Origin of the sequence: Pseudomonas sp. IT-P12, from assembly GCF_949767465.1 — a bacterium.
In the GTDB taxonomy this organism is placed as follows: domain Bacteria; phylum Pseudomonadota; class Gammaproteobacteria; order Pseudomonadales; family Pseudomonadaceae; genus Aquipseudomonas.
Genome location: NZ_CATKPY010000001.1, coordinates 1 through 112,794 on the forward strand (window position 1 = coordinate 1; position 112,794 = coordinate 112,794).

The window sequence follows — 112,794 nt, forward strand, 5'->3', positions numbered from 1 at the left end:
GCCCGCTCCCACATTTATTGCCCGGTCGATCCACAGAACTGTGTCCCACTGTATCTCCCCCGCTATTTTGCCCCTTCGCTTACAAACTCCCCTTCGCACGACACAGTAGCGATACACCCTGCCCTTTAAATGGCCACATCCGAGCAAGGCACCCCCGCCAGCTCCGGTGAACGCTGCACTTGCGTGGCGTCCTTTATCGAACGGTTGTGTCGTGCAACCCAGGAGAATTGAAATGTCTCGTACCACCAAGAACACTATCGGTCTGCTCGGCGCTGTGCTGGCTGGCGGCATGATGTTGACCGGCTCGGCGTTCGCTTCGCAGCCGCTGACCCAGGGTTACCTCTTGGCCTCGGCCGACCAGGTGGTGAAAACCCCTGAAGGCAAATGTGGCGAAGGCAAGTGCGGCGATGCGTCGATGGCAAAAACCGACACCGACGGTGACGGCAAAGTGTCCCGCGCCGAATTCAAGAAAGTCGCGCCCAACTCCGACTTCGACAAGATCGACACCAACCATGACGGTTTCATCGACGAGCAGGAGGCTTACGACAACGTCAAAGCCAACTTCGAAGCCAACGGCAAGAAAATGCCCAAAGGCCTGTTCGAGCACCTGAAAGACCGCGACGGCGCCTGAGCCTCAAAAGCAAAAGCCGCGCTTTCCGATGGGAAAGCGCGGCTTTTTTACGTCAGTCGACTTTACACCCGGAAGCGCTGGACCATGCCCTGCAGGGTATTGGCCAGCTTCGACAGCTCATGGCTGGAGGTGCTGGTCTGGTCGGCGCCGGTGGCGGAGCGCACCGACAGGTCGCGGATATTCACCAGGTTGCGATCCACTTCCCGAGCCACTTGCGCCTGCTCCTCGGCGGCACTGGCAATCACCAGGTTGCGCTCGTGAATCTCATGCACTGACGAGGTGATCGCCACCAACGCCTCACCTGCCCGCTCGGCCAGTTGCAGCGTGCTGGCGGCACGGGTAGCGCTGGCGTTCATGGAGTCCAGCGCCAGGCTCGAACCGCTGCGCATGCCCTGGACCATCTGCTCGATTTCCAGGGTCGATTGCTGGGTGCGATGCGCCAGGGCGCGCACTTCATCGGCCACCACCGCAAAACCGCGACCACTTTCGCCGGCACGGGCCGCTTCGATGGCCGCATTGAGCGCCAGCAGGTTGGTCTGCTCCGCGATGGCCCTAATCACTTCCAGCACCTTGCCAATGTCCTGGGACTGATTGGCCAGCGATTGCACCAACTCACCGGTGTGCTGCACTTCACTGGCCAGGGCGCTGATGGCGTTGGCGGTTTCGCTCACCCGCTCCTGCCCCAGGTGTGCCGACTCGCTGGACTGACGGGTGGCATCGGACGTCGACACCGCGTTGCGGGCGACCTCTTCCACGGCGGTGGTCATCTCGTTGACCGCCGTGGCCGCCTGCTCGATCTCGTTGTTCTGTTGCTGCAGCCCCTGAGTGCTGTCGAGGGTGACGGCGTTCAGCTCATCCGCTGCGGCGGCCAGTTGCGTGGCCGAACCGCTGATGGCTTGCAAGGTTTCACGCAGGTTTTGCTGCATGGTCGCCAGCGCCTTGAGCAAGCGACTGACCTCATCGCTGCCATGGGTGGCGATAGGCCGGGTCAGGTCGCCCTGGGCCACGCTTTCAGCGGCGCTTACGGCTTCGCTCAGCGGACGGACAATGCTGCGGGTCAGCAACATGGCCAATGCCACGGTCGCCAGCGCTGCGAGCGCGATGAACAGGCTGACAATGGTCCGCGAGGTTTCATAGTGTGCAGCGGATTTCTCGCTTTCAACCACGACCTGCTTGGCGAACAGCTCCGCCAGGTCATTGAGCTGCTTGCCGGAGCCATCGACCACCGTTTTCATGTCGACCAGCAGCAACTTGGTCAATTCGTCGCGACGGCCCTGCTCGGCCAAGGTGAACGACTGGGCGATGCCGGCGCGATACGCGGTGAAGGTGGTTTTGAACTGGTCATACAAGGCGCGGCCTTCGGCGGTGTCGACCAGATGGTCATAGGCCGCGATTTTCTCGCCCAGCTCCTTGTCACGGGTGTCCATCTGGCCACGGTAGACGGGAATGTTTTTGGGGTCCTGGTCCAGCGCCATGCGCAGGGAAATGGTGCGGATGCGCAGCATCAGTTCACGGATCTCGTCGCCCCCGCGAATGCTCGGCAGCCATTGTTTTTCCACGGCGACCTCGCTCTCGCGAATGCTCGACATCTGCGCCAGGGCAAACACCCCGAGCAATGCCACCAGCACGGCGATCAAGGCAAACCCCAAGGCTGCCCGGGGAGCAATATTCAACTGACGAAGCAACATGACGAGCGCCTTTTTTTCTTGTAGTGACCAGAATTGGGGGTGGTGTCTGGCAGTCCCCCTTTCACGGGTTATCGGCGGGTTGTATGACGACTTAAGTGGTGACTTTGTCGCAGGCAAAAAAAAATCCCCGTATCTTTCGATACGAGGATTTTCAATATGGTCGGGGTAAGGGGATTCGAACTCCTGACATCCTGCTCCCAAAGCAGGCGCGCTACCGGACTGCGCTATACCCCGGTAAAAAAAAGGCACCTTTGAAGGCGCCTTCTTCGATCAGCGCTTTTGGCCTCTGATCTTAAGATTTGATTCCAGCATCACTGGTTTCAAAAATGGTGGGTCGTGTGGGATTCGAACCTACGACCAATTGGTTAAAAGCCAACTGCTCTACCAACTGAGCTAACGACCCAAATATGGTCGGGGTAAGGGGATTCGAACTCCTGACATCCTGCTCCCAAAGCAGGCGCGCTACCGGACTGCGCTATACCCCGATTTGAAATTGGCTCCGTGACCAGGACTCGAACCTGGGACCCAATGATTAACAGTCATTTGCTCTACCGACTGAGCTATCACGGAACTGCATATTTCAAGTTACAACAGTGAAGCTTGCTTCACCTCTTCAACCCGTTCGCATCGCTGCGTTCGTGTGTCTGAGGCGCGCTATTCTACAATCTTAAGCACCTCTGTCAACCCCTAAATCGCTTTCAAGTTAATGATTTGCAACTTATTTCAGATTTCTGCCCAGTGAGCGGAAACCCTTCCGGGTGACTGACTGCGGGGCGCACTTTACAAGCCTTTTCCTTTGAGTTCAACAACCTGACGAAAAAAAGGCCTCGCAATGCGAGGCCTCTTCGTTTCTACCGCCCGTCGGGATCAGGCAAAGACGATCTCGTCGTTCTCCACCACGCCCTTGGCGATGTCGCCAGGCATGAAACGGCCCGACAGGATCAACTGCGCCAGCGGGTTTTCGATCCAGCGCTGGATCGCTCGTTTGAGCGGCCGTGCGCCGTACACCGGGTCGTAACCCACCGCGATCAGCTTGTCCATGGCCTCCGGGCTGAGTTCGAGTTTCAGCTCGCGCTCGGCCAGGCGACTGCGCAGACGACCCAGCTGGATCTCGGTGATGCCCGCGATCTGATCCCGTGCCAATGGCTCGAAGATCACCACTTCGTCGACCCGGTTGATGAACTCAGGCCGGAAATGCGTGGAAATCGCATCCATCACTGCCGCGCGCTGCGCTTCACGATCACCGACCAGTTCCTGGATCTGCGTCGAGCCCAGGTTGGAGGTCATGACGATCACGGTGTTCTTGAAGTCCACCGTGCGGCCATGACTGTCGGTCAGGCGACCGTCTTCCAGCACTTGCAGCAGGATGTTGAACACATCCGGGTGGGCCTTCTCGACCTCGTCCAGCAGGATCACCGAATAAGGTTTGCGACGCACCGCCTCGGTCAGGTAACCGCCCTCTTCATAACCGACGTAGCCCGGTGGCGCACCGATCAAGCGAGCCACGGAATGTTTCTCCATGAACTCGGACATGTCGATGCGCACCATCGCTTCTTCGGTGTCGAAGAGGAACTCGGCCAGCGCCTTGCACAACTCGGTTTTACCGACACCGGTCGGGCCGAGGAACATGAACGAACCGCTGGGCCGATTCGGGTCGGCCAATCCGGCCCGCGAACGCCGCACCGCGTTGGAAACCGCGACCACCGCTTCTTCCTGGCCAATGACGCGCTGGTGCAACAGGCTTTCCATTTTCATCAGCTTGTCGCGCTCGCCCTCGAGCATTTTCGACACTGGAATGCCGGTCCATTTCGACACGACTTCAGCGATCTCTTCTTCGGTCACCTTGCTGCGCAGCAGCTGGTTTTCACTCTGGCCATGCTGGTCGACCATCTGCAGGCTGCGCTCCAGGTCCGGGATCACCCCGTATTGCAGCTCGGCCATGCGGTTCAGGTCACCTTTACGACGGGCCGCCTCCAGTTCCTGGCGGGACTGTTCGATTTTCTGCTGGATCTGTGCAGAACCCTGGACTTCGGCTTTCTCCGAGTTCCAGATTTCTTCGAGGTCCGAATACTCGCGCTCGTGGCGAGCGATTTCTTCCTGGAGTTTTTCCAGGCGCTTGATCGCCGCTTCGTCGCTTTCTTTCTTCAGTGCCTGGGATTCCACCTTCAACTGAATGAGGCGGCGCTCCAGACGGTCCAGCACTTCCGGCTTGGAGTCGATTTCCATGCGGATGCGGCTGGCGGCTTCGTCGATCAGGTCGATGGCCTTGTCCGGCAACTGGCGATCAGTGATGTAGCGATGGCTGAGCTTGGCCGCAGCAATGATCGCGCCGTCGGTGATCGCCACCTTGTGGTGAACTTCATAGCGTTCTTTCAAGCCACGCAGAATGGCGATGGTGTCTTCTTCGCTCGGCTCGTCCACCAACACTTTCTGGAAGCGCCGCTCGAGGGCCGCGTCCTTCTCTATATATTGGCGGTACTCGTTGAGCGTGGTCGCGCCGACGCAGTGCAACTCGCCGCGGGCCAACGCTGGCTTGAGCATGTTGCCGGCATCCATCGAACCCTCGCCTTTACCGGCGCCGACCATGGTGTGCAGCTCGTCGATGAACAGGATGATCTGCCCTTCCTGCTTCGACAGTTCATTGAGCAGGGCTTTCAGGCGCTCTTCGAATTCGCCACGATACTTGGCGCCAGCGATCAGCGCGCCCATGTCCAGGGACAACAGGCGCTTGCCCTTGAGGCCGTCCGGCACTTCGCCGTTGATGATGCGCTGGGCCAGGCCTTCGGCGATCGCGGTTTTACCGACGCCCGGCTCACCGATCAACACCGGGTTGTTTTTTGTCCGGCGTTGCAGCACCTGAATCGTGCGGCGAATTTCGTCGTCACGGCCGATCACCGGATCGAGCTTGCCTTCTTCGGCCCGCTTGGTCAGGTCGACGGTGTACTTATCCAGTGCCTGACGCGATTCCTCGTGGTTGGCGTCATTGACCGCTTCGCCACCGCGCAGGTTGTTGATGGCGTTTTCCAGGGCTTTCTTGCTCACACCCTGGCCGAGCAGCAATTTGCCGAGCTTGCTGTTCTCGTCCATCGCGGCGAGCAACACCAGCTCGCTGGAAATGAACTGGTCGCCTTTCTGCTGCGCCAGGCGGTCGGCCTGGTTGAGCAGGCGCGCCAGGTCCTGCGACATGTTCACGTCACCGGTCGGGTTCTGGATCTTGGGTAATTGGTCGAGCTCTTTGGTCAGCTCTTTACGCAGGCTGTTGACGTCAAAACCGACCTGCATCAGCAGGGGTTTGATCGAACCACCCTGCTGTTCCAGCATCGCCTGCATCAAGTGCGCAGGCTCGATGCCGGGATGATCAAGGCCGACGGCCAGGGATTGGGCGTCGGACAGGGCTAACTGTAATTTGCTGGTTAAACGATCTATTCGCATGGGTCACCTTCCTATGGAGCAGGCCGGACCAATAAACATCCTGAATGAAGAAGCCTGCCAGATACCGTTATAGATGCGGTCGATTCTGGGAGTTTCAAGCGTCCTGACGTTGATGCAGATCAGACAAGTCTAGCGTTCAAGCCAGATAAGGGAGGCAAACCGACCCGTGCGCGGATGGCGGCGGTAGGAAAAGAAGCGTGGGTCGGTCACGGTACACAAACCGCCACCATACACGGCTGTGACACCCCGGGCAGCCAGACGCAGGCGCGCCAGCTCATAGATGTCCGCCATGAGCTTGCCTTCATGGGCGCCAGGGACGAACGCCCTGGCCGATTCCGGCACCTGCCGGACGAAGGCTTCCCGGACTTCCGGGCCGACTTCAAAGGCTTGCGGGCCGATAGCCGGGCCGAGCCAGACCAGCACGTCCCCGGCTGGAACGGCCAAGGTGTCGAGGGTTGCCTCCAGCACGCCCGCCGCCAACCCGCGCCATCCGGCGTGGGCCGCGGCTACGCGGGTGCCGGCACGGTCACAAAACAGCACAGGCAGGCAGTCGGCCGTCATGGCCGCGCAGGCGATGCCGGGCGTCGCCGTCCAGCTCGCGTCGGCGGTGGCGACCTGGCCGGGGTCGGCATGGGCCACGGCAATGCCGTGCACCTGTTTCAGCCAGGCCGGCTGGATGGAAAAGCGCTCGGTGAGGCGACGACGGTTCTCGGCGACGGCTTCGGGGCTGTCATCGACATGATCGCCAAGGTTGAGGCTGTCGAACGGCGCCAGGCTGACGCCGCCCGTACGGGTGGTCACACAGGCCTTGACCCCGGCAGGCGCAGGCCAGTCGGGAATCAGCCAGTCACTCATCCGACGAACGCCTCGCGGTCCTGCTTGAGCAGGGTCAGCAGCCAGACGAAATCCTCCGGCAGCGGCGACTCCCAGCTCATGCGTTCACCGGTGCTCGGGTGTTCCAGCTCCAGGAACCGCGCATGCAGGGCCTGGCGCGGGAAGTTTTTCAACGACTCGACCATGGTCGGATTCGCGGCCGGCGGGATACGGAAGCGACCGCCGTAGGCCGGGTCGCCGACCAACGGGAAGTTGATGTGCGCCATGTGCACGCGAATCTGGTGCGTGCGACCGGTTTCCAGCTTGACCCGCACGTGGGTGTGGGAGCGGAAGCGCTCGAGCACGCGGTAATGACTGACGGCCTGCTTGCCCCCTTCCATCACGGCCATGCGCTGGCGTTGCTGACCATGACGCCCGATGGGCGCGTTGATCTTGCCGCCGGCGGTCACCACGCCGATCACGATGCACTCGTAGATGCGACTGACACTGCGGCTCTGCAATTGTGCGACGAGTTTTGTCTGCGCCTGAATGGTCTTGGCCACCACCATCAGTCCGGTGGTGTCCTTGTCCAGGCGATGCACGATACCGGCGCGGGGCACATTGATGATGTCCGGCACGTGGTGCAGCAGGGCGTTGAGCAAGGTGCCGTCAGCATGGCCCGCGGCAGGGTGCACCACCAGGCCGGCGGGCTTGTTGATGACCAGGATGTCGTCATCTTCATAGACGATATCCAGTTCGATGTCCTGGGCGACCCATTCACCCTGGGCTTCCTGCTCGGCAGTCAGCTCGAGGATGGCGCCACCGTGCACGATGTCTCGCGGGCGGATGACCGCTCCATCCACAGTCAACCGGCCCTCTTTGATCCAGGCGGAAAGGCGCGAGCGCGAGTGCTCGGCAAACAATTGTGCGGCGACTTGATCGAGGCGTTGGCCGCCCAATTCGGACGGCACCTCTGCGCGAAGTTCTATTTTATCGGACATGCTCGGACTAGGCGTCGGCACAGCCTTTGGTTTCGGCTGCGCGCTTGTGGTTAAATACGGCGTCTTTTGCCCCGAGGCTATTCAACGGGGCGCTCATCATAACAGGACGGCCTCGCCCAAGACAGCGGCCGTCATAGGGACGCAAGCCGCCATGCAAGTGAAACACCTGCTGCTGATCGCCATCCTCGCATTGACCGCCGCTTGCTCATCGAAGGAAGTCGTAGACGAAAACCTCAGCGAAGTCGAGCTGTATCAACAGGCTCAGCACGACCTGGACAACAATAGCTACACCGCCGCCACAGCCAAGCTGAAGGCGCTGGAGTCGCGTTATCCGTTCGGGCGCTACGCCGACCAGGCTCAACTCGAGCTCATCTACGCCAACTACAAGAACACCGAGCCTGAGGCTGCAAAATCGGCCGCTGAGCGATTCATTCGTCTGCACCCGCAGCACCCGAACGTGGACTACGCCTATTACCTGAAGGGGCTGACCTCGTTCGACCAGGACGTTGGCCTGTTGTCGCGGTTCCTGCCGCTGGACATGACCAAGCGTGACCCGGGTGCTGCCCGCGACTCCTACAACGAGTTCGCCCAGCTGACCAGCCGCTTCCCGAACAGCCGTTACTCGCCGGACGCCAAGCAGCGCATGATTTACCTGCGCAACCTGCTGGCGGCCTACGAGATTCACGTGGCCGACTACTACCTGACCCGTCAGGCCTACGTGGCCGCTGCCAACCGTGGCCGTTACGTGGTGGAAAACTTCCAGGAAACCCCATCGGTCGGCGACGGCCTGGCGGTGATGACCGAAGCCTACCAGCGCCTGCACCTGGACGAACTGGCCGCCACCAGCCTCGAAACCCTGAAGCTCAACTACCCGAACCACCCAAGCCTGGTGGACGGTCAGTTCGTGCCTTCGATGGACGAAGCCGACAACCGTTCGTGGCTGAGCAAGGCCACCCTGGGCCTGATCGAATCCCGTCCACCGCTGCCGCCGGGAGAAACCCGCGCCAACCAGGACGTGCAGAAGCAATTCCAGGACGCCAAGGATGCAATCCCGAACGAGCTCAAGCCTAAAGACGAAAATGGCGACGTGATCGAAGAAGAAGAGCACGAAGCGGAAGGTAACAACGAAGACCGTTCCTGGTTCAGCTACATGACTTTCGGCGTGTTCGACTAAGCGCCGATCGGCCAAACCGATTCGGTTGACCGCAGCCACAAAAAAATCCGATGCCGGTTGGCATCGGATTTTTTTTGTCCGGGGCAAAGCACTTGGCTGCTTGTAGAACAACGAAACAACAAGCCCCGCCCCGGCTCTCTCAGAAGAACTTGATCTCGTAACCAAAGCGCGATGCCGCACTGACGATGTGTTGGCCCATGATCTGCCGTGCTGCGCCGGCATCCCGGTCAATGAACGCCTGCACCAGTTCCTCATGCTCGCCACGGGCGGCATGCGGAATATTGCTGAACACCGGGCCACGCCGCGCGAAGTTCATCGTGATCAATGCCCGCATGGGTTCCAGCACGGTGCGAATCATCGTTTCCAGGTAATCGTTGCCTGACGCGGCGGCCACCGCCCGATGAAAGTCCAGGTCGGCGTTGACCGTGTCCAGCGTCGGCTCGCCCTCGTACTGCATGCGCAAGACCGCATCCTGAATGGTTTTCAGCTTGCGCGGCGTCATGTGCGTCGCCGTCAGCGCGGCGGCCTGGCTTTCCAGGATGGCTCGCACTTCGAACATGTTGCGAATCGTATTGTCGCCGTCAAGCAACGGCGCGTTTTCCGGCAAGGGCGCACGCTCCGCCGCCGGCGCCGCCGCTACGAAGACCCCCACGCCCTGGCGCGACTGAATCAGCCCTTGCGCCCGAAGCGTGGCGATGCCTTCGCGCACGACGTTGCGGCTGACTCCGAAGTTTTGCGAGAGAAACTGTTCGGTGGGCAGCCGATCTCCCGGTCGCAGTCGGCCCGAGGCTATTTCATCGCTCAGCGATCGAGCGATGTGCTCGGCCAGATGAGGTCTGCGCGACACGGGCTGCACGTTCATTTCACTCATGCTGAGTCATCCCTTTTACTTGTCCACTTAATCTACATCAGAAGACTTGTTCCAGACAGGAATAACTGAAATTACTCAATCGAAGTAATCATTAAATACATGTATATCAATAAGTTACGCACAAGAAACCGACCAAATCAAAAAAGCGCCTAGTTGTTCTGTTGAAGGACAACTGAACATCATTTAGGTTGATTTGCACCTGGACGCGGTTAAACCCACAAATCCCCGCGCTCCTTGTACAACCTGCCGGAGGCGTCGCTCCATGAAAATTGCCAGCATCGAAACCATTGCACTTCGAATCCCCTTCACCACTGGCGGCCGGTCTGCCGGCGGAGTCTGGGGGCCGAAGGATCTGCAGATGGTCGATTCACTTGTGGTCAAGATCACCACCGACGACGGCATTGTCGGCTGGGGCGAAACCTTCGGGTTCACCGCCATACCGGCAGTGAAAGTGGTGATCGACCAGATCCTCGCCCCGGAACTGATCGGCTGCGATGTCTCGCGGCGGGAGAAATTGCAGGGCGACTTGCAAAAGAAATTTCACGTCTTCGGGCGCAGCGGCGCGTTCATCTACGGCCTGTCGGCAATCGATATCGCGCTCTGGGATATCGCCGGCAAAGCCGCAGGCCAACCGGTCTTCAAGCTGCTCGGCGGCAGTGAAGCCACGTCGCTGGCGGCGTATGCCAGCCTGATCCGCTACGCCGACGCGGACCTGATTCGCACCAACGTGAAGCGCGCGGTCAACGCGGGCTTCCGCCACCTCAAGTTGCATGAGGTGGATGTCGAGGTCATTCGTGCTGCCTGTGAAGCCGCAGGCCCGGGCGTCGAGATCACCCTGGACGTCAACGCTCCATGGACCGTGCGCGAAGCGCTGGACATCGCCGAACAACTTCGTCCGTTGAACCTGCGCTGGATCGAAGAACCGGTGTGGCCGCCGGAAAACTATGCCGGCCTGGCAACGGTGCGCAAGCACGGCGGCATCCCCGTGGCGGCCGGAGAGAACGCGTCGACGCTCATGGATTTCCAGCACCTGCTCGAGGCCGGCGCGGTGGATTTCGTGCAGCCGAGCCCGGCCAAGATGGGCGGTATCACCGAGCTGCAGAAAGTCTATGCGCTGGCCAATGCCCATGGCGTCACAGTGATGGTCCACGCCTTCTACGACGGCCCTGGCCTGCTGGCTGCCGTGCACGGGAGTGCGGCCCTGGGCGGCGCAAAATCCCTGGTGGAATGGCGCTACTTCGACCTCGAAGCGCAACTCTATGGCGACGCCATCATTCCGCGTAACGGCCGCATCGACGTACCGCAGGGACCGGGGCTAGGCCTCGAACCTGACCAGGACGTCATTCGCGACTACCGCATCGAAGTCTGACCCCGCTGGCCGCCGGTGCCTGGCGGCCTTCCCGAGCCTTTTCCACAGTCTTGATAAAAATAAATACGAGGATTGAGCCATGTTTGACAGGATCGTAGGGCCCCTCTTGCCCGTCGCCTTTGTAATCGCCCTGGGTTTCATCGCCGGCAAACGCGGGCGACTGACCCAGTCGGACAGCCTGCTGATCAGCCGCCTGGTGCTCGGCTGGATCTTCCCGGCGCTGTTATTCGCGGGCATGGCGAGCACGCCACGGGAACAACTGTTCGATTTCAAATTCGTCCTGGCCACGTTCATCGGCATCATGGGCATGTACATACTCGCGTTGGCCATCGGCTGGTGGCGCCATCGCGATCTCAAGGTGGCGACGCTCAAGGGCTTCGTCAACGGTTACCCGGACGCCGCGTTCATGGGCATCCCCATTCTGGGCGCCATGTACGGAGCGGGCAGCATCTATTCGGTGCTGGTGCTCAACCTGGTGGCGAGCCTGGTCATGATTCCGCTGACAACCATGTTGCTGACCATTGCCGACGGCAAAGGCAGCGGCAGCCAGGCATTCATGTCGAGCCTCTCGGGCGCGGTACGCCGTCCGCTGATGTGGGCGCCGGCCCTGGGCATCGTGCTCTCCCTGCTGCAGATCAAGCTGCCGCCCCTCGCGGCCGAGTCCCTCAACCTTCTGGGCAAGGCAACACCGGGCGTTTCGCTGCTGTGCCTGGGACTGATCATGTCATCGGAGAAGCTGAAAATGTCCGGTGAAGTGTGGGGCAACCTGGGGCTCAAGTTGTTCATCCACCCGGTCCTGATGTTCGCCGCCACCGTAGTGCTGGGCGTGAATGGGTTGTATGCCCAACAGATGATCCTGTTGTGCGCGCTGCCTTCGGCAACGATCCCGGCGATGTTCGCCAACCAGACCGGTGCTTACCAGAGCGAAGCCGCGACCTCCATCCTGGTCAGTACCGTGCTGTCCATCCTGACATTTTCGGTGGCGATCTACCTGATCGACGGCGGGCTTGCGGCCTGACCCGTGGCGAACGCCATGACGACTTCAACCAAAACCGCGTACCGAGGTGCCCATCATGATTCACAAAACCGCAATGACGGCAGCGCTGGCAGCCTTGCTGGCGACGAGTGCACTCCTGCCAGTGGTGCAGGCCCAGCCTTTGCCACTGGGCAAAACCGGCTCGGTTCACAACGAGGACGTGGAATGGCGCAGCTTTCCCGCCTTCCCTGCGGAGGTGAAACTGGCCGTTGTGGCCGGCGACCCGAGTAAACCGGCGCCTTATGTGGTCAGGGTCAAGGTGCCGAACGGCATCCGGCTGATGCCCCACACGCACCCTGAAGACCGCATCTATACCGTGATGTCCGGCGTTTTCTACATTGGTTTTGGCAGTGTGTTCGACCCGGACAAGCTGGTCGCGTATGGCCCGGGCAGCGTGGTGATACTCCCGGCCAACACCCCGCACTTCCACTGGGCGCGGTCCGGCGAGTACATCTCGCAGGTGTACGGGACCGGCCCGCTGGGTATCGAGTACATCGATAGCCATGACGACCCGCGCACGGCATCGAAGTAAATTCGTGCTGGCACGGCCTCGCCGATCCGCCAACGCTTGACGGATCGGCGCCAGCCTCGCGAGGGTGGGTCTTTTATCGTGCGCATTTGCACGCTGACAGGCTGTGCGCTGCCCATGTCATTGGCTAGACTGCAGCATCTCTCCTGATAAAGCAGCCCATCATGCTTCGTTTATTGTTCTGGATCGCCCTGATTGCCGCCGCCGTATGGTTCTGGCGCAAGTTCAAGGGGTCGAGCAGCGCACCAAGGCCTCCTGCCGAACCGCAAGCCGCCCCCATGGTACGTTGCGCCCATTGCGGCCTGCATCTGCCCCGCGACCGCGCGCTGAATCTCCAACAACAGTGGTACTGCAGCCAGGCTCACCTTGAGCAAGGCCCGGGCCCCAGTGACCGCTGAGGCATCCCGCCCCGACAGCAAACAGGCGCAGCGACTGCTGCGCCTCTATCATCTCTACCGCCTCAGTATCGGCATCACGCTGGTGCTGCTGATTTCCAGCAACCTGGACAACCAGTTGCTGACCTCCACCAACGACGGCCTGCTGCGCAATGGCAGCTGGCTGTACCTGGTGCTCAACATTCTCTTGGTGGTCTTCCTCGAGAACATCCGACGTCCGGCGCAACTGTTCAGCCTGGCGTTGATCGACGTTCTGATGCTGTGCAGCCTGTTCTATGCCGCCGGCGGCGTCGCCAGTGGTTTTGGCAACCTGCTGGTGGTCTCGGTGGCCATCAGCAATGCGTTACTGCGAGGACGGGTCGGCCTGCTGATTGCCGCCGTCGGCGCGCTTGGCATTGTCGGGCAGACCGTACTCCTGAGCCTCGGCCATCCCGCCAGCCCCAACGATTACCTGCAAGCCGCCACGCTGGGCGCACTGTGCTTTGCCGCCGCCTTGCTGGTGCAAGGGCTGATGCAACGCGTGGAAGTCAGCGAGACCCTCGCCGAACAGCGGGCCAGTGAAGTCGTGGAGCTCGAAGCGCTCAATGCGTTGATCCTGCAGCGCATGCGCACCGGCATTCTGGTGCTCGACGACCAACAGCGCGTGCAGTTGGCCAATCACAGCGCCCTGGTGCTGCTCGGCCGGGACACACTTGAAGGTCAACCCATCGACGCCTGTTCGCCCGCGCTGATCGAACGCCTGCAATTGTGGCAGAACAACCCGACATTGCGCCCCCAGAGCCTTAAGGTCGCCGGCAGCGGGCTGGAACTGCAACCGAGTTTCATTGCCCTGGACCAGAGCGCTAACCGCCAGACCCTGGTGTTTCTCGAAGACCTGGCGCAAATCACCCAGCAGGCGCAACAGCTCAAGCTGGTGGCCCTCGGTCGCCTGACAGCGGGGATCGCCCACGAAATACGCAACCCGCTGGGCGCCATCAGTCACGCCGCCCAGCTGTTGCAGGAATCAGAGGAACTGAAGGGCGCGGATCGGCGTCTGACCCAGATCATTCAAGATCACTCCCAGCGCATGAACCGGATTATCGAAAACGTCCTGCAACTGTCCCGTCGCCAGCAGACCGTGCCGCAACGGCTCGACCTGAAGCCGTGGCTGGAACAGTTCGTCGCCGATAGCCGCGAAGGCGCGCTCGACCACCAGCAGATTCACCTGGACATCGGCCAGGGTGATTTCAACACCTTGATGGACCCGAACCAACTGACCCAGGTTCTCGACAACCTTGTGCGCAACGCCTGGCGCCACAGCGCACAGATACATGAGCGGGCGCAGGTCTGGCTGAGCCTGTTCATCGATGCCGACACCCAACTGCCGATCATCGAGGTGCTGGACGATGGCGCCGGCGTTCCACCGGAGCAACAGGCGCATTTGTTCGAGCCGTTCTTCACCACCAGTGCTCAAGGCACCGGCCTGGGGCTTTATCTGTCCCGAGAGCTGTGCGAAAGCAACCAGGCCCGCCTAGACTTCAAGTCACACCAGGGCGGCTGCTTCCGCATCACCTTTGCTCACGGACGGAAACAAAGTTGAACATGAGCCAACCGCAAAAAGTCTTGATCGTCGACGATGAACCGGATATTCGCGAACTGCTGGAAATCACCCTGGGACGCATGAAACTCGACACCTTCAGTGCTCGAAACCTGGGTGAAGCACAGTCCCTGCTCAAGCGCGAGACCTTCGACCTGTGCCTGACCGACATGCGCCTGCCGGACGGCACGGGCCTCGATCTGGTGCAACACATCCAGCAACGCTACCCGCAACTGCCGGTGGCGATGATCACCGCCTACGGCAGCCTGGAGACCGCGATCAACGCGCTCAAGGCCGGGGCCTTCGATTTCCTGACCAAACCGGTGGACCTCAGCCGCTTGCGCGAGCTGGTCGGCAGCGCCCTGCGCATGCCCGCGCCAGGCAGCAGCGTCGACCGCCGCCTGCTGGGCGACTCGCTGCCCATGCGCAACCTGCGCAAGCAAATCGACAAGCTGGCCCGCAGCCAGGCACCGGTCTACATCAGCGGTGAGTCCGGCAGTGGCAAGGAGCTGGTGGCGCGATTGATCCACGAGCAAGGCCCGCGCGCCAACCAGCCCTTTATCCCGGTGAACTGCGGGGCGATCCCGTCGGAACTGATGGAAAGCGAGTTTTTCGGCCATCGCAAAGGCAGCTTCAGCGGCGCCATCGAAGACAAACCCGGGCTGTTCCAGGCAGCCCATGGCGGCACGCTGTTTCTGGATGAGGTGGCGGATCTGCCCCTGGCGATGCAAGTCAAACTGCTGCGCGCGATACAGGAAAAGGCTGTGCGCAGCGTCGGTGGCCAACAGGAAACCGTGGTCGATGTACGCATTCTCTGCGCCACCCACAAAGACCTCGACGCCGAAGTCGCCGGCGAACGCTTTCGCCAGGATCTGTACTATCGGCTCAACGTCATCGAGCTACGCGTACCACCTTTGCGCGAACGCCGCGACGACATCGAAACGCTGGCCGGGCATGTGCTCAAGCGGCTTGCCGCGAGCAGCGGTCAACCCGTCACCAGGCTGCATCCGCAGGCCCTCGACGCGCTCAAGGGCTACCGTTTTCCCGGCAATGTGCGAGAGCTGGAGAACATGCTCGAGCGGGCGCACACCTTGTGCGAAAACAAGCAGATCGAGGCCGGCGACCTGCGTCTGGCCGAAGGCAATTGCTCCGCAGACAGTGGCGTACCGGACCTGACGCAGATCGACAACCTGGAAGACTATCTGGACAACGTCGAGCGCAAGCTCATCCTCCAGGCCCTTGAGGAAACCCGCTGGAACCGCACGGCGGCGGCGCAGCGGTTGAATTTGTCGTTCCGGTCGATGCGTTACCGGCTGAAGAAATTCGGCCTGGATTGAGACCCCTTCGCGAGCAGGCTCGCTCCCACAGAATCTGCGTCGTTCACAACATTTGAATCGACCCGTGGGAGCATGGCCTGGCGGGCAAGGCGATCCGACAGACGCCCTATCGAGGCTAGATTCGCCCCGCCGGCGCATACGGTGCCGGATCGATGATCGGCTCCCTGCCCAACATCACGTCGGCAAACAACTGGCAAGACGCTGGCGCCAGCACCAACCCGTTGCGGTAATGCCCGCAGTTGAGCCACAGCCCGTCAAAACCCGGCACCCGGCCAATGTAGGGAATACCCTCCGGCGAACCGGGCCTCAGCCCGGCCCAGTGCCCGACCACTTCGGCCTCCGCCAGCGCCGGAATCAACTCCACCGCCGTGGCCTTCAGGCTCTGCAGCGCAGCATCGGTCGGCGTCTTGTCGTAGCCTTCATGCTCCAGCGTACTGCCGACCAGAATGTGCCCATCCCGACGCGGAATCGCATAGCGCCGCCTGGCCAGGACCATGCTCGGCAGGAAGTCGGCTGCACACTTGTAAAGGATCATCTGCCCTTTGACCGGCTCCACCGGCAGCTCCAACCCCAGGCTCCTGAGCAAATCGCCGCTCCAGGCACCTGCGGTCAGCACCACCTGATCGCCGTGGACATCGCCCGTCGATGTCTGCACCCCAACGACCTTATCGCCTTCACGAATGAAACCGCTGACTTCGCATTGCTCATGGATCGTCACGTTCGGCAGCGCCTGCAGCGCCGCCTTGAGCGACTTGACCAATCGAGGATTGCGCACATTGGCCACGTCAGCCATGTAGATCGCCCGGGAGAAACCGGCGCCCAATACCGGCACGGCATCGTGTACCGCCGAGATATCCACAGCCCGCAACGGGCGGTTTTCCCGCTCGGCCCAGGCCAGCGCCTCGGCCTCGTCTTCCAGATCCAGCCAGTACAGGCCGGTGATGTGCACCTCGGGATCGACACCGGTGGCGCCAAACAGGCGCTCGCCCAGCTGTGGATAAAAATCCTGGGACCAGTGGGCCAGCGCAGTGACCGCCGGGCTGTAGCGCCACGGGTAAAGCGGCGAAACGATGCCGCCGCCGGCCCAGGACGACTCCTGGCCGACACTCGCCCGATCCAGCAGCACGACACTCTGCACTTCGGAGGCGAGATTGAACGCCGTCAGCAGGCCAATCACACCACCGCCGACGATCACTACTTGCTGTTGCATGGTCATGTTCCGATCCAACCGTTAGATAGACAGAAGGCGCAAAAGGCACCCGAAAACTGAAACTCAGCGACCCCAGCAATCCTTGGTCGTCAGCCCGGACGTCGCATTGACCATGCTCCTGACACCGGTGTTGGTGAGGGTGAAATCACCGCATTTGTCCCCGGCCATGGCACTGCCCGCCTTGCGCGTGGCAGTCAGCAGGAAGGTCTGGTCCGCCAGGGTCGGGGTGATGGTGTAGTAGTCATTGCCGGCGCTCAGGCCGGTGGCACCCGTATAGAGGTTGGTCCTCGAATAAAATCGCTCGAGAATCTGCGCCTGCTCGGAAAGCAGGCCGGCCACTTCCGCCCGACGGCCCTTCTTCACGTACTCGGTGAGGCTTGGATAGCCAATGGTGATGATGATACCGATGATCGCAATCACGATCATGATTTCAATCAAGGTAAAACCGCGGTTGGATCTACGCATGCCTGAACGCTCGCTCACTGGATTTGCCGCCACATGATGCGGCGGCTGCCGCCGCCACCTTTCTCCGTCAACTTGACGATGCCACCACTGGTGTCGCCGACGTATTTGGCGGTGCCCGCGTTGGCGATCATGTTGACCAGGGGAATACCCGTGGAAAAGACCACACCGCTGGACACGGCGTCGTTGCCGTCAATCAACCCGTCATTGGTGGTATCCAACACGGCGTAATTGAGCATCTTACCGCTGAACGCATCCAGCTCGACGACCTTGCCGCTGCCGAAACTGGCGCAAGGGTCCGTGGTGTCCACGATCGCCGTGGTGAACACGATTCGCCCCAGCACCAGCGCCGCCTGGTTGATCACCCGTTCGCCGGTCAGAACACCGCCGTAGACCAAGGGCAGATACCAGCCTTTCTTGCCGGGGTAGATCACTTCATTCTGGCTGGTGGTAATGAATTGGCCCGAAGCGCCTGCGAACACCCCCGTGATCGACTGGGCCTGCAAGCTGGCCGTGGTGATCTGGCCAGAGCCACCGTCCGCATCCCACACCGCATAGAACGCCTGAAGGTCCTTGTTGGTCTTGTCCACCGACTCGTTGAATTTTCCGGTACCGAAAAACACCACCTTGCCGCCCAGGGAGTTGTCCGCCAGCAACGGCTGCGCGGTGATGGGCTGGGTGTCTCCACCCGGCGCGGTGAACAGGGGCTTGCCGGAAAAGGCAAGGCCCCAGCTGTTGGGGGCACTGGCGCTCAGGTCGAACTTCCACATGCGTCCATTGAGATCGCCGCCATACGCGGCCTGCACCACATTCTGCGAATTGACCTTGAGTTCCACCGACGACAAGCCGTTGGTGGTTTCCGTGCTGTCGACCACGATTTTGCGGATCAGCGAGCCATCCCGAATGTCCACCACGTACAAGGCCGCCACGCCGGAGTTGCTACCGTATCCGTTGGCAATGAACGCCGCCCAGCGGCCGTCGGCCAAGCGTGCCACCTCTGGACGGGCATAGGCGTAGCCAAGGTCATTAAAAGCGTTGGCGGCATTCGGGGTGGCTGGCGCGCTGAACTCCCACAACGCTCGAGTGACGTTACCGGCCGAGGCGTCGAACAGCTGCAAGGCGTAGAAGGTCTTGCCCCCCGCCCCTGTTCCGCCAATGGCGAGGGTCTTCCAGGCGTTATTGAGTTGCGCGTCGAAGATGCCGACCTGGCCATCGACCAGAAACTTGTGGCTGACGCCGTTGATGTAGGCCGGATCGGAAATCAGCCGCAGGTAGGGCAGCACGCTGGAGGGCATGTAGGCGTAACGCCGCGCCCCGTTGCCGGGGTTGATGACACTGACGAATCCGTCGTTGCCGTTGACCACCAGGTTGCTGTTCATGTTGCTGGCCTTGGTCGCCAGATAGTTGCTGTAGCTGGTGTCGCCCACCAGGTCGGAGGCGGTCTGGTCCGTCGGTGAGGCGAGCATCAGCGGTGAATTGATGATGTCACCCAGCAACACACTGCGCACTTTCAAACCGCTTTTGTTGGTGCCCTTGCTCCACTCCACCAGGTCAGCGCCAGTGATGCCCGTAGGCAAACCCTGGTTCAATACCGTCTGCTGCGCGGGCGCGAAATTGCCGAAGGCCAGGTTGATCGGCGCATTGCTGGCCGTGCTCCACGACTGATAAGTCGGGGGCGTGGCGCCGGGAACAATCGCGGTGTCGGTGGTCCAGAGCACCGAGGAGGTGTTCACTGCGCCGGTGGCGGTGATGCCATAAGCCCGGACCGTGCCGCGCCAGTCCTTGGGGTCGTAGCTGGTCTGGTAGTAGGACGAGCCTACACCGACGATCGAGCTGCTGGTGGTGCCGCTGCCCCCGGAGCCGGCCTTGGAAGTGATGTCGCTGAGCGCTGACGCCAACGCCGTGCTCAGCCCTGCACTGTCCGTTGCCTGATAGTACTTGCCCTGCCCGTAGCTGGCCGCATCCGACAGCATCTGGTTCGCGGCGGTGAAACCCACGGTGTAGGTGTTCATGTTCTGCTTGGGAAAATCGGCGGCGTTCCAGCTCTTGCCGCCCGCGTCGGTGCCGGTGGTGCGCATGTCGATGTCGAACGCGAACTTGGCGATGTCGTCCAGGTACAGGGTGTCACCTTCACCGTCGCCGTTGAGGTTGTCACCATCGTTCGCGCTGTTGCCGTCCCAATTCGGCAAGCGGCTGCCACCCAAGGGATCATTGGTCGGGAAGGTCCGGTCGTAGGTGGGCAAACCATCGGTGATCACCACGCCGTAGTTTTTCTGGCAGCGGTACTGGATAGGGCTGGTGTAGGTCGAAGGCGTCGAGTTGTAGTACGGCGCCATGCCACGCATGTAGCGCGTGACTTCGTAATAGCTTTCCGCCAAAGGCGTGTTGGCGATCGCACTCAGGCCGTTGATCGAGTTGATCAGCGCGGTGTAGTTGGCGTTCGCCTGGGCCTGGGTGACGCTGCCACTGACCGGGGACAGGTCGCTGATGGCGCGGGCGATGAAACCGCCGGGGCCGGGGTTGCCGCTCACCGGAGGGTTGAAGGTCGCCAGGCCGATGCGCAACGATCGGTTGCTCGCCACCAGATTGGTCGATACATCCTGGGCCACGCTGATGCGGTAATCGTTGGGAATCGCGCCGGTAGTGAAGTCACGGCTGGTACCGTTGGCCAGACTGACCAGATAGGACAGGTAGTTCGCCGAGTAGCGGGTATTGCCGTTGCCCACAGGATCAGGCAAACGCAGGCAAATGGACCCCAGCCCGAGAAAGCCACGATAAAAGCCGTACCAGTTACCGGCGGTGGAGCATCCGCCCCGGTTCAGGCTGGACAGGAAGATATTGGTATCGCTCATGTCCAGGTTCTGGCCGGTCAGGCACGAAAAACTCGAACTGCAGTTGGCGATTTGCGGGTAGTTTTCATCCGGTTTGAAACCCGCCGCCCAGATGATGTTGTTCATGCTGCCCGAATCATCGATCAGCAGCATCACATTGGGCGCAACCGCTGCCGCGCTCAGCAAGGGTGACTCCGAGGGCGTGAAGGCGTACACCGGCGCCGACAGGTACAAGCCCGCTGCAATGCCGGCACCGAACTTCCATAGCCCGGAGCGGCGCTCAATATTTCGCATAAATGCTCTCCACCACACTGCGAACGTTATTGCCGACAATGGCCACTGCGGTGACCCGGTACAGCGTCGCAGAGGTGTTGCTCGGCACATTCACGGCATTCAGCGAAGCCCCGATGTTCTGCACCCCGTAAAAACCATTGCCGGCTGCTATCCAGGTCACGCCCGACGTGGAATTGAAGCCGGCGCCAGTGATTGACGATGACTCGGCCGGAGGCGCGCACTGGGTAGTGCCGCTGCAAATCGGCAAGGTGTAGGTGCTCATCTGCACCGCACTTTCACCCATGCGCAGCGCCGCCTCGGCGTTCTGAAACGACTGGTTGCGCAGGTTGATACTGTTGGCCATCTTTTCCTGCAGGTTGGCGTTCTGCATCGACGAGATGCCGATCAGCGTCAGCAGCAACAGAAACACCAGGCTGACCAGCAGCGCCATGCCACGCTGACGGCCAGGCGTCACGGGATAAACACTCATCGGCCCTCCCCTCATGGCAGCCGGTTGCGCAAGGCGGCAACCACGCTGAAGGTTTGATCGCGAACCTGCCGTGCCGGATCGGTGAGGGTCAACGTCAGGCGCACGCTGCGGATTCGCGCAGCGTCCGCAGGATTACTGCTGTAGCTGGAGGCCGCGACATCGCTCGCTGAACTCGCCACGCCAAAGCTGACATTGAAGGCGCTGACGTTATCGATCAGCACCGCCTGGGCCGGCGTCCCGACGCCGACCCCCATCGTAAGCTGATTGTTCTTGAGGCTGTAGATCAAGCGTCGAATCGGGAACGCCAATTGCCCACCGGCCGGCACCCTTGCATTGGAATACGCGGTGGCCGTATTGCGGCAATCGGACACCACCGTCCAGGTCGGCGTCCCGCCTGTCGTGCCCACGTCAGCGGTGACCAGGGTCAGCTTGAGATTGGCATTGTCCCAACTGATAGGCGTGGCCTGGGCCACGCCGAAGGTCGTACCGTCACTGGCGTCGACAATCGTCCCCACACAACCGAACATCCCCACCATGCGGATTTCCTGAATCATCTTGCTCAGCACGAAACGCGCGTCCTCCTGCATGTTGGCCGCTGAGTTCTGACTGACGTAAGTGTTCTTGGCCGCGATGAAAATCTGCGCCACGCCGAGCACCACCACCAACCCCAATGCCAGGGCCACCAGCAGTTCGATCAGGCCGAACCCGTGATTGCGTCGATTCATGGCGTCGCCACCGGGTCGACCGCCGCACGACTGGTCACCACCAGGCTGCGCCGGGTGTTGGCGACATTGGCGGCGCGTGAGTCGTCCCAATTGATGGTGATGGTGTACACCCGCTGATTGAGGGTGACGGATCCGGTGGCGGTGCTGCCCAGTAGCGTGGTGATGTTGGAGGCGAAGTCGTAGAGGTCCTGATCCCGGGCGACATTCAGGTTGCCCGAGGTCGGCGGTGTGACAGTGTAGTCCGCACCGGAATTGGCACGAATGCGATCCAGCATGTCATAGGCGATGAAACTCGCCTGGCTGCTCATGCGCGCACTGTCCGTGTACTTCAGCGCATTGAGCTGAAACGCCGCCGCGCCCAGCAGGCCGACGGTCAGGATCAGCAGTGCCACCAGAACCTCAATCAGCGTAGTGCCTTCCTGTGCACGCTTGCTCCTTCCCCTCATCCGCAGCTTCCACCCAATAGAATTCGTCCATTCAAGCACACGTTCAGCGTCCTGCTCTGCGTCCCCAGTACATAGTTGATCACCACCGCCGTCGAAGGTGCCGACAGACCGCCCAGATTGTTGAATTCGATGGCGGTCACTCCTGAGGTTAGCGTCAGAGTCGCACCGCTGCTCATCGCTGGAACAACCCGCAATACATTGGGCGCATTGCCCGTGCTGTCATAGACCGACAGCTCTCCGGTCCAGCCACTGCCGCCGGCCGTTGGCCGCACCCGGGTGGTAATGCCCCGATCGATGGCCTCGAGCCGGGCAAAATTCAGACCGCGCTGCAGGTCGCTGATCTCGGTGTCGGCCCGGGTCCCCTGCACCGAACGGGTGAACATGGGCACGGCCATCGTGATGAGAATCAGAAAAATCGCGAGCGCAATCAGCAACTCGATCAGCGTGAAACCTTTTGTACGATGATCCATCGGTGCCCTCCGTTGCCGTCGGCTATACCTGCTTACACGCTAGAACATCCGACCGACAGACGTGCGGTTGTTTTGCCATTACTGGCGCAAGGATTGCGCCTCTGCCCGACGCCATGGAGGGAGATGTCATGCATCAGCAGGGTTTCAGCCTGATCGAACTGCTTATGGGACTGACAATTGTCGGGATTGTTCTGCACTTGATCAGTCCGGCATTCGCGACGCTGACCGAATCCATGCATCGAGAGGAAGCGGCGAAGTCGATCATCCACGGTATCCGCAGCGCCCGGACGCTGGCCATCACCCACCATCAGACCGTGGTGATTCATGGCATCGACGGGGATTGGGGCCGGGGCTGGCGAATCATTTTCGACCTCAGCGGCAAGGGGGCGGATGACCCGGACAATCCGCAGGTGACCGAGCACGCGAACGCCTCGGGCGTGCGCATGGTCGGTAATTGGTGGTTCAGGCGGGGTATTCGCTTCGACAGGCTGGGCATGCTGCATGCACCGTCGAAGTCATTCAATGCCGGAACCCTGTACCTCTGCGACGCCAGCGAACCGTTGAGCCGGCTGCAGGTGGTGGTGGCGCCGAGCGGCCGCACCCGCCTGGCCAACGATAAAACCAGGCAGGGATTATGCGAGAAGTGAATCAGATCGAACGAACGCGCAGTTCCTTGGGCATGGAGAACGTGATGTTCTCCTCGCGCCCTGCCAGCTCATCGGCACCGGTGGCGCCCCAGGCCTGCAATTGCTGGATCACGCCACGTACCAGCACTTCCGGAGCGGAAGCACCGGCGGTGATGCCGATCCGCTCGACACCCTCGAACCAGCTCTTTTGCAGGTCCTCGGCGCCATCGATCAGATAGGCCGGAGTGGACATGCGTTCGGCCAGTTCACGCAGACGATTGGAGTTCGAGCTGTTGGGACTGCCGACCACCAACACCACATCGCACTCGTCGGCCAGCGTTTTGACGGCGTCCTGGCGGTTTTGCGTGGCGTAGCAGATGTCGTCCTTGCGCGGGCCGCCGATGGCCGGGAAGCGTGTGCGCAGGGCATCGATGACGCGACTGGTATCGTCCATGGACAGGGTGGTCTGGGTCACGAACGCCAGTTTGTCAGGGTTGTTCACCTGCAATTCGGCGACGTCTTTTTCGTCTTCCACCAGGTAGATCGCGCCACCGTTGCTGCCGTCGTACTGGCCCATGGTGCCTTCGACTTCCGGGTGACCGGCATGGCCGATGAGGATGCATTCACGACCGTCGCGACTGTAGCGCGCGACTTCGATGTGCACCTTGGTCACCAGCGGACAGGTCGCATCGAAGACCTTGAGGCCACGACCGGCGGCTTCACTGCGCACGGCCTGGGAGACGCCATGGGCACTGAAGATCACGATGACGTCGTCCGGCACCTGATCCAGTTCCTCGACGAAGATCGCGCCGCGAGCCCGCAGGTCTTCGACGACGAATTTGTTGTGGACCACTTCGTGGCGCACATAGATCGGCGGGCCGAAGACTTCCAGGGCGCGGTTGACGATTTCGATCGCCCGATCCACACCGGCGCAGAAGCCACGGGGGTTGGCGAGTTTGATTTGCATGGTGTGCCTCGTGTCTTGCGGGCGAAACAATGAATAACCACTGAGGGAGCGAGCAGGCTCGCCCCACCTGTTACAGCGCTGTGACGGAGATGATTTCCACGTCAAAGGTCAGTGTCTTGCCGGCCAGCGGGTGATTGAAGTCGATGGTCACGTGCTCGTCATCGAACACTTTCACCACACCCGGCAGTTCAGTATTGGCCGCATCGTTGAAGATCACCAGCAATCCTGGCGACAGCTCCATGTCCTTGAACTGCGAACGCGGGATGACCTGCACGTTTTGCGGGTTGGGCTGGCCAAATGCGTTTTCCGGCTGGATGGTCAGCGTACGCTTGTCGCCAGCCTTGAAACCGAACAGGGCGGCTTCGAAACCCGGCAACAGGTTACCGTCGCCGACCTTGAAGGTCGCCGGGGCCTTGTCAAAAGTGCTGTCGACCGTGTCGCCGTTCTCCAGGCGCAGTGCAAAGTGCAAAGTGACTTCCGTGTGCTCGCGGATGCGTTGTTCAGCCACTACCTGTTCAGTCATGAACGGCTTCTCCGGTTTTTTTGGATTTGAACATGTCCAGCGCCAGCATCACGGCACCGACAGTAATAGCACTGTCGGCGAAGTTGAACGCCGGGAAATACCAGCGGTTCTGCCAATGCACCAGGATGAAATCGATCACATGGCCCAGGGCGATGCGGTCATACAGGTTGCCCAGCGCGCCACCGAGCACCAGGGCCAGCGCAACGGCCAGCCAGGTTTCGTTGCGCCCCAGACGCTTGAGCCACACCACCAGCACCGCGCTGACCCCGACGGCGATCAGGGCGAACAACCAGCGCTGCCAGCCGGAGCTGTCGGCCAGGAAGCTGAACGCCGCACCGGTGTTATACGCCAGGGTCCAGCTGAAGTAATCGGGGATCACCACGATCTGCTGGTACATCTTCAGCGAGCCTTCGAAGTAGAACTTGCTGGCCTGGTCGATGACCAGGACCAGCAAACTCAACCAGAGCCAGCTCAGCCGTCCGAAACGACCAACGCCATTAGGCATAGTGACGAACCTCGCCAGTACCGCTGATATTGTCGACGCAACGACCGCAGATTTCCGGGTGCTCCGGGTTCACGCCGACGTCTTCACGGCAGTGCCAGCAACGGGCGCACTTGGCGTGGGCCGACTTGACGATTTTCAGTTTCAAGCCGCTGACTTCGGTGACCACCGCATCGGCCGGTGCCTGCACCAACGGTGCAACACTGGCCGTCGAGGTGATCAGCACGAAGCGCAATTCGTTGCTCAGCTTGGCCAGGTCGGCGCTCAGCGCGTCTTCGGCGAACAGTGTCACTTCGGCTTGCAGGTTGCCGCCGACGGCCTTGGCCGCGCGCTGGATTTCCATTTCCTTGTTGACCGCGACCTTGACCGCCATGATCCGGTCCCAGTACGCACGATCCAGCTCGAAGCCTTGCGGCAGCTCGGTCAGGCCTTCGTACCAGGTGTTGAGCATGACCGACTCATTGCGCTCGCCCGGCAGGTATTGCCACAGCTCGTCGGCGGTGAACGCCAGGATCGGGGCGATCCAGCGCACCAGTGCTTCGCTGATATGGAACAGCGCGGTCTGGCACGAACGGCGGGCCTTGCTGTCGGCGCCGGTGGTGTACTGGCGGTCCTTGATGATGTCGAGGTAGAAACCACCCAGCTCCTGCACGCAGAAGTTGTGGATCTTCGAGTAGACGTTCCAGAAACGGTATTCGCCGTAGTGCTCCTGCAACTCACGTTGCAGCAGCAGGGTGCGATCCACGGCCCAACGGTCCAGGGCCAGCATTTCGTCGGCCGGCAGCAGATCGGTGGCCGGGTTGAAACCGGTCAGGTTCGAAAGCAGGAAGCGCGCGGTGTTGCGGATACGCCGGTAAGCGTCCGCACTGCGTTGCAGGATCTGCTCGGAAACCGCCATTTCGCCGGAATAGTCGGTCGATGCCACCCACAGACGCATGATGTCGGCGCCCAGGGTGTCGTTGACTTTTTGCGGCGCGATCACGTTACCCAGCGATTTCGACATCTTGCGCCCGGCCTCATCGACGGTGAAGCCGTGAGTCAGCAGTTCGCGGTACGGTGCGTGGTTGTCGATGGCGCAACCGGTCAGCAGCGACGAGTGGAACCAGCCACGGTGCTGGTCGGAGCCTTCGAGGTACAGGTCGGCGCGCGGGCCGGTGTCGTGCCCCATCGGGTGCGACCCACGCAGGACGTGCCAGTGCGTGGTACCCGAATCGAACCAGACGTCCAGGGTGTCGCTGATCTTGTCGTACTGCGGCGCTTCATCGCCCAGCAGCTCTGCGGCGTCCAGCTTGAACCAGGCCTCGATGCCTTCGACTTCGACGCGCTTGGCGACTTCTTCCATCAGCTCGACAGTGCGCGGGTGCAGGTCGCCGCTTTCCTTGTTCAGGAAGAACGGGATCGGCACGCCCCAGTTGCGCTGACGGGAAATGCACCAGTCCGGGCGGTTGGCGATCATCGAATGCAGGCGCGCCTGGCCCCAGGCCGGAACGAAACCGGTCTCTTCGATGGCTTTGAGCGAGCGCTGGCGCAGGGTATCGCCAGTGGTCGGCTGCTTGTCCATGCCGATGAACCACTGTGCGGTGGCACGGTAGATCAGCGGGGTCTTGTGGCGCCAGCAGTGCATGTAGCTGTGTTCGATGACCGTGGTGTGCATCAGTGCACCGACTTCGGTCAGCTTGTCGACGATGGCCGGGTTGGCCTTCCAGATGAACTGGCCGCCGAAGAACTCCAGCGACGGCACGTACACGCCGTTGCTTTGAACCGGGTTGAGGATGTCGTCGTTGACCATGCCGTACTTCTTGCAGGTCACGAAGTCGTCCACACCATAGGCCGGGGCGGAGTGAACCACGCCGGTGCCGGCGCCCAGTTCGACGTAATCGGCCAGGTACACGGGCGACAGACGGTCGTAGAACGGATGACGGAAATTGATCAGCTCCAGCGCCGAGCCGGTCGCGGTGGCCAGCACCGAACCTTCTACGCCATAGCGCGACAGGCACGCTTGCACCAACTCTTCAGCCAGTACCAGCAGCTTGTCGCCGATATCGACCAGGGCGTAGTTGAATTCCGGGTGAACGTTCAACGCCTGGTTGGCCGGAATGGTCCACGGGGTGGTGGTCCAGATCACGATCGAGGCTGGCTTGGCCAGCGACGACAGGCCGAAAGCGGCCGCCAGCCTGGCCTCATCGGCAATCGGGAACGCCACGTCGATGGTCGAGGACTTCTTGTTCTCGTACTCGACTTCCGCTTCGGCCAGGGCCGAACCGCAGTCGAAGCACCAGTTCACCGGCTTGAGGCCCTTGAACACGAAACCGCCCTTGACGATCTCGGCCAGGGCGCGGATTTCACCGGCCTCGTTCTTGAAGTCCATGGTCTTGTACGGGTTGGCGAAGTCGCCCAGCACGCCCAGACGGATGAATTCGGTTTTCTGCCCTTCGATCTGCTCGGTCGCGTAGGCACGGCACAGTTCGCGGGTCTTGTCCGCGCCCAGGTTCTTGCCGTGGGTGACTTCGACCTTGTGCTCGATCGGCAGGCCGTGGCAGTCCCAGCCCGGCACGTAGGGTGCGTCGAAGCCCGACAGGGTCTTCGAGCGGATGATCATGTCCTTGAGAATCTTGTTCAACGCGTGACCGATGTGAATCGTGCCGTTGGCGTACGGAGGACCGTCGTGAAGCACGAACTTCGGACGATCCTTGCCAATCTCGCGCAACTTTCCGTACAGGCCAATGCTGTCCCAGCGCTGCAGAATCTGCGGTTCGCGCTGAGGCAGGCCGGCCTTCATTGGGAAGGCGGTGTCCGGAAGGTTTAGCGTGGCTTTATAGTCGGTCATTTAAGGCTCTTCATTAGCGATGGGCGCTAGGTGCGGCTAGTGCACGGGCGGCGGCGACATCCGCGTTGATCGCCGTTTTCAAGGCCTCCAGGGAGGCAAAACGCTGCTCTTCACGCAGCTTGTGGTGGAAAACCACGGTCAAACGCCGGTCGTACAGATCGCCGGCAAAATCCAAAAGATGTACTTCGAGGTGGGCTTTGCCATCCCCCTGGACCGTTGGTCGTACGCCGATGTTGGCGACACCGGGCCAGGTCTTGCCGTCGATGTCGACATTGACCAGGTAAACCCCGGTCAACGGCACACGGCGACGCTTGAGTTGAATGTTGGCGGTGGGCGTACCCAGCTGGCGCGCCAGTTTCTGGCCATGCAGTACCCGCCCGGTGATCTGGAACGGACGACCGAGCAAGCGTTCGGCCAGGGCGAAATCGGCCGCCGCCAGGGCATTACGCACCTGGGTGCTGCTGACGCGAATACCGTCGAGTTCGACGGTTTGCGCCGCTTCGACGGTAAAGCCCTGCATGACGCCGGCCTGTTGCAGGAACTCGAAATCGCCGACCCGGTCACAGCCGAACCGGAAGTCGTCACCGACTTCCAGGTGCTTCACGCCCAGGCCGTCGACCAGGATGGTATCGACGAATTCGCTGGCACTGAGCTTGCTCAGGCGCTGATTGAAAGCCAGGCACAAGACCCGGTCGACACCCTCGCCCGCCAGCAGCTGCAGCTTGTCCCGCAAGCGGGCCAGGCGCGCAGGCGCCGTGTCGGGGGCGAAAAACTCCCGGGGCTGGGGTTCGAAAATCACCACGCAGCTGGGTACGCCCAACTCGCGCGCGCGCTCACGCAGCCTTGCCAGGATAGCCTGGTGACCACGGTGAACACCGTCAAAGTTGCCAATAGTGGCGACACATCCCCGATGCCGGGGGCGCAGGTTGTGGAGGCCTCGAACCAGCTGCATAACGCGCTTCTTGCTCATAAAGTGGTCGATTATAACCACACCCGGCGGCCGACGACAGGCAGCACCGTAACCCAAAGTGATCGGGCCGACAAAACCGCCGGCCCGCCCATGATTTTCAAGGCGAAGACTTAGCTCAACGCCTTGCGATTGAAATCGCGCAAACGGAAACCCATCAACAGCAACATGCCGAAATACGAGACGACACCGGCCACGACCAACGCGCCCAGACGCAGGAAGCGCTCGAGCATGTGCCCCTGGTCCCAGGGCGGCATGAAGTGCATTGCAACCAGCAATACCGCAGACATCACCAGCACGGCAACCACCAGCTTGGCGCCGAACTTCGCCCAGCCCGGTTGCGGCTGATACATCTGCTGCTTGCGCAGTTGATAGAACAGCAACCCGGCATTCAGGCACGCGCCCGCGCTGATGGCCAGGGCCAGGCCGGCGTGAGCCAGCGGCCCGATCAGCAACAGGTTGAACAACTGTGTGACGATCAGCGTGAAAATCGCGATTTTTACCGGTGTACGGATGTTTTGTTGCGCATAAAAGCCCGGCGCCAATACTTTAATCACGATGATGCCGAGCAACCCGACCGAATAGGCGATCAGCGCCCGTTGCGTCATGGACGCATCGAAGGCGCTGAACTGACCGTATTGAAACAGCGAAACCGTCAGCGGCTCCGCCAGGATTCCCAGGGCCAGTGAGCACGGCAGCACCAGCACAAAGCACAGACGCAGGCCCCAATCGAGAATTCGCGAGTATTCGCTGCGATCCTTGCTCGCGTAGGTCTTGGCCAGGGTCGGCAGGAGAATCGTGCCCAGCGCCACCCCCAGCACCCCGGAGGGCAGTTCCATCAAGCGGTCGGCGTAGTACATCCACGACACCGAGCCGGCGACCAGGAACGACGCAAAAATGGTGTTGATGATCAGCGAAATCTGACTGACCGAGACCCCGAGGATCGCCGGCAGCATCTGTTTCATGACACGCCAGACGCCACTGTCACGCAGGTTCAGGCGCGGCAGTACGAGCATGCCGATCTTTTTCAGGGCCGGCAGTTGATACAGAAGCTGCGCCAGGCCACCGGCCAGTACGGCCCACCCCAGGGCCATGACGGGCGGATCGAAATACGGTGTCAGGAACACCGCAAAGATGATCATGCTGACGTTGAGCAGGGTCGGCACGAAAGCCGGCACCGAGAAACGGTTGTAGGTATTGAGGATGGCTCCCGCCAGGGAAGACAGGGAGATCAGCAATATATAAGGAAAGGTCACGCGCAGCAGGCTGGAGGTCAGCTCGAATTTTTCCGGGGTGTCGGTAAAGCCCGGCGCCGTCACCCAGATTACCCAGGGGGCGGCCAGCATGCCCAATGCCGTCACCAGCGCCAGCACCAGCGTCAGCAGGCCGCTGACATAGGCAACGAAGGTGCGGGTCGCCTCCTCGCCCTTCTGGTTTTTGTATTCGGCCAGAATCGGCACGAATGCCTGGGAAAAAGCCCCTTCAGCGAAGATCCGCCGCAACAGATTGGGCAGTTTGAACGCGATGAAGAAGGCGTCCGTCGCCATCCCCGCACCGAAGGCACGGGCGATGAGGGTGTCACGAACGAACCCGAGAATCCGGGAAAGCATCGTGATGGAGCTGACGGCGGCCAACGATTTGAGCAGATTCATTGAAAGAGTTTGTGCCTGTCGATAAACAGCAGGCGAACAACGCGCCTACTTGTGCGATACTCCGCGCCGCAACAGCACAGAGCCAAAGCTCGCGAGTTTACAGGTCAAACGCCGGAAAGAAATCTCCCGCCTCTTTATACCTACCACTTAGCGGAACGTCTCACCCGCCCTTGACAAGACTTCAACTCATCGGCATGATTCGCGGCCTATTTTGTTTGCTATTTCCTAAAAAGTCTTTCGAGGAGCTCGACGGTGGCCAACTCACCTTCCGCCAAAAAACGTGCTAAACAGGCTGAGAAGCGTCGCAGCCACAACGCCAGCCTGCGTTCCATGGTTCGTACCTACATCAAGAATGTAGTTAAAGCCATCGACGCAAAAGACGCTGCAAAGGCTCAAGCCGCTTACGTTCTGGCTGTGCCAGTTATCGACCGTATGGCCGATAAAGGCATCATCCACAAGAACAAAGCTGCTCGTCATAAGAGCCGCCTGAATGGCCACGTCAAGGCCCTGAACGTTGCCGCTGCTGCCTAAGCGACGCGTTCACTGAAAAACCGACCTCAGGGTCGGTTTTTTATTGCCTGTGATTTATTGATCACCGCAAAAAGAGTGGGAGCGGGCTTGCTCGCGAATGCGGTGTGTCAGCCGACATTAATGTTGAATGACACACCGCATTCGCGAGCAAGCCCGCTCCCACATTTTGATTTGCGCTGGACTTACCGCGCGTTCGCCCACGGCAAGATCGGAATCGCCGTCACCGCATTCTGCGGACTGCCCTCGATCAGACGATCGCTGTAGACCAGATACACCAGCGTGTTGCGCTTCTTGTCGAGAAAGCGCACCACCTGCATGGTCTTGAACACCAGCGAAGTGCGCTCCTTGAACACCTCCTCGCCATCCTTCAACTGCCCCTTGAAGTTGATCGGCCCGACCTGGCGACAAGCGATGGAGGCCTCGGCACGATCCTCCGCCAGCCCCAGACCACCTTTCACTCCGCCCGTCTTGGCGCGCGACAGATAGCAAGTCACACCCTCGACTTTCGGGTCATCGAACGCCTCGACGACGATACGGTCGTTCGGCCCGACGAACTTGAACACCGTCGACACCTGACCGATTTCCTCGGCCGACGCCAGCAGCGGCATTGCCAACAGCAGACCCAACAATCCTTTTGCCACACGCATTCAGGTATTCCTTCAGACCAGGATCAGGTTATCGCGGTGAACCAGCTCCGGCTCCGCCATGTAACCCAACAGACCGACAATCGCCTCAGACGACTGCCCAATGATTTTCTGTGCTTCCAGCGCGCTGTAGTTGGCCAGGCCACGGGCAATCTCACGACCGTCCGGAGCCACGCACACCACCATTTCACCGCGACGGAAACTGCCCTGGACCAGTTTGACACCCACCGGCAGCAGGCTCTTGTTGCCCTTGGACAGCGCCGTCACCGCCCCCGCATCGAGCACCAGCGTGCCGCGGGTCTGCAGGTGCCCGGCCAGCCACTGCTTGCGCGCCGCCAGCATGCCGCGCTCCGGCGACAGCAAGGTGCCGATGCGCTCGCCAGCTTTCAGGCGATCCAGCACACGCTCGAGGCGCCCGCCGACAATGATGGTGTGCGCACCGGAACGCGCGGCCAGGCGCGCCGCACGCAGTTTGGTCTGCATGCCGCCACGCCCCAGCGCGCCACCCGTACCGCCCGCTACCGCATCGAGCGCCGGATCATCGGCACGCGCCTCGTAAATCAGCTGGGCGTCAGGATTGTTGCGCGGATCGGCGTCGAACATGCCGTCACGGTCGGTCAGGATCACCAACAGGTCGGCCTCGACCAGGTTGGCCACCAATGCTGCCAGGGTGTCGTTGTCGCCAAAACGGATCTCATCGGTCACCACGGTGTCGTTTTCGTTGATCACCGGGATCACTTTCAATTCGACCAGGGCGCGCAGGGTGCTGCGGGCGTTGAGGTAGCGCTTGCGATCGGACAGGTCGTCATGCGTCAGAAGAATCTGCGCGGTGTGCCGGCCATGCTCGGCGAAGCTCGACTCCCAGGCCTGCACCAACCCCATCTGGCCGATTGCGGCGGCGGCCTGGAGCTCGTGCATCGCACTGGGTCGTACGGTCCAGCCCAGGCGGCTCATGCCCGCCGCCACCGCGCCGGAGGACACCAGCACCAGCTCGACGCCCGCCTCATGCAAGGCCACCATCTGCTCAACCCATACGCCCATGGCTGCGCGATCCAGGCCCTTGCCGTCCGCCGTCAGCAACGCGCTGCCGATTTTCACGACCCAACGCTGCGCACCTGTCACCTTGCTCCGCATCATCTTCAACCTTAGCTTGAGGGCAGCACGACTTGGCGCTGCCCGTAACGTTATTCGTGTCTACCAGTTCCCAGATACTGACGATTTCCAGATACTAAAACGCCGCTCGTTTGAGCGGCGCTTCAGTTTATCGCAACGAATCAGTCGCGCACGTAAATGATTTCCGGACCATCTTCATCATCCACGTCTTCTTCGTCCCAATCATCGTCACCGATATCGTGGACCGACTTGACGCCACTGCGACGCAGGGCACGCTGATCGTCCAGGGCCTGCAACTGGGCACGCGCCTCATCCTCGATGCGCTGATCGAGATCTGCCAGCTCTTCCTGGTAAGCCGGGTCGTTCGCCAGGCGGTCGGCACGATCTTCCATGTAACGCATGATGTCGTGACACAGGCGCTCGGTACCCAGCTTGGAGATCGCGGAGATCACGTAGACCGGACCGGTCCACTCCAGGCGCTCGACGATTTCCTTGACCCGCTCATCGTGCTCTTCTTCAAGGATCTGGTCGCACTTGTTCAGCACCAGCCAGCGATCGCGCTCAGCCAGGGACGGACTGAACTTGGTCAGCTCGCTGACGATCACCTCAGCTGCGTCCGGCGCACTGCTGTCGTCCAGCGGCGCCATGTCCACCAGATGCAGCAGCAGACGCGTGCGCGCCAGGTGCTTGAGGAAGCGAATCCCCAGGCCGGCACCATCGGAAGCCCCTTCGATCAGACCCGGAATGTCCGCGATCACGAAGCTTTTCCAGCGATCAACGGAGACCACACCCAGGTTCGGCACCAGCGTGGTGAACGGGTAGTCGGCGACTTTCGGCTTGGCGGCCGACACCGAACGAATGAAGGTACTTTTACCGGCGTTCGGCAGACCCAGCAGGCCCACGTCCGCCAACACCTTCATCTCCAGCTTCAGGTCACGCTGCTCGCCCGGCTTGCCCGGCGTCGTCTGGCGCGGAGCACGGTTGGTACTGGATTTGAAACGGGTGTTCCCCAGACCGTGCCAGCCGCCATGGGCAACCAGCAACTTCTGACCAGCCTTGGTCAGGTCGCCGATCACCTCTTGGGTGGCGGAGTCGATCACGGTCGTGCCGACCGGCACGCGCAGCACCAGGTCCTCGCCCTTCTTGCCGGTGCAGTCGGTACTGCCACCGTTGGAACCGCGCTCGGCATCGAAGTGCCGGGTGTAACGGTAGTCCACCAGGGTGTTGAGGTTTTCGTCGGCGACCATGTAGACCGAGCCGCCATCACCACCGTCGCCGCCGTTCGGGCCGCCGTTCTCAATGAATTTTTCGCGACGGAAGCTCATGCAACCGTTGCCGCCGTCACCGGCCTTTACTCGAATGGATACTTCATCAACAAACTTCATAACACAACGCCTCTCGCCATACGGACGAGCCGAAAAAATCCAGACATAAGACTCTTGCAAAAATGAGCGTAGCGACCTCAATCACCGACGGCGAGTCCAGCGCGCCGACAACCCGTACAAACAGTTTTGCAAGAGACTCACCCCACAAACGAAAAAGCCCCGTCGCGAGACAGGGCTTTTCCAGCGAGTTCGCAATTAAGCTGCGACTACGCTCACGTAACGACGACCGAAGGCGCCTTTTACTTCGAACTTGATCACGCCTTCGACTTTAGCGAAGAGGGTGTGATCCTTACCCATGCCAACGCCGTAGCCAGCGTGGAATTGGGTGCCGCGCTGACGCACGATGATGTTGCCTGCTTTGATAGCCTGGCCGCCATACATCTTCACGCCAAGGCGTTTGGCTTCTGAGTCGCGACCGTTACGGGTACTACCACCAGCTTTTTTGTGTGCCATGAGTTCAATTCTCCTAGTGAGGAATTAGGCTGAAATTAAGCCTGAATACCGGTGATTTTGATCTCGGTGTACCACTGGCGGTGGCCCATACGCTTCATGTGGTGCTTACGGCGACGGAACTTGATGATGCGGACTTTATCGTGACGACCTTGGGAGATCACTTCAGCCACAACGGTAGCGCCAGCAACAACTGGAGCGCCGATATTCACGTCGTCACCATTGGCAACCAACAGAACGCGATCAAAGGTAACGGATTCGCCGGTAGCGACTTCCAGTTTTTCGATCTTCAGGTATTCACCTGGGGCGACTTTGTACTGCTTGCCGCCAGTAACGATTACTGCATAAGACATGGTATTTCTCCGATAATCCTGCTCACCCAGCTCTTTATAGGAAGAGGTATTGGCTGGCATGGCTGCATGGGCTGGAAGGCCCGTTGCAATTGCGTAAGGCAGGTGCTGCCCAGGAAGTTCAGGGTGCGCGATTGTACGCAAGGCACGAGCGCCTTGCAATAGGCCGTCCATCGCGCCTTGACAGGCCCGGACGTGGGTCCTAGCATGCCGCGCAACCCTTCTGGAGCGACTGTCGCTGATGCAACCCCAAGCTTTCTACCGCGCGGTGGCGGACGATTTTAGCGCCGTCGACGGCATCATCAAGAAGCAGCTGACGTCCCGCGTGCCGCTGGTGTCGAAAATCGGCGACTACATCACCTCGGCCGGGGGTAAACGCCTGCGTCCTTTATTAGTGCTGCTGTGCGGCAAGGCCCTGGGCCGCGAAGGCGACGACCTGCGCCTGCTGGCCGCGACCATCGAGTTCCTGCACACCGCCACCCTGCTGCATGACGACGTGGTCGACATGTCCGGCATGCGCCGTGGTCGCTCGACCGCCAACGCCATGTGGGGCAATGCCCCGAGCGTGCTGGTGGGCGACTTCCTGTACTCGCGCTCCTTCGAAATGATGGTCGAACTGGGCTCCATGCCGGTGATGAAGATCCTTTCGCAAGCCACGCGCATCATCGCCGAAGGCGAAGTGCTGCAGTTGTCGAAGGTCCGGGACGCCAGCACCACCGAAGAAACCTACATGGAAGTCATCCGCGGCAAGACCGCGATGCTTTTCGAGGCCTCGACCCACAGCGCCGCGGCCCTGTGCCAAGCGACGCCGGAGCAGGCCGAAGCCCTGCGCACGTTTGGCGATCACCTGGGCGTGGCGTTCCAGCTGGTCGACGACCTGTTGGACTACAAGGGCGATGCGGACACCCTGGGCAAGAACGTCGGCGACGATCTGGCCGAGGGCAAGCCGACGCTGCCGCTGATCTACACCATGCGCGAAGGCACGCCGGAACAGGCTGCACTGGTACGCCAGGCCATCCAGAAAGGCGGCATCGAAGACCTCGAAAGCATCCGCGCCGCTGTGGAAGCCTCGGGCTCGCTGGAATACACCGCGCAACTGGCCCGCGATTACGTGGCCCGCGCGATCAAATGCCTCGAGGCACTGCCGGCCAGCGAGTATCGCGATGCGCTGGTGGAGCTGAGCGAGTTTGCGGTCGCCCGTACGCACTGACAACGAAAAAACCCTGTGGGAGCGGGCTTGCTCGCGAATGCGGACTGACAGTCGACAGAAATGTTGGCAGATCTGACGCTTTCGCGAGCAAGCCCGCTCCCACATCAGCTTCGTGCCGCCTGCCCCCTCCTTTGTAAAACCCTATACAATGTGCGCTTTTTAGCGATCCTGAACCCAAGGAGCTTTAGTGAGCACGTTGCCACCCTGCCCAAAATGCAATTCCGAATACACTTATGAAGACGGCGCCCAGCTGATCTGCCCGGAGTGTGCCCACGAATGGTCCGCCAGTGGCGAAGCCGAGGCTGCGTCCGATGACGCGGTGAAAAAGGACTCAGTGGGTAACGTCCTGCAGGATGGCGACACCATCACCGTGATCAAGGACCTCAAGGTCAAAGGCACTTCACTGGTGGTCAAGGTCGGCACCAAGGTCAAGAACATCCGCCTGTGCGATGGCGATCACGACATCGACTGCAAGATTGACGGTATCGGCCCGATGAAGCTCAAGTCCGAGTTCGTCAGAAAAGTCTGATCCTGCCGCATTCCATCCCACGCCCGGCGTGGGATGGCGCTTCGCCCTCCCCTCCCCCGCAATCGCCAGACGCCAGCCGATTGACCCGACACATCTCCACCCGGAAAAAATCACAATTGGCCAATAGGCCCTTGCTATTTCTTGAATAAGAATTATTCTCATTGAACCCAATCAATGGAGATGAGAACCATGACTTATTTGATCGACGCCTGGCTGGATCGCCCACACCCTTACCTCAGGATCCTGCACCGGGAAACCGGGGAAGTCTGTGCGGTACTGGAAGAGGAAGCCTTGAGCGAGCTGCAGGATCAGGGTGACCTGGACGTCAGTGGCTTGAGTTCCAGCGAGCCGGTGGTGCTCAAGGAACTGGTGCGCAATCTGTTTCTGTTCTGCTATGCCCGGGCGTTGCGACCGACCCATGAGCTGCACAACAAGATCGAACTATGAAACAGCGAAAGAACAGTGGGAGCGAGCCCGCTCGCAAAGGGTGTCACCCTCATTGAAGGTGTTGAGTATCACCCCTTCGCGAGCAGGATCGCTCCCACATTAGCCCGATGTGCCATCGGGCCGGGTCTTACAGAACGTCGAGCAGCTCGACGTCGAAGACCAGTACGCTGTGCGGCGGAATGCTGCCGACGCCTTGAGCGCCGTAAGCCAGTTCGCTCGGCACGTACAGACGCCATTTGCTGCCGGCATTCATCAGTTGCAGGGCTTCGGTCCAGCCGGCGATCACGCCGCCAACCGGGAATTCTGCAGGCTGACCACGATCGTAGGAGCTGTCGAACACAGTGCCATCGATCAGGGTGCCATGGTAGTGGGTCCGCACGGTGTCTTCACGGGACGGCTTGGCGCCATCACCGGAGGTCAGCACTTCGAACTGCAGACCGGAGGCCAGGGTGGTGATGCCGTCGCGCTTGGCGTTTTCAGCCAGGAAGGTCAGGCCTTGCGCAGCGGCCGCTTCAGCCTTGGCAGCCGCTTCGGCTTGCATGATTTCGCGGATCACCTTGAAGCTGGCGGACAACTCTTCCTGGCCCACACGGCTTGGCTTGCCGGCAAACGCGTCGGTGAGGCCGGCCAGGATCGCGTCCAGGCTGACGCCCGGTGGTGGGTTGTCACGCAGTTGGTCGCCCAACTGACGGCCAATGCCGTAGCTGACGCGGGTTTCGTCGGTGGACAGATTTACTTCGGACATGACACTGCTCCGCTGTGCGGGCGACCCTGGATTTGCCGTGCATGCACAGCGTCCCCGGAGCGCCCGGAACCAAAAAGGGCCAGCAGACTAGCACAGATGTCGATGTGCTGATGAGGGGTGTCAATGATGCCAGGCAGAACCGAAGCCGATGGGCACCTTGAGGCTTTCCCCGGTCCCCGCCTCCAGCCCGCACATTTCATCATGGACCGAGGTGTGCACCAGGTTGAACGGCAAGTCGGGAAAGTCGTGAAGCACCGCCCGTGCGTGCTCCACCGAGCGCAAGTGGAACATCTGGCCCCGGGCATCGCTCAACGGATACGCCGCACCGTGCATGCGCGCCTCCAGCAGATAGATCCCGCCTTCCAGCGAGACCAGGTTCAGCTCATCGATTTTCCCGGCGATGGCATAAGCATGTAGCTCTACGAAGTTCATGAACGCACCCCACGCACTGGCGAGACAACATCCCTTTAGGGATAGGCTTCAGAACCTCAAAGTACAAGCCGGAACGCCACCGCCCGTCTGTTTCATACCCGCACCGGGCCAATCAGTGCTTGGTGAGCTTGTCCAGGTACCCCATGGCGAACGCCGAGACCACGAACGTCATGTGGATGATCACGTACCACATCAGGTGCTCGGGATCGACGTTCTTTGCGTCCATGAAAATCCGCAGCAGGTGGATCGACGAAATGGCCACGATGGATGCCGCGACCTTCATCTTCAACGAAGACGAGTCCATGGTACCCAGCCAGTTGAGCTTTTCCTTGGTGTCGTCGATGTCCAGCTGGGACACGAAGTTCTCGTAGCCGGAAATCATCACCATCACCAGCAGGCCGCCCACCAGCGCCATGTCGATCAGCGACAGCAGCACCAGGATCAGATCGGACTCGGCCATCGAGAACACGTTGGGGATGACGTGGAAGACTTCCTGGAAGAATTTCAGCGCCAGGGCCAGCAGACCGAGGGAAAGGCCGAAGTAGATCGGCGCCAGCAGCCAGCGGGAGGCGTACATTGCATTTTCGATAAAGCGTTCCATTGAATCTCACACGTGGTTGGAAATGGCGGCGAGTATACCAGCCGCCTGTTACACCCATAAACCGTCGGTAAATCCGCCACCTGCACGTGTATGACAAGGTTTTTCTGCTAGTGTCCAAACCATTGACAGCGCAGTGATATCAGACAGGAAGACTGGAAATGGATGGGCGATTGCCTTTGAAAAGCCTCGGCATGTTTCTGGCACTGTTGACCGGTGGCTGCTCGCCCGGCGAGGACAAACCTCAGACCAATCTGGACGAAAAGACCGCGCAGTTCGAAACGTCGCTGGCAGCGATTCAGGACCCCAGGCTCAAGGATGCCGTGACCGAACTGGGCAGTTCGTTGTTATTGCTCGAACGGGCGCAGCTCAAGCTCGACAGCAAGCCTGTGGAAACCGAATACGGCGAAGATGTCCTGGCCGTGCTCAAGCACTACGCCACGCCCCAGGCCCTGGTCGACACCTACATCAATGGCCTGATCGTGCTGCACAAGGACTCCAGTTCCGATTACCTGACCGACCTGCAACCGCTGTTCCCCTTCAATTTCGACATACCGGCCGGTTTTTTCTTTCCCCACGGACTGGAATGGCAGTCGGTGACCCTGAGTGACAAGCGCGTGATCGCGTTCCAGCCGGAATGGTCGGAAACCGATCCCGGCATCCAACTGAGCCCCTCCAGCTCGAACCTGACCCATCCTGACGACCTCACGGTGACCTACCCGTTCATCGACGGCCTGCAAAACAAGCACCAGCCACAACCCGTCAGCCTGCAGGGCAAAGTGGAAGTCATCGCACCGCGTCGGCTCTACAGCTTTGACCTGACGAAAAAGGACATCGGCCAGACCCGCCGCAACGACAACCTCAGCGTCACGCTGGTGAAGCTGACCGGCAACTACGCCGAAATCGAGTACAACAACAGCGCGCCGCTGGCGCCCGAGGTCGCTGAAACGCCCCTCAACCCGCTGATCGTCCAGGCCAGGGACGCCACCGGGCAATTTCTTTCGCGCTCGGGCTCGATCAACCAGAGCGCCGCGCAAATTGCCTTCTACCAAAAACAACTGGCAAAGATGCAGAAGGAAAAGGCCTGGAGCGAAGCGTTCGAAAAACAGCTTGAAGACGAGCAACGGGTCTTCGAGCAGCAACAGAAAAACCTGTACTCCAAAGTGTATTTCAACGGGCCGGTCGACAGCCTCGAGGTCAGCCTGCTCGACTTCTCGACCGCCACGGTCACGCGCAAGGACCTTGACCTGCCGGTCCGTCGCTTCGATCGGCACACCACGGAAAAAGCCATCCAGCCCCTGACGCTGCCCGTGGTGGTGTACGACGACCAGGCCCCCACGTGGCTAAAAGGGGCAGCGCTGAGCGAGGAACAACTGAAAAAAAGCGTCAGCATCCGCCAGTCGGTCGATGAACCGAGCGCCGCGCGCATCGAATTCGACCACACCCGAAGTTTCAACGATGAGCTGTTGGGCAGCGAATTCAATCCTGGCGAAAGCCCGGTCACCTTCTTTACCGAGGACAGCCGCGGCAAGCGCGATGAGCCGATCGAACTGCCGCCAGAGGCCTATCAGATCGACCCCCTGAGAGGCGTCATCACCTACGATTTGAACCTGTTCGCGCAGACGCCCGCCTACGCCGTGGGCTCCATGCCCCTGTTCCTGGCAACGGTCGACAAGCAGACCTACGATACCCACGCGCTGCCCAAAGGATTGGAGCTCAAAGGCAATGCACTGGTGGTGGACCTGAAGCTCTTTCCCGCCCAGGACTGGCGCTTTTTCGCCAGGGACAACAGCGGTCACTACCTCAAGGAGATTCTTTCGGTCAGCCACGACGCGAGCCCCGAAGGCCCGGCGTTATTCGGCGTGCATTACTTCTACGGCCAGCCCACACGGCTGGAAACCTATCAGCGTACCGACCTCAGCACCGTGCAGTACGGTTTCGAGGTCAAGCTCGACAAGACTGAGACGTCCGACCCGGCGCCGTGACTCTGTCGACCGTCAGGACGGAAAGCCGCCCGAACTGCGGCAACGTCCGCCGTTGATTTCCCGCAACTGGGCCTGCAGGTGCAGGCACCAGATCTGCGGATCGTCCGCCAGCTCGTAACCATGCAGGGTCAGGCTTTCAACGATGGTGTCGAGGATGGACTCAGCCACGAACGGACCATGAAACGGGCCCTGCGCCTTGATGGCTGAAGGTTGTTCGCCGGCCATTCCGGCAGCGAAGAGCAAGGTCCACATGCCCGTATCCCCCGCCAAAGGGCGGATGGCACACTCGATACGGGTCACAAGGCCCAGGCATTGACGGGTGAGGCAAAGGTTGCGCGACATGGCGGCGCCCCTCGGTAGATCCGCTGTTCAGCCCCCAGAGGGGAGCTGTCTCGATCCAGTGATGACTCTCCTTATCCTTGAGCTGAGGATAGAAGAAAAGTTCGAACAGGACGCCAACTGAGACCAGAAGGCGCCGAGCGGTCATTGTGTGAATCTTGACGCCAGAGTGATGGCACTTTATTAGCGGATGCACCCAATATCCCTGTGGGAGCGGGCTTGCTCGCGAAGGCGGTTCAACATTCAACACAATTGCTGACTGATCCACCGCCTTCGCGAGCAAGCCCGCTCCCACAGGTTTAATCTGCGGCGCTCAAATCAGGCCGGCTTGGCCTCCGCCAACGCTTCCTGTGCCGCTTCCTTCTCGGCTTCCTTGAGGTCTTCCTCGCTGATCATTTCGGCAATGACTCGCAGACGCTCGACCACCCTGGCATTGACGCTGCCTTCGGGGAACTCGCCGTTCTCGTCCGGCGCACCGGCCGGTTCGCCCACCAGCAGGCTCAGGGCTTCGTCCGCCTGGCGTACCGCGTACACGTGGAACTGCCCCGCACGCACCGCCGCCAGCACTTTCTCGTCGAGCATCAACGTGGCCACGTTGGCGTGCGGAATGATCGCCCCTTGCTCGCCGGTCAGCCCACGGGCCTCACAAAGGCGGAAGAAGCCTTCGATCTTCTCGTTGACCCCGCCCACCGCCTGCACTTCGCCAAACTGGTTGATCGAACCGGTGATCGCAAAACACTGCTTGAGCGGTGTTTTCGACAAGGCCGAGATCAAGGTGCACGCCTCGCCCAGCGAAGCACTGTCGCCGTCGACGTAGCCGTAGGACTGCTCCAGGGCAATGCTCGCGGAGATCGCCAGGGGGAATTCCTGGGCGTAACGGCTGCCCAGGTAACCGGTGAGGATCATCACCCCCTTGGAGTGGATCGGCTGGCCGAGGTTGACCTCGCGCTCGATGTCGACGATGCCGCTGCCGCCCGGATAGACCGTGGCGGAAATCCGCGCCGGCACACCGAAGGCCGAATCGCCGACCTCCAGCACCGTCAGGCCGTTGCACTTGCCGACGGCGGCGCCATCGGTGTCGATCAGGATGATCCCGGCCAGCATGTCGTCGAGAATCCGCGCCGAAACGCGCCCGGTGCGGGTGGCCTTGGCCTTCAGCGCGCGCTCGATGTGCCCGGCGTCGGTCATTTCGTCGCCCGCCAGGTGACGGATGAAATCCGCCTCGCTGACCAGCTGGAACAGGTCACCGATACGCGCCGACAGACGCCCCTGGTGTTCGGCCAGGCGCGCGCTGTAGGTCGCCAGGCGCGCGACGGCGTCCGCCGTCAGCGGCGCCATGCCTTCTTCCGAGGTGCGGGTTTTCAGTAACTGCGCGAATTGCTCCAGGCTCTCGTCGACCATCGGGATGTCTTCGTCGAAATCCACCAGGACGCGGAACATCTCCTGGAAGTCCGGATCGAGATCCTGCAGCGTGTAATACAACTGGCGCGCACCGATGATGACGACCTTGACCTGTAACGGAAGGTGTTGCGGAGTCAGGGTCACCGTGGCCAGGCGGCCCAGTTCGCCCAGTGGCGATTCCATCTTCAGCTTGCGCGATTGCAGGGCGCGCTTGAGGGCATCCCACACGAACGGCTCGCTGAGCATTTTTTCTGCTTCGAGGATCAGGAACCCGCCATTGGCCCGGTGCAGCGCTCCCGGACGCAACTGCCGATAGGTCGTGTAGAGCGCGCCCTGATCGGTGCTGTATTCGATGCGGCCGAACAGATTTTCGTATGTCGGGTGCGGCTCGAACACCACAGGCGCACCGCCGCTGGCGGCATGGCCGACCACCAGGCTTGGCGCGTACTGCTCTTCGAGCATCTTGCGGGCGACCGCGTCGGACTTGCTGTCGTCGACCAATTGTTCGACCACGGTTTTCAGCAGGTAGACCTGCATGGCCTGCAGGTAACCGCACACCGCCGCGTTCTCGGCGTATTTTTCCGACAATGGCGACAGCAGCGGCTGCAAGGCCAGGGTGATGGTTTCCTCATTGAGGTGACGCAACTGGTTGCTCGACTCGCGCTTCCATTGCGGCAGGCTGGCGAGTTCTTCGTTCAGACGTTCCTCGAGGGCGGAAATGTCGTCGTGAAAGCGATCGCGTTCGGCTTCCGGCAACTGAGCGAACTCTGCTTCATCCAGGGCCTTGCCGTCGCTCATCGGGGTAAACGCAATGTTGCTGGCATCGCGATAAAGCGCGACGTCCTTCTCCAGCGCCAGGCGCTCGATCACGTCCAGCGCCTTGTCGTAGCGCTGGTTGAACGCGCGATCGATGGCGCTTTTCTTCTGCTGGTAGGAAGGGTGTTCGAACACCGCCGGAAACGTCGCCAGCAGGTTGTCGATCAAGGCGTTGATGTCGCCGATGAACGCGCCGGCGCTGCCAGACGGCAGCTCCAGGGCACGGGGTTCGCGCGGTTCATCGAAGTTGTTGACGTAGACCCAGTCCGACGGGGTCTGCAATCGCTTGCCCTCTGCCTTCAGGTAACGTTTGACGAACGAAAACCGGCCGGTGCCGGGTTCACCCATGACGAACACGTTGTAACCGGGGCGCGGCATGGCCACGCCAAACTGCAAGGCTTCGACCGCACGTTCCTGGCCAAGCACACCGCGGAAGGGCTCCAGATCATTGGTGGTAGAGAAGCTGAACTGTTCAGCGGAAAACGGACGGGTCAGCGCTTCGGGCGCTAGACGCAAGCTGGCAGCAACAGGATCAGGCATCGGGCTTCCTTACATCAGGCGGGGCAGATAGCGGCATTCTGGCGCTGCCCATAGCCCACTTGCAAGGCGCAGCGTCAGCCTGAGCATAGACAAACCGGCTCCCCCAGGCGGACCGGGTCTAAATCAACGTTTTCAACGAATATTTCGCAAAAAGTAACGGAACCCTTGGAACCTGCCTAAACTCCAACCTGCGCGGCTGGAACAATAACCGGCCCTCTGGCGCCTGTTCGGGCCAAACCCTTGTCCATTGGTATGCACATAAAGAGAACAAAGCTATGAAACGGATTCTTCTCGGTACTCTCTTCACCGCTGTATCCATCAACGCCATGGCTCAGGCGCCAGGCGGCCCGGATTGCGGTTGGGGCAACATGCTGTTCGAAGGTCAGCGTGGTACTCCGGCTCACTTCCTGGCATCCACCACCAACGGCACTTCCGGTAACGCAACGTTCGGCATGACTTCCGGCACCAACGGTTGCTCGACCAATGCGTCGCTGACCTATGGCGGCAAATCCTGGTTTGCCATGAATGGCATGATGAACGAGCTGTCGGAAGACATGGCCAAAGGCAATGGCGAAGCGCTGACGACCTACGCCGTGGTACTGGGCGTGGCGCCGGAAGACCGTGCGCACTTCGCTGCCGTGACCCACGAGCACTTCCAGCAGATCTTCAGCAAGGCTGACGTGACCGCTGAAGACGTGCATACCAACACCCTGGCCGTTCTGAAAAACGATCCGCGTCTGGCCAAGTACGCTACTCAAGCTTAAGCTCGACCCGCCCGTTCCTTTCGGGGAGCGGGTTTTATTTTTTGGACCTGCCCCTCCTTGGGTCTTTATTTCTTTCGAATTTAAGTTGCCCGACTATGCTCAAACGCCTTGCCTGGCTGGCGCTGTGTGTCTGCGCCCCGCTATCCGCCGCGCCTCACATCGACAATCAACGTTTGCAGCAATTGGCCAACGATCCCTTCTGGATTTCCCTGGGCCACTACGAAACCGCCAAACTGGGCGGCTGGCGCAGCTATGTCAGCGACCGGAAATTCTTCCTGGCGCCGGACGGCAACGAACACCCCGACCGTGAGCTGGCAGCCACCGTCCAGGCGCTGTATGCACCGGCCAGTGCCGGCGAGCAACACGCCCAATGCGTCTATCCCTCCCGCACCCGCTGGCTCAAGGCGCAGCTCGATCTGACCGACCTGCCGACGCCTGAATGCGCCGAGTTCAAGCAATGGTTCAAGGATGTCTCGCCTCACAGCGCGGTGATGATTTTCCCGGCTGCCTACCTGAACAGCCCGTCGTCGATGTTCGGCCACACCCTGTTGCGCATCGACCAGGCGGATGTCCAGAGCGACAAGACCTCGCTGCTCAGCTACGCCATCAACTTCGGCGCCTACATCGAAGGCTCGGACAACAGCATCCTGTACGCCTGGAAGGGCTTGATGGGCGGCTATCCGGGCCTGTTTGCGCTGGTGCCCTACCAGGAAAAACTCTCGGAATACCGCAGCCTGGAAAACCGTGACCTGTGGGAATACCGCCTGAACCTGACGCAGCAGGAAACCGAGCGCATGGTCGAGCACGTCTGGGAGCTGAAGCAGATCCAGTTCGACTACTTCTTCTTCGACGAAAACTGCTCCTATCGCCTGCTGGAACTGTTGCAGGTCGCACGCCCGAGTCTGCGCCTGACGGAACAGTTCCCCCTGACGGCGATCCCCACCGACACCGTCAAGGCGGTCAAGGAAGCCGGCCTGGTGGAGTCGATCCAGTACCGGCCATCGCGTGAGCGCGAACTGCTGAGTCGCGCCGAGACGCTGGACCCTGAAGAACAACAGTGGGTGCTGAAGGTCAGCGCCGATCAGCGACAATTGCAGGAGCCGGCGTTCAAGGCACAACCCCGCGAGCGCCAGGCCTTGATCATCGATGCCGCTTATCGCCTCGAACGCTACCGCGCCAACGGTCAGGAACGTGATCCGCAGCGGGCCCAGCGCAGTTTCGAACTGCTGCGGGCGATCAACCAGAACCCGGCGCCGGAACTGGACATCGCCCAACCCGGCCTGCCCGAAGATGGCCACGAATCCCGCACCTGGCAGGCCGGCATCGGCACCCGGGGCGACCAGGCCTTCGGCGAATACGGCCTGCGCATGGCCTATCACGACCTCAACGACAACGCCGAGAGTTTCCCCCTGGGCGCACAGATCGAAATCCTGCAGATGAAACTGCGCCAGTACGAAGGCAATCAGTGGCAATTGCAGCAACTGGATCTGGCGACCATCCGCTCGCTGACGCCGCGCAACGAGCTGCTGCAGCCGCTGTCCTGGCAAGTCACCGGCGGGCTGGAGCGCGTTCCCGGCAAGCATGATGACGAAACCCTGGTCAGCCACGTCAACGGTGGGGGCGGCGGCACGTGGCAACTGAGTGAGGACATGCTGGGTTTTGCCCTGGGCACCGTGCGGGTCGAACACAACAACGATTTCGCCGAGTTCATCTCGCCCGCCGCCGGGTTCAACAGTGGCCTGCTGTGGAAGAACCCGCTGGGCAACTTCAGCCTGGAAGCCAAGAGTGATTTCTTCACCAATGGCGAAGTGCGCCGCAGCCTGAGCCTGAATCAGCAGTGGGAATTGTCGCGCAACCTTGGCCTGCGCCTGAGCGCCCAACGTGAATTCAGCCACCTGGCCACCCCTGAAAACGAGGTGATGCTCGAGGTGAAGTGGTATCACTACTGACGCAAATCCCATGTGGGAGCGGGCTTGCTCGCGAAGGCGGTGTGTCAGCCACCATGCCGTTGATTGGCAGACCGCCTTCGCGAGCAAGCCCGCTCCCACATTTTATGTTTCATGACACATCCATCACACCCCTTTCACGAACGCCTCACGAACCTGCTCGTAGACTCGCTTCATCAGCCGCTGAGCGGCTCGGGAGACGACGATGCGGCGCTGTATGGCGGTGGTGGGTGTAGTGCTGTTGATCGCGGGTTGCCAGACGACCCACGAAGCGTTGATTGCCAGGGGATACCCGCCGGCATTCGCCGATGGCTTCGACGATGGTTGCAGCAGCGGTCGCCAGGCCGCCGGTGCGATCACCGGCGAATTTCGCAAGAACGTTGCCCGCTACCTCAAGGACCGGCCCTACGCCGAGGGCTGGAGCGATGGCTTTCGCCAGTGCCAGGCCATGCGCGAGAGCGAGGAGCGCGACGACTATCGCAGCCACCATTGGGACGAGCGGGAAAAAGCCTGGCAGCAGCAGAAAGACCAGGACACCGCCCGGGCCTTTCACTCGCAATGAGTCGCTGACAGGAAACCAAAAGCCTGTGACCATGGCCCAAACCCTATAACAGGGAGGACACCCATGAGTCGCGCCTTCGTCAATGAAGATAACGCCGCCGCGCAAGCCGACCAGCCCGTCGAACGCCAGGTCAGCACGCAGCCCAATTACGTCACGCCCGAAGGCCTTGCCCAGTTGCAGGCGAAGGTTGCCGAGCTGCAGCAACGCCACGGCGAGCAGTCGGCCAGGGGCGAGCAGGCCGACAAGCAACGTCTGGCCGACCTGGAGCGGGATCTGCGCTACTTCAATCAACGCCTGCAAAGTGCGCAGGTCGTGCCGGCACCCAGCTCAACGCAAAAAGTGCAGATCGGCAGCCGTGTGACGTTCGCCGACGAACACGACACCGAGCGCACCGTGCAACTGGTGGGCGAGGACCAGGCCGACGCGCCGGCCGGCCTGATCAATTGGGGCTCCCCGCTGGGCCGGGCATTGCTCGGCGCACAACTCGGAGACGAGGTGCTGTGGCAACGCCCGGCCGGGGATCAGACGATCGAGATCATCCGCATCGAAACGGCTTAAACCACACCCTGGGCGAGCATGGCGTCGGCAACTTTGACAAAACCGGCGATGTTCGCGCCCTTGACGTAGTTGACCCGGCCGTTCTCTTCGCCGTAGTGCACGCAGGCGTGGTGGATCGACTGCATGATCCCGTGCAGCTTGCTGTCCACTTCGCCACCGGTCCACAACAGGCGCATGGCGTTCTGCGACATCTCCAGACCGCTGACCGCCACACCGCCGGCATTCGACGCCTTGCCTGGCGCAAACAGGATGCCGGCGTCGATGAACAGATCCACCGCTTCCAGGGTGGTCGGCATGTTCGCACCCTCCGCCACGCAGACGCAGCCGTTACGCAACAGCGTGCGCGCAGCCTCGGCGTCGAGTTCGTTCTGAGTCGCGCACGGCAGCGCGATATCGCACGCCAGGTCCCAGGGGCACTGGCCGGCCCGGAACTCCAGGCCAAATGCCGTGGCCAGCTCGCTGATGCGGCCGCGCTTGACGTTTTTCAGCTCCAGCAACGCCAGCCATTGCGCTTCGGTCAAACCGGCCTCGCAATACAGCGTGCCTTCGGAGTCGGAGAGGGAAATCACCTTGCCGCCAAGGTCCATGACCTTGCGCGCGGCATATTGCGCTACGTTGCCCGAGCCCGAGATGGCCACGCGCTTGCCTTCGACGGTTTCACCGCGGCGCTTGAGCATTTCCTCGGCAAAGTACACACAGCCGAAACCGGTGGCTTCCGGGCGGATCAGGCTGCCGCCGTAGCTCGGGCCCTTGCCGGTCAGCACGCTGGTGAACTGATTGCTCAGGCGCTTGTACTGGCCGAACAGGAAACCGATCTCACGCGCACCGACGCCGATGTCGCCGGCCGGCACGTCAACGTCCGCACCGATGTGGCGGTACAGCTCGCTCATGAAGGCCTGGCAGAAACGCATGACCTCCGCGTCGCTCTTGCCCTTGGGGTCGAAGTCCGAACCGCCCTTGCCGCCGCCCATCGGCAGCGAGGTCAGCGAGTTTTTGAAGGTCTGCTCGAAGGCGAGGAATTTCAGCACACCGAGGTTGACCGACGGATGGAAGCGCAAGCCGCCCTTGTACGGACCGATGGCGCTGTTCATCTGCACGCGGAAACCGCGATTGACCTGCACCTTGCCTTGATCGTCGACCCATGACACGCGAAACACGACCGCCCGCTCCGGCTCGCACATCCGCTCCAGGATGCCGGAGGTCAGGTAATGCGGATTGGCCTCGAGAAACGGCCACAGGCTGCGCAGGACTTCTTCCACGGCCTGGTGGAATTCCGGCTGGTCCGGGTCGCGTTTTTTCAGTCGGGCAAGGAAGGAGTCGACGGATTCAATCATGGAAAAGTCTCGGCAAATTTGTTGTCGTTGGAAGATTTTGAGCCGGACTGTAACAAACGATTCACGCACTGGAACAGCGCAAAATGTCGCAGTTATGAAATTAAATGGTGCATTGGATATAAATTCATCCGGAAATACGACGTTTTTTTGCACCAGAAAGGGGATGTCGGAGCCAGGCATTGCACCACCCATGGAAAGGCTATCGCGAGCAGGCTCGCTCCCACAAAATCGGTCCTGTGCCACTGCTCGCGATGAATACCCCACGCGGCCACAGGAAAAACGCAAAAAAAAACGGAGCCCGAAGGCTCCGCTCTTTCATCCAGCCAACCCGAAATCAGGCCAGTTTCTTGTGTCGTACGCGGTGCGGCTGGGCGGCCGCCTCCCCGAGGCGTTTCTTGCGGTCGGCTTCGTACTCGGTGTAGTTGCCTTCGAAGAACACCGCTTGCGAGTCGTCTTCGTACGCCAGGATGTGCGTGGCCACACGGTCCAGGAACCACCGATCGTGGGAGATCACAATGGCGGCGCCCGGGAAGTCCAGCAGGGCTTCCTCCAGGGAGCGCAGGGTTTCAACGTCGAGGTCGTTGGACGGTTCGTCGAGCAGCAGGACGTTGCCGCCCTCTTTCAGGGTCAGGGCCAGGTGCAGGCGACCGCGCTCACCACCGGACAGGTCTTTGACGAACTTCTGCTGATCGCCGCCCTTGAAGTTGAAGCGACCGACATAGGTACGCGACGGAATCTCGTAGTTGCCGATGCGGATCTGGTCCGAACCGTCGGAGATCTGCTGGAACACGGTCTTGCTGCCGTCCAGGTCTTCGCGGCTCTGGTCGACGCAGGCCAGTTGCACGGTTTCGCCGATTTCGATGCTGCCCGAATCCGGTGTTTCCTTGCCCATCAGCATGCGGAACAGGGTCGATTTACCGGCACCGTTACCGCCGATCACGCCCACGATGGCGCCTTTGGGCATGGAGAACGACAGGTTGTCGATCAACACGCGATCACCGTAGCCCTTGGTGACGTTCTTGAACTCGATGACCTTGTCGCCCAGGCGCGGACCGGCCGGGATGTAGATCTCGTTGGTTTCGCTGCGCTTCTGGAATTCCTGCGATTGCATTTCCTCGAAGCGTTGCAGGCGCGCCTTGGATTTGGACTGGCGGGCCTTGGCGCCTTTGCGCACCCACTCCAGTTCTTCCTTCATGGCTTTTTCATGGGCCGATTGCTGCTTGGACTCCTGGGCCAGACGATCGGACTTGGCTTCCAGCCAACCCGAATAGTTGCCCTCGTAAGGAATGCCCGCACCGCGGTCGAGTTCCAGAATCCAGCCGGCGACGTTGTCCAGGAAGTAACGGTCGTGCGTGATCGCAACCACGGTGCCCGGGAAGTCGTGGAGGAAATGCTCCAGCCAGGCGACGGAGTCGGCGTCCAGGTGGTTGGTCGGTTCGTCGAGCAGCAGCATGTCCGGTGCGGACAGCAGCAGGCGGCACAGGGCCACACGACGTTTTTCACCACCGGACAGGTGTTCGACCTTGGCGTCCCAGGCCGGCAGACGCAGCGCATCGGCGGCAACTTCCAGCTGACGTTCCAGGTTATGACCGTCGCCCGCCTGCAGGATGGCTTCGAGCTTGGCCTGTTCAGCCGCCAGTTTGTCGAAGTCGGCATCCGGTTCGGCGTAAGCCGCGTAGACCTCGTCCAGGCGCGCTTGGGCGTCCTTGATCACGCTGACCGCTTCCTCGACCACTTCACGGACGGTCTTGGTCGGGTCCAGGATCGGTTCCTGTGGCAGGTAACCGATGTTCAGCTCCGGCATCGGACGGGCTTCGCCTTCGAATTCGGTGTCGACGCCGGCCATGATTTTCAACAGCGTGGATTTACCCGAACCGTTGAGGCCGAGCACGCCGATCTTGGCGCCAGGGAAAAAGGACAGCGAAATGTTTTTCAGGATTTCCCGCTTCGGCGGAACAACTTTGCCCAGCCGATGCATGGTGAATACGTATTGAGCCATGGAGAACCTTGGGTCAGTGACTGATGAATGGGTGGAGCGCAGGCGAAGCCTGGCCAGGCCGGTGCGCGTCGACGCTTGATGGCTATCATTGCTGCGCGCTGAAAAAACCTGATTCTAGGAGCTGGAACGCTCCCGCGTAACCGGCAAAGCTACCTGAATGACGAGAGGCAGTCCAGCCGAACGGGGCTGGCACTTTGCCACAAGTCAAGGCATGCTAGGCGCCCTTCGGGCGTCCGGCTTATAGTGCACGTCGCGCCAGTCCAGCCAAACCGCAGGATCACAGCTTGTCCAACGTCACGCCGCCCCCGATCACCCGTGCACCGACCGGTGCGCCCGGCTCCCCCCTGCGCGGAACCCTGAAAGGCGTGCTGGCGACACTGGTGCTGTTGCTGCTCGCCCTGCTCTTCTGGCAGTTGCTGGATCAACTGCGGGAAACCCAGAAAAACCAGCGCCAGTACACCATCGACTACACCGCCGACCTGGCCGCGCAAGTCAGCCTGAACATGTCGCTCAACGCGCAGATTGCCCTCAACCTGCTTCCGATCGTCGAGCAACCGCAAAGTGCAGACGAACAACAGGAGCTGTTGCGCAAGCTGCGGAAAAGCATGCCCGACCTGCTCAGCATTGCGTTACTGAGCCCTTCCGGCAAAATCCTCAGCGACAGTGCCACCGACAGCGACGACGCCGACTACCTTGCCGAGCTGGTTCGACGCAGCCGCGCCCAGGTGCACTATTTCAGCAACGCCGATAATGGCTCGATGGTGCACCTGCTGCTGCATCAGGCCAGCGGCAGTACACGCGGTTACTGGGCGTTGCGCCTGAAGCCGAACTTTTTCTCGGCACTGACCCAACTGAACGAAACCGGCATCCGCCCGATGTGGCTGGTGGAAAACCGCGTCAATCACCAGGTCCTCAGCCGTGACCCGTCGGGTCCCCTGGCCAAACCCGGCGAACTGACCGAAGCCGATGTCGCCAACAGTGTGCTGACGGTGCCGCTGAGCTATAGCGACTGGCAATTGCGCGGGTTGTTCGACCGTCAACGGGTCATCGAGGAACTGCTGCCCGCCTTCATCGGCAAATGCCTGCTGGGGCTGGCGTTCTCCCTGTTGCCGCTGATTGCCCTGTTGAACCTGCGCCGCCGCCAACGCCAGGTGACGGAAGGTCGTCGCCGCTACCAGGATATTTTCGAAGGCACCGGCGTCGCGCTGTGCGTCCTCGACGTGTCGGGCTTGAGGAGCGCGTTCGACAAGGCGAACCTGCAAGGCAGCGAACAACTGCAAACCTGGCTGGCCGTCACGGACCAACGGCGGCAAATGTTGCAGGAACTGCGGATCACCGAGGTCAACCAGGTGGCGCTGCAACTGCTCAACGTCGGCACCTGCGAACAAGCCTGGAAATTGTTGATCGACGGCAACCCGCTGGACGGCATCGCCATCGGCAATCAGGTGCTCGATGCGGTGCTCAACCAGCAGAAACAGCTCGAACTGGAAATCAAACTGCCGGACGCCAACGGCCGCGACCAACACTTGTGGCTGGTGCTGCGCCTGCCGGAAGACCCGGGCGACTATAAAGCGGTGATCCTGAGCATCAACGACATCACCAGCCGCAAGCTCATCGAACTGTCGCTGCTCGAGCGTGAAGGGTTCTGGTCCGACGTGGTGCGCACCGTGCCGGATCACCTGTACGTGCAGGACGTGATCAGCCAGCGAATGATCTTCAGCAACCACCACCTGGGCCAGACACTCGGCTACAACCGCACCGAACTGCACCAGATGGGCGAGTATTTCTGGGAAATCCTCCTGCACCCCGAAGATGCCGACTACTACCATCGTTCGCGCCAGGCCCAGCGACATTCGGGCTACGCCCAGTTGCTGCAATGCCAGCTGCGCTTCCGTCACCGGGACGGCAAATGGCGGCGTTTCGACATTCGCGAGCAGGCCCTGGCGCGGGACAAATACGATCAGGTCACTCGGATCATCGGCGTGGCCAAGGACATTACCGAGCAGATCGAGGCCAGCGAATCCCTGCGCGACAGCGAGCAGCGCTACCGGATGCTGGCCGAAAGCATCAGCGACGTGATCTTCTCCACCGACAGCAAACTCTCGCTCAACTATGTCAGCCCATCGGTGCAAGGCGTGCTGGGTTATGACGTCGACTGGATTTTCCGCAATGGCTGGCAGACCACCATTGCCAACCCCCAGCAATTGTCCGGCATCTTCAGCCTGATGGACCGTGTCAGCAAAGCGCTGGATAAACCCGATCAACTGGCGCTGCTGCGCAACCAGGTGCAGACCCAGCTGTTCGTGTTCGACTGCCTGCGCGGCGATGGGCGCAAGATTCCTATCGAGTTGCGCCTGGTGCTGGTGTGGGACGAACACGGCGCTTTCGAAGGCGTGCTCGGCGTCGGTCGCGACATCAGCCAGCAACGACGTGCCGAGAAAGACCTGCGCATGGCGGCCACGGTATTCGAGCACTCGACCTCGGCGATCCTGATCACCGACCCGGCGGGCTACATCGTCCAGGCCAACGAGGCCTTCAGCCGCGTCAGCGGTTACGCGGTCGAGCAGGTACTCGATCAGCTGCCGAACATCCTGACGGTCGACGAGCAACAGGAAGCCCACCTGCGTTATGTGCTCAAGCAACTGAACCAGAACAGCACCTGGGAAGGCGAAGTCTGGCTCAAGCGCCGCAATGGCGAACATTACCCGGCGTGGGTCGGTATCACGGCAGTGCTCGACGACGAAGGCGACCTGGCCAGTTACGTCTGCTTCTTCACCGACATCAGCGAGCGCAAGGCCAGCGAGCAGCGTATTCACCGCCTCGCCTATTATGACGCCCTGACCCACCTGCCCAACCGCACCCTGTTCCAGGACCGCCTGCACACCGCGTTGCAATCGGCGGAACGGCAAAAGTCCTGGGTGGTGCTGATGTTCCTCGACCTTGACCGCTTCAAGCCGATCAACGACTCACTGGGCCACGCCGCCGGCGATCGCATGCTCAAGGAAATGGCCACGCGCCTGCTCGGTTGCGTCGACGATGACGACACCGTGGCCCGCATGGGCGGCGACGAGTTCACCTTGCTCCTGCAACCGCGGGTCAACCGGGAAGTCGCCCTGAACCGGGCGATTCACGTGGCCGAGCAGATTCTCGCCAGCCTGGTCAAACCCTTCGTACTGGAAGGTCGCGAGTTCTTCGTCACCGCGAGTATCGGCATTGCCTTGAGCCCGCAGGATGGCAATGAACTCAGCCAGTTGATGAAAAACGCCGACACCGCGATGTACCACGCCAAGGAGCGCGGCAAGAACAACTTCCAGTTCTACCAGACCGACATGAACGCCAGTGCCCTGGAACGCCTGGAGCTGGAAAGCGACCTGCGCCATGCCCTGGATCAGAACGAATTCATCCTGTATTACCAGCCGCAATTCAGTGGCGACGGCAAACGCCTGACCGGCGCCGAAGCCTTGCTGCGCTGGCGCCATCCACGCCGCGGCCTGGTGCCGCCAGGGGATTTCATCCCGGTGCTCGAGGAGCTCGGGCTGGTGGTCGATGTCGGGGACTGGGTGATCAGGGAAGCGTGCAGCCAGCTCAAGACCTGGCACCAGTCCAAGGTCCGCGTCCCGAAAGTGTCGGTGAACATCTCTGCGCGGCAGTTTTCCGATGGTCAACTGGGTACGCGCATCGCCAACATCCTCAAGGAAACCGGCCTCCCGCCGGCGTGCCTTGAGCTGGAACTGACCGAAAGTATCCTGATGCGCGAAGTCAGCGAGGCGATGCAGATTCTCGACGGGTTGAAGAACCTCGGGTTGAGCATCGCCGTCGATGACTTCGGTACCGGTTACTCGTCGCTCAACTACCTCAAGCAATTCCCGATCGATGTGCTGAAAATCGACCGCACCTTCGTCGACGGCCTGCCTTCGGGCGAACAGGACGCGCAGATCGCCCGGGCGATCATCGCCATGGCCCACAGCCTCAACCTGGCGGTGATCGCCGAGGGCGTGGAAACCCATGAGCAGCTCGACTTCCTGCGCGAGCATGGTTGCGATGAGGTTCAGGGCTACCTGTTCGGACGGCCGATGGCGGCAGGCCGGTTCGAAGCCCAGTTCAGCAATGATGCGTTGTTCGTGTTCGATTGAGGTCCGGGGTGAACGGGCGGGTCGCATCGCGAGCAGGAAGGCTTGCGCAGTTTTTCAGGTAGGCCCTTGACCCTTTGGGGAGCGGGCCTGCTCGCGCTGAGGCCGGCCTGTTCACCGCCGATCCCGTCATGAAGCCCGCTTGTCTACGACATGATGTCCTTTCATATGCCATCTAAAACCCATTGGGTTAGAATGCCTCCCTTTTCTGCCCCCGATCCTTGAGGACCGCCATGTTCAGCCGTGATTTGACTATTGCCAAGTACGACGCCGATCTCTTTGCCGCCATGGAGCAAGAAGCTCAGCGCCAGGAAGAGCACATTGAGCTGATCGCTTCGGAAAACTACACCAGCCCTGCGGTGATGGAAGCTCAAGGCTCGGTTCTGACCAACAAATACGCCGAAGGCTACCCGGGCAAGCGCTACTACGGTGGTTGCGAGTACGTCGACGTGGTCGAGCAACTGGCCATCGACCGCGCCAAGGAGCTGTTCGGCGCCGATTACGCCAACGTTCAACCGCACGCCGGTTCGCAAGCCAACAGCGCCGTGTATCTAGCCCTGCTGCAAGCAGGCGACACCATCCTGGGCATGAGCCTGGCCCACGGCGGTCACCTGACCCACGGTGCCAGCGTTTCCTCCTCCGGCAAGCTGTACAACGCCGTGCAGTACGGCATCGACGCCAATGGCCTGATCGACTACGACGAAGTCGAGCGCCTGGCGGTCGAGCACAAGCCGAAGATGATCGTGGCCGGTTTCTCCGCCTATTCGCAGATCCTCGACTTCCCGCGCTTCCGTGAAATCGCTGACAAGGTCGGCGCCTACCTGTTCGTCGACATGGCCCACGTGGCCGGTCTGGTGGCCGCAGGCGTGTACCCGAACCCGGTGCCATTCGCCGACGTCGTAACCACCACCACCCACAAGACCCTGCGCGGTCCACGTGGCGGCCTGATCCTGGCTCGCGCCAACGCCGACATCGAGAAAAAACTCAACTCCGCGGTCTTCCCGGGTGCCCAGGGCGGCCCGCTGGAGCACGTGATCGCCGCCAAGGCGATCTGCTTCAAGGAAGCGCTGCAGCCTGAGTTCAAGGCCTACCAGCAACAAGTGGTGAAAAACGCCCAGGCCATGGCCAGCGTGTTCATCGAACGCGGTTTCGACGTGGTTTCCGGCGGTACTCAGAACCACCTGTTCCTGCTGTCGCTGATCAAGCAGGAAATCTCCGGTAAAGATGCTGACGCCGCACTGGGCAAGGCGTTCATCACCGTGAACAAGAACTCCGTGCCAAACGACCCACGCTCCCCGTTCGTCACCTCCGGCCTGCGCTTCGGCACTCCGGCCGTGACCACTCGCGGTTTCAAGGAAGCCGAGTGCAAGGAACTGGCCGGCTGGATCTGCGACATCCTGGCTGACCTGAACAACGAAGCGGTGATCGACGCCGTTCGCGAGAAGGTCAAGGCCATCTGCAAGAAGCTGCCGGTGTACGGCGCCTGATAGCGGATGACTGAAAGCCCGGCCAATTGGCCGGGCTTTTTTTTGTCTTGAATATGGCTGACCGATAGCGCCCCGTCATCAAGGGTAGAAACATCAGATCATTAAAAGCCAATCTCTTTAATAGTTCATAACTGCTAGCTTAATAACGACCGCAACAACGCAATTAAACCAGTTAATGGACATAACACAATGGGACAGAACAAAGAACGCTCTTTCGTTGCAACACTATCAACCTCGCACGGTAACCTGCATCTACCCAGGTTGACTTATGGCAAAACCACTTACATACAAAAGCTGGATTACGACACCTGGTCCTTCGAGGCCAATATGGATGTCTCGAACCATTTATGCGTCAAAAGCGATGTGTCACCGCATCAATTGAAATTTTATTTCTATTGCATCGACGACTATTACTCCATCTACCTGTTCACCAACGGGCTGTACCATCGTCAGGCATTGAGTAATGAGACGAAGGACTTCATCGGAGCCTATTCGCCCAACAGCGGACAAACCACTTTCAATCTCCTGGACCAGCAGGGCCGCATCATCACGCTTGACCAATTGGGCGAAGAGACGGCATCCATCCGGATCCGCACCAGAGGCGGCAAAACACTCAGTGTGCGAGGCAACACCAAAGTCGGCGGGCTCGTCTGCACGGAGTCGCACAAAGCCAAGCCCCTGGAGTTCAAACTCGACATTGAGAGTCGGGGCGCAGCCTGATCATTTCAACGACTCGCAGGAATAGTTAAAGAGCATTCCTGGAAGTGACTTGATATTTAACTCAAGCGTGCCGCAAATATCCGCTCCCGCTAACTTTCGCGCGCTCGAAACTCGAAATACAAAAAGCGGACACTCACAGAAGACAGTTGAAAGATCAGCGTTGCGCTAGTTGGGAAATATATCGGCCACGCCAGCCTCACGACGAAACATCAAGTGAGTGTCACTGCTTACGTCCAGCGGGCGCGAAAGTTCATCGCGCCCGCTGTCTACCCCACGGGCAGCGAGTTGCTTTCAACCGGCCGCCACGTTATCGAATCCCGCCCGAATTTTCTCTTCAGGCAAATCATCGGCGATGAACACGATCACACTTTCACGCGTCTCATCGGGCGCCCATTCGGTATCCCAATCGAAGCCATACAACTTCAGCACGCCCTGGAACACCATGCGTCGCGGCTCGCCCTGGATGTTTAGTACCCCTTTGTAGCGCAGCAATTGCTTGCCGTGGTCTTCGAGCAGTTCGTTCATGAACTCGCTCAGCTTGTCGATATCCAGCGGCTTGTCGGTGCGCAGCACCAGGCTGGAGATGCGATCGACCGAAGGTGCCGAACTGACCGGACGCAAACTGACGCCGCCCCCGAGGTCGGCATTGAGATTGAACCCACGCACATCGAGCAATTCCGCCAGATCGATCTTGCCATGATCCACCAGTCGAATCGGTGCGCGGCGGTTGATGCGGGTCAGGCGCTCGCTCAGGGCGTTGAACGTCGGTTCGTCCACCAGATCGCGCTTGCTCACCAGCAGTCGGTCGGCGAAGCCGATCTGCGCCTGGGCGATGGTCTGGGCCAGGTGCACATCGGCGTGAGCGGCGTCGACCAGGGTGATGATGCCATCGAGGATGTAACGCTCACGCAATTCCTCGTCGATGAAGAAGGTTTGCGCCACCGGCGCCGGATCCGCCAGGCCGGTGCACTCGATCACCAGGCGGTCAAAGGCGAGCTCGCCACTGTCCAGACGCTCGAGCAGCAGGTACAGCGCTTTGGTCAAATCCGTGTGGATGGTGCAGCAGACGCAGCCGTTGGACAGCGTCATCACTTGCACCGGCTCGTCGCCCAACAGCTGGGTGTCGATGCCGGCGTCACTGAATTCGTTTTCGATCACGGCAATTTTCAAGCCGTGCTCGGCCTTGAGCAGGTGGCGCAGCAGCGTGGTTTTGCCGGCGCCGAGGAAACCGCTCAGGATCGTGACGGGAATGGGAGAGGACAAAGGCGAGTCTCCTGTCTTCAGGGTTCAATACCAAACAAATGTGGGAGCGAGCCTGCTCGCGATAACGAGGTGTCAGTCGAGGGTGATGCTGACTGACATACCGCCATCGCGAGCAGGCTCGCTCCCACAGTTTTTTGCCTTACATCATGACCCGCTCAGCGGATCAACAGCACTTCGGCCCACCCTTGCCACCGTAACGCGCTTCCTGGCGTTCCCGAAAGAACATCTCGTAGCTCATCACCGGTTTGTCCGGGTGCTTGCTCTGCATATGCTCGACATAGGTGTCGTAGTCGGGCATGCCGACCATCAGGCGTGCAGCCTGCCCAAGGTACTTACCCAGGCGACTCAGGTCATTGAACATGCTGCACTCCTCGATTTACGCATCCGGCAGGGCCTGGAAGGGTGCTTCTTTATCCGTACGCTCTTTGGTGCCCCAGGCGGCAATACCGACCTTGAGCGCATAGAACAGGATACTGAAGACCACGAACAGGAACAGCGCGGTCAGCGTGGCGTTGGTGTAGGCGTTGAAGATCACGTGCTGCATCTGCTCGACGCTCTTGGCCGGTGCCAGCACCTGACCGTTGGCCAGCGCATCGCTGTACTTCTTCGCCAGCGACAGGAAGCCGATCGCCGGGTTGGCGTCGAACAGCTTGATGAAACCGGCGGTGGAGGTACAGATCAGCAGCCAGACCGCAGGCAGCATGGTCACCCAGACATAGCGCTGGCGCTTCATCTTGATCAGCACGACAGTGCCGAGCATCAGCGCGATACCGGCCAGCATCTGGTTGGAGATGCCGAACAGTGGCCACAGGGTGTTGATGCCGCCCAATGGATCGATCACGCCCTGGTACAGCAACCAGCCCCACATGGCCACACAACCGGCGGTGGCGATCAGGTTGGCGGTCCAGGATTCGGTGCGTTTCAGCGCCGGGACGAAGGAACCGAGCAGGTCCTGAAGCATGAAACGCCCGGCACGGGTGCCGGCATCCACGGCGGTCAGGATGAACAGCGCTTCGAACAGGATCGCGAAGTGGTACCAGAACGCCATGGTGTTTTCACCCGGCAGGACACTGTGCAGGATCTGCGCGATACCGACCGCCAGGGTCGGCGCGCCGCCGGCACGGGCCAGGATGGTGGTTTCACCGATGTCCTTGGCCACGGCCTGCAGCGCTTCGGGGGTAATGGCGAAGCCCCAGCTGCTGACAGTCTGTGCCACGGCCACCACGTCACCACCGACCACCGCCGCCGGACTGTTCATGGCGAAGTACACGCCTGGCTCGATCACCGACGCGGCAACCATGGCCATGATGGCGACGAACGACTCCATCAGCATGCCGCCGTAACCGATGTAACGGGCGTTGGTTTCGTTATCCAGCAGTTTGGGCGTGGTGCCCGACGAGATCAGCGCATGGAAACCGGAAACCGCACCACAGGCGATGGTGATGAACAGGAACGGGAACAGACCGCCCTTCCACACCGGACCGGTGCCGTCGATGAACTGGGTCAGTGCCGGCATTTTCAGCTCGGGCATGGTCACCAGAATACCGATCGCCAGGGCGATGATGGTGCCGATTTTCAGGAACGTGGAGAGGTAGTCACGTGGAGCCAGGATCAGCCACACCGGCAATACCGCGGCCACGAAACCGTAACCGATCAACATCCAGGTGATCTGTACCCCGGTGAAGGTGAAGGCCTTGGCCCATACCGGATCGGCAGCGATCTGCCCACCGAGCCAGATCGAGCCGAGCAGCAACAGCACACCGATCACCGAGATTTCGCCAATGCGACCCGGGCGGATATAGCGCATGTAGATGCCCATGAACATCGCGATCGGGATGGTCGCCATCACCGTGAAAATGCCCCATGGGCTCTCGGCCAGGGCTTTGACCACGATCAGCGCCAGCACCGCGAGGATGATGATCATGATCAGGAAGCAGCCAAACAGCGCGATGGTGCCGGGGATGCGGCCCATTTCTTCACGCACCATGTCGCCCAGGGAGCGACCGTTGCGGCGGGTGGAGAGGAACAGGACCATGAAGTCCTGCACCGCACCGGCCAGCACCACGCCGGCAATCAGCCACAGCGTGCCAGGCAGGTAGCCCATCTGCGCCGCCAGGACCGGACCGACCAGCGGCCCCGCGCCAGCGATGGCCGCGAAGTGGTGACCGAACAGGATGTGCTTGTTGGTCGGTACATAGTCCAGACCGTCGTTGTTGAGCACGGCAGGGGTGGCCCGTCGTGGATCGAGTTGCATCACATTGTTGGCGATGAACAGACTGTAGTAACGGTACGCGACCAGGTAGATGGCCACGGCAGCGACCACAATCCACAAGGCGTTGATGGCCTCGCCTCGACGCAATGCCACGACGCCAAGGGCGCACGCTCCCACGATTGCCAGCAGCAGCCAGGGTATGTGGCGGAGCAGGCTATTGTTATTTTTCATTTTTTAATTCCAGCCAGGGTGGACAAGAAAGACAGCCACCCCGAGTTTAGCTCTCCTGACGCCAAAGACCATACCCCACATTGGTCTAGACGCCGATCCCGGCTGGCAGGCTGTCACAAGGGGGGTCTATAGTCAGCGAACCCATCCGAGGATAGCGCCATGAGCGAGCACCCTGCCGATCGCCGCCGCTTCAAACGAATTGCGTTCGATGCCCGAACAGAGCTGATCCAGGGGCCCTTCATCTGGCCTGTGAAACTGATCGACCTGTCACTCAAGGGTTTGCTGGTCGAGCGCCCCGAACCGTGGCTGGGCAATCGGGAACAGGATTTTTCCGTGGACATTCATTTGAGCGACGACGTCGACATCAGGATGGATGTGCAATTGACCCATGAAGACCACGGCCAGCTCGGTTTCGTGTGCCGGCACATCAGCCTGGAGTCGATCGAACGGCTGCGGCGCCTGATCGAGTTCAACCTGGGTGATCCTGAGGAACTCGAACGCGAGCTCGGCGCACTGATCGAGGCCTGAAAAATCCTGTGGCAGCGAGCCTGCTCGCGAAAAGGCCGGTACGCCTGTAAAGAGCCTCGGCGACTGGAATGTCACCTTCGCGAGCAGGCTCGCTCCCAGCGTTTCATCCCTTCACGGCCTGGCTCGGCCTTCAGCTATTCGAACAAGGCGTCAAGGGCCTGCTCCAGACGGGTGACCGCAATGATCTGCAACCCTGGCGGCGCTTCCTTGGGCGCGTTGCCCTTGGGCACAATGGCACGCTTGAAACCGTGCTTGGCGGCTTCCTTCAAACGCTCCTGACCACTCGGCACCGGGCGAACCTCGCCAGACAGGCCGACCTCGCCGAACACCAGCAGGTCATGGGGCAATGGCCGGTTGCGCAAACTGGACATGACCGCCGCCATCAGCGCCAGGTCGGAAGCGGTTTCCAGCACCTTCACCCCACCGACCACGTTGAGAAACACGTCCTGGTCGTGGGTGGGAATGCCGCCATGGCGGTGCAGGACCGCCAGCAGCATGGCCAGTCGATTCTGATCCAGCCCCAGCGTAACCCGGCGCGGGTTGGCCAGATGGCTGTCATCCACCAGCGCCTGGACTTCCACCAGCATCGGCCGGGTGCCTTCCCACGTCGCCATGACCACACTGCCCGGCACTTCTTCCTGAGCGCGAGTCAGAAAAATCGCCGACGGGTTGGAAACTTCCTTCAAGCCCTTGTCCGTCATGCCGAACACACCCAGCTCGTTGACCGCACCGAAACGATTCTTCACCGCCCGCAGCAGGCGCAGGCGTCCATCGGACTCACCCTCGAAATACAGCACGGTGTCGACCATGTGCTCCAGCACCCGCGGTCCGGCCAGGGCCCCCTCCTTGGTCACGTGGCCGACCAGGAAAATCGCCGTGCCACTCTGTTTGGCATAACGCACCAGCAGCGCCGCACTCTCGCGAACCTGGGAAACACCGCCCGGCGCCGATTGCAGTTGCTCAGTGAAGATCGTCTGGATCGAGTCGATCACCATGACCCTGGGTTTTTCCACCCGGGCGGTAGCGATGATGGTTTCGATGCAGGTTTCGGTCATGACCCGCAGTTGGTCCTGGGGCAAACCCAGGCGCCGTGCACGCATGGCCACTTGTTGCTGGGACTCTTCGCCCGTGACGTACAGGGCCGACATGCTCTTGGCGAGGTTGCACAGGGTTTGCAACAGAATGGTTGACTTGCCAATGCCCGGATCACCGCCGATGAGCACCACGGAGCCATCCACCAGGCCGCCGCCCAACACCCGGTCAAGCTCACCGGATGCCGTGGAAAAGCGCGGGATTTCCTCGACACTGACTTCTGCCAGGGTCTTGATCTGGGCCTGCTGGCCGGCCCAGCCGGTGCGGCCACTGGGCGCTGCGGCCCCGCCACTTTCGACCATGGTTTCGGTCAGGGTATTCCAGGCTCCGCACTCTGCGCACTGGCCGGCCCACTTGGGGAACGTTGCGCCACACTCGGTGCAGCCATACATGCGTTTGGCCTTGGCCATCTGAACTCCCGGCAAAAAACGCGATGATAGCTCAGCTGGACTGAATAGGCGCGTCGACGACAGACAGGCGATGTTTAATAGCAACACATGAATAACAATGACCGAACCGCCAACTTATTTGACTTGCATCTCGAAAAATAATCACTGTTCAAGGAGGCATTCATTCAACACCGACAAAAAGCTGTACAAACATTTTTGATACTACGAAGCCATGTACAAAAAACTGCAAAATTTTAATGTTTGAAAAAAGCGCAACTCATTACTGGCAATTTAGTGGCGACCCTATCTAATACCAACCACTAGCAATCCCACACTTCAATATGTAAAAATTTGTATCAAGATAACCACCTTTACAACAATCCAACTCTTCATTCCGTTTTTTAGCGATTGCAACCTCCCCGCTACATGTAAACCTGCAGCCCCTAACCCATTGCGCAGTCCATCAATGCTCGCGCCAGGCGGATGATTCGTAAACTTTTTCCCGCAAGGCCGGTCGACTGCAGGCAATCTCTGTAAGCAGTTGTTTCGAGCGAGAAGACTGTCGCTGGCTTACACTGCGTAACCAACCTCATCTGTAACAAGGAAACAACCTATGGGCGTGATCAGTGAGTTCAAGGCCTTCGCGGTCAAAGGCAACGTGGTTGACATGGCGGTCGGTATCATCATCGGCGCCGCTTTCGGCAAGATCGTGTCGTCGTTCGTCGGCGACGTGATCATGCCGCCGCTCGGGCTGCTGATTGGCGGCGTGGATTTCAGCGACCTCGCCGTGACGCTCAAGGCCGCCGAAGGGGCCGCCCCCGCCGTGGTGCTGGCTTACGGCAAATTCATCCAGAGCGTGATCGACTTCATCATCGTCGCGTTTGCGATTTTCATGGGGGTCAAGGCCATCAACCGCTTGAAGCGCGAAGAGGCGGTCGCGCCAACCCTGCCGCCTGTTCCGACCAAGGAAGAGGAGCTGCTGGGGGAAATTCGCGATCTGCTCAAAGCGCAGAATCAACGGCCCGAGTAACGGCCGCTGACCCAAACGGCGCCTTCGGGGCGCCGTTTTTCTTACCAGTAGTTTTCCACCGCCACCTGTCCGGGACGTCGGCTCAGGCTCAAACTCATGTCGCGCTGTTTCAGCAGCTTGCGCGTGTCATCGATCATCTGCGGGTTACCGCAGAGCATGACCCTGGAATGCTCGGCCGTCATGGCCAGGCCCGCCACCCGCTCCAGTTCGCCATTGTCCAGCAGCGTGGTGATCCGGCCGTTCAAGGCTCCCGGATGCTGCTCGCGGGTCACGGTGGGGATGAACTGCAACTTGTGCGCGTATTCGGCCAGGTAGTCTCGCTGCGCCAGCCCCGCGATCAGTGCCTGATAAGCCAGCTCAGCGGCTTCACGTACGCTGTAGACGAGAATGATCCGTTCGAATCGTTCCCACACCTCGAAATCCTGCAGGATCGACAGAAACGGCGCGACACCGGTGCCTGTGGATAACAGCCAGAGGTCTTGCCCGTCGACGAAACGGTCGAGCGTCAGATAGCCAAAGGCCTGGCGCTCGACCAGCAATGTATCGCCCACGCCCAGGCGGCTGAGTTCACTGGTGAACTCGCCACCCGGCACCACGATGGAGAAGAACTCGAGGAATTCGTCATGAGGCGAGGACACCATGGAATAGGCCCGCCATACCGTACTGCCATCCGCCTTGGTAACCCCCAGCCGGGCGAATTGACCTGCACGGAAACGAAAGCCCGGATCCCGTGTCGTGCGCAACGTGAACAGGTTGGGGGTTAACGGCCGGACGTCGAGCAGGGTCTGCCGGGTGAATTTTTCTGCGCTGGCGGTCATGGGGGGCTCCATTGGACAGGTCGCTCCAGTGTCCCGCAAAGCACGCGGATTAAACACCCACCATTTGTAGTGCCTTTAACCTCCACTAATCCTCATAACTGTTTCACACATGCAACATGCATATAGAGTTATTACTCAGTTAATTATTAACCCTCGGTATTACCTACAGACCAACATATTGTTTAATAGAACCGGATAGCTAGTTTGCCGATGTCGGTAAAGCCAAAAAATCTCAATCGCATGTAAGAACCATCCTACAATCCACCACGTGCAGGATCCTGGATCCAAGGACACTTAATAAAAATGATGTGTGGAGAAACGAGATGGAACGATGGAAGGAGGCTCAACTTACTCACCTGTCGTGCACGACGGATATCGATTCCGCTTATCGCATTGCCCTCGGCTTTGCGAAGAATATCGGATTCAAATTTTTTGCCTTTTCAACCACCTACAAAACCAGAAACAATCAGTTGAATACTATTGGACGCCACAACTTCCCGGCGGGATGGAAAACGGGGCATGCGCACGAGAACTTCTCGATTGATCCAGTAATAGCACATTGCAATCATTCCATGCTGCCGATTGTCTGGAGCGAACAACTGTTCGCCAAGACACCCGCATTGTGGGAGGCGCTCGAAGCGCAAGGGATTCAACATGGCTGGTCGCAAGCGCTGCATGATGAGGAAAGCGGCCTGTGCAGCGTTCTGAGTCTGGCCAGAAGCCATTGCCCGATCAACCCGTTGGAGCTTTATGAAAATCTCGGGTTTTCCGTGTTCATGGGTCGCCATCTGCATCAGTTGGTCATGCAGTCGCTGCCCAAGAAAACGCCCGCCCCACACCTTTCGCCTCGCGAAATCGACGTACTGGAACTGGCGGCAGCGGGCAAGACGGCGGATGAAAGCGCAAGAATTCTCAATCTGAGTTCGCGCACGATCCATTTCCACATTCAAAGCGCGATTGTAAAAATGCGCGTCAACAACAAGATTTCGGCCATCATCGCGGCCATCAAGGCTGGCTACCTCAATAGCCCCGAGATCCCGGGCAAATGAAAACCTGCAAGTAATCCAGAGGAAAAAAAAGTACCATTTGCGACGCCTCCAGAGTGTTGAGCGTGTCACCTTTCACGACGCAGTACACTCGGACGGTTTCGCCCGCTACAACGCCCCTGGGCCGCGGGATACCCGTTGATTACCCAGAGCCCCGCCCCATGCCCTTGCTCGAAACACCCTTCGCCCGACTCGACCTGATCCGCCAGCCAGACCAGCAGAACGAACCCCTGCAGGCGTTTGATGCGGCCGATGAATACCTGCTCAATCACCTGGCCGGGCAGCAACTGCTGCCGGAGACCCGCGTACTGGTGCTCAACGACAGCTTCGGGGCTCTGGCCGCAAGCCTGGTGGGCAAGGTCCAGGTCACCAGCAGCGGCGACTCGTACCTGGCCTTTCTGGGCCTGGAAAAAAATCTCACCCGCAATGGCCATGGGTTTGACGCCGTGCCGAAGGTGCCGGCCAGCGAAACCTTCACCGGTCCGTTTGACCGTGTGCTGATCCGCGTACCCAAAACCCTGGCCTTGCTCGAGGAGCAACTGATCCGCCTGCAAACCCGGCTGGCACCCGGCGCCCAGGTGATCGCCGGCGCCATGATCAAACACCTGCCCCGAGCCGCCGGCGATTTGCTCGAACGTTACATCGGCCCCCTGCAAGCCTCACTGGCGGTGAAAAAGGCTCGCCTGCTGATCGCGACGGCTGAAGGCAAGGCACCGGCGACATCGCCTTACCCGACCCGCTATCGACTGGATACACCGGCCATCGAGCTGCTCAACCATGCCAACGTGTTTTGCCGCGAGGGCCTGGACATCGGCACCCGTGCGTTTCTACCGCACTTGCCGACGAACCTCGGCACGGCGCGCGTGGCCGACCTCGGTTGCGGAAACGGCGTGCTGGCCATCGCCAGCGCCCTGCAGAACCCGCAAGCGCACTACACGCTGGTGGACGAGTCGTTCATGGCGGTGCAATCGGCAGCCGAGAACTGGCGCGCCGCACTGGGTGAACGGGAGGTGCTCGTGCGGGCCGGTGACGGCCTGGCCGAGCAGGCCGCACAATCGCTGGACGTGGTGCTGTGCAACCCGCCGTTTCACCAGCAGCAAGTGGTGGGGGACTTCCTCGCCTGGCGGATGTTCCAGCAGGCACGGGAAGCACTGGTGGTGGGCGGAGCGCTGTACATCGTGGGCAATCGCCACCTGGGTTATCACAGCAAGTTGGCGCGGTTGTTCCGCGGCGTGGAACAAGTGGCGGCCACGCCCAAGTTCGTGATTCTCAAAGCCCGGAAATAATCACCGGGCAAAAAAAACCCTCCGGTGCAGGAGGGTTGTCAATCCGTGCCCTATGGCCACGGGATGGGATGAGGCGAACTCAGTGGGTCGACAAGCCTGCGGCATTCATGAACAGCCGCATCAGGCTCGCGACGATGAACAGCGCCAGCACGCTGCCAGCCCAGATCATCGCCAGCCAGCCCAGCCGCTTCCACAGCGGTTTTTTCTCGGCGGCTTCGATTTCCTGCAAAGTGTGTTTACCCGTCATGGCGTTGCACTCCTCTTCTGCGGGGTCGATGACGCCTTTGATGACGCCATCGCGAGCAAAACGGTTTCCGGCAGTGGCTAGTGATACCCATCCTCATGGGTGACCTTGCCGCGGAACACGTAGTAGCTCCAGAAGGTGTAGCCCAGGATGAACGGGATGATGAACAAGGTACCGACCAGCATGAAACCCTGGCTTTGCGGCGGTGCGGCGGCGTCCCAGATCGAAATGGACGGTGGCACGATGTTCGGCCACAGGCTGATGCCCAGGCCGCTGTAGCCGAGGAAGATCAAGACCAGGGTCAGCAGGAACGGCGTGTAGTGCGCATTGCGTGCCACCGCGCGGATCAGGCCATACATGGTCACCAGCACCAGGATCGGCACCGGCAGGAACCAGAACAGGTTCGGCAGCGTGAACCAGCGCGCCGCGATTTCGGCATGGGCCAGCGGTGTCCAGATACTGACAACGCCAATCACCGCCAGCAACACGAAGGCCAAGGGTCGCGCCAGGTCATGCATCTGCTCTTGCAGCTTGCCTTCGGTTTTCATGATCAGCCAGGTGCAGCCGAGCAGCGCATAGGCCACCACCAGTGCCGCGCCGCAGAACATCGTGAACGGCGTCAGCCAGTCGAGTGAACCACCGGCAAACTGGCGGTTGACCACCGGCAGTCCATCGATGAACGCCCCCAGCGCCACGCCCTGGAAGAAGGTGGCGGCCACTGAGCCACCAATGAACGCCTTGTCCCACAAATGACGTTTGTCGTCCTTGGCCTTGAAGCGGAACTCGAACGCCACGCCGCGAAAGATCAGCCCGATCAGCATGAACATCAGGGGCAGGTACAGTGCCGAGAGCACCACCGAGTACGCCAGCGGGAACGCACCGAACAGCGCCGCGCCCCCCAGCACCAGCCAGGTTTCATTGCCGTCCCAGACAGGCGCGACGGTGTTCATCATCACATCACGGTCGGTCTTGCCCGGGATGAACGGGAAGAGAATCCCGATCCCCAGGTCGAAACCGTCCATGACCACGTACATCATGATGCCGAAGATGATGATCACGGCCCAGATCAGCGGAAGATCAATACCCATGATTCAAATCTCCTTGGTCAGGCGTGGGCTGTGGTCGTCGGCGCCATCATCGTCAGCAGCGGACAGCGGACGTGCCGGCGTACGTTTCTTGCCGGGCCCACCCTCGTTGGTTTCCTTGCCCTCGTCGATCTTCGGCCCTTTGCGCACCAGCCGCATCATGTAGCCCAGGCCGGCACCGAACAGCGCGAAATACACCACCACGAACAGGACCAGGGTGATGCTCATTTGCATCACGCTGTGATTGGAGGACGCGTCCGCCGTGCGCATCAAGCCGTAGACGACCCAAGGCTGACGGCCGATTTCAGTGGTGAACCAGCCGGCGAGAATCGCGACCAGACCCGATGGCCCCATCCACAACGCCAGATACAGAAACGGCCGCGACGTATACAGCTTGTCGCTCTTGCGCAGCCACAGGCTCCACAGGCCGGTGAAAATCATCAGCAGCCCCAGGCCCACCATGATTCGGAACGACCAGAACACGATGGTGGAATTCGGCCGGTCCTCCGGCGGGAACTCCTTGAGCGCCGGCACCTGCTTGTCCAGGGAATGCGTCAGGATCAGGCTGCCCAGGTACGGAATCTCGACAGCGAACTTCGTCCTTTCCTCTTTCATGTCCGGCCAGCCGAACAGGATCAGCGGGGTCGCCTCGTTACCCTTGTTTTCCCAGTGCCCCTCGATGGCGGCAATTTTCGCGGGCTGATGCTCGAGCGTGTTCAACCCGTGGAAGTCGCCGATGACCGCCTGGATCGGCGCCACGATCAACGCCATCCACATCGCCATCGACAGCATCTTGCGGATCGCCGGGTTGTCCTTGCCGCGCAGCAGATGCCAGGCCGCCGAAGAACCGACGAAGAACGCGGTGGCAACGAAGGCCGCCGTGGCCATGTGCATCAGGCGATAGGGGAACGACGGGTTGAAGATCACGGCTAGCCAGTCGGTGGGGATGACCTGGCCGTTGACGATTTCAAAGCCCTGGGGCGTTTGCATCCAGCTGTTGGACGCGAGAATCCAGAACGTCGAGATCAGTGTGCCGATGGCGACCATGACCGTGGCGAAGAAGTGCAGGTTGCGCCCGACCTTGTTCCAGCCGAACAGCATGACCCCCAGGAACCCGGCTTCCAGGAAGAAAGCGGTGAGCACTTCGTAGGTCAGTAACGGCCCGGTGACCGAACCGGCGAAGTCCGAGAAGCGGCTCCAGTTGGTGCCGAACTGGTAGGCCATCACCAGGCCAGACACCACGCCCATGCCGAAGTTGACGGCAAAGATCTTCGACCAGAAATGGTACAGGTCGCGATAGGTGTCGTTGCCGGTTTTCAGCCACAGGCCTTCGAGCACCGCCAGGTAGCTCGCCAGGCCGATGGTGATGGCCGGGAACAGGATGTGGAACGAGATGGTGAACGCGAATTGAATTCGGGCGAGATCAAGCGCCTCCAAACCGAACATAAGTCTTCCTCTGTCAGGTAATACCGGCTGAAGGCTTGCGGCCTACACCCACTGCCCCCACGGATATGGAGTGTGGCGAATTTCGATTCGTTCTTTTTTTACAAACATCACATCGTAGGGAGTCTGGCCATCTGGCCACCGGACCAATTCCGCAAAGGGTCTTGATCTGGATCAAGCTTGGGTAAAAGAGTAGTCCGGTTTTTGACGATGGACGGTGTGGTCTTTTGCCGCGTGACAGGTTGCCTCAGTGGGCGCCGCAAGCATCCGTTGTGCACATTTGCGGTGGAACGTGCCTGCTGGCGAAAACGTCATGCCACTGAACCTGCTCGCGAACGGGCTGGCGCATTCGTCGCAACGCCGCCCGGAACAGGCTCGCTGCCACAGTGGGAATACCTGCAATCCGTTGATCGGTGTCTAGCTAACTAAATTTTCCGATCCTGCAACTTCTGGTTACAGGTTGGTGATAATCTCGCCCTTCCCTTTGCTCAAGATCTGCTCCTGATGCCCAGCCAAGCGCCTTTGCTGTTACGTCATCACCGCCCTTTCATCGCGTTCTGGCTGGCCCGGATTTTCACCGCCAGCGGCTTTCAGATGCTCACCGTAGCCATCGGCTGGAACCTCTACCAATTGACCGGCAACGTGCTGGACCTGGGCCTGGTCGGGTTGGTGGAGTTCGCCCCGCGAGTGCTGTTCATGCTGCACACCGGGCATGTCGCCGACCGTTATGACCGACGCAAGGTCGCGGCCATCTGTCAGTCGCTGCAGGCGTTGATCGCGTTGACCCTGGCGATTGGCGGCGCCACCGGCCACGTCACCCGGGAAATGATCTTCATCCTCGCCTTTCTGCTCGGTGCCGCCCGCTCCTTCGAGATGCCGACGACCCAGGCGCTGCTGCCGAGCATCGTGCCGGCTGCGCTGTTTCCCCGCGCCGTCGCCGCCGCCCAGTCGGCGCAACAGTCGGCCACCATCGTCGCTCCGGCCCTCGGCGGCCTGCTCTATGCCTTCGGCAGCGTCTGGGTGTACGGGCCGACCGTGATTCTGTACGTCATCGCCTGCCTGTTGATGCTCAACCTGCCCGCCCGGCAAACGCCGTTGAACAAGGGCAAGGCGACTCTGGATTCCCTGCTGGCCGGCATCCGCTTCATCCGCAGCCGTCCGGACATTCTCGGGGCGATCTCCCTGGACCTGTTTGCCGTATTGCTCGGCGGGGCGACGGCGCTGCTGCCGGTGTTTGCCAAGGACATCCTGCTGACCGGCCCCTGGGGCCTGGGTTTGCTGCGTTCGGCGCCGGCTGTCGGTGCCTTGTTGATGTCGCTGTGGCTGGCGCGCTTCTCCGTGGATCGCCATGTCGGTCGCGTGATGTTCACCGCCGTCGGCGTGTTCGGTGTGGCGACCATTGCCTTCGGCCTCTCGACTTCGTTCTGGTTCTCCCTGGCCGTGCTGGTGGTGTTGGGCGCCGCGGACATGATCAGCATGGTCATTCGTGCGTCGTTCGTGCAGTTGGAAACACCGGATGAGATGCGCGGTCGCGTCAGCGCCGTGAACGGCCTGTTCATCGGTGCCTCCAACCAACTGGGCGAGTTCGAGTCTGGCGTCACCGCGCACTGGTTCGGCACCGTGCCGGCCGTGGTCATGGGCGGCCTGGGCACGCTGGTGGTGACCGGGGTCTGGATCAAGCTGTTCCCGACCCTGGCCAACCGTGACCGCATGCATGTACCGGCGGAAGAAGCCAAGGTCTAGAGCAGTTTGTCGAGGGTGATGGGGAAATCCCTCACCCGCTTGCCGGTGGCGTGGTAAATGGCATTGGCCACCGCCGCCGCCACCCCGACAATGCCGATTTCGCCCACGCCCTTTGATCCGAGCGCATTGACGATTTCGTCGTGTTCTTCGACGAACAGCACGTCAATGTCGCCGATATCGGCATTTACCGGAATGTGGTACTCGGCCAGGCTGTGGTTCATGTGTCTCCCCAGGCCATGATCGGTTTGCGTCTCTTCATGCAAGGCCATGCCGATCCCCCACACCACCCCGCCGAGAATCTGGCTACGGGCCATTTTCGGGTTGACCACCCGCCCTGCCGCGATGGCGCTGACCACCCGATTGACCTTCACCGTGCCCAACGCTTCATCCACCAGCACTTCCACAAACACGGCCGAGTGCGTCGCGGTGGCGTACGCCTTGCGCTTCGGGTCCGGCTCGGCGTCCACCTGGACGTCAATCAGCTCCTCGCCACTGCGTTTCACCAGTTCGTGCAAGGCGATCCGCGCCTGACCGAACGAGAGGTGGCCTTCGGCAAAATCAGCCTGCTGCGCGGTGACCCCGGCGAAGTCCGCCGACGTCTGTCGCGCCACGGCCAGCAGCTTTTCCTTCAACGCTTCACAAGCCTGCTGCACGGCGGTGCCCACCGACGACACGGTGAAGGACCCGCCCTGCAAAGGCGCCTTGGGCAGTGAAGAATCGCCAAGGACAAAGGTGACATCCTCCAAGGGAACGCCCGACGCCTGCGCAGCGATCTGGGTCATCACGGTATAGGTCCCGGTGCCGATGTCCGTGGTCGCGCTGCTGACCGTCAATTTGCCTTGCGGGTCGAGCGATGCCCGGGCACTGGCTTTTTGCTGCATCGCTTCCCAGACGCCCCCGGCCATGCCCCAGCCCACCAACTGCCGACCCTGACGCATGCTGCGCGGCTCGGGATTACGCTGTTCCCAGCCAAAACGTTGGGCGCCCTGGGCGTAACACGCTCGCAATTGCTTGCTGGAATAGGGTTTGTCTTCGTTCTGGTTGCGCTCGGCATAATTGATCAACCGCAACTGCACCGGGTCGATCGCCAAAGCGCAGGCCAATTCATCCATCGCGCATTCCAGGCCGATCAGCCCAAGCGCCGCACCGGGAGCGCGCATGTCCAGCGGGGTGAACACATCCAGTGGCAGCAGCTTGTAGGTCAACTGCACATTGTCACAGTGGTACAGCATGCCGCTCCACTCCACCACGTGCTCGGTGAAGTCCTCGAAGCGTGATGTCTGGCCGATGGCGGAGTGCGCCACCGCCAACAAACGCCCGTTGGCAGCCGCCCCCAATTGCAGGCGCTGCAGGGTGCGCGGGCGATAACCGAAGGTGAACATCTGCTGGCGTGTCAGGGTCACGCGCACCGAGCGCTTGAGGTACAACGCGGCCATCACCGCCAGGGGTAGCTGGTACTGCGGACGCAGACCGGAGCCGAAGGCACCGCCGACAAACGCCGCGAAAACCCTGACCTGCTGCTCCTCAAGGCCGAAGACCTTCTGCACATAGGCCTGACAGTTCTGCGTGCCCTGGGTCTTGTCGTGAATGTGCAGGCTGCCATCCGCCTGGTACAGCACCGTACTGGCGTGCGGCTCCATCGGGTTGTGGTGTTCGATCGGCGTGCTGTAGTGCAGGTCCAGGCTCAAGGCCGCACCGGCGAACTCGGCCTGAAAATTCCCGCGAGGCTTGGGCAGTTCTGCGGGCGCCGGACGGGCTTCGCCTTGCAGGCTCAACAGATCGGTCTGATGCGGCTCGATGTCATATTCAATCGTGATCAGCGAGCCGGCGTGGCGCGCCAGTTCCAGGTTGTCGGCGACGACCAGCGCCAATGGCTGCCCACTGTAAAGCACCCGGTCGTTGTACAACGGACGGAACGGCGAGCCGTCAGCCGAGTCGGCGTCCTCGTAACTTTTGTCGTAACTGGCGATTTCCGGGCGGTGGGTGTGGTCGATCACGGCCACCACGCCGGGCAACGCCAGCGCTTTCGAGGTGTCGATGTGAACCACCCGACCACGGGCGATGCGACTGGACACGACACTGCCGTGAAGCAAGCCGGGTTCGCCGAATTCCCCGGCGTACCGAGCCTGGCCGGTGACCTTGAGGCGACCGTCGACGCGGTCCAGCGGCTGGCCCATGGGTTGAGTAAAGGTGTTCATCAGGCGTGTCCTCCCTGCGCGGCAGTGTTCAGGGCGCGAATGATGGCCCGACGCGCCAGCGCCACCTTGAAAGCGTTGTGTTCGAGGGGTTCAGCGTTTTGCAGCAAGGCATCCGCAGCAGCGCCGAAGGTTTCGTGGCTCACCGCTTTGCCCACCAGCCAGGCCTCTACCGCTTCATCGCGCCAGGGTTTGTGCGCCACGCCACCGAGGGCCAGGCGCGCCTCGCGAATGACCGGGCCTGTCAAATCCAGCGCCGCCGCCACGGAAACCAGGGCGAAGGCATAGGAAGCGCGATCACGAATCTTCAGGTAATGGCTGTACTCGGCGAAACCCGCTGCCGGCAGTTCCACGGCCGTGACCAACTCATCGTCCGCCAGTTGATTGTCGCGCTCGGGCGTATCACCGGGCAGTCGATGGAAGTCCGCGAATTCAATAGTCCGTGCACCGCTGCGGCCCTGGACATGGACCACCGCGTTCAAGGCGGCGAGCGCGACACACATGTCCGAAGGGTGGGTGGCTACACACTGGCGGCTGGCGCCGAGGATCGCGTGAATCCGGTTGAGCCCTGTGCGCGCCGGACAGCCACTGCCCGGCTCGCGTTTGTTGCACGGCACGGCGGCGTCATAGAAGTAGTAACAACGGGTACGCTGTAACAGATTACCGCCCGTGCTGGCCATGTTTCGCAGTTGCGGCGATGCGCCAGCGAGGATGGCCTGGGACAACAACGGGTAACGTTGCTCGATCAACGGATGCCAGGCCAGGTCGGCATTGCTGACCAGGGCCCCGATCATCACCCCACCCCTGGCTGTTTCGCTCACGTCGTTCAGGGCAAGCCCGGTGATGTCGATCAGATGCTCCGGCCGTGTGAGATTTTCCTTCATCAGGTCCAGCAGGTTCGTCCCCCCGGCGATGAAGCGCGAGGCCGGACCGGCAAGCTGCACCGCCTCCTGTACCGAAAGGGGTTTGCTGTAATGGAAAGGGTTCATTGTTCGCCTCCCTGTCCGACACGCTGGCGGCACGCCGGCAGCGCTTCTTCGATGGCATCACGGATATTGCTATAAGCGCCGCAACGACACAGGTTGCCGCTCATCAGCTCTGCAATGTCGGCACTGGATTGCGCCCGCCCTTCATTGGCAAGCCCGACCGCCGAGCAGATCTGCCCCGGCGTGCAATAGCCGCATTGAAAGGCATCGTGGCTGATGAAGGCCTGCTGCATCGGATGCAGTTCGTCACCGTTCGCCAGGCCCTCGATCGTGGTCAGTTCGGCCCCCTGGCACATCACCGCGAGGGTCAGGCAGGCATTCACGCGCTTGCCGTCACGCAACACCGTGCAGGCGCCGCATTGGCCGTGATCACAACCTTTTTTGCTGCCGATCAGGCCCAGTTGCTCCCGCAGCAAATCCAGCAACGTGGTCCAGGGCAGGACTTCAACCCGGATTGGCTGGCCATTAAGTATCAGGGACAACGGAAGACGGGCAAACGACGGCGGCGTCTCGTCGGGGAAGGTCGCGCTCATAAACACCTCACGGTTGGTCGTACGTTCGCGGCGTTTTGGCAAACCGCCGTCATAAGGGGTACGACTTCAGGGGTGTGGGGGTGTTCAAAGGGATTGATCGAAAGGGGATCAGGGGTGAACCGCGACAAGCACAAAATTGCCGACCAGATGCAATACATAGTTAGCGCACTCGGTGTAATGTATCACCTTACACTCGTGGCATGATCAAATCCTTTCAGCACAAAGGCCTTCGCGGCTTCTACGAGACGGGCTCGACACGTGGAATCCGTGCCGACCATGCGAAGCGCCTTTCCCGGATATTGCAGTTCATGGACCGCGCTGTGGTTCCTGGAGACCTCGACCTGCCGGGATGGCGATTGCATCCACTTAAAGGTGAGTTGAACGAATACTGGTCAATGAGCGTTTCGGGAAACTGGCGGATCATTTTCCGTTTTACGGGTCCGGACATCGAACTGGTCGATTATCTGGACTATCACTGACAGGAGGCAGGCCATGTCCTTGCACAACCCGCCGCACCCGGGCGAAACGCTTCTACAGGATGTACTGCCCGAACTGGGTATCAGCGTGACAGAACTGGCACGTCACTTGGGGTTCGCACGCCCGCACCTCTCCCGGGTGCTGCACGGACATGCGCCGATCAGTCCAGACTTGGCGGTGCGTCTGGAGAGAGCAGGGATTGGCAAAGCCCGGATGTGGCTAGGGGTTCAAACCGATTACGACCTCTGGCACGCGGAGCGGCGGGAGCAGCCAGTGATTACCCCCCTTGCGGCCCCCGCCTGAAAAGATCTAGACCACCAACTCCCCCGCCACCGCCACCCGCACGGCCTTGCCGCACAGGTGCTCCACCAGCGTCAGGGCAAACGTCAGTGCGCATCCCGAGCCTTGGGCGGTCACGCAGTTGCCATCGACCACCACCGGTTGATCGACGAAGTTGCAGCCTGACAGTTGATGACTGGCCGAAGGCAGGCAGGTCATCCGGCGCTGACGCAGGACTCCGCTGGCTTGCAGCGCCAGAGCCGGGGCTTCGGCGATGCCGGCGAACAGTCGACCGGCCGCCGCCTGGTCTTTGAGCAATTGCTGCAGGGGCTGATGCGCAGCCAGGTGCTGCGCGCCGACGGCACCGCCGGGCAAGGCGATCAGGTCGAATGTCTGGGCCAGCACATCCACCAGCATCCCGTCGGCCGTGACGCGTGTGCCACGGGCGCAAGTGAGCATGCGGCGACCCTCGATACTGGCCACCACCACTTCCACCTTGGCGCGGCGCAGTACATCGATCAGGGTCACGGCTTGCAGGTCATCGATGCCCTCGGCGAGGGGAATCAGGGCTCTTAAGGTCATGGGTGCAATCCACAGGATGATCCTTGAAGCGTAGTCAGCTTTCCTGACGCTTGTCAGAACCCGCCATTACCGGATGTAAAGCTGCGTCGACAGCGTGTTGCGCGGTGCGTTGATCGACGTGTTGCTGAAGGTGAACGTGCCTTCCTGTTTGCCGGCCAGATCGAACACATACAGGTAACCCACGGTTTTTTTGCCTGGGCTGCACTCGGTCAGGTTGCCATTGTCGTAGGCACAGACCGGGGTCCGCGTGCCATTCACGTCGAAGCCGTCCAGCCCGGCCTGCGCGGCGCGGCCATAGCCGATTTCCAGCACATACACCTTGATGTTCGGTCCGCTGTGATCGCAGTGGGTCCTCTGCTGCCCCTCGTCAATGCTTTCGAAACCACACGCCGGCGATTCGACCTTGAGCACCTTGACCTGGCTCAACGGTGCCGCCGATGCCGCCATGGCGCCTTGTGCCCCAAGCGTCAGGATCACCCCTGTCGCGAATGCGCTGATCAGATACTGTTTCATGCCGCTCCCCATCCCCCAAAACCAGCGCGCAGTATGGCGCACTTGGCTTTAACGCAAAACATCGACGACGATCACCGCCATAAGCAGCCATGGCGCCACGCTGCTGGTATGATGCGCGGCTTTTTCCGACCCACAGAAAATTCCAGGCGCCTGCAGCGGTCTGTGCTTTGCTGTTGAGGTCGATACATTCACGGCGCCGGGCGCGCCACGGGGAGCAGACATGCTGGAAAGGCTGTTTCAACTCAAGGCACACAACACCAATGTGCGTACCGAGATTCTTGCGGGCGTCACGACTTTCCTGGCCATGGCCTACATTCTGTTCGTCAACCCGAGCATCCTCGGCGAAACCGGCATGGACAAGGGCGCGGTGTTCGTCGCGACCTGCCTGGCCGCCGCCATCGGCTCCACGGTCATGGGCCTGATCGCCAACTACCCGATCGCCCTCGCGCCGGGCATGGGCCTGAACGCTTTCTTCACCTACACCGTGGTCCTGCACATGGGCCATACCTGGCAAGTCGCGCTGGGGGCGGTGTTCATCTCGGCGGTGCTGTTCTTCCTGCTGTCGATCTTCCGCATCCGGGAATGGATCATCAACAGCATCCCGTTGCCGCTGCGCTCGGCGATTGCCGCCGGTATCGGCCTGTTCCTGGCGCTGATCGCCCTGCACAATGCCGGCATCGTAGTCAGCAACCCGGCGACCATGGTCGGCCTGGGCGACCTGAAACAACCGGCTCCGATCCTGGCCACCCTTGGCTTCGCCCTGATCGTGGCCCTGGAAGCGCTGGCCGTACGCGGCGCGGTGCTGATCGGCATCCTGGCGGTCACCATCGTCTCGATCCTGATGGGCTTCACCCCGTTCGGTGGCGTGACGTCGATGCCACCCTCGCTGGCGCCGACCTTCCTGCAACTGGACATCAAGGGTGCACTGGACATTGGCCTGGTCAGCGTGATCTTCGCGTTCCTGTTCGTCGATCTGTTCGACAACTCGGGCACCCTGATCGGCGTCGCCAAGCGCGCCGGCCTGATGGGCAAGGACGGCCACATGCCGAAAATGGGTCGCGCGCTGATTGCCGACAGTACCGCCGCCATGGCCGGTTCGCTGCTGGGTACGTCGACCACCACCAGCTACATCGAGTCTGCAGCCGGCGTGAGCGCCGGTGGCCGCACCGGCCTGACGGCGATCGTGGTCGCGATCCTGTTCCTGCTGGCGCTGTTCTTTTCGCCACTGGCCGCCAGCGTTCCCGCTTTCGCCACCGCGCCGGCGCTGCTGTTCGTCGCCGTGCTGATGACATCCGGCCTGGCCGAAATAGACTGGGAAGACATTACCGTGGCCGCACCGGTGGTGGTCACCGCCCTGGCCATGCCGTTCACTTACTCCATCGCCAACGGCATCGCTTTCGGCTTCATCGCCTGGACGGCGATCAAGCTGCTGTCCGGTCGTGGCCGTGAACTGAACGCGGCGCTGGTGATTCTGTCGATTCTGTTCGTGATCAAGTTGGGTTGGTTCAACGCATGACTTTTGATTCCCAGGCTTACACCGTCCAGCTTGAAGAAAAGGTGGCGCGCCTGCGCGACCTGTTGGCTCCGTTCGATGCGCCCGAGCCCGTGGTGTTCGACTCGCCGCTGAAGAACTTCCGCCTGCGTGCCGAGTTCCGCCTGTGGCGTGAAGCCGGCGAGCGTCACTACGCGATGTTTTCCCAGGAAGACAAGCGCACGCCGATCCTGATCGAAGAATTCCCGATCGCCAGCCTGCGCATCAACGCCTTGATGCCGCAGCTCAAAGCCGCCTGGCAAGCCAGCTCGGCCCTGAGCCACAAGCTGTTTCAGGTGGAGTTCCTGACCACCCTGGCCGGCGACGCGATGATCACCCTGTGCTATCACCGCCCGCTGGATGAACACTGGCATGCCGCGGCATCGAAGTTGGCAGCGGACCTGAACGTCAGCGTGATCGGTCGCTCCAAGGGCAAGCGTGAGGTGATCGGTCACGACTACGTGGTCGAAAAACTTGAAGTCGGTGGTCGCACGTTCAGCTACCGCCAACCGGAAGGCGCCTTCACCCAGCCCAACGGCACCGTAAACCAGAAGATGCTCAACTGGGCCTACGATGCGCTGGGCGAGCGCACCGACGATTTGCTGGAACTGTATTGCGGCAACGGCAACTTCACCCTGCCCCTGGCGACCCGCGTGCGCAAGGTGCTGGCCACCGAAATCAGCAAGACCTCGGTCAACGCAGCCTTGAGCAACCTCAGCGAAAATGCGCTGGATAACGTCACGCTGGTGCGCCTGTCCGCCGAAGAGCTGACTGAAGCCCTGAATGAAGTGCGTCCGTTCCGTCGCCTGCACGGCATCGACCTGAAGAGCTACGAGTTTGGTAGCGTCTTCGTCGACCCGCCCCGTGCCGGCATGGACCCGGACACTTGCGAACTGACCCGACGCTTCGACAATATCCTGTACATCTCCTGCAACCCGGACACCCTGGCGGCCAACATCGCCCAGTTGCACGACACCCACCGCATCACCCGCTGTGCGATGTTCGACCAGTTCCCATGGACCCATCACATGGAATCCGGGGTGTTGCTGACCCGGCGTTAAGCGCAGCCAGCCCTGACAAAACAGCCGTCGTTCCGACGGCTTTTTTGTGCCGGCTCAGTCGGTGATTGAGGCTGGCCATGGAAACCCGCGCCAAGGCTCTGGATACGCGTAAAAAGGGTGAGCAATCCTTTCGGTAATTTGATAAACACTGCATCAGGCCCTTTATTTGATCCCTGGTGTAATCAATCATGCAGCGCACATTCGACGATCTTCAGCTCGGCAGCATCGAACTGTTTTGCCTGGCCGCCGAAGCCGGCAGTTTTACCGCCGCGGCACTGGTGGCGGGCGTCACGCCGGCAGCGGTGAGTCGCTCGGTGTCGCGCATGGAGGAACGTCTGGGTGTCAGGTTGTTCGCGCGCACCACGCGCAGCGTGAAAATGACCGACAGCGGGCGCCGGTACTACGAGGAATGCCGTCAGGCGCTGGCGCAACTGGTCGAAGCTCAACGCGAGGTGATGGGCCAGCAGCAGGAGCCTTCCGGGACCTTGCGCATCAGCATTCCGACGACCTACGCCCATCATCGGATCCTGCCGCTGCTACCGGCTTTTCGGCAGCGTTTTCCCCAGGTAAAAGTCGAGTCGCACATCAGCAATCGCAACATCGACTTTGTCGGCGAAGGCTATGACGTGGCCATTCGCGTGCGGGCGATTCCGGATTCGGGGTTGATTGCGCGGCAACTTGAAGATGCGGAACTGGTGATGATTGCCACGCCCGAATACCTCGAACGCGCGGGCACCCCGCAGACCCTGGACGACCTCAAGCAGCACGAGTGCATCCAGTACGAGTTGCCGAGCAGCGGCCGGCGAATCGCCTGGCTGTTCAACGACAACGGCGAGCAGCGCGAGATACTCGCCGAGGGCAACCTCAGTTGCTCCGACGACGTTCTGGGCGGCGTGACCCTGGCCAAACACGGCGCCGGCCTGTTTCAGACCTATCGCTTCATCGTCGAAAACGAGCTGGCCGAGGGTTCGCTGGTGGAAGTCCTCAAACCCTACGGCGGCCGCTCACGCCCTTTCACCCTGCTCTACCCGCAAAGCCGGCATATGCCGTTGCGGTTACGGGCGTTCATCGATTTTCTGCTGGAACAGCTGCCTCGTTCAAAACCCTGAAAGCGTCCGATCACCGAACACAAAAGAGTGGCGCGGGCCCTCTCCAATTGACCAAATTAACCACCTAGTACATTTTATCTCCACAGGCTGAACCTTCAGCCCATTCCAACAATAAAAAGTGGAGAGACCCGATGAACCCGATCGTTCTGGTGCTCAACGGCCCGAACCTTAACCTGCTGGGCACCCGTGAACCGGGCACCTACGGCCATGAGACCCTGGCGGACATTTCAGCCTTGTGCGGGCGTGCCGCCGAGGAGTTCGGCCTGGCGGTGGAGTTTCGCCAGACCAACCATGAAGGCGAATTGCTCGACTGGATTCACGCCGCTCGCGGTCGCTGTGCCGGGATCGTCATCAACCCCGCCGCCTGGACGCACACCTCGGTCGCCATTCGCGATGCCCTGGTTGCAAGCGAATTGCCGGTCATCGAAGTGCACCTGTCGAACGTCCATGCCCGCGAACCTTTTCGCCACCATTCCTTCGTTTCAGCGATTGCCACAGCGGTGATGGCCGGGTTCGGCAGCCATGGCTATCGACTGGCGCTGGAGCATTTCAGCCTGCGCCTGAAGGGATGAACACCATGACTCGCAACAGTGCTGTACTGGCCGGCCTGATCGGCGCCGGCATCCAGGCGTCGCGCACACCCGCGCTCCATGAGCAGGAGGGCGATGCCCAAGGCTTGCGCTACCTGTATCGCCTGATCGACCTCGATCAACTCAAGCTCGACAGCCTGGCCCTGCCCGACCTGCTGAAGGCGGCCGAACAGATGGGCTTCACCGGCCTGAACATTACCTTCCCGTGCAAGCAGACCATCATTCCCCTGCTCGACGAGTTGTCCGACGAGGCCCGGGGTATCGGTGCCGTGAACACGGTGGTGTTGAAGGATGGCAAACGCATCGGCCACAACACCGACTGCCTGGGTTTCGCCGAGGGTTTCCGTCGGGGCCTGAAGGACGCGGCGGTCGAGCGTGTCGTGCAGATGGGCGCCGGAGGTGCCGGGGCGGCGGTCGCCCATGCATTGTTGAGTGAAGGCGTACAACGTCTGAGCATTTTCGACGTGGAAACCAGCCGTGCGCAGAGCCTGGCGAACAATCTCAATCAGCACTTCGGCGCGAACCGCGCCATGGCCGGGCATGATCTGCCGGGCACGCTGGCGCAGGCCGAAGGCTTGGTCAACACCACGCCCATGGGCATGCAAAAACTGCCGGGCATGCCGGTTCCGGCGGCGCTGCTTCGACCGCAGCTATGGGTGGCGGAGATCGTTTACTTCCCACTGGAGACCGAGTTGCTGCGTCACGCCCGCGCCTTGGGTTGCCGGACGCTGGATGGCGGCAACATGGCGGTGTTCCAGGCGGTGAAGGCGTTTGAATTGTTCAGCGGCGTGGTGCCGGATGCGCAGCGGATGCTCGCGCACTTTCAGCGCATGAATGGCTGAGCAAGGACCTGGAGCCGGCGAACCGGCTCCCGTCAAACCCCGTCAGGCCTGCAGATAGCGCAACACCGACTCGCAGATCATCTGCCGGTGACGCTGTTTGACGCTTTCTTCCGGCAGGTCGATCTGAAAAATCTCACCGATCGTGTGCCGGTTCGACACGCGGTAGAAGCAGAACGAACTGATCAGCAGATGCACGTCCAGCGGCTCCAGCCCCGGGCGAAACACGCCCTCTTCGACCCCGCGCTGCAGAATCACCCCCAGTGAATCGAGAATGGTGTTGTTCATCGCCTTGATCGCATCGGAACGCTTCACATATTCAGCGTTGTGAATGTTCTCGATGCTGACGATGCGCACGAAGCCGACATTGCGGTCATGGTGATCGAAGGTGAACTCGACCAGCCGCCGAATCGCTTCCTGTGGCGCCAGTTCGGCCAGGTGCAGGCGGCTTTCGGTGTTTCGGATGTCGCCGTAGAGCTTCTCCAGCACCTCGACGTACAACTGCTCCTTGCTGCCGAAGTAGTAATAGATCATGCGCTTGGAGGTGTGAATGCGCTCAGCGATCGCATCGACGCGAGCGCCGGAAAGTCCCTGCTGGACGAACTCGACAATGGCTTCTTGAAGAATGTTCTCGCGGGTCTTTTCCGGGTTGTTCTTGCGACTCTTTCGAGGCTCGGCCAAGGGTTCGTCGGGCGCTGGGGAAAGTTCTGAAATCAAGGTCATTGTGGGCTCACGGCCATCACTGCACAGGCTGGCGATTATGAGCCGCACTGCACAGTGAAGGAAGCCGCGCGGCGTCGGTTTAACCTCGTGTTTACCAAATTCCTACAACTTGGCCTGACGAATCGTACCGCTACGGGACTTGGCCATGGCCGCCAGGCGTACCGCAACGTTGGCCGCGCCGTAACCGGCATAGCCGTTCTTGCGCTGGATGATCTCAAAGAAGAACCGGCCTTCGAACGGTTCGGTGTACACGTGAAACAGCTCGCCCCCCTGGGGGTCGCGGTCGTACAGCACGTTGTAGTAGGCCAGTTCGCTGAGGAACTCATCGTCGAAATCGAAGCGGGCCGCCAGGTCGTCGTAGTAATTGAGCGGGATGTCCAGCAACGGTACGCCCGCCTCCTTGGCACGGCTGACTTCGGCGAAGATATCGTCGCAGTCGAACGCGATGTGATGCACGCCTGAGCCACGATAACTCGACAGCGCGTGTGAGATGGCGGTGTTACGGTTCTCGGAAATGTTCAAGGGCAAGCGGATCGAACTGTCACGGCTACGCAGGGCCCGGCTCTTCACCAACCCGTAGGGGTCTGGCAGCACGACTTCATCGTCAGCCTCGAAATCCAGCAGGCTCTTGTAGAACAGCACCCAACTGTCGAGGCTGTCGGCCGGCAAGGCCATCGCCATGTGATCGATGCGCTTGAGGCCGCCACGGGCCACGGCGTTCGGTTGCAGATGGAAATCGGTGTGATAGACGTCGGCCTGCTGGTCAACCAGGTAGATCAGGCTGCCATCCGGCGCCCGCACCGCCGCCAGTTCCAACTCGTTGGGGCCGACCAGTCCGCGATAGGGCTGGCCCTTGTAAGCCACCGCCCGGGCCAGTGCGCTGGTGCTGTCCTTGACCCGCACGGCGGTGGCGCACAGCGACGGGCCGTGGGCCTCGAAAAAACTGTGGGCAAACGAATAGGGCTCGCAGTTGAGGATCAGGTTGATATCGCCCTGGCGCATCAGGCTGACGCTTTTGGACCGGTGCTGTCCGGCCTTGACGAACCCCAGTCGCTCCAGCCAATGGGACAGCTTGGCACCGAGGCTCTCGTCCACGGCAAACTCGAGAAACTCGATGCCGTTGTATTCGCTGGCCTTGGGGGTCTCGAACAGAATGTCGCTGTTCGGCGCGGGCTGGGCTTGCTGCGCCAGGCGCTCGCGGGTTTTCTCTTCCAGGTACAGCAAAGAGCGCAGGCCGTCGGCGGCATTGGCGCGCGGAGGGGCGGCACGGAAACCGTCGTTGAAGATTTCCAGCGACAACGGCCCGCTGTAACCGCTCTGGATAATCGGCGCAAGAAAGCCCGGCAGGTCGAATTCACCCTGGCCCGGGAAGCAGCGGAAATGCCGGCTCCACTCCAGCACGTCCATGGCCAGGATCGGCGCGTCGGCCATTTGTACGAAGAAGATCTTGTCGCCGGGAATATCGGCAATAGCACTCGGATCGCCCTTGAGCGACAACGTGTGGAAACTGTCGAGCAGCACGCCCAGGCTCGGGTGATCGGCCTGGCGCACGATGTTCCACACCTGTTGATAAGTGTTCACATGCCGCCCCCAGGCCAAGGCTTCGTAGCCGATGCGCAAGCCGCGTGCCCCGGCGCGTTCGGCCAGCAGACGCAGGTCGTCGACGAGAATCTGCTCGTCGCCCACCGAGTCAGGCGAAGCGTTGCTGCACACCAGCACCAGGTCGGTGCCCAGTTCCTGCATCAGGTCGAATTTGCGTTCGGCTCGTTCCAGGTTACGGGGCAGGCGCTCGCGACGGCAGCCTTCGAAGTCCCGAAACGGTTGAAACAGGGTAATGGCGATCCCGAGATCGGCGCACATCTGTTTAATTTCCCGCGGACTGCCGTCGTAGTAGAGAAGGTCATTCTCGAAAATCTCCACGCCGTCGAAACCGGCGGCGGCGATGGCTTCGAGCTTTTCCGGCAGGGTACCGCTCAAGGACACGGTGGCAATGGAACGTTGCATGGTTCGACTCCCGGTGGAGGCTTCGGCTACAGGGAAGTTGCGCCGCTTTTGAAAGAATGACCCGATTATTCAGCCACGTTTTTCAATGAGCAATTCAAAGTGTACTATCCGGTTAGTTTTGTGTTCGATTATCGAACACAATGCCCCCGTGCGAATTGACGATTTTTCGTCCACTGCGCAACATCGACGACACATTGAGTCCGGTCGTGAACCACCGGGTTCGGTCAACAACGACACACCACACCACATAAAAACAATCGGGTGGCCTACATGACTCCTTCTCAAAGCTCTCCCATGGAGCGTACCTCCATGACCCCTGCCCCCAGCGGCATCGGCGACAAGATCCGTGGCGCCATGGCTGTCGGCAAAACCCGTTGGGGCATGCTGGCGCTGGTGTTTTTCGCGACCACTCTGAACTACATCGACCGTGCCGCACTGGGTGTGATGCAGCCGATCCTGGCCAAGGAAATGAGCTGGACGGCGATGGATTACGCCAACATCAACTTCTGGTTCCAGGTCGGTTACGCCATCGGTTTCGTCCTGCAAGGCCGCCTGATCGACCGGGTCGGCGTGAAACGCGTATTCTTCTGTGCCGTCCTGCTCTGGAGCCTGGCGACCGGTGCCCATGGCCTGGCCACTTCCGCTGCCGGCTTCATGGTCTGCCGCTTTATCCTCGGGCTGACGGAAGCCGCCAACTACCCGGCCTGCGTGAAAACCACGCGCTTGTGGTTCCCTTCCGGCGAACGCGCCGTGGCCACCGGCATCTTCAATGCCGGGACCAACGTCGGGGCAATGTTCACCCCGATGCTGCTGCCGCTGATCCTGCACGCATGGGGCTGGCAGGCAGCATTCCTGTGCATGGCGGCGCTGGGGGGCATCTGGTTGCTGTTCTGGGGCTTGAAGTATTTCAACCCGGAAGACCACCCGAGCGTCAAACCCGCTGAACTGGCCTACATCCAGAAGGAAGTCGAGCCGGAACAGGCCCGCGTACCGTTCTCGCGAATCCTGCGCATGCGCGGCACCTGGGCCTTCGCCATCGCCTACTCCCTGACCGCGCCGGTGTTCTGGTTCTACCTGTACTGGCTGCCACCGTTCCTCAACCAGCAATACAACCTGGGGATCAACGTGACCCAGATGGGTATCCCGCTGATCATCATCTACCTCACGGCCGACTTCGGCAGCGTCGGTGGCGGCATCCTGTCTTCGTTCCTGATCGGTCGTGGCGTCAATCCGATCAAGGCGCGGTTGATCTCCATGTTCCTGTTCGCCTGCTGCATCATCGGCGTGGTCATGGCCGCCGGTTCGAGCAGCCTGTGGGTCGCGGTGTTCGCCATCTCCCTGGCAATCGGTGCGCACCAGGCCTGGACCGCGAACATCTGGAGCCTGGTCATGGACTACACGCCTAAACACATGATGAGTACGGTGTTCGGCTTTGGCGGCATGTGTGCAGCGATCGGCGGCATGTTCATGACGCAGTTGGTCGGCCACATTCTGACGGTCACCCACAACAACTACACCGTGCTGTTCACCCTGATTCCGGCAATGTATTTCATCGCGCTGACCTGGATGTACTTCATGGCACCGCGCAAGATTCCGAACGTTACCGAGTAAGCAGGCAGCGCAGTTCCTGTGGGAGCGAGCCGACTCGCTCCCACAGTGCTTTTTGAATGACGAGCCTCTATTTGCGGCTCTGCTGCCAGGCCGCCGCCAGGCCACTGCAGCAGATCACCGCAATCCCGATCACGGTGGTCAGGGTCGGCGTATGGGCAAACAGCAACCAGCCCAGCAAGCCGGCAAAGACAATCTGGCAGTAACCGAAGGGCGCCAGCAGTGCCGGGGCGGCGTGGCGGAACGCCTGGGTCAGGAACAGGTGTGCGGTCATCCCGCAGGCGCCCAGTGCCACCATCATCAAGCCATGCCCCACGCTGGGCATTTGCCAGAAGAACGGCACCATCGCACTCATGACAAGGGTGTTGCACAGGCCGGCGAAAAAGTTGCTGGTGGTCGGGCTGTCGATCTCACTGAGCTTGCGGGTCAGCAACTGGTAGAAGCAGAAGAACAGTGCCGAGCAGAACGGCAGCAACACCGCCGGCGTGAACAGGTCGCCGCCGGGGTGGACAATGATCAGCACCCCGACAAATCCGCAAATCACTGCAATCCACTGGCCACGGGTGACGCGTTCTCCCAGCAGCGGCACCGACAGCGCCGTCACCAGTACCGGCGCAAGAAAGTTGACCGCCGTGGCTTCGGCCAGCGGGATGTACTGCAAGCCGGTGGTGAAGAACAGGCTGGTGCCCAACAGGCATAACGCCCGAATCAATTGCAGGAGCGGCCGTTTGGTACGCAGGACGCGCAGCCCGGATTGCGGCAGGAAAATCCCCGCCATCAATACGGTGTGCACCACATACCGCGCCCAGACCACCATGACGATCGGGTAGAACCCCGACAGGTATTTCGACAAGGCGTCGTGACTGGAGAAGAGGAAGGTAGCAAGGACGATCAGCAAAATCCCCTTGAAGGGCTGGTTTACGCCGGAGAGCGGGGTGCTGACGGTCATCAGGTAATCCTTGTGTCCCACATCGAAGATCAAAAAGCGTTGCGAACCCGCGAGGTCGTACAACAACCCATACCGTAACCGTGACGGGGCCGCTTTGGCCAGATCTTCCAACCGATTATCGAACGAAGATAAAAACCCGACGCCTGAGGGAATTCGGTCGGGGATCCACGTTCAATACAACGCGCACTGCGTCGTGACACGAAAAGCCGGACGACCGGACTGGCGCCTCTCCCACTCACCAGCAACACTCATCCCACGGACAACCAGAGGATTCCCACATGCTATGGAGAAAAGGCCGGCGCAGCGACAACGTCGTCGATGCCCGTGGCGACAATGTCGGCGGCGGTGGCGGCATGCGCTTCGGTGGCGGCAAGGGGCTGAGCCTGACGGCGATCATTCTGATCGTCGGGATCGGCTGGATCACCGGCCAGGACCCGCTGCAGATCCTCGGTCAACTGACCGGGCAGATGAGCGAGCCATCGGCGCCGGCTTCGACGCAAACCCGCCAGGCGCCACCGGCCAACGATGAAGGTGCAGAGTTCGTGCGCTCGATCCTCGGTGACACGGAAGACACCTGGGGTCAGATTTTTCAGCAGGCCGGCCGGCAGTACAAGGACCCGACCCTGGTGCTGTTCAGCAACCGCGTGAACTCGGCGTGTGGCCTGGCCACCTCGGCAACCGGCCCGTTCTATTGCCCGGCTGACCAGAAGGTGTACCTGGACATGGCGTTCTTCCAGGAAATGTCGCAACGCTTTTCCGCCGCCGGCGACTTCGCCCAGGCCTACGTGATCGCTCACGAAGTCGGCCATCACGTTCAGACCTTGCTCGGTGTCTCGGCGAAAATTCAGACCGCCCGCCAGCAGGGCCGGCAAATGGAAGGCGACGGCGGCCTGCTGGTGCGTCAGGAGCTGCAAGCCGATTGCCTGGCCGGCGTCTGGGCCAACCATGCGCAGAAACGCCTGAACTGGCTGGAGCCCGGCGACATCGAGGAAGCCTTGAATGCCGCCAATGCCATCGGCGACGACCGCCTGCAACAGCAGGGTCAGGGCCGCGTGGTGCCGGACTCGTTTACCCATGGCACATCAGCGCAAAGGGTGCGCTGGTTCAAAACCGGATTTGCGCAGGGCCAGGTGGGCCAGTGCGATACCTTTGCGGCGAAAACCCTGTAAATGAAAAAGTGGCTGTTGCTTCTGTTGTTGACCAGTGCAAGTACCCAGGCTGTCGAGCAGGGGGTCAAGGAGATCAGCCCCGGCCGGCTGCTGTTGAAAGAAGGCGAGATGGCGGTGGGCATCGGCCCGGCGCCGGCGAAAATCGAACGGGTGCTGATCATCCTCCACGGGCGATTGCGCAATGCCGAAACCTATCGCCGCAACGCCGAGCGGGCGGCGCAGCAAGCCGGGCAAGATGCCAACACCTTGGTGATCGCCCCGCAATTCCTCAATGAGACCGACGTGGCCCGTCATCCCGTGGCCGATACCGTCCTGCGCTGGCAAGGCAATGAGTGGATGGCCGGCGGTTTATCCACCGCTCCATTTACCCTGAGTGCCTATGCCGCCCTCGACCAGATCATTGCCCGCCTCGGTGATCGCCGTCAGTTTCCGGATGTGAAGGACGTGGTGATCGCCGGACACTCCGGCGGCGCGCAGGTGGTTCAGCGGTACGCATTGTTGAGTCACGATCAGCCAGAACTCCAGGCGGCGGGCGTGCACGTGCGCTATGTCATCGCCAATCCGTCTTCCTATGCGTATTTCGATGAGCGACGGCCCGTGGCGTTCAGCCATGCCGGCTGCGTGGACTTCAATCGCTGGAAGTATGGCCTGGCGGACCTGCCGGCCTATGCCGAAGGTCAGACGGCACCGCAGCTGGAGGAAAAGTACGTCCAGCGCGACATCGTTTACCTGTTGGGGCAGCAGGACATCGACCCGAATCATCCGGCGTTGGACAAGGGTTGCGAAGCCAGGGCCCAGGGCGCAAACCGGCTGGCTCGCGGGCGCAATTACTTCGAGTACCTCAAGCGCCGTCATCCCCAGGGGTTGAACCAACAATTGATTGAAGTGCCCGGGGTCGGGCATGACGGCGGTGAAATGCTGATGTCGCCGCAGGGGCAGAAGGCCGTGTTCGGTCAGTGACGGAATCGCGAGCAGGCTCGCTTCCACAAGATTCACTGTGGGAGCGAGCCTGCTCGCGATGCGGCCCTCAAGCCGACAGCATTTCCCGCAACACCCCGCAATCCGCCGCATGCCAATCGGTCAATTCCGGCCAGGGGTTGTCCGGCAGGTTCACCAGCACCGTGCGTGCCCCGGCCGCCCGGCCGCAATCCAGGTCGAAACGGTAGTCGCCGACCATCACCAGCTCGCTTGCCGGCACCTTCCAGGCCTCGGCCAGCTTGAGCAGACCGCCCGGGTGCGGCTTGGGCGGTGCTTCGTCGCGGCCCAGCACATCCTCCACGGCAAAACAGTCGGCCAGGCCGATGGCTTGCAATGTCACATGCGCCAGCTCCCGCGCATTGCGCGTGAGAATCCCCAGCCGATAACCGCGCCCTGCCAGCTCGCGCACCAGTTCCACGGCACCCGGTGCCGGCTTCGACCCCAATGCCAGGTCCCGCTCATGCTCCAGCAACCAGGCGTGCTTGGCCGCGGCTTCGTCGGCCGGCAACGCCGCCAGGTGCGTGAGAATGTCGTCTTCGGCCGGAATCGCCAGCGCCACACGAATGGCCGCGAAGTCGTGCACGGCCACCGTCAGGGTGCCGTCCATGTCGAACACCCAATGGCGTACGTCGGTCAGGCTCATGCCCAATCCTTGCGGTGGCGGATCAAGCCTTCCTGAGTTACCGATGCAACGAGTTGCCCGGCTCGGTTGAAGACGCTGCCACGGGAAAAACCACGGGAATTGCCCGCCCAGGGACTGTCCATCGCGTACAGCAACCAGTCATCGGCACGCAGGTCTGCATGGAACCACAGCGCGTGATCGAGGCTGGCGACCTGCATGTCCTTGTGCCACACCGATTTGCCATGGGGCAGCAGCGAGGTGGTCAGCAGACCGAAATCCGATGCGTAGGCCAGCAGGTATTTGTGCAGCGCCGGGGAATCGGCCAGGGCGCCGTCGGCGCGGAACCACACGTACTTGATCGGATCGGCGGGCTTGGGGTTGTAGGGATCTTCCCCGGTGACCGGTCGAAACTCTATCGGCTTGGGGCACAAGAATTTTTCCCGCATGTGCTCGGGGATCAGGTGGGCTCGTTGCTGGGTCAGCTCCAGCTCCGAGGGCAGGTTTTCCGGGCCGACCACCACCGGCATTTCGCGCTGGTGCTGGAACCCTTCTTCGTCGTACTGGAACGAGGCGCTGCAGGTAAAAATCGGCTGGCCCTTCTGGATCGCCGTGACTCGACGCGTGCTGAAACTGCCGCCGTCGCGCACCCGGTCAACCTGATACACCACCGGCAGCCCGGCATCTCCAGGGCGCAGGAAATAACCATGCATCGAATGCACATGCCGCGCTTCCTCGACGGTCTGACTGGCCGCCGACAGGGACTGGCCGAGCACCTGGCCGCCGAACAGCTGGCGGAAACCCAGGTCCTGGCTGCGGCCACGAAACAGGTTTTCCTCGATCGGTTCCAGGGTCAGCAAATCGACCAGATCTTCCAACACGTGGCTCATTCGGACTCTCCTCACACAACGCAATGCCGCGCAGTCCTGGCTGCGGCGGCCCATTCAGGTTCTGGCCGGAGCCATCATGGGTGCCATTGTAAACGTCCGGGACGGCTTAGCCATGCAAGGTTTGCAGCCATTGCTCCCGGCTGATGCGGTACAGCACGTGATGACGCAGGGGATGACCGGGTGCAAGCCTGGGGTGTTCGAAGTCATCCGTCGGATCATGCTGCATGCCGATCGCCTGCATGACTTTCTCCGACGGTGTATTGATGGCGCTGGTGAAGGCCACCACCTCTTCCAGCGCCAAACGGTCAAAGCCGCAACGCAGAGCGGTCCACGCCGCCTCACTGGCGTAACCCAGGCCCCAGTGTTCACGGGCCAGGCGCCAGCCGATTTCAATGGCCGGGGTGAACGGCGCATCGAAACCGACCACGCCCAACCCGGTAAACCCGATGAAGGCCCCGGTGTCCTTGCGTTCCAGCGCCCAGAGTCCGAAACCGTGCTCGGCGAAGTGCCCGCGAACGCGCCCGATCAGCGAAGCGCTTTCCAGCCGACTCAGGGGCGCCGGGAAATAACGCATCACCTGCGGGTCGGCGCACATCGCCGCAAACGCCGGCAAATCATCGTCACGCCACTGCCGCAGCAGCAGGCGCGCGCTCTCCAGTTCCAGAATTGGCTCCATCGTGTGCTCCCCCTTCCCATGTCGCCAGTCTACAACGCTGGTAGGATCCTTCCTGCATTCCTGCCCGCCGTCCTGAATGAATACGTCATGCCATTGCCGCTGATTTACCACGATGACTACAGCCCCGAGTTTCCCGCGGACCACCGCTTCCCCATGGACAAATTCCGCCTGTTGCGCGATCACCTGGTGGACAGCGGACTGACCCGCGACGCCGACCTCCTGCGCCCGCCACTTTGCCCCCCGGAGATTCTCGCCCTTGCGCATGACGCTGCCTATATCGAACGCTACATGAACGGCGAGTTGTCCCGCGAAGACCAGCGGCGCCTCGGCCTGCCCTGGAGCGAAGCCCTGGCCCGACGTACGGTGCGCGCGGTCGGCGGTTCGGTGCTGGCGGCGGAACAGGCGCTGGAGCACGGGCTGGCCTGTCACCTGGCCGGCGGCACGCACCACGCCCATTACGATTATCCTGCGGGCTTCTGCATCTTCAATGACCTGGCGGTGATCAGCCATTACCTGCTGGAAAGCGGTCGGGTGAACCGAGTGCTGATCTTCGATTGCGATGTGCATCAGGGCGACGGCACGGCGCGCATCCTGCACAACACCCCGGAGGCGATTACCGTTTCCCTGCACTGCGAAAAGAACTTTCCTGCACGCAAAGCTCAAAGCGACTGGGACATCCCGTTGCCCATGGGCATGGGCGATGGCGAATACCTGAAAATCGTCGATGACACACTCAATTACCTGCTGCCGTTGTATCAACCGGATCTGGTGCTGTACGACGCCGGCGTGGATGTACACAAGGACGACGCGCTCGGTTACCTGAAGCTGACAGACGAAGGCGTGGCCGCAAGGGATGAAAGCGTGATGCGTCATTGCCTGGGGCGCGATATCCCGGTGGTCGGGGTGATTGGCGGTGGCTACAGCAAGGACCGGCAAGCCCTGGCTCGACGCCACGGCATCCTCCATCACAGCGCGCAACGGGTCTGGACGTCATCAGGTTGTCACTGAGTTGTGGATGCTTTACCCACAACGGCTGTGGAACCGCCTGTGGATAACCTGAGTGAAAGGTCCTGCAGGCCATAGCCGGTAAAGGCTGCAGATCGGTGGTTGTTTTTTGATCAGCCCTGAATTCATTGAGAATCCCTGTGTACTGATAGAATGCCCGGCTTGTTCAGCCAGACCGCAGCGCTTGCCATGACTCAACCCTCGACCCCCTCCCCTTCCCGCGTCGCCATCATCGGCGGTGGCCCTGCCGGCCTGATGGCCGCGGAGGTGTTGAGCCTGGCCGGCCTCAAGGTCGATCTGTACGACGGCATGCCGTCGGTGGGGCGAAAATTCCTGCTGGCCGGGGTGGGCGGCATGAACATCACCCACTCCGAAGCCTATCCGGCGTTCCTCTCACGCTACGCCGAACGTGCGCCGCAGATGGCTCCACTGCTGCGCGCCTTTGGCGCCGAGGCGCTGTGCCAGTGGATTCATGACCTGGGCATCGAAACCTTCGTCGGCAGCTCCGGCAGGGTGTTCCCCACCGACATGAAAGCCGCACCGCTGCTGCGGGCCTGGCTCAAGCGTCTGCGCGACAACGGCGTGGTTATCCACACCCGCCACCGCTGGCTCGGCTGGAATGACAGCGGCGCATTACGCATGGCCAGCCCTGAAGGTGAAAAAAACCTGCGACCCGACGCGACCCTGTTGGCCCTGGGCGGCGGCAGCTGGTCACGACTCGGCTCGGATGGCGCGTGGAGGCTGCCACTGGAACAGCGCGGCGTGGAACTGATGCCGCTGCAACCCAGTAATTGCGGTTTCGAGGTGCAGGCCTGGAGCGAGTTGATGGTCAGCAAATTCGCCGGTGCGCCGCTGAAAAACATTGCCATCGGACTCAATGACGACATTCCACGCCTCGGCGAATGTGTCATCACGGCCACCGGGGTTGAAGGCAGCCTGATCTACGCGCTGTCGGCACCGATTCGCGAAGCGATCAACCAGAACGGCTCAGCGACCCTGCACCTTGACCTGCTGCCGGGCCGCCCTGTGGATAAGATTCAGGCGGCGCTGAGCAAACCCCGTGGCTCACGCTCGATGTCCAAGCACCTGCACAGTCAATTGGGGATCGACGGTGTGAAGGCGGCATTGCTGCGCGAACTGACCACCGCCGCAGACTTCACCGATCCAGCCTTGCTGGCCCAGGCGATCAAGGCATTGCCCCTGACCCTGGTGAAAACCCGGCCACTGGACGAAGCCATCAGCAGCGCAGGCGGTGTGCGGTTCGAGTCGATGGACGAACGCTTGATGCTCAAGCGATTGCCGGGGGTGTTCTGCGCCGGGGAGATGCTCGACTGGGAAGCACCGACCGGTGGCTACCTGCTGACCGCGTGTTTCGCCAGTGGGCGGGCGGCGGGGTTGGGGATGGCGCAGTGGCTGCGGCACAGGGATTGAGAGCAGTCGCGCGCCCATCGCCGGCAACCGGTCTCGCTCCCACAGGTGCCCGCGTTCCAGCATGGAAATACGTTTGACTGTGGGAGCCGCAGTCGATCAAGGCTTGCGCTTGCGTGGCCCGGTATTGAACACCGGTACTTTTCGCACAGGCTTGATCGAAGGTTCCACTGGCGTGGTGTCGCCGCTGTCCACCCACTTGCCGAGATTGCGCTTGCCGCCACCACCGGACGCCTTCGGCTTCTTCGGTTTTTTCGGCTTCTTGATCACCTGGCCGCTGGCATCCGTCTCCGGTACGCGGTGCTCAGGCTCGAAGTCCTGCTCCATCTGCCGGGGCAAGGTCTGACGGGTCAACGTCTCGATGGCCGACAGCAGGTTCACCTCGTCAGCGCACACCAGGGAAATAGCCTGGCCGGTAGCGCCCGCGCGCCCGGTCCGTCCGATGCGATGAATGTAATCTTCGGCCACGATCGGCAAGTCGAAATTGACCACCAATGGCAGGTCTTCGATATCCAGGCCACGGGCCGCCACGTCGGTGGCCACGAGGATCTGCACTTCGCTGGCCTTGAAGCGGTCCAGTGCGCGCTGGCGAGTAGCCTGCGGCTTGTCGCCATGGATGCCGTCGGCATTGACGCCCAGCCCCTGGAGTTTTTCCACCAGCGCGTCCACCCCATTACGGGTCTTGGCGAACACCAGTACCTGCTTCCACTTGCCCTTGCGCATCAAGTGCACGAACAGTTCGGGCTTGCGCTTTTTGTCCACCGTCACCACCCACTGCTTGACGGTGTTGGCCGCCACGTTGCGGGGACTGACTTCAATGCTCAGCGGGTCATTGAGCATCTGCCCGGCCAGCAGGCGGATGGCGTCGGAGAAAGTCGCGGAGAACAACAGGGTCTGACGTTTCTTCGGCAGCGCCTTGTAGATGTTCGCCAGTTCTTCGGAAAAACCCAGGTCGAGCATGCGATCGGCCTCGTCCAGCACCAGGGTCTGCAACTGGTTGAACTTGAGGGCGTTCTGGCGGAACAGATCGAGCAGGCGGCCCGGCGTTGCGACCAACAGGTCCACGCCGCCGCGCAGCTTCATCATTTGCGGGTTGATGCTGACACCGCCGTACACCGCATAGGTGCGCAGCGGCAGGTTCTCGGCGTACTGGCGCACGGCCTCGTGGACCTGCTCGGCGAGCTCGCGGGTCGGCACCAGGATCAGCGCGCGTACCGAGTTGGCGGTGACTTTCGGCCCTTCCATGGCCAGCAATTGCAGGAGCGGCAGCGCGAAGCCGGCGGTCTTGCCGGTGCCGGTCTGGGCGGCGGCCATCAGGTCGCGACCGGCCAGCACCGCCGGAATGGCTTGCGCCTGAACCGGCGTCGGGGTCTGGTAGCCGAGCTTCTCGAGAGAGCGCAGCAAGGGGTCGATCAGGCCAAGGGTGGCGAAAGTCATGGGATTACCGTAGGAAAATTCAGCGCGGGTTGTTCAAACAAGGAGCAATGCCGCGCAGTTTACCCTAATTCACACTCGATTCTGCCTGCGCCACCGCAGCCGGTCGTTGCGGCGCCCGCCGCCACTGCGGCAAACCGATCAACACCACGGCACTGATGATCACCAGCATCGCCAGCGCTTCCTCGATCCCGATGCTCTCGCCGGCAAACACGATTCCCAGCAACACCGCCACCGCCGGGTTGACGTAGGCATAGCTGGTGGCCGCTGCCGGACGCACGTTTTTCAACAGGTACATGTAGGCATTGAAGGCAATGATCGAACCGAAGAGGATCAGGTACGCCAACGCGACCCAGCCTTCCAGGGGCGGCATGGGCGGCAGGTGCTCGCCGCTCACCGCGCTGCCGATCAACAAAGCCACGCCCCCCACCAGCATTTCCACAGCACTGGCCATCGCGCCCTGGGGCAACGGCAGGTGCTTGCTCCAGACCGAGCCAAACGCCCAGGTCGCCGCCGCAAACACCAGCAACGCCGCGCCCAACGGGCTGGACTGCAGGTTGGAGCCCAGATTCAACATGGCAATGCCTATCAACCCGAGGACAATCCCGGCCCACTCCAGGCGTGTATTGCGCGCGCCCCAGAAATAACCACAGAGCAGGGTAAACAGCGGCACCGTGGCCACCGCCAGCGCAGCAACACCCGAGGCGACGCCGGTATGCTCGGCCACGCTCACCGCGCCATTGCCGCAACTGAGCAGCAGGATCCCGATGATCCCCGCCGCCTTCCACTGCGCCCAGGTGGGCGCCGGCACCCCGCGCCAGCGCAGGAAGGCATACATCAGCGTCCCGGCAATCACGAAGCGAATACCGGCGAGCAACAGCGGTGGCCAGTATTCGATACCGATGCGGATGACCAGGTACGTCGAGCCCCAAATCACGTACAGCGCGAAAAAGGCAGCGATCAACGGCAAGGGAAAACGACGAAGGCCAGACATGGGGTAGCTCGCAGGCAGAACAGGTGAGTGGCTATTCTAGAAAGGCCAACCGCGGAAAATAAGTTACAAAACCTGTTTATAGCGCCGGTACACTTTTCAAATCACGGAGATCGACGCTATAAACCGTGCTTTCGAAAGTCGGCCATTTTCAGGAGTCGAATCATGGACAAATACGACCGCATGCTCCTCGGCGCCCTGCTGGAAAACGGCCGGGCGTCCTACGCCGACCTCGCGCGCAAGGTCAACCTGTCCGCCCCCGCCGTGGCCGAACGCGTGGCCAAACTGGAAGCCTGCGGGGTGATCACCGGCTATCAGGCGAAAGTCGACATGGCCAAGCTCGGCCTGCCGATCCAGTGCGTGATTGAACTGCGCCTGAACCAGCACGGCAACCAGAAGGCCTACGACGACCTGATCAAAATTCCGCAACTGACCGAATGCCACCGGGTCACCGGCGATCCGTGCGTGATCATGCAGGCGGCGGTGGGTTCGATGCCGGAACTGGAGGCGTTGATCAACCGGATCGCCAAGTTCGGTTTCAGCAAGACGTCGATCGTGCTGTCCAGCGCCATCGAAAAGCGCGTGCCGTTGGGGCATATCGAAGGCAACGGCAAGGCTTGAAGCCTCCCCGACACCGGTGGGAGCGAGCTTGCTCGCGAAAGCGATTGATCAATCAACACAGTTGTTGACTGATACGCCGCCATCGCGAGCAGGGTTGGCCGTTTTTCAGAACCCGCGATGGCGCTTGAGGTGGTCATGGATCTTCGCCGCCGGGACTTTCTGCAAACTCACCAGCAGGTCATGGGACAGCTCGCGCAAGCCATGCGTTTGCCGCAACTCCTGCGCCAGGTGTGCGGTCAGGTTGGCCGCCATTTCGGCGTCGGCCATCGCCCGGTGGGCTTGGCCGGTGTGGGGCAACTGGGCGAAGGTGGTGAGGGTGCCGAGCTTGTGGTTGGGCGCCGCCGGCATCAGGCGGCGGGCCAGCAGCAGCGAACAGGCGAAGTTCTGCAAACGCGTGCGCTTGATCCGCCCCAGTTCGAAGTCCCAGAACTTCTGGTCGAACGCGGCGTTGTGCGCCAGCAGTGGCGTGGTGCCGACGAACTCGTTGACCTCGTTCATCACCCGCTCGGCCGGCGGCGCGCTGCGCAGCATGGCGTTGCTGATGCCGGTCAGCTGCTCGATGAACGCCGGGACCCGCACGCCCGCGTTCATCAGGCTCTGGTAACGCTCGACGATGCGCCCCTGTTCAAGGATCACCACGGCAATTTCCGTGGCCCGGCAGCTGCTGCTCGGGGAGATCCCGGTGGTTTCAAAGTCGATGACTGCAATGCGTTCCAAACCGGTTTCAACTCCGTATCAATCAATTCTTGAGCAGCAAGGCACCTTCGATCGGCACATAGCGGCTGGCGGCGCGGATCAGCGAATTGGCCGTCAGGCCCGGTACGCCGTAGGCTACTGCCTGGACCCCATGCTTGCTGATGATGCGCTCGAGCAACATGTCGAAATCACCGTCGCCGGAGGCCAGCACCACTTCGTCGACGTGATCCGCCGCGTCCATGATGTCGAGGGTGATGCCCACGTCCCAGTCACCCTTGGCCGAGCCGTCGCTGCGCTGGATGTAGGGCTTGAGCTTCACGGTGAAGCCCAGGTTGCGCAGGATCTGCTGGAACTGCTGCTGTTTGCTGTCACCGCGATCGATCGCGTAGGCGTAGGCTTCGACGATCTCGCCCTGTTTGCTGACATCAGCCCACAGCGCGGCATAGTTGAAGTGGCAACCATAAGCCTGGCGCACGGTGTAATAGAGGTTTTGGACATCGGCGAACACGGCAATTTTTTTCACCGGTTTTCCTCAAGGCTAAATCAGCCACCTGGCGCGAAAAGTGGCCCAGTATGCCAGCCTCGAGGAATGTTCCGCGAATAATCGGCCCGGAGCGCCGCAGCGCTCCGGACGAACGGCAGGTCAGACCGGCCGATCAGACATAGGAATCGTCGTCGCCACCAAAGAACGACGAGCCGTCATCGCTGTAGTCGGAGTCGGCGTAACCGCCCTGGTCATGGGCATTGTCGGCCACACGCTGGTCATCGCCCCAGCCGTTGTCAGCGTGCTGATCGTTGACCTGCGCCGGCTCTTCGCGAATCACTTCGACCACGTCTGGCTGCTGATGATGGCTGAACAGGCTGCTGATGCCCTGGGCCAGCATTACGCCACCCGCGACACCGGCGGCGGTTTTCAACGCACCGCCGAGAAAACCGCTGCCCGCCGGCGGTGGCGGCGCATAGTTGGGCGGCGGTGGCGGTGCAGCGAAGTTCTGTTGGGGTGCAGGGGCGCCGAACGACGAACGCCCCGGCTCACGCCAGCCCCCGCTGACCGGCGGTGCGCTGGGTGCAGGAGTGTCGCGGGAGGCGCCACCGAAAATACTCGACAGGAAACCACCACCGCTCGGCGCTGCGGCGGGCGCCTGCGCCTTGGCCGATTGCAGTTCGGCCTGCAATTGCCGGACTTGCTCGGCGAGCTGCCGGTTCTGCGCGTCGAGGTTTTTGATCGCAGCCTCCTGCACCAGAATGGCCTGGGTCATGAAGTAGCCCGCCGCAGGTTGGCGAGTCAGGTGCTCCTTGATCCGCGCCTCGGCCTGGGCGTCGCGCGGGGCTGCGTCCCTTTCGGCCTGCTGCAGCCGGGAAAACAGTCCATCGATCAGGGTTTGTTCTTCGCTGTTCATGGCGACCTCTCAGATTGCCGGAAATCATTGCCCTTCTCCCGTGAGGATACGGTGCCTGACCTTAATGGAGGCTGAAACAACTTGATTCAATAACCTTTACCGAACGTTTACGTTTGCGCCCTGACGCGCTGCATCGGTTAAAGTGGGCCACTGCTTTCAACCTGCGATACCCACTGATGAATCCGTTCGACGTACTGCGCGACTCCTTGTATTTCTTCAAACGCAATCTGGGCCAGATCGTGCGGCTGTGTCTGCCGCTGGTGATTTTCGAAGCCTTGCTGCAACAGGTGGTCGATCGCTCCACCGAACCGGACAGCTTTCCCGGTATCAGTGTCATCGTCGGCCTGCTGGTGTACCCGCTGTACACCGCCGCGTTGATCCTGTTCCTCGATGCCCGCAGCCGCGGCGAGTCGCCGAGCACCCGCGAGCTGCTGTCGAGGTCCGCCTACCTGTGGCCGCGTTTCGCCCTGCTGACCGCGCTCAACACCTTGCTGATCCTGCTTGGCCTGTCGTTGTATTTCCTGCCGGGCATCTGGCTGATGGTGGCCCTGGCCTTTGGCGAATACCTGCTGGTGCTGCGTGGCCTGGCGCCACTGGCCGCGATGAAGGAAAGCCTGCGCCAGACCCGCGGCCATTTCCTGCGCATCCTGGTGTGCATCCTGTGCGTGATGGGACCGTTGTGGGTGCTCAAGGGCTTGACCCTGCAGGTGTACCCGGAGCCGCAGAACCCGGTGATTTCCCTGCTGATCGACAGCGCCCACAGCTTTTTGCAGCTGTTTACCAGCGTGGTGCTGTTCCGCTTGTTCATGCTGATCAGCGACGCCTCCGAAAAAGCCGACCGGCCACTCTGAACAGGGAATGGATGTGCAGGCCGTTTTTGCTCGGTTATGCTCGGGCCCTCTCTTTGTAACGCTATAAGCCGAGCCATGACCCGTCTACTGCGCTACACCCTGCTGGGCCTGCTGATTGTGATCGGTCTGACGGCCTTGCTGATCTACAGCCTGACCTGGCGTCCCGAAGCCCGGGAAGTGCTGCCGGTGACTTGCAACGCCAAGGCGCCGACACTGGTGCCGGGCCAGGCGCTGAAAGTCATGACCTGGAACGTCCAATACCTGGCGGGCAAGCGCTACGTGTTCTGGAATGACCTGGCGGCCGGTCCCGACGAAGGCCCGACCGACGCCGACATGGCCTTCAGTCTCGATGAAGTGGCGCGGGTGGTGCGGGATGAACAGCCGGACATCCTGCTGCTGCAGGAACTCGACGACGGCGCCAAGGCCAGCGACTACCAGAATCAATTGAAACTGCTCCAGGAGCGGGTCGCCGACCTGTACCCGTGCAGCACCCATGCCTTCGACTGGAAAGCCGATTTCGTGCCGCTGCCACCGATCTACGGCAGCGTCGGCCGGCAACTGGCGACGCTCAGCCGCTATCAGGTCGAGCATGCCGAGCGCCTGCAATTGCCGGTCGCGCCAGCCAACTTCATCAGCCGTCAGTTCAAACCCAGAAACGCCTTGCTGGTGAGCTACCTGCCACTGAGCGATGGTGGCCAGATCGCCGTGCTCAACACGCACCTGGATCGCGCCTTGCAGCCGGACGACACCCTGCAATCCCAGGTCACCGCCGTGGCCAAAGTACTCGACAGGTTCGAAAGCCGTGGCACCCCGTGGCTGATCGGTGGCGACTTCAACCTGTTGCCCCTGAGCCAGTATCGACGCCTGCCCACCGAACAACGCACGCCCTACTCCGCCGACAGCGCCCTGCATGTGTTATGGGACAAGTACCCGATGATCCCCACCAACAACGAAGCCGGCGGGATCGATCGGGCACGCTGGCTCACCCATTACCCGAATGACCCGGGACTGAGCGGGCCGGACCGCACGGTCGACTACCTGTTCTACAGTCCGCGCATCAAACGGGTCGAGGCGATGGTGCGGCAGGACGATACCTTGCGCATTTCCGATCACTTGCCGGTGATCGGGCGGTTTTTGTTGCCGGCGGCGCCTTAGTCCCACCGAACAAACAGTGGGAGCGGGCCAGGAAGCGCAGGCTCAATGCACCTCCTCCAGATCATCATGCAGCAACCCGAAAATGTTGCGTTTCATCTCGATGAACGAGCGCTCCATGACCATGTCCAGGGTGCGTGGGCGTTCGATCGGCACGTCGAGGATCTGCTTGATCCGCCCCGGCCGCGCGCCCATCACACAGACGCGGTCGCCCAGCAGAATCGCTTCGTCGATGTCGTGGGTCACGAACAGCACGGTCTTCTTGCTGTTGCCCCAGACCCGTAGCAACAGCTGCTGCATCTGCAGTCGGGTCTGGCTGTCGAGCGCGCCGAAGGGTTCGTCCATCAGCAGTATCTGCGGGTCGTTGGCCAGTGCCCGGGCAATCGCCACGCGCTGCATCATCCCGCCGGACAGCTGCTTGGCGTAGTTGTCGGCGAAGCCGGCGAGGCCCACCTCATTGACGTAGTAATCGACGATTTCCTTGCGCCGGGCCGCCGCCATGCCGCGACGCTTGAGGCCGAACTCGACGTTCTGTCGCACGGTCAGCCACGGGAACAGTGTGTAACTCTGGAACACCATGCCGCGATCCGCCCCCGGGCCCTGCACTTGCTGGCCACCGACATGGATCTCGCCTTCCGTGGGTTCGTTCAGGCCGGCGGTGAGGTACAACAAACTCGATTTGCCACAGCCCGACGGCCCGACCAGCACGGCGAACTGTTGATCCGGCACCTCGAACGACACCTGGTCCAGCGCGGTGAACACACCGCCGCCGGGCTTCGGGTAACGCAGGCTGACCTTGTCCACCTGCAGGCGCGGCGCGCTGTGCATCGGGGTGGCCGTCGGCGCGACGAAACGTGGGTTGACGGCGGTTACTGAGCCCATGCGGCAATCCTCAGGCGAAGGAAACGGAACAGTTGATCGGTGATCAGGCCCAACAGGCCGATGATCGCGATGGCGAGGAAAATCACATCCACCTGGAAGCCGCGCATGGCTTTGAGGCTCAGGTAACCCAGGCCGCTGGACGCAGCGACCAGCTCGGCGACCACCAGGTACGTCCAGGCCCACCCCATGGTCACGCGCAAGGTGTCGAGCACACCCGGCAACGACGCCGGTGCGATCACATGCAACACCGCATCGCGGCGGTTCGAGCCGAGGGTGTAAGAGGCGTTGATCAGGTCCTTGGAGATGCCCTTGGACACGTCCGCGATCATGACCAGTTGCTGGAAAAACACCCCGAAGATGATCACCGACACCCGCTGCTCCAGGCCGATACCGATCCACAGAATGAACAGCGGCACGAACGAGGTCACCGGCAGGTAGCGGATGAAATTCACCATCGGCTCGAGGAACGCCTGGACGATGCGGAAGCTGCCCATCAGCAACCCCAGCGGCACCGCCACCAGCGACGAGACAATGAAGCCGACCATCACCACTTCGACGCTCGCCCACACATGCTGGCCGAGCGTGCCATCGCGTCCCAGACGCAGGGCGGCCTCGACCACCGCGCCGGGGGTCGGCAGGAACATGCCCGGCACCACACCGCCATAAGACAACCCGGCCCACAGGCCGACCAACAACACCCAGGCCAGCCCGCTCGCGCTCCAGATCACCGCCACCGGCAGATGGGTCTTGGGCGTGATGCAGCGGCTCAGCCACGATTTGCGCTTGAACATGCGTACCTCCTACAGCGGGCTGACGAAACGGTTGTCGACCAGATCGTCATTGCTGACGTTGTAGTGCTTGCCCTGCAGTTCGCTGGCGGTTTCATTGGCCAATTTGATCAAGGGGGCGCTGTCGCCCGGCTTGCCCGGCGAGCCAAGGAGTTTCTCGCTCATGGCCTGGTCATAGAAACGTACGCCTTGCGCGGCCGCCTCCAGCTCCTTCGGATCGGCGAGGTAACCGCCAACACCCTCGGCCATGATCTTGTAGGCTTCCTGCGGATGGTCCTTGGTGAACTGCACCGCCTTGTACAGGCCGGCAACCAGGGCCTTGACGTCCTCCGGTTGCTTCTCGATCACTGTGCAGTTGAGCGCGACCACGTCGACGATCACCCCCGGCGTGCTGCTGCTGTCGATCAGCACCTTGCCCTGCTGCTTGGCGCGCACCATCGACAGGTGCGGCTCCCAGGTCACAGCGGCCGGTACGCGACCGGCGATGAAGGCGGTTGCGGCATCGTCTGCGGTCATGTTCTGCACGGTGATGTCGCTCATGCTCATGCCGTGCTTTTTCAGCAAATACGACAGCCAGAACTGCGAGGTCGAACCTTCATTGACCGCCACGGCCTTGCCTTTGAGCTCTTGCAGACTCTTGACGTCCTTGCCCACCAGCACGCCGTCGCCGCCATGGCTGTCGTCCAGCGCGGCCACGGCCTTGAAGCAGAATTGCGGGCGGTACTTGAGCACTTCATCGATGGTCGACGCCGAGCCGGACAACTTCCCCGACGCCTGGGCGGCCATGTACATCGCGGCCTCTTCGACCACGGGCAATTCGACGGTCAGGCCGTTTTCCTTGAAGTAGCCCAGGTCCCGGGCCAGGTAGAGAGTGCCGTAACCGACCCAGGTGGTGTGGCCGATGGACAGGGTTCCGGCCTGGGCGCTGCCGGCGACGGTAGCGGCGATGGCGGTGACCGCCAGCGGATGCGCAACGCAGGTAAGCAAGGACTTGATCATGAAGCACTCCCAAAGCTGTTGATTTAGTTTTGTCATGGGCAGTACGACCGGCAGCGTCGGGGGTGGGCCATGGCCTGGGGTCTCTGCTGGACTTTGCGGCGCACGGCATTCAACTGACGGGCGAAGTCGATGTTGGACCAAGGCCGGGCTCAGGAAAATGAGGAAATATGTCGGCGGGAGTGATGAAAAAACTGGGTAGCGTGCGCGGTAAAAGGGCAGGGTTGGCGGGGGTGCACGGAGGGGGTGCAAAAGATGAAAGGTGTGCTGATTGAGCGGCCGTCATCGCGGGCAAGCCCGCTCCCACACTTTGACCTGTCGGTCACAGAATTTGTGTACGACATAGATCAAGTGTGGGAGCGGGCTTGCACGCGATGAGGGCCGAAAGAACGCTACAGAATCAAAGTCGGCCATACTCCTGCGCCGTACGATCCAGCGCTTTCAACGTCTTGCCGACCAACTCGTCGATCTCCTCGCGGCTGGCAATCAGCGCCGGCGCCATGATCATCCTTCCCAGGGTCGAGCGAATAATCACCCCTTCCTCGAAACCAAGGGTGCGGCAGCGCCAGGCGATGTCGTTCTCGTTGGCGAAGCGCTTGCGGCTGCGCTTGTCTTCAGCCAGCTGCAATGCCGCGACCATGCCCACGCCCTGGATATCGCCCACCAGCGGGTGATTGCCGAACACCTCGCGCAGGCACTGTTGCAGATAAGGCCCGATGTCGTCCCGGACCCGTGTCACCACGCCTTCATCGCGCAAGGCCTTGAGGTTGGCGATGGCCACCGCCGCCGCGACCGGGTGCCCGGAATACGTCAGGCCGTGAGCGAACACGCCGCCCTGCTCCACCAGCACCTCGGCCATTTTCCTCGACAGGATCAGCCCGCCCATGGGGATGTAGCCGGAAGTCAGGCCTTTGGCGATGGACAGGGTGTCGGGCTCGAAACCGAAGTGCTCATGGGCGAACCACTCGCCTGTTCGGCCAAAGCCGCCGATCACTTCATCGGCGCACAGCAACACGTCGTATTGACGGCAGATGCGCTGGATTTCCGGCCAGTAGCTTTCCGGCGGAAAGATCATCCCGCCCGCACCCTGGAACGGTTCGGCGATGAACCCGGCGACCTTGTCCGCGCCCAGTTCGAGGATTTTCGCTTCCAGCTGCTGCGCCGCCCGCCGGCCAAACTCGGCGGGCGTCAGCTGACCTTCATGGGCGAAGAAATACGGTTCGTCGATGTGTTCGATGTCCGGCAGCATGCCGCCCATCTCGTGCATGAATTTCATGCCGCCGAGCGCCGTCGCTGCCAGGGTCGAGCCGTGGTAACCGTTCCAGCGCCCGATCATGACCTTCTTCTCGGGCTTGCCCAGCACTTGCCAGTAACGCCGCACGGTGCGGATCAGCACCTCGTTGGCTTCGGAGCCCGAGTTGGTGTAGATCGCGTGGCTGTAGTGACCGGGCAACAGGCTGAACAGCAGCTCCGAAAGCTCGATGACCTGCGGGTGGGTGGTGTGGAAAAACATGTTGTAGTACGGCAGTTGCTCCAGCTGGCGGGCCGCGGCAGCCGCCAGGTCCTGGCGACCGTAACCCAGGTTGGTGCACCACAGCCCGGACATGCCGTCGAGGTAACGCCGGCCATCGTTGTCCCACAGGTGCAGGCGTTCGCCACGGACCATCACGCGCGGCCCTTCGTCGTTGAGGGCCTTCTGGTCGACGAAGGCATGGATGTGGTGCGCAGCGTCGGCGGCCTGGTAATCGCGGGTGTCACGTGGGGTGGTCATCGCCAGTTCTCCGTTTTCTTGTCAGCGAAGTTGAAACCAGGTGGTCTTCAACTGGGTGTATTTATCGAATGAGTGCAACGACAGGTCGCGGCCGAATCCGGACTGCTTGCCGCCGCCGAAGGGCACGCTCACGTCCAGCGCATCGACGCTGTTCACCGACACCGTGCCCGCGCGCAATTGCCGGGCCACGCGGTGGGCGCGGTTGAGGTCGTCGGTCCACAGGGACGCGGCCAGGCCGTAGACGCTGTCATTGGCCAGTTGCAAGGCGTGTGCCTCGTCATCGAACGGCGTCACGGCCAGCACCGGGCCGAACACTTCGTCGCGAAACAGCGGCATGTCCGGGGTCACGTCGGTAAAGATCGTCGGTTGAATGAAGTTGTCGGACCCATTGAACCTCGCCTGGCGGCCGCCGCACACCCTGGTCGCGCCCTGGCGTTCGGCCTGCTCGATGAAGTTCATGATGCGTGCGGTCTGACGGCTGTCGACGATGGCGCCGGCGCGGCTCGCCGGGTCCAGCGGGTCACCCGGCAACCAGCGCTGTGCCTGGGCCTTGAGGCGTTCGACGAACGCGTCATGAATGCAACGCTGGACCAGCAGCCGCGAGTTCGCCGAGCAGACTTCGCCCTGATTGAAGAAGATGCCGAACGCGGCTTTTTCGGCGGCGAGGTCCAGGTCCTGGCAATCGGCGAACACCAGGTTGGCGCTCTTGCCGCCGCATTCCAGCCACACCTGTTTCAGGTTCGATTGCGCGGAATATTGCATGAAATACTTGCCGACCTCGGTGGAGCCGGTGAACACCAGACTGTCCACATCCGGGTGCAACCCCAGGGCTTTGCCGGTCTGCTCGCCCAGACCGGGCAGTACGTTCAACACGCCGGCCGGCAGCCCCGCCTCCAGCGCCAGCTCGGCCAGGCGCAGGGCGGAAAACGGTGATTGCTCGGCGGGCTTGAGGATGACCGAGTTACCGGCGGCCAGGGCCGGCGCGAGTTTCCACGCGGCCATGTCCAGCGGGAAATTCCACGGCACCACGGCGGCGACCACACCCAGCGCTTCGCGGGTAATGGTGGCCAACACGTTCTGTGCGCTGGGAGCGACCTGATCGTAGAGCTTGTCGAGGCTTTCGGCGTACCAGCGAAACACCCCGGCGGCCCCCGGCACGTCGATGTCATAGGCGTCCATGACCGGCTTGCCCATGTTCAGCGAATCCAGCAGCGCCAGCTCTTCGCGATGGGCCAGGATCAGATCGGCCAGACGCAGCAGCACCTGCTTGCGCTCGACCGGCGACCGTGAGGCCCAGCTCCCGGCCTCGAAGACCTGCCGCGCATTACCGACCGCGATGTCCACCTCCTCGGTGCCGCACGCCGCCACGTTGGCCAGAAGCTGGCCGGTCGCAGGATTGATCGCCGCGAACGTTTGACCCGACTGCGCGGTACGCTGTCGACCGTCGATCCAGGCCTGGTCGGGCAACGCCAATGTCGCGGCTTTTTTTTGCCAATATGCAAGCTCGAACACGCTCAAATGCTCCATGGGCTTTCTTGTGCAGTGGATAGTCGCTCAGCCCCGAGTCCAGCAAAAATAGTAAAAATGTCTTCGCAGACCATGAAAAAACTGGGCAGCCCATCTCCCGGGCGGTGTGCGATGTGGTTATTGTTCAGGCACACCCGACACCGGCGTCAGAACGGCTGCCGTCGGCGCAAAAATTGCCTAGATGTTGTGCCCATCCACCCGAGGTTCGCCGTGGCTGCCTACAACCTGCGTCAATTGAAGTACTTCATTACCACCGTCGAATGCGGCAGCGTCGCCGAGGCCTCGCGCAAGCTGTACATCGCCCAGCCGGCCATATCCACGGCGATCAAGGGGCTGGAAGACAGCTTTGGTGTGCAGTTGCTGATCCGTCATCACGCCCAGGGGGTATCCCTGACTCCCAGCGGCGCGCGTTTCTACCGCAAGGCCCAGGAACTGCTGCGCATGGCCAGGGAATTCGAACAGAACGCCCTGGCCGACAACGACGTGGTGGCCGGGCAAATCGATATCGGCTGTTTCGAAACCGTTGCGCCGTTGTACCTGCCGCAATTGATTGCCGGTTTCTCGGCGCTGTATCCGGGGGTGAAGATCCGCATCCGCGACGGCGAACAGCAGGAGCTGGTGCAAGGCCTGACCTCGGGCAGCTTCGACCTGGCGATCCTGTATGAACACGACCTCGACGCCACCATCGAAACCGAGCCCCTGATGCCGGCGCAACGCCCCTATGCGTTGCTGCCGGCGGACCACCGCTTCGCCCAGCTCAAGCAAGTCTCGCTGCGCGACCTGTGCCTGGAGCCAATGATCCTGCTGGACGTGCAACCGAGCCGGACCTATTTCGTCAGCCTGTTCGAAGAGCTGGGCCTGCAACCGCAGATTGCCTTCAGCTCACCGTCGATCGAGATGGTGCGGGGTATGGTCGGGCAAGGGTTCGGCTTCTCGATCCTGGTCACCCGGCCGCATTCGGAATGCACCTATGACGGGCAGAAAGTGGTGTGCGTGGACATCGTCGAAGACGTCACCGGTTCCGGCCTGGTGGCGGCCTGGCTCAAGCGCGGGCAGTTGACCAAGCCGGCGCAGTTGTTTGCCGATTACTGCCGCGAGCAGTTGACCGCTAAAAATGTGCCTTGAGGCTCGCTCACACGAGGCAAGAAACGGGACTATTTGCGGGGCTTGATCCGTGCCGTGGCCTCCGCCACAAGGGGATCATCCGGCCAGTAATGCTTGGGATAGCGCCCCTTCAAATCCTTCTTCACCTCGGCATAGGTACTGCGCCAGAAGTTCGCCAGATCCTGCGTCACCTGCACCGGCCGTCGCGCCGGGGACAGCAGGTGCAACTTCACCGCCTGTCGCCCGCCGGCAATGCGCGGGGTTTCGGCGAGGCCGAACAGCTCTTGCAGGCGCACCGCCAGAATCGGCGGTTGCTCACTGTAATCCAGGCGAATGGACGACCCCGACGGCACGCTCAAATGATGCGGCGCCAGTTCATCCAGGCGTTGCGGCAACGGCCAGGGCAACAGGTTGTGAACAATGCTCGACAAGTCCAGGTTGGCAAAGTGACTGAGCCGCGACACCTTGCCCAGGTACGGCAGCAACCAGTGCTCAAGCCCCTTGAGCAACGCCCCGTCACTGACGTCCGGCCACTCGCTTTCGCCCTTGCCGTCGAGGTCCAGTTGGCGCAGCAACGCGACCCGTGCCTGCCACTGGCGCAACTCCGGCGTCCACGGCAACAGCTCCAGGCCCTTGCGCCGCACCAGATTGACCAGCGCCTGGCTGCGCGCGGTTTCATCCAGCCCGGTCAAGGGCTCACGGCTGAGAATCAGCTCCCCGACCTTGCGCTGACGCTCGGCGCGCAACACGCCTTCGCGCTCGTCCCAGTCCAGTTGATCGACCACCCGCACCTGTTCGGCGAGGACGGAATCGAACAGCGCCGGATCGAAATCCGCCGCCAGGTAGATCCGCTCCTCACGCTGGCCCTGACGACTGCCAAGGTCGGCGATCACCAGCCACGTTTGCTTCATCAGGCTGTCGGCTTCGGCGAACAACGCGGCACGCCCGTTGGCCAGGCGATACTCCGCACCCCCTGCGCGTCGTTGCTGAGCCACGCGGTCGGGGTAGGCCAGCGCCAGCAAGGCCCCCAGCCAGCGTGGGTGGTCCGGATCGCTCACCGGTTCGCACGCCCTGCCCCGCAGATACCCGCGATATTGCCGCGCCAGTTGCCGGGCGCGCTGCACACCGCCCTGGGCGCCACGCGTGGCCCGTTCCTCACCGGACAACAGCGCCAGCCGACTGTGCAGATCGGCCCCCGCTCCGCGCAGAATGTCGCGTTCGCCCAACAATGCCGCGACCTCGCAGGCCATGTCGGCCAGGCCGAGCGCCTGCCCGCGCAACAATAAATGCGCGATACGCGGGTGCGCCGGCAGTTCGGCCATCGCCAACCCATGACGGGTCAGCGCTTCACCGTCCCGCGCGCCGAGGCGCTCGAGCAGGTCCTGGGCCTGGGCATAAGCGGCCGCTGGCGGCACGTCGAGCCACACCAATTGTTCCGGCGCGACGCCCCAGCGACCGAGTTGCAGCGCCAGGCCGGCCAGGTCCGCGGCAACGATTTCGGCGCTGGCATACGCCGCCAATTGCTCGTGCTGATCCTGCGACCACAAGCGATAACACACACCGGGCTCCAGACGCCCGGCCCGGCCCGCACGCTGCGTGGCACTGGCGCGGGAAATGCGTTGCGTGTCCAGACGCGTCATGCCGCTGCCCGGATCGAAACGCGGCACCCGCGCCAACCCGGCGTCGATCACCACGCGCACGCCGTCGATGGTCAGGCTGGTCTCGGCGATGTTGGTCGCCAGCACCACCTTGCGTTTGCCGGCCGGGGCGGGATCGATCGCGGCCCGTTGCGCGGCCAGGTCCAGCTCGCCGTGCAACGGACACAGGAGAACGGACGTGCCCTCGCCCAACGCATCCGCCACCTGTTGATGCACGCGGCGGATTTCCGCTTGCCCCGGCAGGAACACCAGCAGGCTGCCGGTTTCGTCGTTGAGGGCTTCGAGGATGGTTTGCACCACGCGCGGCTCGATGAATTCGCCGGGCTGGAACGGTCGCCCCCAGCGCATCGCCACCGGGTACATGCGCCCTTCGCTGCGCAGGATCGGCGCGTCGTCGAGCAACCCGGCCAGGCGCTCGCCTTCCAGCGTGGCGGACATCAGGAGGATTTTCAGCGGCTGCTCATCACGAAACAGCTCCCGCCCGTTCAGGCTCAGGGCCAGGGCCAGATCGGCGTCGAGACTGCGTTCATGGAACTCGTCAAAGATCAGCAAACCCACGCCGTCCAGCGCCGGATCATCCTGCAAGCGCCGGGTGAGGATGCCTTCGGTGACCACTTCGATACGGGTCTTGGGGCCAACCTTGCTGTCGAGACGAATGCGATAACCGACGGTTTCGCCGACCTTTTCCCCCAGCTCACTGGCCAGCCGTTCCGCCGCCGCCCGCGCGGCCAGGCGCCTTGGCTCGAGCATCAGGATGGTCTGCCCGGCCAGCCAGGCCTCGTCGAGCAAGGCCAGGGGAACGCGGGTGGTCTTACCCGCGCCGGGCGGTGCTTCGAGCACGGCTTCATGGCGTGTCGCCAAGGCTTCACGCAGGGCGGGTAAAACTTCATCAATCGGCAAAGAAATCATGCTGGCTCCCAAACAGAGTCGCGAGTATAACGGCGAACTGCCCGGTGTTCGTCGCGGTCCTAACTCATACCGACGATGCTTCGTTTTTCCAGATGACAGGAGTTTTCCTATGCGTATTCCCTTTCGCCTGATTGGCGGTGTACTGGTGGCGACCCTGCTGACCCAGGTGACGGCGTGCGGTTCGATTTTCTACCCCGACCGCCGTGGCCAGATCGACGGCAAGATCGACCCGGCGATTGCCGTGCTCGACGCCGTCGGCCTGCTGTTCTACATCATCCCCGGCCTGATCGCGTTTGCCGTGGACTTCGCCACCGGGGCGATCTATTACGCGCCCGGCGAGACCGCCCATGTCGCGCCGGAAAAACTCAAGGAAGCCATCGGTGCCGACGGCAAGGTCGATACCCACAAACTGCAGACGATCCTGGAAACCGAGCTGGGCCGCAGCTTCCCGCTGGACGACCCGCGCCTGATCCAGCACAAGGGCAGCCCGCAGCAACTGGCCATGCTTGGCCTGCAACCGGCTGCCTGATCCAGCCCTGAAAGGATAACCGCCCCTATGGTTTCGAGCTCCGAACACGCCCGCCTGCTGCGGCTGGCCACCCGCGCCTCGGTGGCCGTGGCGTGCACCCTGGTGGTCGCCAAAGCCATCGCCTGGTGGTTGAGTGGCTCGGTGAGCATGCTGGCCGGGCTGACCGATTCGGCCCTCGACGGCGTCACTTCGCTGCTCAACCTGCTGGCTGTGCACTACGCGTTGCGCCCTGCCGATGACGATCACCGCTACGGCCATGGCAAGGCCGAGTCACTGGCGGGCATGGCGCAAGCCCTGTTCATTGGCGGCAGTGCGACGCTGATTGCCTTCCAGGCGTTCGAGCGGCTCAAGCACCCTGAGCCGGTGGGCGCGCCGTGGATCAGCATCGGGGTGATCGTGTTCTCGCTGGTGCTGACCCTGGGCCTGCTGATGCTGCAGCACCGGGTGATCAAGGCCACCGGCTCGAATGCCGTGCGCGCCGATTCGCTGCACT

104 protein-coding genes and 4 tRNA genes (1 of these 108 only partly in view) are annotated in these 112,794 nt (G+C 61.4%); 44 read left to right on the top strand and 64 right to left on the bottom strand.

The features are described from left to right. Positions 1-232: 232 nt before the first annotated feature. Entirely contained in the window at positions 233-631 is a 399-nt protein-coding gene (locus tag ACM6IM_RS00005) for an EF-hand domain-containing protein (RefSeq protein ID WP_192308983.1), read from the top strand. A 62-nt stretch (positions 632-693) separates the two neighbouring features. Here the strand turns inward: ACM6IM_RS00005 and ACM6IM_RS00010 are convergent, their stop codons facing one another. The 8 genes from ACM6IM_RS00010 to rluD all read right to left on the bottom strand — a co-directional run bounded on the left by ACM6IM_RS00010 (position 694) and on the right by rluD (position 7,565). Continuing rightward, positions 694-2,319 (bottom strand): methyl-accepting chemotaxis protein, encoded by a 1,626-nt coding sequence (locus ACM6IM_RS00010; protein ID WP_192308985.1) that lies wholly within the window; start codon positions 2,317-2,319, stop codon positions 694-696. Between the two features lie 157 nt (positions 2,320-2,476). Next, a tRNA-Pro gene (locus ACM6IM_RS00015) sits at positions 2,477-2,553 on the bottom strand. A 93-nt stretch (positions 2,554-2,646) separates the two neighbouring features. Then, positions 2,647-2,722, bottom strand: a tRNA-Lys gene (locus tag ACM6IM_RS00020). Between the two features lie 5 nt (positions 2,723-2,727). Further along, positions 2,728-2,804, bottom strand: a tRNA-Pro gene (locus ACM6IM_RS00025). A 9-nt stretch (positions 2,805-2,813) separates the two neighbouring features. Continuing rightward, a tRNA-Asn gene (locus tag ACM6IM_RS00030) sits at positions 2,814-2,889 on the bottom strand. A 297-nt stretch (positions 2,890-3,186) separates the two neighbouring features. Next, a complete protein-coding gene (clpB, locus tag ACM6IM_RS00035) occupies positions 3,187-5,751 on the bottom strand; it encodes an ATP-dependent chaperone ClpB (RefSeq protein WP_192308987.1) in 2,565 nt (854 codons plus the stop codon). 129 nt (positions 5,752-5,880) lie between these two features. After that, positions 5,881-6,606, bottom strand: coding sequence for a peptidoglycan editing factor PgeF (gene pgeF, locus ACM6IM_RS00040; RefSeq protein ID WP_192308989.1), 726 nt, complete (start codon positions 6,604-6,606; stop codon positions 5,881-5,883). After that, positions 6,603-7,565, bottom strand: a complete 963-nt coding sequence (gene rluD, locus ACM6IM_RS00045) for a 23S rRNA pseudouridine(1911/1915/1917) synthase RluD (RefSeq protein ID WP_192308991.1) — start codon at positions 7,563-7,565, stop codon at positions 6,603-6,605. The genes pgeF and rluD overlap by 4 nt, the downstream gene beginning before the upstream one ends. 151 nt (positions 7,566-7,716) lie before the next feature. Between rluD and ACM6IM_RS00050 the strand changes: the two genes are divergently transcribed. Next, positions 7,717-8,739, top strand: a complete 1,023-nt coding sequence (locus ACM6IM_RS00050; RefSeq protein ID WP_192308993.1) for an outer membrane protein assembly factor BamD — start codon at positions 7,717-7,719, stop codon at positions 8,737-8,739. 139 nt (positions 8,740-8,878) lie between these two features. Here the strand turns inward: ACM6IM_RS00050 and ACM6IM_RS00055 are convergent, their stop codons facing one another. Then, a complete protein-coding gene (locus tag ACM6IM_RS00055; protein WP_414863843.1) occupies positions 8,879-9,610 on the bottom strand; it encodes a FadR/GntR family transcriptional regulator in 732 nt (243 codons plus the stop codon). A gap of 262 nt (positions 9,611-9,872) precedes the next feature. Here ACM6IM_RS00055 and ACM6IM_RS00060 point away from each other — a divergent pair, with 262 nt between their 5' ends. The 6 genes from ACM6IM_RS00060 (at position 9,873) to ACM6IM_RS00085 (ending at position 15,852) form a co-directional block, all read left to right on the top strand. After that, on the top strand, positions 9,873-10,979 hold the full coding sequence (locus ACM6IM_RS00060) for a mandelate racemase/muconate lactonizing enzyme family protein (protein ID WP_192308997.1): 1,107 nt from the start codon (positions 9,873-9,875) through the stop codon (positions 10,977-10,979). 79 nt (positions 10,980-11,058) lie between these two features. Further along, the gene (locus tag ACM6IM_RS00065; RefSeq protein ID WP_192308999.1) at positions 11,059-11,997 is read left to right on the top strand and encodes an AEC family transporter; all 939 of its coding nucleotides are present in this window, start codon (positions 11,059-11,061) and stop codon (positions 11,995-11,997) included. Positions 11,998-12,052: 55 nt separating this feature from the next. Continuing rightward, on the top strand, positions 12,053-12,547 hold the full coding sequence (locus tag ACM6IM_RS00070) for a cupin domain-containing protein (protein ID WP_371052509.1): 495 nt from the start codon (positions 12,053-12,055) through the stop codon (positions 12,545-12,547). 161 nt (positions 12,548-12,708) lie between these two features. Then, positions 12,709-12,942: a PP0621 family protein gene (locus tag ACM6IM_RS00075; RefSeq protein WP_192309003.1), complete on the top strand. Its 234-nt coding sequence runs from the start codon at positions 12,709-12,711 to the stop codon at positions 12,940-12,942. Continuing rightward, entirely contained in the window at positions 12,932-14,518 is a 1,587-nt protein-coding gene (locus ACM6IM_RS00080; protein ID WP_414863844.1) for a sensor histidine kinase, read from the top strand. The genes ACM6IM_RS00075 and ACM6IM_RS00080 overlap by 11 nt, the downstream gene beginning before the upstream one ends. Before the next feature lie 2 nt (positions 14,519-14,520). Further along, entirely contained in the window at positions 14,521-15,852 is a 1,332-nt protein-coding gene (locus ACM6IM_RS00085; RefSeq protein WP_414863845.1) for a sigma-54-dependent transcriptional regulator, read from the top strand. Between the two features lie 115 nt (positions 15,853-15,967). On the opposite strand, the gene thiO is transcribed toward ACM6IM_RS00085, so the two are convergent. From thiO to ACM6IM_RS00120, 7 genes are read right to left on the bottom strand one after another with little or no spacing between them, the layout of a single operon-like run. Further along, entirely contained in the window at positions 15,968-17,068 is a 1,101-nt protein-coding gene (thiO, locus tag ACM6IM_RS00090; protein ID WP_414863846.1) for a glycine oxidase ThiO, read from the bottom strand. A 57-nt stretch (positions 17,069-17,125) separates the two neighbouring features. Next, positions 17,126-17,527, bottom strand: a complete 402-nt coding sequence (locus tag ACM6IM_RS00095) for a type IV pilin protein (protein ID WP_371052517.1) — start codon at positions 17,525-17,527, stop codon at positions 17,126-17,128. A 14-nt stretch (positions 17,528-17,541) separates the two neighbouring features. Continuing rightward, positions 17,542-20,649, bottom strand: coding sequence for a pilus assembly protein (locus ACM6IM_RS00100; RefSeq protein WP_414863847.1), 3,108 nt, complete (start codon positions 20,647-20,649; stop codon positions 17,542-17,544). After that, complete coding sequence (locus ACM6IM_RS00105; RefSeq protein WP_201194873.1) at positions 20,636-21,118, bottom strand: PilX N-terminal domain-containing pilus assembly protein; 483 nt, start codon at positions 21,116-21,118, stop codon at positions 20,636-20,638. The genes ACM6IM_RS00100 and ACM6IM_RS00105 overlap by 14 nt, the downstream gene beginning before the upstream one ends. 11 nt (positions 21,119-21,129) lie before the next feature. Beyond that, positions 21,130-21,843 carry a PilW family protein gene (locus ACM6IM_RS00110; protein WP_414863848.1) on the bottom strand — a complete coding sequence of 238 codons (714 nt, stop codon included), beginning with the start codon at positions 21,841-21,843 and terminating at the stop codon, positions 21,130-21,132. Next, positions 21,840-22,289, bottom strand: coding sequence for a type IV pilus modification protein PilV (gene pilV / locus ACM6IM_RS00115; protein WP_414863849.1), 450 nt, complete (start codon positions 22,287-22,289; stop codon positions 21,840-21,842). Before pilV ends, ACM6IM_RS00110 begins: the two co-directional genes overlap by 4 nt. Further along, the gene (locus tag ACM6IM_RS00120) at positions 22,286-22,759 is read right to left on the bottom strand and encodes a GspH/FimT family pseudopilin (protein WP_414863850.1); all 474 of its coding nucleotides are present in this window, start codon (positions 22,757-22,759) and stop codon (positions 22,286-22,288) included. The genes pilV and ACM6IM_RS00120 overlap by 4 nt, the downstream gene beginning before the upstream one ends. A gap of 128 nt (positions 22,760-22,887) precedes the next feature. Here ACM6IM_RS00120 and ACM6IM_RS00125 point away from each other — a divergent pair, with 128 nt between their 5' ends. Then, positions 22,888-23,406, top strand: coding sequence for a GspH/FimT family pseudopilin (locus tag ACM6IM_RS00125; protein ID WP_414863851.1), 519 nt, complete (start codon positions 22,888-22,890; stop codon positions 23,404-23,406). Position 23,407: 1 nt separating this feature from the next. On the opposite strand, the gene ispH is transcribed toward ACM6IM_RS00125, so the two are convergent. The 6 genes from ispH to murJ all read right to left on the bottom strand — a co-directional run bounded on the left by ispH (position 23,408) and on the right by murJ (position 30,823). After that, positions 23,408-24,352: a 4-hydroxy-3-methylbut-2-enyl diphosphate reductase gene (ispH, locus tag ACM6IM_RS00130; RefSeq protein WP_192309028.1), complete on the bottom strand. Its 945-nt coding sequence runs from the start codon at positions 24,350-24,352 to the stop codon at positions 23,408-23,410. A 70-nt stretch (positions 24,353-24,422) separates the two neighbouring features. Then, positions 24,423-24,875: an FKBP-type peptidyl-prolyl cis-trans isomerase gene (fkpB, locus tag ACM6IM_RS00135; RefSeq protein WP_414863852.1), complete on the bottom strand. Its 453-nt coding sequence runs from the start codon at positions 24,873-24,875 to the stop codon at positions 24,423-24,425. Next, entirely contained in the window at positions 24,868-25,380 is a 513-nt protein-coding gene (gene lspA, locus ACM6IM_RS00140) for a signal peptidase II (RefSeq protein ID WP_201194885.1), read from the bottom strand. Before lspA ends, fkpB begins: the two co-directional genes overlap by 8 nt. After that, complete coding sequence (gene ileS / locus ACM6IM_RS00145) at positions 25,373-28,204, bottom strand: isoleucine--tRNA ligase (protein WP_414863853.1); 2,832 nt, start codon at positions 28,202-28,204, stop codon at positions 25,373-25,375. Before ileS ends, lspA begins: the two co-directional genes overlap by 8 nt. 13 nt (positions 28,205-28,217) lie before the next feature. Beyond that, a complete protein-coding gene (ribF, locus tag ACM6IM_RS00150) occupies positions 28,218-29,156 on the bottom strand; it encodes a bifunctional riboflavin kinase/FAD synthetase (RefSeq protein ID WP_192309036.1) in 939 nt (312 codons plus the stop codon). A gap of 128 nt (positions 29,157-29,284) precedes the next feature. After that, on the bottom strand, positions 29,285-30,823 hold the full coding sequence (gene murJ, locus ACM6IM_RS00155) for a murein biosynthesis integral membrane protein MurJ (RefSeq protein WP_201194895.1): 1,539 nt from the start codon (positions 30,821-30,823) through the stop codon (positions 29,285-29,287). A gap of 252 nt (positions 30,824-31,075) precedes the next feature. Between murJ and rpsT the strand changes: the two genes are divergently transcribed. Beyond that, positions 31,076-31,354, top strand: a complete 279-nt coding sequence (gene rpsT / locus ACM6IM_RS00160; protein ID WP_007970922.1) for a 30S ribosomal protein S20 — start codon at positions 31,076-31,078, stop codon at positions 31,352-31,354. Between the two features lie 182 nt (positions 31,355-31,536). On the opposite strand, the gene ACM6IM_RS00165 is transcribed toward rpsT, so the two are convergent. The 5 genes from ACM6IM_RS00165 to rplU all read right to left on the bottom strand — a co-directional run bounded on the left by ACM6IM_RS00165 (position 31,537) and on the right by rplU (position 35,299). Next, a complete protein-coding gene (locus ACM6IM_RS00165) occupies positions 31,537-32,001 on the bottom strand; it encodes a CreA family protein (protein WP_371052673.1) in 465 nt (154 codons plus the stop codon). Between the two features lie 12 nt (positions 32,002-32,013). Then, positions 32,014-33,132, bottom strand: a complete 1,119-nt coding sequence (gene proB / locus ACM6IM_RS00170) for a glutamate 5-kinase (protein WP_201195093.1) — start codon at positions 33,130-33,132, stop codon at positions 32,014-32,016. A 140-nt stretch (positions 33,133-33,272) separates the two neighbouring features. After that, on the bottom strand, positions 33,273-34,496 hold the full coding sequence (gene cgtA, locus ACM6IM_RS00175; protein ID WP_201194902.1) for an Obg family GTPase CgtA: 1,224 nt from the start codon (positions 34,494-34,496) through the stop codon (positions 33,273-33,275). A 195-nt stretch (positions 34,497-34,691) separates the two neighbouring features. Beyond that, a complete protein-coding gene (rpmA, locus tag ACM6IM_RS00180; RefSeq protein ID WP_003281574.1) occupies positions 34,692-34,949 on the bottom strand; it encodes a 50S ribosomal protein L27 in 258 nt (85 codons plus the stop codon). A 35-nt stretch (positions 34,950-34,984) separates the two neighbouring features. After that, the gene (rplU, locus tag ACM6IM_RS00185) at positions 34,985-35,299 is read right to left on the bottom strand and encodes a 50S ribosomal protein L21 (protein WP_007950961.1); all 315 of its coding nucleotides are present in this window, start codon (positions 35,297-35,299) and stop codon (positions 34,985-34,987) included. Between the two features lie 238 nt (positions 35,300-35,537). Between rplU and ACM6IM_RS00190 the strand changes: the two genes are divergently transcribed. The 3 genes from ACM6IM_RS00190 to ACM6IM_RS00200 all read left to right on the top strand — a co-directional run bounded on the left by ACM6IM_RS00190 (position 35,538) and on the right by ACM6IM_RS00200 (position 37,482). Then, positions 35,538-36,506 (top strand): polyprenyl synthetase family protein, encoded by a 969-nt coding sequence (locus ACM6IM_RS00190; protein WP_192309040.1) that lies wholly within the window; start codon positions 35,538-35,540, stop codon positions 36,504-36,506. 187 nt (positions 36,507-36,693) lie between these two features. Then, complete coding sequence (locus ACM6IM_RS00195) at positions 36,694-37,035, top strand: zinc ribbon domain-containing protein YjdM (protein ID WP_008028840.1); 342 nt, start codon at positions 36,694-36,696, stop codon at positions 37,033-37,035. 189 nt (positions 37,036-37,224) lie between these two features. Further along, a complete protein-coding gene (locus ACM6IM_RS00200; protein ID WP_192309041.1) occupies positions 37,225-37,482 on the top strand; it encodes a hypothetical protein in 258 nt (85 codons plus the stop codon). Between the two features lie 127 nt (positions 37,483-37,609). Here the strand turns inward: ACM6IM_RS00200 and ACM6IM_RS00205 are convergent, their stop codons facing one another. The 3 genes from ACM6IM_RS00205 to ACM6IM_RS00215 form a co-directional block, all read right to left on the bottom strand. Next, positions 37,610-38,227: an FKBP-type peptidyl-prolyl cis-trans isomerase gene (locus tag ACM6IM_RS00205; protein WP_192309042.1), complete on the bottom strand. Its 618-nt coding sequence runs from the start codon at positions 38,225-38,227 to the stop codon at positions 37,610-37,612. Positions 38,228-38,347: 120 nt separating this feature from the next. Further along, positions 38,348-38,659, bottom strand: a complete 312-nt coding sequence (locus ACM6IM_RS00210; RefSeq protein ID WP_192309044.1) for a DUF6482 family protein — start codon at positions 38,657-38,659, stop codon at positions 38,348-38,350. Positions 38,660-38,771: 112 nt separating this feature from the next. Then, positions 38,772-39,260, bottom strand: a complete 489-nt coding sequence (locus ACM6IM_RS00215; protein ID WP_192309046.1) for a TIGR00645 family protein — start codon at positions 39,258-39,260, stop codon at positions 38,772-38,774. 158 nt (positions 39,261-39,418) lie between these two features. Between ACM6IM_RS00215 and ACM6IM_RS00220 the strand changes: the two genes are divergently transcribed. Continuing rightward, positions 39,419-41,242 (top strand): hypothetical protein, encoded by a 1,824-nt coding sequence (locus ACM6IM_RS00220; protein ID WP_414863854.1) that lies wholly within the window; start codon positions 39,419-39,421, stop codon positions 41,240-41,242. 12 nt (positions 41,243-41,254) lie between these two features. Here the strand turns inward: ACM6IM_RS00220 and ACM6IM_RS00225 are convergent, their stop codons facing one another. Next, positions 41,255-41,584, bottom strand: coding sequence for a hypothetical protein (locus ACM6IM_RS00225; protein WP_192309050.1), 330 nt, complete (start codon positions 41,582-41,584; stop codon positions 41,255-41,257). 315 nt (positions 41,585-41,899) lie between these two features. Beyond that, the gene (locus ACM6IM_RS00230) at positions 41,900-44,338 is read right to left on the bottom strand and encodes a Lon protease family protein (protein WP_192309052.1); all 2,439 of its coding nucleotides are present in this window, start codon (positions 44,336-44,338) and stop codon (positions 41,900-41,902) included. Positions 44,339-44,613: 275 nt separating this feature from the next. On the opposite strand from ACM6IM_RS00230, the gene ACM6IM_RS00235 reads away from it, so the two are divergent. The 4 genes from ACM6IM_RS00235 (at position 44,614) to ACM6IM_RS00250 (ending at position 48,168) form a co-directional block, all read left to right on the top strand. Beyond that, a complete protein-coding gene (locus tag ACM6IM_RS00235; RefSeq protein ID WP_192309054.1) occupies positions 44,614-45,102 on the top strand; it encodes a DUF3015 domain-containing protein in 489 nt (162 codons plus the stop codon). 95 nt (positions 45,103-45,197) lie between these two features. Beyond that, a complete protein-coding gene (locus tag ACM6IM_RS00240) occupies positions 45,198-47,051 on the top strand; it encodes a DUF4105 domain-containing protein (protein ID WP_414863855.1) in 1,854 nt (617 codons plus the stop codon). Between the two features lie 202 nt (positions 47,052-47,253). Next, positions 47,254-47,610 carry a hypothetical protein gene (locus ACM6IM_RS00245; RefSeq protein ID WP_192309058.1) on the top strand — a complete coding sequence of 119 codons (357 nt, stop codon included), beginning with the start codon at positions 47,254-47,256 and terminating at the stop codon, positions 47,608-47,610. A 63-nt stretch (positions 47,611-47,673) separates the two neighbouring features. Then, a complete protein-coding gene (locus ACM6IM_RS00250; RefSeq protein ID WP_414863856.1) occupies positions 47,674-48,168 on the top strand; it encodes a GreA/GreB family elongation factor in 495 nt (164 codons plus the stop codon). On the opposite strand, the gene gdhA is transcribed toward ACM6IM_RS00250, so the two are convergent. Continuing rightward, entirely contained in the window at positions 48,165-49,502 is a 1,338-nt protein-coding gene (gene gdhA / locus ACM6IM_RS00255; RefSeq protein WP_201194910.1) for an NADP-specific glutamate dehydrogenase, read from the bottom strand. The genes ACM6IM_RS00250 and gdhA overlap by 4 nt on opposite strands. Before the next feature lie 334 nt (positions 49,503-49,836). Next, a complete protein-coding gene (gene ettA / locus ACM6IM_RS00260; protein WP_192309062.1) occupies positions 49,837-51,501 on the bottom strand; it encodes an energy-dependent translational throttle protein EttA in 1,665 nt (554 codons plus the stop codon). A gap of 284 nt (positions 51,502-51,785) precedes the next feature. Between ettA and ACM6IM_RS00265 the strand changes: the two genes are divergently transcribed. From ACM6IM_RS00265 to ACM6IM_RS00275, 3 genes are all read left to right on the top strand, one after another. Then, on the top strand, positions 51,786-55,634 hold the full coding sequence (locus ACM6IM_RS00265; protein ID WP_414863857.1) for an EAL and GGDEF domain-containing protein: 3,849 nt from the start codon (positions 51,786-51,788) through the stop codon (positions 55,632-55,634). Positions 55,635-55,864: 230 nt separating this feature from the next. Next, positions 55,865-57,118 carry a serine hydroxymethyltransferase gene (gene glyA, locus ACM6IM_RS00270; RefSeq protein WP_201194914.1) on the top strand — a complete coding sequence of 418 codons (1,254 nt, stop codon included), beginning with the start codon at positions 55,865-55,867 and terminating at the stop codon, positions 57,116-57,118. Between the two features lie 189 nt (positions 57,119-57,307). Beyond that, a complete protein-coding gene (locus ACM6IM_RS00275) occupies positions 57,308-57,838 on the top strand; it encodes a hypothetical protein (protein WP_201194916.1) in 531 nt (176 codons plus the stop codon). A gap of 291 nt (positions 57,839-58,129) precedes the next feature. Here ACM6IM_RS00275 and yjiA read toward each other — a convergent pair whose 3' ends face one another. The 3 genes from yjiA to ACM6IM_RS00290 all read right to left on the bottom strand — a co-directional run bounded on the left by yjiA (position 58,130) and on the right by ACM6IM_RS00290 (position 61,544). Next, on the bottom strand, positions 58,130-59,101 hold the full coding sequence (yjiA, locus tag ACM6IM_RS00280) for a GTPase (protein ID WP_414863858.1): 972 nt from the start codon (positions 59,099-59,101) through the stop codon (positions 58,130-58,132). A 163-nt stretch (positions 59,102-59,264) separates the two neighbouring features. Further along, positions 59,265-59,462, bottom strand: a complete 198-nt coding sequence (locus ACM6IM_RS00285) for a YbdD/YjiX family protein (protein WP_126366556.1) — start codon at positions 59,460-59,462, stop codon at positions 59,265-59,267. A 15-nt stretch (positions 59,463-59,477) separates the two neighbouring features. Next, complete coding sequence (locus ACM6IM_RS00290) at positions 59,478-61,544, bottom strand: carbon starvation CstA family protein (protein ID WP_192309066.1); 2,067 nt, start codon at positions 61,542-61,544, stop codon at positions 59,478-59,480. Positions 61,545-61,703: 159 nt separating this feature from the next. Between ACM6IM_RS00290 and ACM6IM_RS00295 the strand changes: the two genes are divergently transcribed. Continuing rightward, entirely contained in the window at positions 61,704-62,072 is a 369-nt protein-coding gene (locus ACM6IM_RS00295) for a PilZ domain-containing protein (protein WP_201194920.1), read from the top strand. 134 nt (positions 62,073-62,206) lie between these two features. On the opposite strand, the gene radA is transcribed toward ACM6IM_RS00295, so the two are convergent. Continuing rightward, positions 62,207-63,574, bottom strand: a complete 1,368-nt coding sequence (radA, locus tag ACM6IM_RS00300; protein WP_201194922.1) for a DNA repair protein RadA — start codon at positions 63,572-63,574, stop codon at positions 62,207-62,209. Between the two features lie 592 nt (positions 63,575-64,166). Between radA and mscL the strand changes: the two genes are divergently transcribed. Beyond that, on the top strand, positions 64,167-64,583 hold the full coding sequence (mscL, locus tag ACM6IM_RS00305; RefSeq protein ID WP_192309069.1) for a large-conductance mechanosensitive channel protein MscL: 417 nt from the start codon (positions 64,167-64,169) through the stop codon (positions 64,581-64,583). 41 nt (positions 64,584-64,624) lie between these two features. On the opposite strand, the gene ACM6IM_RS00310 is transcribed toward mscL, so the two are convergent. Next, positions 64,625-65,401 carry a ferredoxin--NADP reductase gene (locus ACM6IM_RS00310; RefSeq protein ID WP_414863859.1) on the bottom strand — a complete coding sequence of 259 codons (777 nt, stop codon included), beginning with the start codon at positions 65,399-65,401 and terminating at the stop codon, positions 64,625-64,627. A gap of 323 nt (positions 65,402-65,724) precedes the next feature. On the opposite strand from ACM6IM_RS00310, the gene ACM6IM_RS00315 reads away from it, so the two are divergent. After that, positions 65,725-66,450 (top strand): helix-turn-helix transcriptional regulator, encoded by a 726-nt coding sequence (locus tag ACM6IM_RS00315; protein WP_414863860.1) that lies wholly within the window; start codon positions 65,725-65,727, stop codon positions 66,448-66,450. 158 nt (positions 66,451-66,608) lie between these two features. Then, positions 66,609-67,733 carry a methyltransferase gene (locus ACM6IM_RS00320; RefSeq protein ID WP_201194926.1) on the top strand — a complete coding sequence of 375 codons (1,125 nt, stop codon included), beginning with the start codon at positions 66,609-66,611 and terminating at the stop codon, positions 67,731-67,733. A 79-nt stretch (positions 67,734-67,812) separates the two neighbouring features. On the opposite strand, the gene ACM6IM_RS00325 is transcribed toward ACM6IM_RS00320, so the two are convergent. From ACM6IM_RS00325 to ACM6IM_RS00335, 3 genes are all read right to left on the bottom strand, one after another. Next, positions 67,813-67,980: a DUF2474 domain-containing protein gene (locus tag ACM6IM_RS00325; RefSeq protein WP_201194928.1), complete on the bottom strand. Its 168-nt coding sequence runs from the start codon at positions 67,978-67,980 to the stop codon at positions 67,813-67,815. 77 nt (positions 67,981-68,057) lie between these two features. Beyond that, positions 68,058-69,065, bottom strand: coding sequence for a cytochrome d ubiquinol oxidase subunit II (cydB, locus tag ACM6IM_RS00330; RefSeq protein ID WP_192309079.1), 1,008 nt, complete (start codon positions 69,063-69,065; stop codon positions 68,058-68,060). Positions 69,066-69,068: 3 nt separating this feature from the next. Further along, positions 69,069-70,508 (bottom strand): cytochrome ubiquinol oxidase subunit I, encoded by a 1,440-nt coding sequence (locus tag ACM6IM_RS00335; protein ID WP_192309081.1) that lies wholly within the window; start codon positions 70,506-70,508, stop codon positions 69,069-69,071. A 501-nt stretch (positions 70,509-71,009) separates the two neighbouring features. On the opposite strand from ACM6IM_RS00335, the gene ACM6IM_RS00340 reads away from it, so the two are divergent. Beyond that, a complete protein-coding gene (locus tag ACM6IM_RS00340; protein WP_192309083.1) occupies positions 71,010-72,248 on the top strand; it encodes an MFS transporter in 1,239 nt (412 codons plus the stop codon). Here the strand turns inward: ACM6IM_RS00340 and ACM6IM_RS00345 are convergent. The 3 genes from ACM6IM_RS00345 to ACM6IM_RS00355 are packed head-to-tail and all read right to left on the bottom strand — an operon-like array spanning position 72,245 to position 75,962. Continuing rightward, the gene (locus ACM6IM_RS00345; RefSeq protein WP_414863861.1) at positions 72,245-74,446 is read right to left on the bottom strand and encodes a xanthine dehydrogenase family protein molybdopterin-binding subunit; all 2,202 of its coding nucleotides are present in this window, start codon (positions 74,444-74,446) and stop codon (positions 72,245-72,247) included. The two genes, ACM6IM_RS00340 and ACM6IM_RS00345, sit on opposite strands and share 4 nt — an antisense overlap. Further along, positions 74,446-75,432, bottom strand: coding sequence for an FAD binding domain-containing protein (locus ACM6IM_RS00350; RefSeq protein WP_201194934.1), 987 nt, complete (start codon positions 75,430-75,432; stop codon positions 74,446-74,448). The genes ACM6IM_RS00345 and ACM6IM_RS00350 overlap by 1 nt, the downstream gene beginning before the upstream one ends. Next, positions 75,429-75,962: a (2Fe-2S)-binding protein gene (locus ACM6IM_RS00355; RefSeq protein WP_414863862.1), complete on the bottom strand. Its 534-nt coding sequence runs from the start codon at positions 75,960-75,962 to the stop codon at positions 75,429-75,431. The genes ACM6IM_RS00350 and ACM6IM_RS00355 overlap by 4 nt, the downstream gene beginning before the upstream one ends. Before the next feature lie 200 nt (positions 75,963-76,162). Here ACM6IM_RS00355 and ACM6IM_RS00360 point away from each other — a divergent pair, with 200 nt between their 5' ends. Beyond that, positions 76,163-76,441 (top strand): type II toxin-antitoxin system RelE/ParE family toxin, encoded by a 279-nt coding sequence (locus ACM6IM_RS00360; RefSeq protein ID WP_192309091.1) that lies wholly within the window; start codon positions 76,163-76,165, stop codon positions 76,439-76,441. A 13-nt stretch (positions 76,442-76,454) separates the two neighbouring features. After that, positions 76,455-76,742: a HigA family addiction module antitoxin gene (locus ACM6IM_RS00365; RefSeq protein ID WP_201194936.1), complete on the top strand. Its 288-nt coding sequence runs from the start codon at positions 76,455-76,457 to the stop codon at positions 76,740-76,742. 6 nt (positions 76,743-76,748) lie between these two features. Here ACM6IM_RS00365 and ACM6IM_RS00370 read toward each other — a convergent pair whose 3' ends face one another. Then, positions 76,749-77,300, bottom strand: a complete 552-nt coding sequence (locus tag ACM6IM_RS00370) for a DJ-1 family glyoxalase III (RefSeq protein ID WP_414863863.1) — start codon at positions 77,298-77,300, stop codon at positions 76,749-76,751. Positions 77,301-77,366: 66 nt separating this feature from the next. Then, positions 77,367-77,813: a DUF4879 domain-containing protein gene (locus ACM6IM_RS00375; RefSeq protein ID WP_414863864.1), complete on the bottom strand. Its 447-nt coding sequence runs from the start codon at positions 77,811-77,813 to the stop codon at positions 77,367-77,369. 220 nt (positions 77,814-78,033) lie between these two features. Between ACM6IM_RS00375 and ACM6IM_RS00380 the strand changes: the two genes are divergently transcribed. From ACM6IM_RS00380 to ACM6IM_RS00400, 5 genes are all read left to right on the top strand, one after another. After that, complete coding sequence (locus tag ACM6IM_RS00380) at positions 78,034-79,329, top strand: NCS2 family permease (RefSeq protein WP_192309098.1); 1,296 nt, start codon at positions 78,034-78,036, stop codon at positions 79,327-79,329. Next, on the top strand, positions 79,326-80,405 hold the full coding sequence (gene trmA, locus ACM6IM_RS00385) for a tRNA (uridine(54)-C5)-methyltransferase TrmA (RefSeq protein WP_414863865.1): 1,080 nt from the start codon (positions 79,326-79,328) through the stop codon (positions 80,403-80,405). The genes ACM6IM_RS00380 and trmA overlap by 4 nt, the downstream gene beginning before the upstream one ends. Before the next feature lie 188 nt (positions 80,406-80,593). Continuing rightward, positions 80,594-81,514 carry a LysR family transcriptional regulator gene (locus tag ACM6IM_RS00390; RefSeq protein WP_201194944.1) on the top strand — a complete coding sequence of 307 codons (921 nt, stop codon included), beginning with the start codon at positions 80,594-80,596 and terminating at the stop codon, positions 81,512-81,514. 131 nt (positions 81,515-81,645) lie between these two features. Continuing rightward, the gene (gene aroQ / locus ACM6IM_RS00395) at positions 81,646-82,086 is read left to right on the top strand and encodes a type II 3-dehydroquinate dehydratase (protein WP_192309104.1); all 441 of its coding nucleotides are present in this window, start codon (positions 81,646-81,648) and stop codon (positions 82,084-82,086) included. A gap of 5 nt (positions 82,087-82,091) precedes the next feature. Further along, on the top strand, positions 82,092-82,946 hold the full coding sequence (locus tag ACM6IM_RS00400) for a shikimate dehydrogenase (RefSeq protein ID WP_414863866.1): 855 nt from the start codon (positions 82,092-82,094) through the stop codon (positions 82,944-82,946). A 42-nt stretch (positions 82,947-82,988) separates the two neighbouring features. Here the strand turns inward: ACM6IM_RS00400 and ACM6IM_RS00405 are convergent, their stop codons facing one another. Together ACM6IM_RS00405 and quiC are read right to left on the bottom strand one after the other, a co-directional pair. Next, the gene (locus ACM6IM_RS00405; protein WP_414863867.1) at positions 82,989-83,666 is read right to left on the bottom strand and encodes a TetR/AcrR family transcriptional regulator; all 678 of its coding nucleotides are present in this window, start codon (positions 83,664-83,666) and stop codon (positions 82,989-82,991) included. A gap of 102 nt (positions 83,667-83,768) precedes the next feature. Beyond that, entirely contained in the window at positions 83,769-85,670 is a 1,902-nt protein-coding gene (gene quiC / locus ACM6IM_RS00410; protein WP_414863868.1) for a 3-dehydroshikimate dehydratase QuiC, read from the bottom strand. A 294-nt stretch (positions 85,671-85,964) separates the two neighbouring features. On the opposite strand from quiC, the gene ACM6IM_RS00415 reads away from it, so the two are divergent. Then, positions 85,965-87,281 (top strand): MFS transporter, encoded by a 1,317-nt coding sequence (locus ACM6IM_RS00415; RefSeq protein ID WP_414863912.1) that lies wholly within the window; start codon positions 85,965-85,967, stop codon positions 87,279-87,281. Positions 87,282-87,348: 67 nt separating this feature from the next. On the opposite strand, the gene ACM6IM_RS00420 is transcribed toward ACM6IM_RS00415, so the two are convergent. Further along, positions 87,349-88,227, bottom strand: coding sequence for a DMT family transporter (locus ACM6IM_RS00420; protein WP_192309114.1), 879 nt, complete (start codon positions 88,225-88,227; stop codon positions 87,349-87,351). A 278-nt stretch (positions 88,228-88,505) separates the two neighbouring features. Here ACM6IM_RS00420 and ACM6IM_RS00425 point away from each other — a divergent pair, with 278 nt between their 5' ends. Continuing rightward, positions 88,506-89,396: a neutral zinc metallopeptidase gene (locus ACM6IM_RS00425; protein WP_414863869.1), complete on the top strand. Its 891-nt coding sequence runs from the start codon at positions 88,506-88,508 to the stop codon at positions 89,394-89,396. Continuing rightward, entirely contained in the window at positions 89,397-90,356 is a 960-nt protein-coding gene (locus tag ACM6IM_RS00430) for an alpha/beta hydrolase (protein ID WP_414863870.1), read from the top strand. Positions 90,357-90,423: 67 nt separating this feature from the next. Here ACM6IM_RS00430 and ACM6IM_RS00435 read toward each other — a convergent pair whose 3' ends face one another. The 3 genes from ACM6IM_RS00435 to ACM6IM_RS00445 all read right to left on the bottom strand — a co-directional run bounded on the left by ACM6IM_RS00435 (position 90,424) and on the right by ACM6IM_RS00445 (position 92,559). Further along, the gene (locus ACM6IM_RS00435; protein WP_192309120.1) at positions 90,424-91,017 is read right to left on the bottom strand and encodes an HAD family hydrolase; all 594 of its coding nucleotides are present in this window, start codon (positions 91,015-91,017) and stop codon (positions 90,424-90,426) included. After that, positions 91,014-91,883, bottom strand: a complete 870-nt coding sequence (gene tesB / locus ACM6IM_RS00440; RefSeq protein WP_192309122.1) for an acyl-CoA thioesterase II — start codon at positions 91,881-91,883, stop codon at positions 91,014-91,016. The genes ACM6IM_RS00435 and tesB overlap by 4 nt, the downstream gene beginning before the upstream one ends. A gap of 106 nt (positions 91,884-91,989) precedes the next feature. After that, positions 91,990-92,559 carry a GNAT family N-acetyltransferase gene (locus ACM6IM_RS00445; RefSeq protein WP_414863871.1) on the bottom strand — a complete coding sequence of 190 codons (570 nt, stop codon included), beginning with the start codon at positions 92,557-92,559 and terminating at the stop codon, positions 91,990-91,992. Between the two features lie 87 nt (positions 92,560-92,646). Here ACM6IM_RS00445 and ACM6IM_RS00450 point away from each other — a divergent pair, with 87 nt between their 5' ends. Together ACM6IM_RS00450 and ACM6IM_RS00455 are read left to right on the top strand one after the other, a co-directional pair. Continuing rightward, positions 92,647-93,567: a histone deacetylase gene (locus tag ACM6IM_RS00450; RefSeq protein ID WP_414863872.1), complete on the top strand. Its 921-nt coding sequence runs from the start codon at positions 92,647-92,649 to the stop codon at positions 93,565-93,567. Between the two features lie 186 nt (positions 93,568-93,753). Continuing rightward, complete coding sequence (locus ACM6IM_RS00455; protein WP_414863873.1) at positions 93,754-94,995, top strand: TIGR03862 family flavoprotein; 1,242 nt, start codon at positions 93,754-93,756, stop codon at positions 94,993-94,995. 96 nt (positions 94,996-95,091) lie between these two features. On the opposite strand, the gene ACM6IM_RS00460 is transcribed toward ACM6IM_RS00455, so the two are convergent. Together ACM6IM_RS00460 and yedA are read right to left on the bottom strand one after the other, a co-directional pair. After that, on the bottom strand, positions 95,092-96,429 hold the full coding sequence (locus ACM6IM_RS00460; RefSeq protein ID WP_414863874.1) for a DEAD/DEAH box helicase: 1,338 nt from the start codon (positions 96,427-96,429) through the stop codon (positions 95,092-95,094). A 64-nt stretch (positions 96,430-96,493) separates the two neighbouring features. Then, on the bottom strand, positions 96,494-97,420 hold the full coding sequence (gene yedA, locus ACM6IM_RS00465; RefSeq protein WP_192309129.1) for a drug/metabolite exporter YedA: 927 nt from the start codon (positions 97,418-97,420) through the stop codon (positions 96,494-96,496). 162 nt (positions 97,421-97,582) lie between these two features. On the opposite strand from yedA, the gene ACM6IM_RS00470 reads away from it, so the two are divergent. Beyond that, a complete protein-coding gene (locus ACM6IM_RS00470) occupies positions 97,583-98,038 on the top strand; it encodes an Lrp/AsnC family transcriptional regulator (protein WP_192309130.1) in 456 nt (151 codons plus the stop codon). A 105-nt stretch (positions 98,039-98,143) separates the two neighbouring features. Here the strand turns inward: ACM6IM_RS00470 and ACM6IM_RS00475 are convergent, their stop codons facing one another. From ACM6IM_RS00475 to ACM6IM_RS00485, 3 genes are all read right to left on the bottom strand, one after another. Further along, a complete protein-coding gene (locus ACM6IM_RS00475) occupies positions 98,144-98,755 on the bottom strand; it encodes a PolC-type DNA polymerase III (protein ID WP_192309131.1) in 612 nt (203 codons plus the stop codon). A 22-nt stretch (positions 98,756-98,777) separates the two neighbouring features. Then, the gene (locus tag ACM6IM_RS00480; protein ID WP_034148167.1) at positions 98,778-99,257 is read right to left on the bottom strand and encodes an NYN domain-containing protein; all 480 of its coding nucleotides are present in this window, start codon (positions 99,255-99,257) and stop codon (positions 98,778-98,780) included. A 133-nt stretch (positions 99,258-99,390) separates the two neighbouring features. After that, entirely contained in the window at positions 99,391-100,134 is a 744-nt protein-coding gene (locus ACM6IM_RS00485) for a DUF2076 domain-containing protein (protein WP_414863875.1), read from the bottom strand. Between the two features lie 176 nt (positions 100,135-100,310). Here ACM6IM_RS00485 and ACM6IM_RS00490 point away from each other — a divergent pair, with 176 nt between their 5' ends. Then, positions 100,311-100,985: a YciC family protein gene (locus ACM6IM_RS00490; protein ID WP_192309134.1), complete on the top strand. Its 675-nt coding sequence runs from the start codon at positions 100,311-100,313 to the stop codon at positions 100,983-100,985. A gap of 75 nt (positions 100,986-101,060) precedes the next feature. Continuing rightward, a complete protein-coding gene (locus ACM6IM_RS00495) occupies positions 101,061-102,140 on the top strand; it encodes an endonuclease/exonuclease/phosphatase family protein (protein WP_414863876.1) in 1,080 nt (359 codons plus the stop codon). A gap of 42 nt (positions 102,141-102,182) precedes the next feature. Here the strand turns inward: ACM6IM_RS00495 and ACM6IM_RS00500 are convergent, their stop codons facing one another. From ACM6IM_RS00500 to ACM6IM_RS00520, 5 genes are all read right to left on the bottom strand, one after another. After that, on the bottom strand, positions 102,183-103,019 hold the full coding sequence (locus tag ACM6IM_RS00500; protein ID WP_414863877.1) for an ABC transporter ATP-binding protein: 837 nt from the start codon (positions 103,017-103,019) through the stop codon (positions 102,183-102,185). Next, complete coding sequence (locus ACM6IM_RS00505) at positions 103,007-103,810, bottom strand: ABC transporter permease (RefSeq protein ID WP_201194974.1); 804 nt, start codon at positions 103,808-103,810, stop codon at positions 103,007-103,009. The genes ACM6IM_RS00500 and ACM6IM_RS00505 overlap by 13 nt, the downstream gene beginning before the upstream one ends. 9 nt (positions 103,811-103,819) lie before the next feature. Beyond that, a complete protein-coding gene (locus ACM6IM_RS00510; RefSeq protein ID WP_414863878.1) occupies positions 103,820-104,806 on the bottom strand; it encodes an ABC transporter substrate-binding protein in 987 nt (328 codons plus the stop codon). Between the two features lie 397 nt (positions 104,807-105,203). Continuing rightward, a complete protein-coding gene (locus ACM6IM_RS00515; RefSeq protein WP_414863879.1) occupies positions 105,204-106,574 on the bottom strand; it encodes an aspartate aminotransferase family protein in 1,371 nt (456 codons plus the stop codon). A 21-nt stretch (positions 106,575-106,595) separates the two neighbouring features. Then, positions 106,596-108,086 carry an aldehyde dehydrogenase gene (locus tag ACM6IM_RS00520; protein ID WP_414863880.1) on the bottom strand — a complete coding sequence of 497 codons (1,491 nt, stop codon included), beginning with the start codon at positions 108,084-108,086 and terminating at the stop codon, positions 106,596-106,598. 225 nt (positions 108,087-108,311) lie between these two features. Between ACM6IM_RS00520 and ACM6IM_RS00525 the strand changes: the two genes are divergently transcribed. Further along, positions 108,312-109,226 carry a LysR substrate-binding domain-containing protein gene (locus ACM6IM_RS00525; protein ID WP_201194982.1) on the top strand — a complete coding sequence of 305 codons (915 nt, stop codon included), beginning with the start codon at positions 108,312-108,314 and terminating at the stop codon, positions 109,224-109,226. 29 nt (positions 109,227-109,255) lie between these two features. Here ACM6IM_RS00525 and hrpB read toward each other — a convergent pair whose 3' ends face one another. Beyond that, the gene (gene hrpB / locus ACM6IM_RS00530) at positions 109,256-111,772 is read right to left on the bottom strand and encodes an ATP-dependent helicase HrpB (protein WP_414863881.1); all 2,517 of its coding nucleotides are present in this window, start codon (positions 111,770-111,772) and stop codon (positions 109,256-109,258) included. A gap of 109 nt (positions 111,773-111,881) precedes the next feature. On the opposite strand from hrpB, the gene ACM6IM_RS00535 reads away from it, so the two are divergent. Next, positions 111,882-112,301, top strand: a complete 420-nt coding sequence (locus tag ACM6IM_RS00535; protein ID WP_192309151.1) for a polyribonucleotide nucleotidyltransferase — start codon at positions 111,882-111,884, stop codon at positions 112,299-112,301. Between the two features lie 27 nt (positions 112,302-112,328). Then, positions 112,329-112,794 carry the 5' portion of a cation diffusion facilitator family transporter gene (locus ACM6IM_RS00540; RefSeq protein ID WP_414863882.1) on the top strand. The gene runs 434 nt beyond the window's last position, so only the first 466 of its 900 coding nucleotides appear in the window; it begins with the start codon at positions 112,329-112,331; its stop codon lies beyond the right edge, outside the window.

What these genes read in the sequence shown, in the direction of transcription:
- ACM6IM_RS00005 (WP_192308983.1), top strand. Translation starts at nt 233, where the DNA reads ATGTCTCGTACCACCAAGAACACTATCGGTCTGCTCGGCGCTGTGCTG.
- ACM6IM_RS00010 (WP_192308985.1), bottom strand. Translation starts at nt 2,319, where the DNA reads ATGTTGCTTCGTCAGTTGAATATTGCTCCCCGGGCAGCCTTGGGGTTT.
- clpB (WP_192308987.1), bottom strand. Translation starts at nt 5,751, where the DNA reads ATGCGAATAGATCGTTTAACCAGCAAATTACAGTTAGCCCTGTCCGAC.
- pgeF (WP_192308989.1), bottom strand. Translation starts at nt 6,606, where the DNA reads ATGAGTGACTGGCTGATTCCCGACTGGCCTGCGCCTGCCGGGGTCAAG.
- rluD (WP_192308991.1), bottom strand. Translation starts at nt 7,565, where the DNA reads ATGTCCGATAAAATAGAACTTCGCGCAGAGGTGCCGTCCGAATTGGGC.
- ACM6IM_RS00050 (WP_192308993.1), top strand. Translation starts at nt 7,717, where the DNA reads ATGCAAGTGAAACACCTGCTGCTGATCGCCATCCTCGCATTGACCGCC.
- ACM6IM_RS00055 (WP_414863843.1), bottom strand. Translation starts at nt 9,610, where the DNA reads ATGAGTGAAATGAACGTGCAGCCCGTGTCGCGCAGACCTCATCTGGCC.
- ACM6IM_RS00060 (WP_192308997.1), top strand. Translation starts at nt 9,873, where the DNA reads ATGAAAATTGCCAGCATCGAAACCATTGCACTTCGAATCCCCTTCACC.
- ACM6IM_RS00065 (WP_192308999.1), top strand. Translation starts at nt 11,059, where the DNA reads ATGTTTGACAGGATCGTAGGGCCCCTCTTGCCCGTCGCCTTTGTAATC.
- ACM6IM_RS00070 (WP_371052509.1), top strand. Translation starts at nt 12,053, where the DNA reads ATGATTCACAAAACCGCAATGACGGCAGCGCTGGCAGCCTTGCTGGCG.
- ACM6IM_RS00075 (WP_192309003.1), top strand. Translation starts at nt 12,709, where the DNA reads ATGCTTCGTTTATTGTTCTGGATCGCCCTGATTGCCGCCGCCGTATGG.
- ACM6IM_RS00085 (WP_414863845.1), top strand. Translation starts at nt 14,521, where the DNA reads ATGAGCCAACCGCAAAAAGTCTTGATCGTCGACGATGAACCGGATATT.
- thiO (WP_414863846.1), bottom strand. Translation starts at nt 17,068, where the DNA reads ATGACCATGCAACAGCAAGTAGTGATCGTCGGCGGTGGTGTGATTGGC.
- ACM6IM_RS00095 (WP_371052517.1), bottom strand. Translation starts at nt 17,527, where the DNA reads ATGCGTAGATCCAACCGCGGTTTTACCTTGATTGAAATCATGATCGTG.
- ACM6IM_RS00100 (WP_414863847.1), bottom strand. Translation starts at nt 20,649, where the DNA reads ATGCGAAATATTGAGCGCCGCTCCGGGCTATGGAAGTTCGGTGCCGGC.
- ACM6IM_RS00105 (WP_201194873.1), bottom strand. Translation starts at nt 21,118, where the DNA reads ATGAGTGTTTATCCCGTGACGCCTGGCCGTCAGCGTGGCATGGCGCTG.
- ACM6IM_RS00110 (WP_414863848.1), bottom strand. Translation starts at nt 21,843, where the DNA reads ATGAATCGACGCAATCACGGGTTCGGCCTGATCGAACTGCTGGTGGCC.
- pilV (WP_414863849.1), bottom strand. Translation starts at nt 22,289, where the DNA reads ATGAGGGGAAGGAGCAAGCGTGCACAGGAAGGCACTACGCTGATTGAG.
- ACM6IM_RS00120 (WP_414863850.1), bottom strand. Translation starts at nt 22,759, where the DNA reads ATGGATCATCGTACAAAAGGTTTCACGCTGATCGAGTTGCTGATTGCG.
- ACM6IM_RS00125 (WP_414863851.1), top strand. Translation starts at nt 22,888, where the DNA reads ATGCATCAGCAGGGTTTCAGCCTGATCGAACTGCTTATGGGACTGACA.
- ispH (WP_192309028.1), bottom strand. Translation starts at nt 24,352, where the DNA reads ATGCAAATCAAACTCGCCAACCCCCGTGGCTTCTGCGCCGGTGTGGAT.
- fkpB (WP_414863852.1), bottom strand. Translation starts at nt 24,875, where the DNA reads ATGACTGAACAGGTAGTGGCTGAACAACGCATCCGCGAGCACACGGAA.
- lspA (WP_201194885.1), bottom strand. Translation starts at nt 25,380, where the DNA reads ATGCCTAATGGCGTTGGTCGTTTCGGACGGCTGAGCTGGCTCTGGTTG.
- ileS (WP_414863853.1), bottom strand. Translation starts at nt 28,204, where the DNA reads ATGACCGACTATAAAGCCACGCTAAACCTTCCGGACACCGCCTTCCCA.
- ribF (WP_192309036.1), bottom strand. Translation starts at nt 29,156, where the DNA reads ATGCAGCTGGTTCGAGGCCTCCACAACCTGCGCCCCCGGCATCGGGGA.
- murJ (WP_201194895.1), bottom strand. Translation starts at nt 30,823, where the DNA reads ATGAATCTGCTCAAATCGTTGGCCGCCGTCAGCTCCATCACGATGCTT.
- ACM6IM_RS00165 (WP_371052673.1), bottom strand. Translation starts at nt 32,001, where the DNA reads ATGCGTGTGGCAAAAGGATTGTTGGGTCTGCTGTTGGCAATGCCGCTG.
- proB (WP_201195093.1), bottom strand. Translation starts at nt 33,132, where the DNA reads ATGCGGAGCAAGGTGACAGGTGCGCAGCGTTGGGTCGTGAAAATCGGC.
- cgtA (WP_201194902.1), bottom strand. Translation starts at nt 34,496, where the DNA reads ATGAAGTTTGTTGATGAAGTATCCATTCGAGTAAAGGCCGGTGACGGC.
- rpmA (WP_003281574.1), bottom strand. Translation starts at nt 34,949, where the DNA reads ATGGCACACAAAAAAGCTGGTGGTAGTACCCGTAACGGTCGCGACTCA.
- rplU (WP_007950961.1), bottom strand. Translation starts at nt 35,299, where the DNA reads ATGTCTTATGCAGTAATCGTTACTGGCGGCAAGCAGTACAAAGTCGCC.
- ACM6IM_RS00190 (WP_192309040.1), top strand. Translation starts at nt 35,538, where the DNA reads ATGCAACCCCAAGCTTTCTACCGCGCGGTGGCGGACGATTTTAGCGCC.
- ACM6IM_RS00200 (WP_192309041.1), top strand. Translation starts at nt 37,225, where the DNA reads ATGACTTATTTGATCGACGCCTGGCTGGATCGCCCACACCCTTACCTC.
- ACM6IM_RS00205 (WP_192309042.1), bottom strand. Translation starts at nt 38,227, where the DNA reads ATGTCCGAAGTAAATCTGTCCACCGACGAAACCCGCGTCAGCTACGGC.
- ACM6IM_RS00210 (WP_192309044.1), bottom strand. Translation starts at nt 38,659, where the DNA reads ATGAACTTCGTAGAGCTACATGCTTATGCCATCGCCGGGAAAATCGAT.
- ACM6IM_RS00215 (WP_192309046.1), bottom strand. Translation starts at nt 39,260, where the DNA reads ATGGAACGCTTTATCGAAAATGCAATGTACGCCTCCCGCTGGCTGCTG.
- ACM6IM_RS00220 (WP_414863854.1), top strand. Translation starts at nt 39,419, where the DNA reads ATGGATGGGCGATTGCCTTTGAAAAGCCTCGGCATGTTTCTGGCACTG.
- ACM6IM_RS00225 (WP_192309050.1), bottom strand. Translation starts at nt 41,584, where the DNA reads ATGTCGCGCAACCTTTGCCTCACCCGTCAATGCCTGGGCCTTGTGACC.
- ACM6IM_RS00230 (WP_192309052.1), bottom strand. Translation starts at nt 44,338, where the DNA reads ATGCCTGATCCTGTTGCTGCCAGCTTGCGTCTAGCGCCCGAAGCGCTG.
- ACM6IM_RS00235 (WP_192309054.1), top strand. Translation starts at nt 44,614, where the DNA reads ATGAAACGGATTCTTCTCGGTACTCTCTTCACCGCTGTATCCATCAAC.
- ACM6IM_RS00240 (WP_414863855.1), top strand. Translation starts at nt 45,198, where the DNA reads ATGCTCAAACGCCTTGCCTGGCTGGCGCTGTGTGTCTGCGCCCCGCTA.
- ACM6IM_RS00245 (WP_192309058.1), top strand. Translation starts at nt 47,254, where the DNA reads ATGCGGCGCTGTATGGCGGTGGTGGGTGTAGTGCTGTTGATCGCGGGT.
- ACM6IM_RS00250 (WP_414863856.1), top strand. Translation starts at nt 47,674, where the DNA reads ATGAGTCGCGCCTTCGTCAATGAAGATAACGCCGCCGCGCAAGCCGAC.
- gdhA (WP_201194910.1), bottom strand. Translation starts at nt 49,502, where the DNA reads ATGATTGAATCCGTCGACTCCTTCCTTGCCCGACTGAAAAAACGCGAC.
- ettA (WP_192309062.1), bottom strand. Translation starts at nt 51,501, where the DNA reads ATGGCTCAATACGTATTCACCATGCATCGGCTGGGCAAAGTTGTTCCG.
- glyA (WP_201194914.1), top strand. Translation starts at nt 55,865, where the DNA reads ATGTTCAGCCGTGATTTGACTATTGCCAAGTACGACGCCGATCTCTTT.
- ACM6IM_RS00275 (WP_201194916.1), top strand. Translation starts at nt 57,308, where the DNA reads ATGGGACAGAACAAAGAACGCTCTTTCGTTGCAACACTATCAACCTCG.
- ACM6IM_RS00285 (WP_126366556.1), bottom strand. Translation starts at nt 59,462, where the DNA reads ATGTTCAATGACCTGAGTCGCCTGGGTAAGTACCTTGGGCAGGCTGCA.
- ACM6IM_RS00290 (WP_192309066.1), bottom strand. Translation starts at nt 61,544, where the DNA reads ATGAAAAATAACAATAGCCTGCTCCGCCACATACCCTGGCTGCTGCTG.
- ACM6IM_RS00295 (WP_201194920.1), top strand. Translation starts at nt 61,704, where the DNA reads ATGAGCGAGCACCCTGCCGATCGCCGCCGCTTCAAACGAATTGCGTTC.
- radA (WP_201194922.1), bottom strand. Translation starts at nt 63,574, where the DNA reads ATGGCCAAGGCCAAACGCATGTATGGCTGCACCGAGTGTGGCGCAACG.
- mscL (WP_192309069.1), top strand. Translation starts at nt 64,167, where the DNA reads ATGGGCGTGATCAGTGAGTTCAAGGCCTTCGCGGTCAAAGGCAACGTG.
- ACM6IM_RS00310 (WP_414863859.1), bottom strand. Translation starts at nt 65,401, where the DNA reads ATGACCGCCAGCGCAGAAAAATTCACCCGGCAGACCCTGCTCGACGTC.
- ACM6IM_RS00315 (WP_414863860.1), top strand. Translation starts at nt 65,725, where the DNA reads ATGGAACGATGGAAGGAGGCTCAACTTACTCACCTGTCGTGCACGACG.
- ACM6IM_RS00320 (WP_201194926.1), top strand. Translation starts at nt 66,609, where the DNA reads ATGCCCTTGCTCGAAACACCCTTCGCCCGACTCGACCTGATCCGCCAG.
- ACM6IM_RS00325 (WP_201194928.1), bottom strand. Translation starts at nt 67,980, where the DNA reads ATGACGGGTAAACACACTTTGCAGGAAATCGAAGCCGCCGAGAAAAAA.
- cydB (WP_192309079.1), bottom strand. Translation starts at nt 69,065, where the DNA reads ATGGGTATTGATCTTCCGCTGATCTGGGCCGTGATCATCATCTTCGGC.
- ACM6IM_RS00335 (WP_192309081.1), bottom strand. Translation starts at nt 70,508, where the DNA reads ATGTTCGGTTTGGAGGCGCTTGATCTCGCCCGAATTCAATTCGCGTTC.
- ACM6IM_RS00340 (WP_192309083.1), top strand. Translation starts at nt 71,010, where the DNA reads ATGCCCAGCCAAGCGCCTTTGCTGTTACGTCATCACCGCCCTTTCATC.
- ACM6IM_RS00345 (WP_414863861.1), bottom strand. Translation starts at nt 74,446, where the DNA reads ATGAACACCTTTACTCAACCCATGGGCCAGCCGCTGGACCGCGTCGAC.
- ACM6IM_RS00350 (WP_201194934.1), bottom strand. Translation starts at nt 75,432, where the DNA reads ATGAACCCTTTCCATTACAGCAAACCCCTTTCGGTACAGGAGGCGGTG.
- ACM6IM_RS00355 (WP_414863862.1), bottom strand. Translation starts at nt 75,962, where the DNA reads ATGAGCGCGACCTTCCCCGACGAGACGCCGCCGTCGTTTGCCCGTCTT.
- ACM6IM_RS00360 (WP_192309091.1), top strand. Translation starts at nt 76,163, where the DNA reads ATGATCAAATCCTTTCAGCACAAAGGCCTTCGCGGCTTCTACGAGACG.
- ACM6IM_RS00365 (WP_201194936.1), top strand. Translation starts at nt 76,455, where the DNA reads ATGTCCTTGCACAACCCGCCGCACCCGGGCGAAACGCTTCTACAGGAT.
- ACM6IM_RS00370 (WP_414863863.1), bottom strand. Translation starts at nt 77,300, where the DNA reads ATGACCTTAAGAGCCCTGATTCCCCTCGCCGAGGGCATCGATGACCTG.
- ACM6IM_RS00375 (WP_414863864.1), bottom strand. Translation starts at nt 77,813, where the DNA reads ATGAAACAGTATCTGATCAGCGCATTCGCGACAGGGGTGATCCTGACG.
- ACM6IM_RS00380 (WP_192309098.1), top strand. Translation starts at nt 78,034, where the DNA reads ATGCTGGAAAGGCTGTTTCAACTCAAGGCACACAACACCAATGTGCGT.
- trmA (WP_414863865.1), top strand. Translation starts at nt 79,326, where the DNA reads ATGACTTTTGATTCCCAGGCTTACACCGTCCAGCTTGAAGAAAAGGTG.
- ACM6IM_RS00390 (WP_201194944.1), top strand. Translation starts at nt 80,594, where the DNA reads ATGCAGCGCACATTCGACGATCTTCAGCTCGGCAGCATCGAACTGTTT.
- aroQ (WP_192309104.1), top strand. Translation starts at nt 81,646, where the DNA reads ATGAACCCGATCGTTCTGGTGCTCAACGGCCCGAACCTTAACCTGCTG.
- ACM6IM_RS00400 (WP_414863866.1), top strand. Translation starts at nt 82,092, where the DNA reads ATGACTCGCAACAGTGCTGTACTGGCCGGCCTGATCGGCGCCGGCATC.
- ACM6IM_RS00405 (WP_414863867.1), bottom strand. Translation starts at nt 83,666, where the DNA reads ATGACCTTGATTTCAGAACTTTCCCCAGCGCCCGACGAACCCTTGGCC.
- quiC (WP_414863868.1), bottom strand. Translation starts at nt 85,670, where the DNA reads ATGCAACGTTCCATTGCCACCGTGTCCTTGAGCGGTACCCTGCCGGAA.
- ACM6IM_RS00415 (WP_414863912.1), top strand. Translation starts at nt 85,965, where the DNA reads ATGGAGCGTACCTCCATGACCCCTGCCCCCAGCGGCATCGGCGACAAG.
- ACM6IM_RS00420 (WP_192309114.1), bottom strand. Translation starts at nt 88,227, where the DNA reads ATGACCGTCAGCACCCCGCTCTCCGGCGTAAACCAGCCCTTCAAGGGG.
- ACM6IM_RS00425 (WP_414863869.1), top strand. Translation starts at nt 88,506, where the DNA reads ATGCTATGGAGAAAAGGCCGGCGCAGCGACAACGTCGTCGATGCCCGT.
- ACM6IM_RS00430 (WP_414863870.1), top strand. Translation starts at nt 89,397, where the DNA reads ATGAAAAAGTGGCTGTTGCTTCTGTTGTTGACCAGTGCAAGTACCCAG.
- ACM6IM_RS00435 (WP_192309120.1), bottom strand. Translation starts at nt 91,017, where the DNA reads ATGAGCCTGACCGACGTACGCCATTGGGTGTTCGACATGGACGGCACC.
- tesB (WP_192309122.1), bottom strand. Translation starts at nt 91,883, where the DNA reads ATGAGCCACGTGTTGGAAGATCTGGTCGATTTGCTGACCCTGGAACCG.
- ACM6IM_RS00445 (WP_414863871.1), bottom strand. Translation starts at nt 92,559, where the DNA reads ATGGAGCCAATTCTGGAACTGGAGAGCGCGCGCCTGCTGCTGCGGCAG.
- ACM6IM_RS00450 (WP_414863872.1), top strand. Translation starts at nt 92,647, where the DNA reads ATGCCATTGCCGCTGATTTACCACGATGACTACAGCCCCGAGTTTCCC.
- ACM6IM_RS00455 (WP_414863873.1), top strand. Translation starts at nt 93,754, where the DNA reads ATGACTCAACCCTCGACCCCCTCCCCTTCCCGCGTCGCCATCATCGGC.
- ACM6IM_RS00460 (WP_414863874.1), bottom strand. Translation starts at nt 96,429, where the DNA reads ATGACTTTCGCCACCCTTGGCCTGATCGACCCCTTGCTGCGCTCTCTC.
- yedA (WP_192309129.1), bottom strand. Translation starts at nt 97,420, where the DNA reads ATGTCTGGCCTTCGTCGTTTTCCCTTGCCGTTGATCGCTGCCTTTTTC.
- ACM6IM_RS00470 (WP_192309130.1), top strand. Translation starts at nt 97,583, where the DNA reads ATGGACAAATACGACCGCATGCTCCTCGGCGCCCTGCTGGAAAACGGC.
- ACM6IM_RS00485 (WP_414863875.1), bottom strand. Translation starts at nt 100,134, where the DNA reads ATGAACAGCGAAGAACAAACCCTGATCGATGGACTGTTTTCCCGGCTG.
- ACM6IM_RS00490 (WP_192309134.1), top strand. Translation starts at nt 100,311, where the DNA reads ATGAATCCGTTCGACGTACTGCGCGACTCCTTGTATTTCTTCAAACGC.
- ACM6IM_RS00495 (WP_414863876.1), top strand. Translation starts at nt 101,061, where the DNA reads ATGACCCGTCTACTGCGCTACACCCTGCTGGGCCTGCTGATTGTGATC.
- ACM6IM_RS00500 (WP_414863877.1), bottom strand. Translation starts at nt 103,019, where the DNA reads ATGGGCTCAGTAACCGCCGTCAACCCACGTTTCGTCGCGCCGACGGCC.
- ACM6IM_RS00505 (WP_201194974.1), bottom strand. Translation starts at nt 103,810, where the DNA reads ATGTTCAAGCGCAAATCGTGGCTGAGCCGCTGCATCACGCCCAAGACC.
- ACM6IM_RS00510 (WP_414863878.1), bottom strand. Translation starts at nt 104,806, where the DNA reads ATGATCAAGTCCTTGCTTACCTGCGTTGCGCATCCGCTGGCGGTCACC.
- ACM6IM_RS00515 (WP_414863879.1), bottom strand. Translation starts at nt 106,574, where the DNA reads ATGACCACCCCACGTGACACCCGCGATTACCAGGCCGCCGACGCTGCG.
- hrpB (WP_414863881.1), bottom strand. Translation starts at nt 111,772, where the DNA reads ATGATTTCTTTGCCGATTGATGAAGTTTTACCCGCCCTGCGTGAAGCC.
- ACM6IM_RS00535 (WP_192309151.1), top strand. Translation starts at nt 111,882, where the DNA reads ATGCGTATTCCCTTTCGCCTGATTGGCGGTGTACTGGTGGCGACCCTG.